Annotated in this window: 97 protein-coding genes and 1 rRNA gene (1 of these 98 only partly in view); 33 read left to right on the forward strand and 65 right to left on the reverse strand. The window is 41.8% G+C overall.

Features of this window, described 5'->3' with window-relative positions; translation table 11 throughout:
- The 3 genes from DXD68_RS16460 to DXD68_RS16470 form a co-directional block, all read right to left on the reverse strand.
- On the reverse strand, positions 1-948 hold the 5' portion of the coding sequence (locus DXD68_RS16460; RefSeq protein ID WP_122362613.1) for a Gfo/Idh/MocA family protein. 456 nt of this gene lie to the left of the window's left edge; only the first 948 of its 1,404 coding nucleotides appear in the window; the start codon lies at positions 946-948; the stop codon falls past the left edge of the window.
- 99 nt (positions 949-1,047) lie between these two features.
- A complete protein-coding gene (locus DXD68_RS16465; protein WP_122362614.1) occupies positions 1,048-2,529 on the reverse strand; it encodes a sulfatase-like hydrolase/transferase in 1,482 nt (493 codons plus the stop codon).
- Positions 2,530-2,685: 156 nt separating this feature from the next.
- Positions 2,686-3,969: a DEAD/DEAH box helicase gene (locus DXD68_RS16470; RefSeq protein WP_122362615.1), complete on the reverse strand. Its 1,284-nt coding sequence runs from the start codon at positions 3,967-3,969 to the stop codon at positions 2,686-2,688.
- Between the two features lie 465 nt (positions 3,970-4,434).
- Between DXD68_RS16470 and recQ the strand changes: the two genes are divergently transcribed.
- Complete coding sequence (recQ, locus tag DXD68_RS16475) at positions 4,435-6,267, forward strand: DNA helicase RecQ (protein WP_122362713.1); 1,833 nt, start codon at positions 4,435-4,437, stop codon at positions 6,265-6,267.
- A gap of 182 nt (positions 6,268-6,449) precedes the next feature.
- Positions 6,450-6,656 (forward strand): winged helix-turn-helix domain-containing protein, encoded by a 207-nt coding sequence (locus tag DXD68_RS16480; RefSeq protein WP_122362616.1) that lies wholly within the window; start codon positions 6,450-6,452, stop codon positions 6,654-6,656.
- 48 nt (positions 6,657-6,704) lie between these two features.
- On the opposite strand, the gene DXD68_RS16485 is transcribed toward DXD68_RS16480, so the two are convergent.
- From DXD68_RS16485 to DXD68_RS16510, 6 genes are read right to left on the reverse strand one after another with little or no spacing between them, the layout of a single operon-like run.
- Positions 6,705-7,292: an aminotransferase class IV family protein gene (locus DXD68_RS16485; protein WP_122362617.1), complete on the reverse strand. Its 588-nt coding sequence runs from the start codon at positions 7,290-7,292 to the stop codon at positions 6,705-6,707.
- A complete protein-coding gene (locus tag DXD68_RS16490) occupies positions 7,276-8,262 on the reverse strand; it encodes an aminodeoxychorismate synthase component I (RefSeq protein ID WP_122362618.1) in 987 nt (328 codons plus the stop codon). Before DXD68_RS16490 ends, DXD68_RS16485 begins: the two co-directional genes overlap by 17 nt.
- Position 8,263: 1 nt before the next feature.
- Positions 8,264-9,139 (reverse strand): carbon-nitrogen hydrolase, encoded by an 876-nt coding sequence (locus DXD68_RS16495; RefSeq protein ID WP_122362619.1) that lies wholly within the window; start codon positions 9,137-9,139, stop codon positions 8,264-8,266.
- A gap of 14 nt (positions 9,140-9,153) precedes the next feature.
- A complete protein-coding gene (locus DXD68_RS16500) occupies positions 9,154-10,182 on the reverse strand; it encodes an agmatine deiminase family protein (RefSeq protein WP_122362620.1) in 1,029 nt (342 codons plus the stop codon).
- A gap of 37 nt (positions 10,183-10,219) precedes the next feature.
- Positions 10,220-10,756: a hypothetical protein gene (locus DXD68_RS16505; RefSeq protein ID WP_122362621.1), complete on the reverse strand. Its 537-nt coding sequence runs from the start codon at positions 10,754-10,756 to the stop codon at positions 10,220-10,222.
- Entirely contained in the window at positions 10,756-11,751 is a 996-nt protein-coding gene (locus DXD68_RS16510) for an AAA family ATPase (RefSeq protein WP_122362622.1), read from the reverse strand. Before DXD68_RS16510 ends, DXD68_RS16505 begins: the two co-directional genes overlap by 1 nt.
- A gap of 130 nt (positions 11,752-11,881) precedes the next feature.
- Here DXD68_RS16510 and DXD68_RS16515 point away from each other — a divergent pair, with 130 nt between their 5' ends.
- The 3 genes from DXD68_RS16515 (at position 11,882) to creD (ending at position 14,213) form a co-directional block, all read left to right on the forward strand.
- The gene (locus DXD68_RS16515; RefSeq protein ID WP_233577196.1) at positions 11,882-12,505 is read left to right on the forward strand and encodes a hypothetical protein; all 624 of its coding nucleotides are present in this window, start codon (positions 11,882-11,884) and stop codon (positions 12,503-12,505) included.
- On the forward strand, positions 12,502-12,792 hold the full coding sequence (locus tag DXD68_RS16520; RefSeq protein WP_122362624.1) for a winged helix-turn-helix domain-containing protein: 291 nt from the start codon (positions 12,502-12,504) through the stop codon (positions 12,790-12,792). The genes DXD68_RS16515 and DXD68_RS16520 overlap by 4 nt, the downstream gene beginning before the upstream one ends.
- A 62-nt stretch (positions 12,793-12,854) precedes the next feature.
- Entirely contained in the window at positions 12,855-14,213 is a 1,359-nt protein-coding gene (gene creD, locus DXD68_RS16525; protein WP_122362625.1) for a cell envelope integrity protein CreD, read from the forward strand.
- A 67-nt stretch (positions 14,214-14,280) separates the two neighbouring features.
- Here the strand turns inward: creD and neuC are convergent, their stop codons facing one another.
- The 23 genes from neuC to DXD68_RS16650 form a co-directional block, all read right to left on the reverse strand.
- Entirely contained in the window at positions 14,281-15,408 is a 1,128-nt protein-coding gene (gene neuC, locus DXD68_RS16530; protein WP_199715712.1) for a UDP-N-acetylglucosamine 2-epimerase, read from the reverse strand.
- A 5-nt stretch (positions 15,409-15,413) separates the two neighbouring features.
- Positions 15,414-16,457 (reverse strand): N-acetylneuraminate synthase family protein, encoded by a 1,044-nt coding sequence (locus tag DXD68_RS16535; protein WP_122362714.1) that lies wholly within the window; start codon positions 16,455-16,457, stop codon positions 15,414-15,416.
- Between the two features lie 48 nt (positions 16,458-16,505).
- On the reverse strand, positions 16,506-17,555 hold the full coding sequence (locus DXD68_RS16540) for a glycosyltransferase family 2 protein (protein WP_233577197.1): 1,050 nt from the start codon (positions 17,553-17,555) through the stop codon (positions 16,506-16,508).
- Between the two features lie 40 nt (positions 17,556-17,595).
- Complete coding sequence (locus DXD68_RS16545; RefSeq protein WP_122362627.1) at positions 17,596-18,510, reverse strand: glycosyltransferase family 2 protein; 915 nt, start codon at positions 18,508-18,510, stop codon at positions 17,596-17,598.
- A 7-nt stretch (positions 18,511-18,517) separates the two neighbouring features.
- Entirely contained in the window at positions 18,518-19,075 is a 558-nt protein-coding gene (locus DXD68_RS16550; RefSeq protein ID WP_122362628.1) for a putative colanic acid biosynthesis acetyltransferase, read from the reverse strand.
- Between the two features lies 1 nt (position 19,076).
- Positions 19,077-20,225, reverse strand: a complete 1,149-nt coding sequence (locus DXD68_RS16555; RefSeq protein ID WP_122362629.1) for a hypothetical protein — start codon at positions 20,223-20,225, stop codon at positions 19,077-19,079.
- 14 nt (positions 20,226-20,239) lie between these two features.
- Entirely contained in the window at positions 20,240-21,025 is a 786-nt protein-coding gene (locus DXD68_RS16560; protein WP_122362630.1) for a glycosyltransferase family 25 protein, read from the reverse strand.
- A 14-nt stretch (positions 21,026-21,039) separates the two neighbouring features.
- On the reverse strand, positions 21,040-23,370 hold the full coding sequence (locus DXD68_RS16565; RefSeq protein WP_122362631.1) for a GumC family protein: 2,331 nt from the start codon (positions 23,368-23,370) through the stop codon (positions 21,040-21,042).
- A gap of 6 nt (positions 23,371-23,376) precedes the next feature.
- A complete protein-coding gene (locus DXD68_RS16570; RefSeq protein WP_122362632.1) occupies positions 23,377-24,168 on the reverse strand; it encodes a polysaccharide biosynthesis/export family protein in 792 nt (263 codons plus the stop codon).
- Between the two features lie 3 nt (positions 24,169-24,171).
- Positions 24,172-24,447, reverse strand: coding sequence for an HU family DNA-binding protein (locus DXD68_RS16575; protein ID WP_122362633.1), 276 nt, complete (start codon positions 24,445-24,447; stop codon positions 24,172-24,174).
- 16 nt (positions 24,448-24,463) lie between these two features.
- On the reverse strand, positions 24,464-25,594 hold the full coding sequence (locus DXD68_RS16580) for a glycosyltransferase (RefSeq protein ID WP_122362634.1): 1,131 nt from the start codon (positions 25,592-25,594) through the stop codon (positions 24,464-24,466).
- 229 nt (positions 25,595-25,823) lie between these two features.
- Positions 25,824-27,035: a DNA primase gene (locus DXD68_RS16590; RefSeq protein WP_122362635.1), complete on the reverse strand. Its 1,212-nt coding sequence runs from the start codon at positions 27,033-27,035 to the stop codon at positions 25,824-25,826.
- A gap of 7 nt (positions 27,036-27,042) precedes the next feature.
- A complete protein-coding gene (locus DXD68_RS16595; RefSeq protein ID WP_122362636.1) occupies positions 27,043-28,431 on the reverse strand; it encodes a replicative DNA helicase in 1,389 nt (462 codons plus the stop codon).
- Entirely contained in the window at positions 28,431-28,922 is a 492-nt protein-coding gene (locus tag DXD68_RS16600; RefSeq protein ID WP_122362637.1) for a hypothetical protein, read from the reverse strand. Before DXD68_RS16600 ends, DXD68_RS16595 begins: the two co-directional genes overlap by 1 nt.
- A gap of 321 nt (positions 28,923-29,243) precedes the next feature.
- The gene (locus DXD68_RS16610; RefSeq protein WP_122362639.1) at positions 29,244-29,687 is read right to left on the reverse strand and encodes a hypothetical protein; all 444 of its coding nucleotides are present in this window, start codon (positions 29,685-29,687) and stop codon (positions 29,244-29,246) included.
- A gap of 170 nt (positions 29,688-29,857) precedes the next feature.
- Positions 29,858-31,003, reverse strand: a complete 1,146-nt coding sequence (locus DXD68_RS16615) for an OmpA family protein (protein WP_122362640.1) — start codon at positions 31,001-31,003, stop codon at positions 29,858-29,860.
- Positions 31,004-31,022: 19 nt separating this feature from the next.
- Complete coding sequence (locus tag DXD68_RS16620; protein ID WP_122362641.1) at positions 31,023-31,913, reverse strand: alpha-1,2-fucosyltransferase; 891 nt, start codon at positions 31,911-31,913, stop codon at positions 31,023-31,025.
- A gap of 4 nt (positions 31,914-31,917) precedes the next feature.
- Entirely contained in the window at positions 31,918-32,922 is a 1,005-nt protein-coding gene (locus DXD68_RS16625; RefSeq protein WP_122362642.1) for a glycosyltransferase family 52, read from the reverse strand.
- Between the two features lie 21 nt (positions 32,923-32,943).
- Entirely contained in the window at positions 32,944-34,086 is a 1,143-nt protein-coding gene (locus tag DXD68_RS16630; RefSeq protein ID WP_122362643.1) for a hypothetical protein, read from the reverse strand.
- 11 nt (positions 34,087-34,097) lie between these two features.
- On the reverse strand, positions 34,098-34,763 hold the full coding sequence (locus DXD68_RS16635) for a cytidylyltransferase domain-containing protein (RefSeq protein WP_122362644.1): 666 nt from the start codon (positions 34,761-34,763) through the stop codon (positions 34,098-34,100).
- Positions 34,764-35,196: 433 nt separating this feature from the next.
- Positions 35,197-36,762 (reverse strand): ATP-binding protein, encoded by a 1,566-nt coding sequence (locus DXD68_RS16640; RefSeq protein WP_122362645.1) that lies wholly within the window; start codon positions 36,760-36,762, stop codon positions 35,197-35,199.
- A gap of 35 nt (positions 36,763-36,797) precedes the next feature.
- Complete coding sequence (locus tag DXD68_RS16645) at positions 36,798-38,075, reverse strand: AAA family ATPase (protein ID WP_122362646.1); 1,278 nt, start codon at positions 38,073-38,075, stop codon at positions 36,798-36,800.
- A gap of 117 nt (positions 38,076-38,192) precedes the next feature.
- Positions 38,193-38,435 (reverse strand): DUF4248 domain-containing protein, encoded by a 243-nt coding sequence (locus DXD68_RS16650; protein ID WP_122362647.1) that lies wholly within the window; start codon positions 38,433-38,435, stop codon positions 38,193-38,195.
- A gap of 279 nt (positions 38,436-38,714) precedes the next feature.
- Between DXD68_RS16650 and DXD68_RS16655 the strand changes: the two genes are divergently transcribed.
- Genes DXD68_RS16655 through DXD68_RS16665 form a run of 3 tightly spaced genes read left to right on the forward strand, consistent with a single transcriptional unit; the run spans position 38,715 to position 39,896 of the window.
- Positions 38,715-39,161, forward strand: a complete 447-nt coding sequence (locus DXD68_RS16655) for an HU family DNA-binding protein (protein ID WP_122362648.1) — start codon at positions 38,715-38,717, stop codon at positions 39,159-39,161.
- An 8-nt stretch (positions 39,162-39,169) separates the two neighbouring features.
- Positions 39,170-39,640, forward strand: coding sequence for a glucosaminidase domain-containing protein (locus tag DXD68_RS16660; protein ID WP_122362649.1), 471 nt, complete (start codon positions 39,170-39,172; stop codon positions 39,638-39,640).
- The gene (locus tag DXD68_RS16665) at positions 39,627-39,896 is read left to right on the forward strand and encodes a hypothetical protein (RefSeq protein ID WP_122362650.1); all 270 of its coding nucleotides are present in this window, start codon (positions 39,627-39,629) and stop codon (positions 39,894-39,896) included. The genes DXD68_RS16660 and DXD68_RS16665 overlap by 14 nt, the downstream gene beginning before the upstream one ends.
- A gap of 69 nt (positions 39,897-39,965) precedes the next feature.
- On the opposite strand, the gene DXD68_RS16670 is transcribed toward DXD68_RS16665, so the two are convergent.
- The 6 genes from DXD68_RS16670 to DXD68_RS16695 all read right to left on the reverse strand — a co-directional run bounded on the left by DXD68_RS16670 (position 39,966) and on the right by DXD68_RS16695 (position 47,342).
- A complete protein-coding gene (locus tag DXD68_RS16670) occupies positions 39,966-41,684 on the reverse strand; it encodes an ABC transporter ATP-binding protein (RefSeq protein ID WP_122362651.1) in 1,719 nt (572 codons plus the stop codon).
- Positions 41,685-41,689: 5 nt separating this feature from the next.
- Entirely contained in the window at positions 41,690-42,859 is a 1,170-nt protein-coding gene (locus DXD68_RS16675; protein ID WP_122362652.1) for an O-antigen ligase family protein, read from the reverse strand.
- Positions 42,856-43,929 (reverse strand): glycosyltransferase family 2 protein, encoded by a 1,074-nt coding sequence (locus DXD68_RS16680; RefSeq protein ID WP_122362653.1) that lies wholly within the window; start codon positions 43,927-43,929, stop codon positions 42,856-42,858. The genes DXD68_RS16675 and DXD68_RS16680 overlap by 4 nt, the downstream gene beginning before the upstream one ends.
- A gap of 11 nt (positions 43,930-43,940) precedes the next feature.
- A complete protein-coding gene (locus DXD68_RS16685; RefSeq protein WP_122362654.1) occupies positions 43,941-45,122 on the reverse strand; it encodes a glycosyltransferase family 4 protein in 1,182 nt (393 codons plus the stop codon).
- Positions 45,123-45,744: 622 nt separating this feature from the next.
- Entirely contained in the window at positions 45,745-46,689 is a 945-nt protein-coding gene (locus tag DXD68_RS16690; protein WP_122362655.1) for a tyrosine-type recombinase/integrase, read from the reverse strand.
- A gap of 164 nt (positions 46,690-46,853) precedes the next feature.
- Positions 46,854-47,342, reverse strand: coding sequence for a Dps family protein (locus DXD68_RS16695; RefSeq protein WP_048318171.1), 489 nt, complete (start codon positions 47,340-47,342; stop codon positions 46,854-46,856).
- A 657-nt stretch (positions 47,343-47,999) separates the two neighbouring features.
- On the opposite strand from DXD68_RS16695, the gene DXD68_RS16700 reads away from it, so the two are divergent.
- The 7 genes from DXD68_RS16700 (at position 48,000) to DXD68_RS16730 (ending at position 58,662) form a co-directional block, all read left to right on the forward strand.
- Positions 48,000-52,361 carry a T9SS type A sorting domain-containing protein gene (locus tag DXD68_RS16700; protein WP_122362656.1) on the forward strand — a complete coding sequence of 1,454 codons (4,362 nt, stop codon included), beginning with the start codon at positions 48,000-48,002 and terminating at the stop codon, positions 52,359-52,361.
- 11 nt (positions 52,362-52,372) lie between these two features.
- Entirely contained in the window at positions 52,373-53,449 is a 1,077-nt protein-coding gene (locus tag DXD68_RS16705; protein WP_122362657.1) for an outer membrane beta-barrel protein, read from the forward strand.
- 143 nt (positions 53,450-53,592) lie between these two features.
- Positions 53,593-54,519, forward strand: coding sequence for a hydrogen peroxide-inducible genes activator (locus DXD68_RS16710; RefSeq protein ID WP_122362658.1), 927 nt, complete (start codon positions 53,593-53,595; stop codon positions 54,517-54,519).
- A gap of 263 nt (positions 54,520-54,782) precedes the next feature.
- A complete protein-coding gene (locus DXD68_RS16715; protein WP_122362659.1) occupies positions 54,783-55,628 on the forward strand; it encodes a prephenate dehydratase in 846 nt (281 codons plus the stop codon).
- Positions 55,603-56,793, forward strand: a complete 1,191-nt coding sequence (locus DXD68_RS16720) for a pyridoxal phosphate-dependent aminotransferase (RefSeq protein WP_122362660.1) — start codon at positions 55,603-55,605, stop codon at positions 56,791-56,793. The genes DXD68_RS16715 and DXD68_RS16720 overlap by 26 nt, the downstream gene beginning before the upstream one ends.
- Before the next feature lie 12 nt (positions 56,794-56,805).
- Positions 56,806-57,873, forward strand: coding sequence for a bifunctional 3-deoxy-7-phosphoheptulonate synthase/chorismate mutase type II (locus DXD68_RS16725; protein ID WP_199715716.1), 1,068 nt, complete (start codon positions 56,806-56,808; stop codon positions 57,871-57,873).
- A gap of 15 nt (positions 57,874-57,888) precedes the next feature.
- Positions 57,889-58,662 carry a prephenate dehydrogenase gene (locus tag DXD68_RS16730; protein ID WP_122362661.1) on the forward strand — a complete coding sequence of 258 codons (774 nt, stop codon included), beginning with the start codon at positions 57,889-57,891 and terminating at the stop codon, positions 58,660-58,662.
- 132 nt (positions 58,663-58,794) lie between these two features.
- Here the strand turns inward: DXD68_RS16730 and DXD68_RS16735 are convergent, their stop codons facing one another.
- The 3 genes from DXD68_RS16735 to DXD68_RS16745 form a co-directional block, all read right to left on the reverse strand.
- A complete protein-coding gene (locus DXD68_RS16735) occupies positions 58,795-61,302 on the reverse strand; it encodes a prolyl oligopeptidase family serine peptidase (RefSeq protein WP_233577198.1) in 2,508 nt (835 codons plus the stop codon).
- A gap of 104 nt (positions 61,303-61,406) precedes the next feature.
- Positions 61,407-62,990, reverse strand: coding sequence for a sulfatase (locus DXD68_RS16740; protein ID WP_122362662.1), 1,584 nt, complete (start codon positions 62,988-62,990; stop codon positions 61,407-61,409).
- Between the two features lie 18 nt (positions 62,991-63,008).
- Positions 63,009-64,418 carry a sulfatase gene (locus DXD68_RS16745; protein WP_122362663.1) on the reverse strand — a complete coding sequence of 470 codons (1,410 nt, stop codon included), beginning with the start codon at positions 64,416-64,418 and terminating at the stop codon, positions 63,009-63,011.
- A 156-nt stretch (positions 64,419-64,574) separates the two neighbouring features.
- On the opposite strand from DXD68_RS16745, the gene DXD68_RS16750 reads away from it, so the two are divergent.
- Positions 64,575-66,638, forward strand: coding sequence for a DNA topoisomerase 3 (locus DXD68_RS16750; RefSeq protein WP_122362664.1), 2,064 nt, complete (start codon positions 64,575-64,577; stop codon positions 66,636-66,638).
- Positions 66,639-66,646: 8 nt separating this feature from the next.
- Here the strand turns inward: DXD68_RS16750 and DXD68_RS16755 are convergent, their stop codons facing one another.
- Together DXD68_RS16755 and DXD68_RS16760 are read right to left on the reverse strand one after the other, a co-directional pair.
- The gene (locus tag DXD68_RS16755) at positions 66,647-66,925 is read right to left on the reverse strand and encodes a Txe/YoeB family addiction module toxin (RefSeq protein ID WP_122362665.1); all 279 of its coding nucleotides are present in this window, start codon (positions 66,923-66,925) and stop codon (positions 66,647-66,649) included.
- Entirely contained in the window at positions 66,922-67,170 is a 249-nt protein-coding gene (locus DXD68_RS16760; protein ID WP_075556660.1) for a hypothetical protein, read from the reverse strand. The genes DXD68_RS16755 and DXD68_RS16760 overlap by 4 nt, the downstream gene beginning before the upstream one ends.
- A 101-nt stretch (positions 67,171-67,271) precedes the next feature.
- Between DXD68_RS16760 and DXD68_RS16765 the strand changes: the two genes are divergently transcribed.
- On the forward strand, positions 67,272-67,763 hold the full coding sequence (locus tag DXD68_RS16765) for an NUDIX hydrolase (RefSeq protein ID WP_122362666.1): 492 nt from the start codon (positions 67,272-67,274) through the stop codon (positions 67,761-67,763).
- A gap of 338 nt (positions 67,764-68,101) precedes the next feature.
- Here the strand turns inward: DXD68_RS16765 and DXD68_RS16770 are convergent, their stop codons facing one another.
- The 11 genes from DXD68_RS16770 to DXD68_RS16820 form a co-directional block, all read right to left on the reverse strand.
- Positions 68,102-70,162: a BT4734/BF3469 family protein gene (locus tag DXD68_RS16770; RefSeq protein WP_122362667.1), complete on the reverse strand. Its 2,061-nt coding sequence runs from the start codon at positions 70,160-70,162 to the stop codon at positions 68,102-68,104.
- 1 nt (position 70,163) lies between these two features.
- Positions 70,164-70,775, reverse strand: a complete 612-nt coding sequence (locus DXD68_RS16775; RefSeq protein WP_122362668.1) for an HU family DNA-binding protein — start codon at positions 70,773-70,775, stop codon at positions 70,164-70,166.
- Positions 70,776-71,199: 424 nt separating this feature from the next.
- The gene (glmM, locus tag DXD68_RS16780; RefSeq protein ID WP_122362669.1) at positions 71,200-72,588 is read right to left on the reverse strand and encodes a phosphoglucosamine mutase; all 1,389 of its coding nucleotides are present in this window, start codon (positions 72,586-72,588) and stop codon (positions 71,200-71,202) included.
- 12 nt (positions 72,589-72,600) lie between these two features.
- Positions 72,601-73,185: a DUF4827 domain-containing protein gene (locus tag DXD68_RS16785; RefSeq protein WP_122362670.1), complete on the reverse strand. Its 585-nt coding sequence runs from the start codon at positions 73,183-73,185 to the stop codon at positions 72,601-72,603.
- 55 nt (positions 73,186-73,240) lie between these two features.
- The gene (locus DXD68_RS16790; RefSeq protein ID WP_122362671.1) at positions 73,241-74,290 is read right to left on the reverse strand and encodes a DHH family phosphoesterase; all 1,050 of its coding nucleotides are present in this window, start codon (positions 74,288-74,290) and stop codon (positions 73,241-73,243) included.
- A gap of 44 nt (positions 74,291-74,334) precedes the next feature.
- Positions 74,335-75,609 (reverse strand): ComEC/Rec2 family competence protein, encoded by a 1,275-nt coding sequence (locus tag DXD68_RS16795; RefSeq protein WP_122362718.1) that lies wholly within the window; start codon positions 75,607-75,609, stop codon positions 74,335-74,337.
- Positions 75,610-75,645: 36 nt separating this feature from the next.
- Positions 75,646-76,296 (reverse strand): ribulose-phosphate 3-epimerase, encoded by a 651-nt coding sequence (rpe, locus tag DXD68_RS16800; RefSeq protein ID WP_122362672.1) that lies wholly within the window; start codon positions 76,294-76,296, stop codon positions 75,646-75,648.
- Between the two features lie 76 nt (positions 76,297-76,372).
- Complete coding sequence (locus tag DXD68_RS24320) at positions 76,373-76,549, reverse strand: hypothetical protein (protein ID WP_199715718.1); 177 nt, start codon at positions 76,547-76,549, stop codon at positions 76,373-76,375.
- 119 nt (positions 76,550-76,668) lie between these two features.
- The gene (locus DXD68_RS16810) at positions 76,669-77,262 is read right to left on the reverse strand and encodes an RNA polymerase sigma factor (RefSeq protein ID WP_122362674.1); all 594 of its coding nucleotides are present in this window, start codon (positions 77,260-77,262) and stop codon (positions 76,669-76,671) included.
- 202 nt (positions 77,263-77,464) lie between these two features.
- A complete protein-coding gene (locus DXD68_RS16815; protein WP_122362675.1) occupies positions 77,465-79,099 on the reverse strand; it encodes an OmpP1/FadL family transporter in 1,635 nt (544 codons plus the stop codon).
- 89 nt (positions 79,100-79,188) lie between these two features.
- A complete protein-coding gene (locus DXD68_RS16820; RefSeq protein ID WP_122362676.1) occupies positions 79,189-80,541 on the reverse strand; it encodes a hypothetical protein in 1,353 nt (450 codons plus the stop codon).
- Positions 80,542-80,914: 373 nt separating this feature from the next.
- Here DXD68_RS16820 and DXD68_RS16825 point away from each other — a divergent pair, with 373 nt between their 5' ends.
- The 9 genes from DXD68_RS16825 (at position 80,915) to DXD68_RS16865 (ending at position 90,515) form a co-directional block, all read left to right on the forward strand.
- The gene (locus DXD68_RS16825; RefSeq protein WP_122362677.1) at positions 80,915-82,108 is read left to right on the forward strand and encodes a saccharopine dehydrogenase family protein; all 1,194 of its coding nucleotides are present in this window, start codon (positions 80,915-80,917) and stop codon (positions 82,106-82,108) included.
- Between the two features lie 5 nt (positions 82,109-82,113).
- A complete protein-coding gene (locus DXD68_RS16830; protein ID WP_233577200.1) occupies positions 82,114-83,127 on the forward strand; it encodes a radical SAM protein in 1,014 nt (337 codons plus the stop codon).
- A gap of 10 nt (positions 83,128-83,137) precedes the next feature.
- Positions 83,138-83,596, forward strand: a complete 459-nt coding sequence (bcp, locus tag DXD68_RS16835) for a thioredoxin-dependent thiol peroxidase (RefSeq protein WP_122362679.1) — start codon at positions 83,138-83,140, stop codon at positions 83,594-83,596.
- 5 nt (positions 83,597-83,601) lie between these two features.
- On the forward strand, positions 83,602-84,645 hold the full coding sequence (recA, locus tag DXD68_RS16840) for a recombinase RecA (RefSeq protein WP_122362680.1): 1,044 nt from the start codon (positions 83,602-83,604) through the stop codon (positions 84,643-84,645).
- 169 nt (positions 84,646-84,814) lie between these two features.
- A complete protein-coding gene (locus DXD68_RS16845) occupies positions 84,815-85,768 on the forward strand; it encodes a GNAT family N-acetyltransferase (protein WP_122362681.1) in 954 nt (317 codons plus the stop codon).
- Complete coding sequence (locus tag DXD68_RS16850; protein ID WP_122362682.1) at positions 85,765-87,066, forward strand: polysaccharide deacetylase family protein; 1,302 nt, start codon at positions 85,765-85,767, stop codon at positions 87,064-87,066. Before DXD68_RS16845 ends, DXD68_RS16850 begins: the two co-directional genes overlap by 4 nt.
- Positions 87,063-88,148, forward strand: coding sequence for a non-hydrolyzing UDP-N-acetylglucosamine 2-epimerase (gene wecB, locus DXD68_RS16855; RefSeq protein WP_122362683.1), 1,086 nt, complete (start codon positions 87,063-87,065; stop codon positions 88,146-88,148). The genes DXD68_RS16850 and wecB overlap by 4 nt, the downstream gene beginning before the upstream one ends.
- The gene (locus tag DXD68_RS16860; protein ID WP_122362684.1) at positions 88,145-89,392 is read left to right on the forward strand and encodes a glycosyltransferase; all 1,248 of its coding nucleotides are present in this window, start codon (positions 88,145-88,147) and stop codon (positions 89,390-89,392) included. Before wecB ends, DXD68_RS16860 begins: the two co-directional genes overlap by 4 nt.
- On the forward strand, positions 89,385-90,515 hold the full coding sequence (locus DXD68_RS16865) for a glycosyltransferase (protein WP_122362685.1): 1,131 nt from the start codon (positions 89,385-89,387) through the stop codon (positions 90,513-90,515). Before DXD68_RS16860 ends, DXD68_RS16865 begins: the two co-directional genes overlap by 8 nt.
- A 9-nt stretch (positions 90,516-90,524) precedes the next feature.
- Here the strand turns inward: DXD68_RS16865 and DXD68_RS16870 are convergent, their stop codons facing one another.
- The gene (locus tag DXD68_RS16870) at positions 90,525-91,919 is read right to left on the reverse strand and encodes an ArnT family glycosyltransferase (protein WP_122362686.1); all 1,395 of its coding nucleotides are present in this window, start codon (positions 91,917-91,919) and stop codon (positions 90,525-90,527) included.
- 5 nt (positions 91,920-91,924) lie between these two features.
- Positions 91,925-92,338 (reverse strand): 2-amino-4-hydroxy-6-hydroxymethyldihydropteridine diphosphokinase, encoded by a 414-nt coding sequence (locus tag DXD68_RS16875; RefSeq protein WP_122362687.1) that lies wholly within the window; start codon positions 92,336-92,338, stop codon positions 91,925-91,927.
- Between the two features lie 189 nt (positions 92,339-92,527).
- Between DXD68_RS16875 and feoB the strand changes: the two genes are divergently transcribed.
- Positions 92,528-95,011, forward strand: a complete 2,484-nt coding sequence (gene feoB, locus DXD68_RS16880; RefSeq protein ID WP_122362688.1) for a ferrous iron transport protein B — start codon at positions 92,528-92,530, stop codon at positions 95,009-95,011.
- Positions 95,012-95,245: 234 nt separating this feature from the next.
- Here the strand turns inward: feoB and DXD68_RS16890 are convergent, their stop codons facing one another.
- The 3 genes from DXD68_RS16890 to DXD68_RS16900 all read right to left on the reverse strand — a co-directional run bounded on the left by DXD68_RS16890 (position 95,246) and on the right by DXD68_RS16900 (position 98,451).
- Positions 95,246-96,478, reverse strand: a complete 1,233-nt coding sequence (locus tag DXD68_RS16890; RefSeq protein ID WP_122362690.1) for an O-antigen ligase domain-containing protein — start codon at positions 96,476-96,478, stop codon at positions 95,246-95,248.
- A 176-nt stretch (positions 96,479-96,654) separates the two neighbouring features.
- The gene (locus DXD68_RS16895) at positions 96,655-97,449 is read right to left on the reverse strand and encodes a WecB/TagA/CpsF family glycosyltransferase (RefSeq protein WP_122362691.1); all 795 of its coding nucleotides are present in this window, start codon (positions 97,447-97,449) and stop codon (positions 96,655-96,657) included.
- Between the two features lie 27 nt (positions 97,450-97,476).
- A complete protein-coding gene (locus tag DXD68_RS16900; RefSeq protein ID WP_122362692.1) occupies positions 97,477-98,451 on the reverse strand; it encodes an acyltransferase family protein in 975 nt (324 codons plus the stop codon).
- A gap of 371 nt (positions 98,452-98,822) precedes the next feature.
- On the opposite strand from DXD68_RS16900, the gene DXD68_RS16905 reads away from it, so the two are divergent.
- Genes DXD68_RS16905 through DXD68_RS16920 form a run of 4 tightly spaced genes read left to right on the forward strand, consistent with a single transcriptional unit; the run spans position 98,823 to position 103,690 of the window.
- Positions 98,823-99,977: a Coenzyme F420 hydrogenase/dehydrogenase, beta subunit C-terminal domain gene (locus DXD68_RS16905; RefSeq protein ID WP_122362693.1), complete on the forward strand. Its 1,155-nt coding sequence runs from the start codon at positions 98,823-98,825 to the stop codon at positions 99,975-99,977.
- Positions 99,961-101,490 carry an oligosaccharide flippase family protein gene (locus DXD68_RS16910; RefSeq protein WP_122362694.1) on the forward strand — a complete coding sequence of 510 codons (1,530 nt, stop codon included), beginning with the start codon at positions 99,961-99,963 and terminating at the stop codon, positions 101,488-101,490. The genes DXD68_RS16905 and DXD68_RS16910 overlap by 17 nt, the downstream gene beginning before the upstream one ends.
- A 10-nt stretch (positions 101,491-101,500) precedes the next feature.
- Positions 101,501-102,490, forward strand: a complete 990-nt coding sequence (locus DXD68_RS16915) for a glycosyltransferase (RefSeq protein WP_122362695.1) — start codon at positions 101,501-101,503, stop codon at positions 102,488-102,490.
- A gap of 60 nt (positions 102,491-102,550) precedes the next feature.
- Positions 102,551-103,690: a polysaccharide pyruvyl transferase family protein gene (locus DXD68_RS16920; protein WP_122362696.1), complete on the forward strand. Its 1,140-nt coding sequence runs from the start codon at positions 102,551-102,553 to the stop codon at positions 103,688-103,690.
- Here the strand turns inward: DXD68_RS16920 and DXD68_RS16925 are convergent.
- From DXD68_RS16925 to DXD68_RS16940, 4 genes are read right to left on the reverse strand one after another with little or no spacing between them, the layout of a single operon-like run.
- Positions 103,682-104,722, reverse strand: coding sequence for a glycosyltransferase (locus DXD68_RS16925; RefSeq protein WP_158585903.1), 1,041 nt, complete (start codon positions 104,720-104,722; stop codon positions 103,682-103,684). The two genes, DXD68_RS16920 and DXD68_RS16925, sit on opposite strands and share 9 nt — an antisense overlap.
- An 8-nt stretch (positions 104,723-104,730) precedes the next feature.
- Positions 104,731-105,723 (reverse strand): glycosyltransferase family 2 protein, encoded by a 993-nt coding sequence (locus tag DXD68_RS16930; RefSeq protein WP_122362698.1) that lies wholly within the window; start codon positions 105,721-105,723, stop codon positions 104,731-104,733.
- Positions 105,720-107,330: a GumC family protein gene (locus DXD68_RS16935; protein WP_122362699.1), complete on the reverse strand. Its 1,611-nt coding sequence runs from the start codon at positions 107,328-107,330 to the stop codon at positions 105,720-105,722. Before DXD68_RS16935 ends, DXD68_RS16930 begins: the two co-directional genes overlap by 4 nt.
- An 8-nt stretch (positions 107,331-107,338) precedes the next feature.
- Complete coding sequence (locus tag DXD68_RS16940; protein ID WP_122362700.1) at positions 107,339-108,154, reverse strand: polysaccharide biosynthesis/export family protein; 816 nt, start codon at positions 108,152-108,154, stop codon at positions 107,339-107,341.
- A gap of 190 nt (positions 108,155-108,344) precedes the next feature.
- Here DXD68_RS16940 and DXD68_RS16945 point away from each other — a divergent pair, with 190 nt between their 5' ends.
- The gene (locus tag DXD68_RS16945) at positions 108,345-109,199 is read left to right on the forward strand and encodes a S1 RNA-binding domain-containing protein (protein ID WP_122362701.1); all 855 of its coding nucleotides are present in this window, start codon (positions 108,345-108,347) and stop codon (positions 109,197-109,199) included.
- Between the two features lie 118 nt (positions 109,200-109,317).
- On the opposite strand, the gene lepA is transcribed toward DXD68_RS16945, so the two are convergent.
- Positions 109,318-111,105, reverse strand: a complete 1,788-nt coding sequence (lepA, locus tag DXD68_RS16950) for a translation elongation factor 4 (RefSeq protein ID WP_122362702.1) — start codon at positions 111,103-111,105, stop codon at positions 109,318-109,320.
- Positions 111,106-111,189: 84 nt separating this feature from the next.
- On the opposite strand from lepA, the gene DXD68_RS16955 reads away from it, so the two are divergent.
- Positions 111,190-113,358 (forward strand): tetratricopeptide repeat protein, encoded by a 2,169-nt coding sequence (locus DXD68_RS16955; protein WP_122362703.1) that lies wholly within the window; start codon positions 111,190-111,192, stop codon positions 113,356-113,358.
- 200 nt (positions 113,359-113,558) lie between these two features.
- On the opposite strand, the gene rrf is transcribed toward DXD68_RS16955, so the two are convergent.
- A 5S ribosomal RNA gene (gene rrf / locus DXD68_RS16960) occupies positions 113,559-113,669 on the reverse strand.
- Between the last annotated feature and the right edge of the window lie 131 nt (positions 113,670-113,800).

Consider the following 113,800-nt stretch of genomic DNA (forward strand, 5'->3'; position numbering starts at 1 on the left):
GATGTCACCCAGGTTAAAGCGAACCTTAGCCAACGGATGGTTTTCACCACCATTATCTACGATAAACTTATGCAATCCGCGAGATTGAGTTGCCATAGCAGACATAGCAACGAAGCGGTTACCACGGTTGATATCCATACAATTGGCAACCGGTCCGATACCGTGAGTCGGATACACGTCCCCATTACGATGTACAGAGTGATTCGTACGCCACTGAGCTTCAGCAAAAGCCGTCGGGCCCATACGCAACTCACCACCCTTCTGGTAAGTATAGTTCTTACCATCATTGAATTTTACATCACGCAAGTCATGTTCGTAACCGCAACCACCGTGCAGCAATTCACCGAACAAACCTTCGCGAACCATGTTCAATGCCGCCATACAATCACGACGATAGCAAACATTTTCCATGATGTTCAGATGGCTTCCTGTTGCTTCCGATACATTGACCAGGTCCCAGCATTCTTCCAACGTATTGGCGGCAGAAACTTCCACACCTACGTAAGGAACACCGGCTTTCATAGCAGCTACCGACATCGGTACGTGCCATTCCCACGGGCTGGCAATGATTACGCAATCAAACTCCTCATTGTTCAACATCTTTTCAAATTCACGTTCGCCACCTTTATACACTTTCGGAGCGTCAACGTTAAATTTAGCAATGTGTTTGAGAGTTCTGTCGATCGGTCCCTGTTGGATATCACAAATAGCAACGATCTTATTACCCGGAATAGCCAACACATTATTAATGTGTTCATGACAACGAGAACCAGTTCCGATAAATCCGAAACGTAGTTTGCCATCATCTTTTCCGGCTGTTTTTTTCTTCTGAGGTTCCGGAGAACCTGCTACTGTAGTGGCCGATGCTGTACCAGCCATGGCCAAACCTGCCGCACCAACTCCGGCGGCGGTCATTTTCTTAAGAAAGGAACGACGAGTGTTTTCCATGTTCTTTTATTAGTATTTCTTGTTAAGTGGGCAAATTTATAATATTTAATCAACTTCTCAAATATGTTTAGAAAAAAAAGAAGCAATCAAATGTATCAATTAATAATTTGTAATCTTTCCTGTCTCTCTTTTTAGCTTTTCAAACGTCATCATCATTTGTCGCAAACGCCGGGGTTCCTTTTCCGCCAAATTGTGTTCCTGTCCGATGTCTTCCTTTATATTATATAATTGATAACAATTTCCCAGACCGGAAAAACCGACCCCGTCAGGATCGTCATAATAAGCAGGATAAGGCGGTATCATCACCCAATCACCCTGATGCAGGGCATAATTGAAATAACCTTCGGTAACCAGCTCCCGACGTCCCTGATCGCTTTTTCCTAAAAAAACAGGTAACGTGTTCTGGCTATCCGTCTTATCCGGATACGTCTGTCCCGTCAATGCCGCCAAAGATGCCAGCAAATCCATCTGACAAACCAGTGCATCGGATACACCGGGCTTGACAACCGCCGGCCAACGCAACAGGAACGGAATGCAAGTACCTCCATCATACAAGCTCGTCTTTCCACCCCGGTGAGGACCTGCCATTTTATGATCTCCGACCAACTCTACGGCCTGATCCTGATAACCGTCGTCCAGCACAGGCCCATTATCGCTGGTCAGAATTACCAACGTATTTTCCGTCAATCCCAACCGATCCAGTTCATTCAAAAACTCCGTCACACACCAGTCTGCCTCCAGAATAACATCTCCACGGGGTCCCATTCCCGACTTTCCGGCAAATTTCTGATTCGGTACGCGAGGCACATGCGGCTGATGCAATCCGTAATACAGGAAGAACGGTTTGTCCTTATTGTCTTTCAGAAAACCTTTTGCTTTCTCCAGGAACAATTCGGCCATATCCTCGTCTTTCCATTGGGCAGCTTTACCGCCTTTCTGAAATCCGATACGGGGAACGCCATTCACGATCGCCCCCGCATGCCCCACACTCGGATGCATCCGGAGCAATTCCGGATTATCCTTACCGGTCGGTTCACCCGGGAAATTATGCTTATAACTGACATACAACGGATCATTCGGATCGAGTCCGACACCTTTACCATTTTCAATAAAGATACAAGGTACGCGGTCATTGGTTGCCGCCTGGATAAATGAATAGTCATATCCCACTTCTTTTGCTCCGGGATAGACCGTTTCGTTCCAGTCGACCGCCCCGTCACCCAGTCCCAGATGCCATTTACCGACCGAACCGGTTGTATATCCCGCCTGCTTCATCACCTTCGGCAAAGTGATTTGCTGGGTATCAATGATCAAAGCCGCATTGCCCGGAAGTATCTTGGCATCTTTATTTGTCCAGGGATACAACCCGGTCAGAAGAGAATAACGGCTGGGCGTAGAAGTAGCCGCCGTACAATATCCCTGCGTAAAACGCAATCCCTCATTGGCTATCCGGTCCATCCCCGGAGTACGAATCGTGGTAGCGCCATAACAGCTCAGGTCGCCGTACCCCAGATCGTCAGCTACAATAACCACCACGTTGGGCTGCTGCCCCGTTTGGGCATAGACGTTTAAGGTGAACATAGCTCCTATTCCGGCAGCTATACATAGTAGATTTTTCATATTTTATGCTTTCATGAATAAAAAAGGCGTTGATTATCCAACGCCTGCAAATATAATTAATCATACGGATTTCAAAGCATGTAGCTCCCGATTTTTACTCCATCAGGAATAATGTCTTTATTTCTTTTTAGTTGTCTTCTGATTTCCGGTTTCTGCCCGCTTCTTATTCCGCCAGTAGCTTCCGTCGCGTTTGCTACCGAACATATTGCGTCGCTTGGATTCCTGCTTGATGGCTTCTTTTTTATCGGCTACGGCTGCTTTTACTTCCGCCGTTTCAAATTCGTTTCCCCCGGCAACAGGTATTTGCTTACCGATCAGTTTCTGGATATCCTTCAGGTACGGAACCTCTTCGGCATCACAGAAAGAATAAGCCACTCCGCTACGTCCGGCACGTCCTGTACGGCCAATACGGTGCACATACGTTTCCGGCACATTGGGCAGTTCGTAATTGATCACATGCGAAAGATGATCCACGTCGATACCGCGGGCAGCAATATCCGTTGCGATCAGCACACGGGTCGTATGATCCTTAAAGTTGGTCAACGCACGCTGGCGGGCCGTCTGGCTCTTGTTTCCATGAATGGCTTCGGCTCCGATATTGGCTTTCGCCAGGACACGGGCTACTTTATCCGCCCCATGCTTCGTCCGGGTAAATACCAGTACCGATTCCAACGAGGAGTCTTTCAACAAATGAGTAAGCAGACTTACTTTCTCCCCCTTTTCTACAAAATAAACGGACTGGTCGATCTTATCCACCGTCGATGAAGCGGGTGTGACCTCTACCTTCCGGGGCTCTACCAGGATTGTTCCGGCAAGACGTTCTATTTCGGGAGGCATAGTAGCCGAGAAAAACAACGACTGGCGTTTCTTCGGCAATAGGGGCAGGATACGCTTGATATCATGAATAAATCCCATATCGAGCATACGGTCGGCTTCATCCAGGACAAAATAGTCTAATGTTTTCAGGCTGATAAAACCTTGGTTGATCAAATCCAGCAGACGTCCGGGCGTTGCAATCAGCACATCCACTCCCTGCTTAAGCACATCCGTCTGGGGCTTCTGTCCCACTCCACCGAATATAACCGTATGTTTCAGCTTGGTATATTTTCCATACGCAGAAAAACTTTCCCCGATCTGAATCGCCAACTCACGGGTAGGCGTTAGTATCAATGCTTTGATACCACGTGCAAATCCACTCTGACGTTCATTATACAGATTTTGTAAAATAGGGATTGAAAAAGCTGCCGTCTTACCTGTTCCGGTCTGTGCGCAACCTAATAAATCGTATCCATCTAAAACATTGGGAATCGCTTCTGCTTGTATAGGGGTTGGGATGGTGTATCCTTCTTCTCTGAGAGCCTTACGTATCGGCTCGATCAGTTGTAATTGTTCAAATGTCATCTAATAAAATGCTGAGCCGTCACGGCTCGTTAAATAAATAATGGGACAAAGATAGTCAAATATATCGATATTACCTTACATTCCTATATACATAATAATATTTTCTTCAGGAGTAACCCGTAGTTTCCTCCGCAGGGAATTACAGTTTCCTCCGCAGGGAATTACAGTTTCCTCCGCAGGGAATTACAGTTTCCTCCGCAGGGAATTACAGTTTCCTCCGCAGGGAATTACAGTTTCCTCCGCAGGGAATTACAGTTTCCTCCGCAGGGAATTACAGTTTCCTCCGCAGGGAATTACAGTTTCCTCCGCAGGGAACTGGAGTTTCCAAAGAGAGTAACTACGAGGAAACTGTAATAAACTGGCAATCACATAATAGTCTTAAAACAGAAAGAAGCAAGAAGTAATACAAAGATACATGGAAGTAAATTAGAAATTATACTATCTTTGTAAATTGATTATTGGATGATGAAAGAGTTATTGTTGCTGTTAAAGAAGTTCTTCGGATATACTTCTTTCCGCCCGTTACAGGCGGAGATTATACAACGCATTTTGAGGAAAGAGGATTCGCTGGTGCTGATGCCTACCGGCGGAGGAAAATCGATTTGCTACCAACTTCCGGCTATTTACCTGCCAGGAACGGCGGTCGTCATCTCCCCGCTGATCGCCCTGATGAAAGATCAGGTGGGCGGATTGGTAGCCAACGGGATTCCGGCGGCGGCACTCAACAGCATGATGCCCGAAGAGGAACGGCATCAGATCAAGCAACTCTGCATCCAGGGAAAAATCAAACTGCTTTATCTCTCACCCGAAGCATTGGTTAGCGAACTTCACTGGCTACTTCCACGTATGGATATCTCACTGATCGCCATCGACGAAGCGCATTGCATTTCACATTGGGGACACGATTTCCGGCCTGAATACACCCAGTTGTCCGTCCTGAAAGAACATTTCCCCAAAGTACCGATCGTTGCATTGACGGCAACGGCCGACAAAGTGACCCGTACCGATATCGTCAACCAGTTGAACCTGCGTGATCCGGAAGTCTTCATTTCTTCTTTCGACCGCCCCAACCTGTCTCTCACTATCCGGAGGGGACTGAACAAGAAGGAAAAGACGGCAGCTATCGTTCATTTCATCAACGCCCACCGCCGGCAAAGCGGCATCGTTTATTGCATGAGCCGAAACAGTACCGAGGCATTGGCGGAAGAACTTTCCTCTTACGGGATCAAGGCAACCGCCTATCATGCCGGACTTCCTGCCCCCAAACGCGAAAAGGCACAAGACGATTTTATCAACGACCGGGTGAATGTGGTATGCGCCACCGTCGCTTTCGGCATGGGAATCGATAAAAGCAACGTGCGCTGGGTGATCCATTACAATATGCCGGGGAGTATTGAAAACTATTATCAGGAGATAGGACGTGCCGGACGAGATGGGATGAAAAGTGATACGTTGTTGTTCTATTCGGTGGGCGACCTGCTTGTCCTCCGCCGTTTTGCCGAAGAAAGCGGACAGAAAGATGTCAACCTACAGAAGCTGAACCGGATGCGACGGTATTGCGAAGCGGATATCTGCCGCCGCCGTATCCTGTTGAGTTATTTCGGGGAAGAGGTCGACCGGGATTGCGGGAATTGTGATGTATGCAAGAACCCTCCCAAACGTTTCGATGGAAGCGTACTGGTACAAAAGGCACTCAGCGCCATCTTCCGCACAGGCCAGTTTGTCGGCATGAATATGCTGATTAACATTCTTCGTGGATCGGAAAAAGCGGATATCACCGAGAAAGGATACGATAAACTGAAAACATACGGTGTCGGAAAAGATCTCTCTTATAAAGAATGGAAAGAATATTTGTATCAGATGCTCCAACTGGGGTATCTTGAAATCGATTACGTCAATGCCGGTATCTTGAAAGTTACTCCGTTAGGACGAAAAATACTGTTCGGAGAGCAGAAGGCGATGATGTCCATTTACAAAGAACCGGAAGAGAAAACTTATTTCAGAAGAAAAGATTCCAAATTCAAATACCGCCCGATCAAACCACTCAAATCGGCATCGGTCGAAGAAACCTTGCTCGATTCACTCCAGCAACTCCGTAAACAGATTGCCGAAAAAGAACAAACGCCCGCCTATATCATCTTTTCGGATGATTCACTGGAAGATATGGTACAAAAGAAGCCGGTCACGCTGGAGGAATTCAGTGAAATACGAGGTGTGGGTGAAATCAAACTGGATAAATACGGGAAGGTATTCGTGGCACTGATTCGGTTCGTACTGAGACTACCGAAAATAGGGTAGATTTACTCCGTTTTATTTCAGTTTCCAAATATTCCGTTTGAGTCGCTCAAATTACCGTTACGGTAAAAAAGGGGCAGGTTCATCCAAAACTTTCCTGTAGATTAGCTTCCGAAACAAAGAGACGGGGACAGTACACCCTACTACCCGATCAACTATAGTATTAACTTATAAATAAACAGCTTATGAATACACTAAGTTTAAAGTTGTCTCAAAGCATATCCCAATTGTATGAGACTTTGTGCCAGGTTGGAAGAAGTACATTTGCTGAATTACAAAGAGCGACAAATTTTCAGGACACCGAGCTTTGTCTGGCTCTATGCTCTCTTATGCATGAGAATAAAGTATATCAGGCCCGGATCAGTAATACCATTTATTACATCCTCAAATAGCCGAACCTGATATATTTAATCCGCAACACGTATTGACAAACGTATAATCTAACGGATATTCGCCACGGGAAATTCGATCTCACCGAACCCGATCATCGCATTGAACAAACGGATCAGTGAATAACGAGACAGATCCTGTGGACGAATAGCAGACGGAACAATCATTTCTTTCCCCAATAGAGACGCCCGCATCGTTCCTTCCAACAAAGGGATTTCGGGTGTCTCCCATTGACTTCCATTCCATAAGGCTATATTGGCAATCGAGGTATCCGTCAGAAAGCCGTCGCGCACGATCAGGATATCGTCTGCCTCTCCTCTTTGTCCGAACAGTTCATCCAGCTTCTGACGATCCGTACTTTTATAGGTATAATCCAACCCGTCGGAGGTGACCAGTTTCAGACTATTTACCGGACGAAGGGTATACGGAAGATACTCTACTTTCTCTACCTCTTCCTGGTATTCCACCCGGCACCGGGTCCGTTCGGTATATTCTCCCGGCTGGATAAAATCAGCCAGATTCACGGGTAAATTACATTCAAAGATATCTCGCCGCGTCCGGTTGAAGCGGTAATTATGGAAGCCCAGATTAACTGCCTTCCCATTCTCTATTCGGATTGTTTCAATAAATGGGCACATATACTTTTTGTTTCATTTCATTATATTCACTTTGTAAATCACTTTGGGAGGTTATGCCGCCACCGCTTTTAAACAACAACTGGTCGCCGGCCTGCTCCAAGAAACGGATCATAACGGCACTATCCAGACGATTGCCGTCGAAATATCCCATTACCCCGGTATAGAATCCCCGCTGGTAGGTTTCAGCTTCCGCGATAATCTCCATCGTCTTTTTCTTCGGCGCACCGGTTATAGAACCGGCTGGTAAGAGGCTGAACAACATAGTTCCTAAATTACCATTCCAGTTATCCGGCAATTTTCCTCTGATCTCCGAGCTAACCTGTAATAAGCGGCCTTTATTGGTCTGTAGCTCGTCGATATATCGGTATCGTGACACCGTCACCTCTGAAGCTACCTGGCTCAAGTCGTTGCGGATCAGATCGACAATCGTCGCATGCTCGGCTTCTTCTTTTTTATCTGCCAAAATCCGCTCGCGGGCATCCGGCAAAGAGGCATCGATCGTCCCTTTCATCGGATACGAATAAATAAAGCCGTCCTCTACGCGCACGAATATTTCGGGAGAGAAAACGACAAAACGATCTTTCAACCATAATCTGTAAGGGGCTCTTGAAAAAGAAAAGACCTCTTTCAGTGTCAGGTTGGTCCGTACCGGAGTCGCGCAAGTCAGATTGACAAGGTAAGAATTTCCGGCATGGATATGATCGGACACCGTTTGAAAAGACCGGGAATAGGTTTCAAAAGAGACTGGTCGTGTCTCCCAGCCGATCTGTTTCTCCGGAAATTGCATTCCATTGCCGATTACATTGGTAAAACCATTCAGGTTATACAACACCTCCTCCGGATCAACCGCATCCGGCTCTGCCACCCAGACCTGTTCCTGCTTATAATCGACGACAAATATAAAAGGCCGTCCGGATAATCCCAATCGATTCATCTTCCGGACGGCTTCTTCTTTATTACAAAATTTCATATCATATCAAAAATCGCTCAGTCAATCCGTCGAAAGCATCGATACGGCGGTCACGGAAGAACGGCCACCAACGGCGCACATTCTCACTCCGTGCTTTGTCGATCTCTACAACGCGCACTTCCTCATGATTGTTCGGCAACTCCGCCAAAAGCTCTCCCTGCGGACCGGCCACAAAGCTATTCCCCCAAAACTGGATACCGTTTGTCTGTCCCGAAGGATCTGTCTCATGTCCCGTGCGGTTTACGCTAATCACCGGAAGGCCATTTGCTACGGCATGTCCGCGTTGTATCGTAACCCAGGCTCCTAACTGGCGTTTCTTTTCTTCATCCGTATCGCTGCTCTCCCAACCAATAGCCGTCGGATAGATCAACAATTCGGCTCCTTTCATCGCCATCAGGCGGGCTGCTTCCGGATACCATTGATCCCAACAAACCAATACTCCGAGTTTTCCAACCGACGTTTCGATAGGTTCGAATCCCAGGTCACCGGGAGTGAAATAAAATTTCTCGTAATAAGCCGGATCATCCGGTATATGCATCTTCCGGTATTTTCCGGCAATTGTTCCGTCTTTCTCCAATACGACCGCCGTATTGTGATACAATCCCGGAGCACGTTTCTCAAAGAGGGAAAGTACCAGTACGATCCCCAGCTCTTTCGCCAACGCACCGAACTCTTCCGTAGAGGGTCCCGGAATTGTTTCCGCCTGGTCGAAAACCTGTGTGTCCTCCGTCTGGCAGAAATACAGGCCGTTATGCAATTCCTGCAACACAACCAACTCCGCTCCCTCTTCGGCACAAAGACGGATATTATTTTTCAGTTTCTTTATATTATCTAACCGGTCACAGGTGTTCGCCTGTTGGATTAATCCTACTTTCATTTAATTTTCAATTTTCAATTAACGAACTCTTTCGGATACTGCATCGTCACGCAATGCAATGAACCATGTTGTTTAATTAACGGTAAACAATTAATACCTACAATCTCTCTGTCCGGGAACGCCGTCTGCAAAGCCACTTTCGCAACCTCATCTTTCGGTGAATTATAGAAAGGAACCAATACCGCCCCGTTTATAATCAAGAAATTTGCATAGGTAGCCGGCAAACGTTCACCCTCCCATTCCACTTTATCTGCCATAGGTAAAGCGATCAACCGGTAGGGTTCGCCATTCTCCTGCGTAAACTCTTTCAGCTCTTCCTCCATCTCCTGCAATTCGGCATAATGCTCATCTTCTTCATCCGTACATTGTACATAAGCGATCGTATCTTCACTACAGAAACGGGCCAATGTATCGACATGGCTATCGGTATCGTCACCGGCCAGATAACCGCTCTCTATCCACAGAATACGGTTCAGGCCGAATACCTGTTTCAGATAATTTTCCAGTTCTTCCTGTTGAAGATATTCATTCCTGTTCACGGAAGAAAGACATTCGACCGTAGTCAGCAAAGTACCCTTGCCATCCGACTCGATACTACCGCCTTCCAACACGAACGGTTGCATATTGACAGGGATTACCTCCTCTGCAAAAGTTTTACTATGGAACAACTTCCGCGTGATCAGATTATCATGATTGGCGGCATATTTCATACCCCAACCGTTGAATACAAAATCGTATACAACCGGAGTACCTTCCTCGAAGACGGAAATACCTCCGTGGTCGCGTGCCCAGGTGTCGTTTGTCTCCATCTCGCGGAAAATAATACGGCTATAATCCACATCTCCCAACTGAGAGCGTACCGCCGATTCATCCGGACAAACAATCAATAACTTCTCCCGCTTGATCACCTCTTTGGCAATCTCCACAAAACAAGGTACCACCTCGTCGAGTATCGGCGCCCAATCCGTCCCTTCATGCGGCCAGGTCAATTGAACCGCACTTTGCGGATACCATTCAGCCGGTAATATCGTTTTATTTTCCATGTTTGCTCGTTTTATTTTCAAACCATTAACAAAAATATCATTTCCCTTCTATAATAACTTTAAGCCTTTCCGGATCTGATTGATATTTATTTTCTTTCAAATATTTCAATACTTTCTTTAGGACAACCACTTCATCCGCTTTTTTGAGTTCCTGAAACAAATTTCTAAATGTTGCATCTTCCTTGCTGGACACCTTTTTTGTTTGCTCTGTAAAAGACTTCAGATCGGATGAAAAACCAAACTGTTCCATATCAGTCTCCATTTCTTCTGCACATTTAAGAATAAACCCATCTACTGCCGGTGAAATCATCACCAGATAATGAGCCTTATTAGGATGTTTATAAAAAAACAGGGAGTCGGTATGAGCCACCTCTTCAAATTCATCCACATAACGAATTTGTCTTTTATCTTTATCGACAACTCCAACGGCAAACTCATCAGTAAACTTCTCCTTCATGACTTTAGCAACGTTATTACAACCTTTCTGGTGATTATAACCTTTTGCCGTAGGAACTAATGTCTCAAGCAAATTAGTGTCAACGTAACATTCCGGAATTATGTAAAGTTCTGCCATTATTTTAAAAAAGTTTCCGTATTAAAAAATAAGTCAGCCCCAAATTCATACATTTCCTGCAACTCACTCTCAGCCGCCCTCTTCACGATCGTTTCTCCATTTTTGAAATCAACTAAGTAAATAGCCAAATCATTCCCCGGCAATTCCAGAAAATCATTTACAACATAAGGACTATGGGTAGTAATAAAAAACTGATTATTTTCCGAATCTATAATGCTTTGTGTTACTTTTGATATGAATGGAGGGTAAGAATGTGCCTCAGGTTCTTCGAAAATCAGAACTGTATTATCATTACTTTCAATAGCCGCTTTATAAAAAATCATACGTTGCAAAGAATCAGCAATAGAATGAAACGGAATCAAAAAAATCTCTCCCGGATTCTTTTCTTTAAGAACTTTAATTTCCTGACTATTCGTATCGAATACATACTTCAAACCATACTCTTTGAATATTGCAGACAACTCCCTCCTTAATTCTGGCAACAAAGTTACTATATTCATTAAATTACTTCCATTCGGAGGTAAAAGATAATTTAACGGTAATTTTTCCTTTTCAAAGGAAATTGGATAAAAATAACTCTTGAACGGGTTTGCTGCCGGAATCTCAATATTCTTTTTCCCAGACAAGAGCATATTGGAAAAAGATAAAGAAAATTCCGCATCAGTATGATCTTTATACCCCAAAAGAAATGAAAGTCCCATATTGTCTAAACGCACCTCAGCATTTACAACATCCGTCTCTATCCGTATAGGTTTCTCTATATGACCATCAAAAAAAAGTTCAGCATCGCTTTCAACACGAATAAACTGCTGAATGCTCCTTTTCTTTGCAAACTTCAAATAAGGAAGACAAAATAAGGACATTGCCTCCAATAAATTACTTTTACCTACATTCGGTTTGCCGATAAACAGGTTAATCCTTCTACAATCATTCAAAGTAACGTCTTTGATCGACTTAAAGTTATTTATATGAACATGGCTTATTTTTGTATGCATTCTTTATTGTATGACTTTAATTGTACTATAAATGCAAAGGTAATAATATTTAGAAAATCTTCTCCATTTATTTGGAATCTTCAGAATCCTCATTAACTTTGCATCACAAAGTACTTTTTATTGTAAGTATATGAACAAACAAGTAGAAGACATAAAAGCCATTCGCGAGATGATGGAAAGATCATCCAAGTTCCTTTCGTTAAGCGGTTTGTCCGGTATATCGGCCGGAGTTATAGCGATCATCGGGGCAGCACTCGCCTACTTTCATATTCTAAGAGAACCGGCAAATGCCGACTTCAATACGACACACGAAGCGATGTTCCGCGAGATCACTTTGCTGATCACGGATGCTGCGGCCGTCTTGCTCTTTTCTATTTGTTTCGGAATCTACTTCTCCTGGAGAAAATCTGTAAAGAATAACCTGATGCCCTCCAAAAGCCTGATAAAAAGAACACTTTACAGCCTTGGTGTCCCCCTCGTTACCGGAGGTATCTTTGCTCTTATTTTCCTGTTGCGCGGCGACCTGGAGATGGCAATCACCATGACACTTATATTTTATGGTCTTGCCTTGATCAATGTATCCAAATATACTCTCGACGAAGTCCACTACCTGGGCCTGACAGAAGTCGTATTGGGTATCATCGCCGCTTTGTTTCCCGACTGGAGCCTCCTGCTCTGGACAATCGGATTCGGAGTCTGCCATATCATTTACGGAACGGCTATGTACATCAAATATGACTTGAAGAAAGCATGAAAAACATACTGTCCAAATTAAATAAAGCTTTCGAAAGCCGGATTCGACTGGGTATCATGTCTATCCTGTCGGTAAACGAATCGGCTGACTTCAACACCATGAAGCAGCTGATGGAGTTGACCGACGGAAACCTGGCAAGCCATTTGAAAGCATTGGAGACGATCGGATATATCCAGTCTACCAAGCAGTTCATCGGCCGGAAGCCCAACACCCAATATGCTATCACCGAAGAAGGAAGAAAATGTTTCCGGGAGCACCTGGATGCATTGGAAGAACTTATCAAATAATTTTTTTACCCATTCACTTTGAAATACAAAGTACTTTTTAATCATATAAACAGGTTAAACTTATGGAAACAACAATCAAGAAAGCAAGCAAAATCAACCAGTCTATCACATTCAAGGCTATGGTTATCGGCTTCCTGACCCTCATTCTGCTCATACCGGGATTAATGATTCAGGATCTGATCCGGGAACGACAAAACAGAAGCAATGAAACGATCGAAAAGATCAATGCCAAATGGAGCAACGCCCAGACCTTCTGCGGACCAGTCCTCTCCATCCCCTATACGACTACGCATATCGATTCGAACAATAAAACACACTACCAGGAACATGTCCTGACTATCACACCCGGAGCTCTGAATATCAATACACAATTATTCCCCGAAGAAAGATACTACGGGATATACAAAACGATCCTTTACAAAAGTGAAACAGACATTACCGGAAATTTCGACAAAATAAGTTTTCCCAAAATAGAAAACAGCACCATCCATTGGGATCAGGCTTATCTGGCTGTCGGAGTTTCCGACCTCCGGGGAATAACCGACAACATCGATTTCAGGCTGGATAACAAACAATACCCAGTCGAAACTACCGGCAACCAGGATACCCAGATAGGCAAAATGCTGGCTATCCCGCTGAATGGCCCCGAAATCCTTCAAACCGGCCAGCCGCTCACCTTCAATTGCAAACTAAAACTAAACGGCAGCAGCAACATCAATTTCATCCCGATGGGAAAAACAACCAAAGTCCATATAACGGGCAACTGGAAATCACCCGGCTTTATCGGCAACTTCACCCCGGAACATACCATCACTGAAAAGGGATTCGAAGCTGACTGGAGTATCCTCAGCTTCAACCGTAGTATCCCGGAAATGTGGATCGACGGACAGGCAAATTCATTCGACGATGCTTCTTTCGGTGTTAACCTCGTAGATCCGGTAAACCATTACCAACAAAACATGCGTTCCGCCAAATATGCCATCATGTTCATTGCCCTGACCTTCGTCGTCTTTTTCTTTGTTGAAATACTGACAAAAAAACGTATCCACCCGATCCAGTATCTGCTCGTCGGCCTGGCTCTGATCCTGTTCTATAGCCTTCTCCTGTCCATCTCCGAACAAATCAACTTCGGCATCGCCTACCTGATTGCCAGCCTGGCGACTATCGGACTGATCACTGCTTATGCACACAGCATCTTCAAAAACAAGATGCAGACCGGAGCACTTACAGGCATGCTGGCTTTATTATATATTTTCCTTTATATCATCCTGCAACTGGAAGATGTTGCCTTGTTGATTGGAAGTATCGGTTTGTTTATCATACTTGGAGTCATTATGTTCTTCTCACGGAAAATAAACTGGTATAAAGAAGAAGAAACAGAAGAAAACAGTCAATCACAACCACTAACAGAATTTAATTAAATAAAAAACAGGGATATTGGTATCAAACCTAATATCCCTGCTCTTTTAACTGTTTGTTAAATAAACTTCAGACAATATTCAAATCTTTAAATTGCTTTTGCTTTGAAATATTCCAGAAAGTAAAAGTCCTCAAAACATCTAAAAACAATCCGGCACTATTTCCCTTTCCAAAAGTATATTCTGCTCTGTTCTTTGAAGGTGCAACACCGGATATCGTTCTCAATATCATACCGGACTCCTCTTTACAATTATGAATAAAAGGAGAAGAAGCCCGGTTATCCTGACGACTGCCGATATTCACACAAGGTATCTGATAAGCAGGAGCCTCACGTATACCCGCACTGGAATTACCGACTATTAAGTCTGCATTTTTCAACAACGAAAGGAAATACTCAAAACGCATGGAAGGTATTAGCCGGAAACGCGAATTGCCTTTCAACTGACGATAAGCTTTCAATATGGTCTGCGATCCCAAATCATTATTCGGATAGATCACAATATAGTTATGGGTATCCGCCAGTAAAGCATCCACCAACTGCTTCACGTGATATTCTATCCGGTCATATTCCGTCGTTACAGGATGATACATCAGAATCCCATACTTATCATAAGGAATTTCATAATATCTTTTTACTTCCTCAATCCCGGGTAAACTGTCTGAAAACATAATATCCATATCCGGAGAACCGATCACAAAGATCGACTGCTCCAACTCTCCCATCTGCATTAAACGACTCTTTGCCCTCTCATTGGCTACAAAATGAGTATGGCTCAGTTTGCTGATTGCATGGCGGATCAGTTCATCGATCGTTCCCGACAACTCTCCCCCTTCGATATGAGCCACCAGAATATTGTTCAGACTTCCCGTTATCGCTCCGGCAAGTGCCTCCACCCTATCGCCATGAACCACGATCAGGTCGACAGGGTTCTCTTTCAAATAAGTCGACAGACCATCGATCGTCTTACTCAAAGTTAGATCCATAGTCGACTCTGAAGTCAGATTCAGAAACTTGAAAATATTCTTACAGCCACAACGTTCTACTTCCCGGTAGGTAGCACCATACAAGCTCTGCATATGCATACCTGTTACAAACAGGGATACTTCAAAATCCAGTTGATCATCCAAAATCTTTATCAACGATTTCAACTTCCCGAAATCAGCACGCGTTCCGGTTACAAATAACACACGTTTCATCATCTTCACTTCTCAATCATATCATATAATAACTGTACATCACTCTCTATATCCATTGACGCTTTTTTCCCAAGCAGACTATCATATGCCTCTGCCAGGATACCATCCATTCCCGGACGTTTCACCCAAATATTGTCTTTTGTAAAACATTCCCCTTTTCTCACCGGACGAATCGTGACAACGGTAGCATAAGCAAAATCTATGGTTACCTGCTCTTCCGGTAAAGGACCTTTATGCCCACCACGCATTGAATGAATGATCCGGCTTTGTTCTATCAGTTCACGCGCAGCCTGTTCATCCATCGAACAACAGATATCCGGTCCTTTCCGGTCCATCCGGTCGGTAAAATGACGCTCTACAATTGAAGCACCCAAAGCGACAGCCGACAAACAAGCCAAATTATTTGTCGTATGATCCGATAATCCATACACACAATTCGGAAAAGCTTCAGCCATTTCCTGCATTGCACCCAAACGTACCAGGTTAAACGGTGTAGGATACAGGTTTGTAGTATGAAGCAGAGCGACCGGTACACGATAACGATTGAAAATATCCACCGCTTTGCGGATACTGGCTATCGTATTCATTCCAGTTGACAGGATCACCGGCTTATGCGCCTGCGCAACATGTTCCAGCAACGGATAATTATTACACTCTCCCGACCCGATTTTAAAAGCCTGTACATTCATCTTCATCAATCGGTCCGCTGCAGCACGAGAAAAAGGAGTACTTAGGAATATCATACCTTTCGACTCCACGTATTCTTTCAACGCAATCTCTTCTTTTTCCGACAAAGCACAACGCTTCATGATCTCATAAATCGAAACATCCGCATTACCCGGTATTACCTTTTTAGCGGCTTCACACATCTCATCATCTACAATATGCGTCTGATGTTTCAATATTTCCACTCCGGCACGCGCAGCCGCATCCACCATCTCGAAAGCAGTTTCCAACGAACCTTCATGATTGATCCCCATCTCGGCTATGACCAAAGGGGGATAGTCAGGACCGATAAGGCGGTCTGCTATTTGTATTTCTTTTTTCATATTCATTATAAATAAAATCTATCTTTCTATTCTATTATTTGACTCATTTCAAAGCTTTTTCTTTAGTTTATATAGAAAACCTATCAATTGAAAATAAAGGTCTACAATCCTATCATTTTTTAAACACATCCCTATTACAGCCAATTTATAAAGCCCCTTTTCTGTTGCTGCATTTAGCCGGGGTAACAAATAACGATATTGAAATTTTTTCAAAGCATTCAATCGATCTGACCGTGATACATTTTGCCCTGGTAGATACATCATTAATATCGCCCATTGTTCCCACCTTTGGCAAAAGAGACCAACTGTTTCACGCAAAGAGTCAGACGGATATTTTTTTGCCAACATAGCTAAATTCCTACATCCCGTATGAGTTGCCTGGTGATATGTTTCGTAATCCATTCCAGATCTTACTAACGATGTTACTACTGAACGATAAAAATAGATAGCAGAAGAAATCAGTTTAATAGAGTCAATATGTAAACAATAAACGGAAGTAAATATAGCATCTTCAAACATCCGAAAATCTTTACAAAAAGAAATTTCATTTGATTGGATAATGTACTTTTTAAATGATTTATTACAAGTAAAACCGAATTCACCACAATCCAATAGATAAGCTAGTGGTTCTGACAAATCTCCCGTTTTTTTGGCAGACAACTCTTTTAAAGGTATAACGTTCTCTTCTCCTTCTTCCGAAACCCTGACCATTTCAGCATAAACCAAATCATAGTCATAATCTTTACGAGCATTAACATATTGTATCAAATACCTCGGTGATACCCAATCATCAGAATCGACGAAATTGACATATTTTCCTCGGGCTACGGATAACCCTAAATTTCTTGCCACTGATACTCCCTGATTGACAGTATGGATAACCTTTATTCGTAAGTCTTTCCCTGCATATTCATCACATATTCTACCGCTACTATCAGTAGATCCATCATCAACCAACACTAATTCAAAGTCTGGATAAGACTGATCCAATAAACTATCTATACATTTATGCAGAAATCTCTCACTGTTATATACAGGAACGACTATTGAAAAAGTCGGCATATTATCCGTAATCCCTGTCAATTTATTTTTTATCATACGTTATAATTTAATCAGCACCTTATATAAAAATCAATTTCTATACCTGTCGACAGTTATAAACCTCACTTAAATATCTTTTGATTTTCTCCTTATCCGTTCCACAAGCCCGTTTTATTTCAAACACTTTGGCATCCACCAATGTCCTGTACCACCATCCCTGCAGGAAATTCCATAGAAATCCTTCTTTTCCCTCTAGAAATCCACCTTTGAAAAAATAACGATAACAGAAATAAAAAAAGGAACGCCAGAAAAGTGGCATACGGACATAACGATGCTTTATCCTCCTTTTTTCTATAGCCTGAGCTGTTAGTTTTTTCTGATCGTCCGATTGCGATACTCCATATAAATCAAATTCAATATCCAATAAATCGGCAGCCTCACGAACGGCATAATTCACATGTTTGTTACAGAACCACGAAAGGTTATTCAAATTATGATCAACAAAATCTCCCTCACAATTTACAGATGTTCCATCCAATAGCTGAATATGTTCATCCATCAGTCTTTGTTCACAAACGGCTTTACCATAACGGAACATACGAAGCAAATAAACTGGATATATTCCCCGCTTCATCCATTTTCCTAAGAAATAATGTCGCCGCTTAAAAACGATACCGGAAACACTATCCAATAAAAACGGGATCTTCTTTATCAGTTCATCCTGTAATGCCGGTAACAAATATTCATCCGCATCCAATCGAAGCACCCATGCCGTCCGGATCGGAGCATGTTCCAATGCCCAGTTAAACTGTTTCGCATAATTATTCTCCCACTTATTTTGCAAGATCATGACATTGTATTCTTTATATTCTTTCACAATATCCAACGTGCGATCCGTTGAAAAAGAATCTATAATATAAATATCCCTAGCCAAATCTTTTATGTTATCCAAACAACGACGAATATGAATCTCCTCATTATACGTCAATATAATCACCGACACATCCAACATAAATTAGTTATTTTATTATACGTTTTTTTATTGGTTTTGCCGGATTTCCCCCTACAACAGTCCACGGGTCAACATCTTTAAACACGCAAGCCCGAGCTCCGACAACAGCTCCCTGTTTAATTCTTATACCCATTCCAACAAATGCATCCGCTGCTATCCATACCTGATCTTCAATCACAATGGGAGCCGTTATCAATGGATGAAACCGATTAGTAATATCATGGGATGAAGCACATAAATAACTTTTTTGAGAAATAGTCGAATGGTCTCCTATTTGAATTAAATCCGTATTATAACAATCCACATAAGGAGCCAGGCAAGAATAGGCACCTATTTCCAGATTCCAGGGAGCCCATATTTTAACAGATGAATACACATGTGCTTTCGGATGTACTCTGGCACCAAAAAGCCGGAGTAAAAACAACCTCCAGGGATTAAACAAGGTCAGGAAAAAAGGACGAAAGGCCAGTATATACACAATATTCCAAATTAAACGACCAATCTTATTCTTTATACTCAATTTATTCCTGTATAAGGATAAATCGACTTGATAATCAGTATCCATTTTATCCGATCATTTCCAATAAATTAGAATAACTATCACATTCTGCCTGCACAAGTTCCCGGGCATATCTTTGGGCTGCTTCTTTTTTTCTTACAATTCTATCAGAAGAAAGCGTATTCAAAAAATCAGAGACAGACTTTTCGAGGGGCACGGAATCCGGTATCAGCCAAACTGCATCAGGAAACATGCATGCCCCTTCCGACTCTTCATTGGCATTATACAAAACCGGTATTCCGGTACATATTGCGCTGACCACTTTAGACGGCACACAGACATGATTCCATGCCGGCAATAAAGAAGCCACACAAATATCAACATATTGCATCTCTTCAGGAGTTATATAATCGAGTATGACTACCGCACCCAAAAAGGCCGCATTATCCAATATCCGTTCTACTTTTGCTCCATACAAACGAAGCAAAATAAGATGCTTATCCGGATCCAGTTGCCGGATAAGCTCCAGCAAGAATACATCGTTATGTGCCTCTCCTATATTCCCTGCATAACAGAAGACAATTTTATCCTTATTTGCTTTCCTCCAATAAGGCTCTGAAGTTTTCCCAGTCTGACATATCCCACACGGTAACACGATATGAGGAATGGAAAATTGCTTATATTGTCGGCACAAATACCGATACTGTTGTTCGCCTAACGCAATCAGGAAATCCGGAGCATGATGATAGACAAAAGATTCGACCATCCTATATAGGGGATTCTGTCGAGCCACCAATCCTGCTGAAGCAAATGCTTCCGGATAGAGATCCATCGTCCAAAAGGCTAGTTTACTTCGATAAAAAGGACGGAGTAAAACAGACCAGGCATTAATCAGGGACGGATCTGTCAAAACAATTTTCATCTGATGCCGGGGTAAAAACATAGAGCTGAAAATTAACCGGAAACCATCGGTCAAATTACCGAACAACCGAAGCCATTTATTCGTTCCACTGTAAAAATCGGCCAGTTCTATAGCTCGGTAAGGTAATGTTTCATGTACCGCTGAGACCTGTCCTTTATAAGAAGCGCGTATGGAAAGAACGATCACATCAATCCCGTTATCCCATAAATAATCAGCCAGTTTGCGAACCGGACGTCCGGTTGCAGAAGGATGAAGTGCGCCGTATTTATTAATTATTACGACTCTTTTTTGCATGTATCTTGATGTAATTATATATTTATACCTTTTTCTCTTTTTCTAAATCTCAATACCCCCATATACTTTAAGAAACCTCTCTTTTTATTTTTCAGCAAATAACGAATACAATCAACAAAAGGCAAATCTTTAACTTTTTCAGAAGATGTATGCATAGGTTCAATCTCACTTTGTATTTCTCCTTTTTCTGATAACCCAGCAGCTAATGTCGGATAAATACCTTCTATCCTAATTCCCTGATCATTCATATATTCAAAATCATCTGCATAAATTGAAGCTTTGGGTGGCATTAGTAAGATTTGTGCGGCCTTTCTATTGATCAGATAAGCACATGTACCGAAAGCCATCCAAATTCTATAAATAGAATAATTACCTAATTCATATAAAGCATGAGGATAGTAGTGGGAATGTCTGGCTAACGTAACAATACAAGCATCTTTTTCTTCCACTGTCTTTTTAACTATTTCCGATAAAATATCTTCCAAATGGGCTGATTCCAAAAAACACACATCATCTTCGAGTATTAAAGCACATTTTTCTGATGACTCTAATAATCGATGATAGCATTTTCTGTGGCTCAAAGTACATCCGATCTCTGCAGGAGAAGGAGATCGCAAATATCTCCTTCTAAACAGTTTACAATCAAAAAGACGATTCGTTTCTTCTTCTGGCAATTGTTTGCCATAAACCGCATTCACCAACTCTACATCCAAACAAGGATATTTAGCAGTCTCTGCCAATACATAGTTTCTTCTGTCTAGCGATTCCTCGATGTTAATAATGAATGTTTTGATTTTCATAATTTGATCTAAGATTATTGATATCCATAATAATTATCTCCATACCCATAACCATAATACCCATAACCATATCCATAACCGGCATGTTTACTCCGGACATCATTCAGTAAAATTGACATATGAGGTAATTTACCTCCGGTATATAAAGCCTCCACATCCGGTAACTGCCGACGATCCATCAAACCCTCACGTATAACATAAATACACAAATCAGTAATCCGACTGATTATCTGTGCATCAGCTACCATACCATAAGGAACCGTATCAAGAATGATATATTCATATCGTTCTTTCAACAATCCGATCAATTCATCCAAAGATTGTCCTAACAACAATTCAGCCGGATTAGGCGGAATAGGTCCGGAAGTAATGACATCCAACTCTTCAAAGCCGGAATGAGGATGTATCAATTGTGTCAGATCAGTCATTTTACCGGACAAATAGTGAGTCAGTCCCGGAACAACCTTTCCATCTTTCTCTTTTTTCGATCCCTTTCGAAGATCCATTTCTAACAATATTGTCCGTTTACCTGCTAACACCAAAGAAGCAGCCAGGTTGTATGATACAAACGATTTGCCGGAGGTCGGATTTGAAGAGGTTAACATCAAAACCTGAGACTTCTTTCGTTTACCCAATATAAAATCGATATTGGTTCGTACAATACGAAAGGCTTCGGAAACCCCATCCCTTTTTTGTTTATTGACCACCATTTCTTCTTTTTTCCGGTTATGAGGTATTTCCCCCAAAAAAGGAATACTAAGATTATTTTCAATATCTTTTCGTCCACGTACCGTAACATCCAACATCGGTGCCAAATAAAAAAATACTCCCGGTATGGCCAAGCCAACAAAGAATGCGCCTAATAGAATTACTAGAATGTTAACACCGGCCCTTCCTACTCCGTAAGGTGAATCCACAATACGAAGATTACTCTCCAATGTTGCTGATGTCAAAGCATTCTCTTCCCGCTTATTCAATAAATACAGAAATAAATCTTCCTTTATCTTTTGTTGACGTTCTACCGAAAGGACATATTTCTGTTGCGTCGGAATACTGCTGATCTTTCCAGCTTCCAACACTTGCATTCGCCTCGCATACTCCAGCTTCGAGCTAATTTCTTCTTTGGTATTTCTAAGGCTCTGCCGGATTGACTGAGATAAAGAATTTACCTCATTATTCATCAATCGGACTGCCGGACTGTTATCACCGCCATTTTCCATCAATTTATCCCGCTGCAATAATGCCGTGTTATATTTATCTATTAATTGTCCTATCCAAACACTTAACAAACCGGTATTAGCAGGAAGCAGGGATTCCTTTTTTAACGGATCATATAAATATTGCTGAATCAATTCAATTAACTCTTTCTGATTACTCAGTTCTGTTACTTGCCGATTATATAAACTCCGGTTCTCCAGCGAAATTTTAGCTTCTATATCAAGATTAGCCGATTGATGCTGTCGCCGGTAATCCTCTATACTACTTTCCACATTCCCCAATTCTTCATTGATCAGATTCAGACGTTCATCAATAAAAACAGCTGTATTTTGTATAATTTGGTTTTTATCTTTCATCGATTCGTCTACATAAACACGAATCAACATATTCAAAATATCATCACCCCGTTCCGGATTTGTGTCCAAATAGGTCAATGTCAATAAATTCGCATCTTTAACAGACCGTACTACCTCCAACTTGCCCAATTGTGAAGAGATGAGCGATTCATAATTCAGACAACAAACCTGTATCCCTTTATTCAAAGATTCATTATTAAACGAAGAGGTACGGTTCACCACCATTTTTCCCAATGGAGTTTCTATCGCCGTTCCGAAAGTATGCTCCATCACCCCGTCCGGATCATCTTCCAAATCAATTATCCTAAAACGGTCATTAGTAATCGGAAGAATAGAAAAAGAAGCCGGGTGAGTAAAGGTCGAATCCGGAAAACTTATCTTTACAGGAGTACTCATATACAAATCCTTACTTTTAAGTCCTTCATCCATCGAATAACCAATTTCCAGTCCTAATTTCCGGATCACTTTCCCCATCAACAAACGAGACTTGAATATCAAAATCTCTCCCTCTAAACTATTATTGTCACTGTCATCGAATATTTGTTTTTCACTAAAAGCCTCTTCTGTCCTTACTTTGTTTTTAAGTTTAACAACTGCTTCCCGTTTATAAACCTCCGGAACCGTCATCATATAGACACAAGCTCCTGTCATACAAAGAAAAACAGACAAGGCAAACCAGTGCCACTTTGTCCCAAAAACATCTAAAACAGTACGAAGATTAAATTCATTAACCAAACCGAATCTTTCTGTATAAGGGGATTGTTCTTCCATATCCTTTTATTTAAATAGTAAAATACTGATGGTAGTCAAAAGAGAAACCAACGAGATCCATGTTCCAACACTCGTAAACTGATTTTGTATACTTGCATCCGCTTTGGCACGATTCGGTTCTACATAAACCAAATCGTTCTGTGTCAGATAAAAATCAGGCGACTGGAAGATATCCCTCGAACGAAGATCATGATATAAGATTGTACGTACTCCGTCTGTTTCCCTAACAACCGCCACACGATCACGACGACCGTGAATGGTTAAATCACCAGCCATACTGAGTGCTTCAAACAACGTGATACGTTCAGAAGTTATATTATAAGTACCTGGATGATTTACTTCTCCAAGTATTGAAATACGGAAATTAAGAAAACGTACCATTACGATCGGATCTTTTATATATCCTTCCTTCTTCAATCTGCTTTGGATCAGATCAACCACTTGTCGCCGTGTCAGTCCAACCACCTTTATCTGTCCCAACAGCGGAAAGTTAATCGTACCGTCAGCTTCCACCAAATACCCCTCATTATTATTTCCGCCGGAGTATCCGTAATTATTTCCGCCACCATTAATGCCAGTCCCATATTGCAGAAAAGGACGCAATAACTCCGGCTCTACACTACTGACTGTTATATCAAGCAAATCGTCTTTCTGTATTTTCAGACTAAACGTATCGACTATGGCTGTTTTTTTCAACAACTCCTCTCCTTGCAAATAAGCAATATCTTTCACTGACCCACAAGAGAGCAACAGACTGATCAATATCCATCCCCAAAACACACTTTCAAATTTCTTCATATCCTATCTGTTTATTTTATCAATCAATCCTTTTCCTGGTTTGAATTTCACACTAAATCGTTTACGAATTATACATTCCTGACCAGTTTTGGGATTACGCCCCATGCGCTCCACCTGCTTCCAGGACATATAGCAACCAAAATTTTGTATCATAACAGGCTCCTCATGCAGGATAGAATTACTTATCACGTCGTTCATCGTATCTATAAAACATAAAGCTTGTGTCACGGTCACAGACATACGACTTGCAATTTCTTTTGCTAAATCATTCTTATTCATACTAGTTTATATTTATTTAATCATATACAAATTCTGGTTTGTCTCCTCGTCCGGCAACCCAGGCATACAACTGCCCCATCTGCCGGGAAACAACATCCACCGAATATTTATCCAGTACCATCTGACGTCCGCGTTCTCCCATAGCCTGCAGCTCTTCTTCATTTAGAAATAAAGCTTCCCGGATAGCTGTCGCCAAAGAGTTAACATCATTATTTGTCCACCAACCACACTGATATGTTTTCAGATCCCGCCATGGAGAACCGGTCGACGCTATAACAGGAACTTCCTGAAGCAAAGCCTCCGGAACAATCATTCCAAAATTTTCAAAATCACTAGGAACAACCAAACATGTTAATGAAGCTAACAAACGATTTTTTTCTTTTCCGGAAACCCAACCTGTAAAATGAATATTACGCAATTGCAAACGTTTTACCTCTCTTTTCAAAAAGGCGACATAGTCAGGTTCTCCGTCTCCCAAAATCAACAGTTCTCCTAACTCTTGCAGATGTTTCCATGTTTCAAGTAAACGATCAACTCTTTTGACAGGATGTAAACGTCCCAAATAACCGACTCTCTTTTTCTCCTTTTCCTGTAAAATAATTTCTTTTTCCGTTATTTCTATCGGGTTAGGGATAACTGCTACCGGATTAGTAAAACCTAATGAATGATAATATTCCATCTCTTTCATACAAGTCACATGAATACAGGCAGCTTGCTGTAACTGCCGACGCTGATATAATAATAAAGATGCTTTTTTTACCAAATAGGAATGTCGTAACGCCTCCGGATAAAGAGTCCCATGCAAAGTAATAACATAAGGCTGTCCGTGTTTCCGGGCATACCGTGCAGTAATATAACTGAAGTACATCCATATTCCCTGAATATGATACACATCGACACCTTCTGTTTTAGTCAGTGCCCAAGGAATAGTCTTTGTATATCCCCAACGTTTATACAGAATACCGGAATGGGGTAAATAACGAACAGAAGGATCATCTGACACAGCTTCCTCACCCAAATCTGGCTGAAGTGTCAAAATCTCCACCTCCATTCCCAAAGCTCTGGTTCCCTGCATCGTCAATAAAGTTGTGCACGAAGGACCACCACTAGCTTTACTCATGGAAGTTATTACATGAATAATTTTCATTTATATTACATTTAATGATTAAAAATCAAATTATATTATCGAAGAAAACGAAGTAACCTTCTGTATATACGTGCCAAATAGGAATAATGTCATTTGACAAATCTTTGTCAATCCAACAGGGAGCTCCCTGGAAAAAGAAATGTTCTGCACTCCGATAAAAACTCTCCCAGAAAAACACATATTTTCCTGTACAGATATAAAGAATACCTATTTTCATGATTTGATCCTATTAATTTAATAACCAGTCCGCTTTCATCACCGGAGAATGTACTAATAGTCCGGTGACTTTTCCCAACCGTTTATGCAAAGGGATCATACGGGCGAACAGACAAGCACGTTCCTCTGCAGTCAATGCCACACGAAGTTGGGATAATATCTGTTCTATTTTCCGAAGTAAAGACGCCTCGTAGACTTCCAGGCGGCTCAAACGGGTAGCCTCTTTCATGTAACCGACAAAAGCCTCCCGCCCCATATTTTTTAACAAGGAATCCGGATCATGCTCCGGATTGAGGACGATCCGACCGACAGAGAAACCTTTTTGGATTAATAATCCGGCAGATTTTATACCATTCGTCTGCCCCGCATCATCACCGTCAAGCATAACGATGGCATACCGGGTATACCGGCTAAGCAGAGCCACATGTTGTTCTGTCAGAGCCGTTCCGCACAAAGCAACCGTGTTCCGGAATCCGGCAGCATGCATAGCCAACACGTCTTTATAGCCTTCAGTGATATACACAAATTTATGCTGCCGGATTGCTTCCTGTGCCTGATATAAGCCGTACAAAATCTCACTTTTATGATAGATCGGACTAGTCGGTGAATTGATATATTTCCGAATATCCGTTCCTTTCGTCTCTCCCAAATAGCGACCGGCAAAAGCAACCAATGCCCCCTTCTCATTCCGGATAGGAAAAATTAGACGATTACAATAATTCTTATAATCAGAAGGTAAAGAAGAGGGGGCTATACCTACCTCAAATATTTTGTAAGTTTCACGTAAAACCTCATCTTCCGGCATATATTCCTCCAGTAAATCTAAAAACATCCGGCAACCGCGAAACAGACTATCCATATGAAACCAGCTGACAACTTCCGGTAATTTCGATTGTGAAATTTTCTTCACAGGCGGATATTTCACCGGTCGATATACGTCTGTCTCTGAAAGTCCGTACCATCCAGCGAGTATCTTCAACGCTTCCTTGAAATCACAACTTTCCATTTTCTGAACGAACTTAAAAATATCACCACCTTCCCCACAGGCAAAGCATTTATAATATTGTTCTTCCATATTCACATATAGCGACGGATGTCGGTCGTCATGGAACGGACATAGCCCGACCAAAGTCTTTGCAGAACTACCATTTCGTTTCAACGAAATATAACGTTCTACCACATCCTCCAGACGGGCTACAGATTTTATTTTATCTTTGAGATTCATTACATTATCAAATCACTTGCGGATCATAGTCCGTCAGACAAGTCATCGCAGGATTATACCGGAACTTAGCTGCGCCGGTCGCCCCGTTACGATTCTTGGCAACCAGCAGAAGCCCTACTCCACGAAGGTCTTCCTTCGTTTTCGGATCATAAAATATATTGTATTTTTCGGCACGATATACAAAGACAACCACATCGGCAATCTGTTCAATCGCTCCCGAATTACGCAAATCACTCAATACCGGCAGATGCGGAGCCGGACGACGTTCGCTTTCACGATTCATCTGTGCCAGCAATACCACTGGAATATTCATCTCTTCCGCCATCAGCTTGATCTTACGGACTACATTCCCCAAAGCCAAATCAGTCGTCTCCTGCAAATTATTTTTCGAGACAATCAGATTGATCAGGTTCAGGTAATCGATAAACAACAACTCCAACTTTCCCTGCTTGTGCAAGGCCTGCGCCTTTGCCCGCATATCTTCGACCGTATCCGAACCACAATATTCCAGAATAAGCGGCAATTGCTCCAATGCCTCCTGCGCCTTTGCCAGGCGTTCACGTTCTGCCGCCGTAGTCCCTTTGAAACGCAAACGGTCGGTATCGACTCCGCTCAACATAGAAAGCAAACGCATTACCAACTGCTCCTTGCTCATCTCCACGCTGAAAAAAGCGACCGCTTTCCCTGCCCGGGCAGCATTCAGAGCCATCCAAAGTGCCACAGCCGACTTTCCCATGGAGGGACGGGCGGGTATCACCACCAACTCTCCGTTATACAAACCACCGGTCAACTGATCCAGCTCACGGAAACCGGTACGGATATGCGCATTCCTGCCAGCTTCACGACCTGCCTGTTCCGCATACGATTGTTCCAGCACACGGGCAGCCACCTTTCCGGCTTCTTCCGATGTCGATGCATGAACCTGTTCGCTACGCAACGAGTCGACCAGATTATCCAGTCCGTTCAGCAACGAAGTTACATCAGCAGAAGGCTGTACCACTTCCGTTTCTTTTTTCTTCAATTCGTCCAGCATGCGACGCAACAGGTAGTTATTCACCAGTTCATCAGCATGATAACGGATATGATGATCCGTACGTACATCGAGCAACATGTCCGAAATGAAAGACAATCCGTTCAGCCGTTCATACTGCGACAGATCCAAACGGATCATTTCCTGTTCGATCGTCAACATATCCACCACTTTTCCGTTCTCCACCAACGACAACGCCGAAGCATATACAAAACGAAGCCCCGGATGATAAAACATTTCCGGTTTCAGATGTCCCATCACATCAAAAATAGCATCCGGATTAGTCAGTAAACCTGCTATGACCGCTTTTTCCATATCCAGGTTGACATGTACCTGTACCTGCTGTTTATTTCCTGCTGTATTCATCAGTTCACCACTCCTTTCTGTTCATTTTGATTGGAATAAAAATTGCTGACTGTAGCGAACAGCCCACCTTCCCCCTCCGTACCTTGTGAGGGGATATCCGGCGTATGGACCGGTTCTCTTTTAACCTCGATCAACTGTTCATAATTCATCAGGATAATCAACTTGTAATTACCCAGGTCTTTTACCTGCAGGAAATTGCATGCTTCCAACTTCTCCAGGCATTTTCTTACCGACTTGCGGCAGAGTCCCGTCAAAGTCCCTATCTCCGTAAAAGAAGTCACCCATTCACCGGGACGGCACAAATACGAAAAGTCATTCATACAAACCACACCTTCGGAGAAATAGACAAAGGTCTCTACACAAAGCAACACGCCTGCCAAACGGCGCTGATCGTCGTACCCGCTGAAAAAAGCTTTCAGCACATTTCTTCCAACTTTCAGGTAACCACACTTACGGATGCCGGGTGTCATGTTTTCCTTACATTTCTTCATAATCTTACCCTTTCTGTTTAATAATTAAAGTGTCCCGGATAAAGTCCCGGCAAAGGTTTTTCTGAAAGTTCTTGATTTTTATATGTATCAGACCGGTTACAATCTGTAAGGGTTACACCCCCGGTTACAACTCTCTTAAATATAGAATAAATATTATTTATAATAAAAATAAAAGAGCGAATCAAAAATTTAAAAGACCTGCCAATCACCCATTCGGTTACCAACAAATTTAAGGCACGAAGCCATCCGGACGGATTTGATGAAAAGTCAAAAAAAAGCAGGCAAAGCAAGCTCATTCTGAGCGGGTTAATTATTCAGTTTTTAGAATTCGTATTTTCTGTAATTATTAAAGAAACCTAAAACGTCCTCGTATTCGAGTAATTGGTCGTATAAATCCTGCTGTATACTCGATAACTGAAGTTTTACGTCAAACACAGCCACCACGGCTGCAGCCAGTTCACTGGCATAACAGTCGAACATACCGGTTTTATGCATAGCCGTCAGTACCGCCATAAATAACCCTTTGTCAATTACTTTTACTTTAGGGATTTTCAGCACATCCGGTTTATAACCGAAATACTCCAGGATGACAGGTTGGTAATAACCGAAAAAACTATCTGCAAATTTCTTCCACGATTTCCGGCTTTCCGCCAGATTTGTCAGACGAAGAAACAGGGCACATTCCAGTATCTTTCCAACCGGATCGGATTCTTTTTGTATATTGGATTTAAAAGTAGGGAAAGACAACTGTTTGCCTCCCGACATAGCATAAAAATTTTTTATTTATCGATATTTGTTTTGTATTCATCTTTTCCACATTTATGCCCGGAAGAGAACGCTTTACCCGCTGAAAAAACAAGGGACTTTTGAACGTAAAATAAAGGACTTTTGAAATCAAAAGTCTAGTCTTAACATTTCAAAAGATACCTGTTTTATTATTCTAAATAATTCAGATTCTCACGTGCTATACGTGGATTCTGTGGTAAATATTTTCGAAAATAACCAGCTGCATTTTCCTTATCACCATCCATCAACGACAAGACCCCTAAGTTATTGTAAGCGCGCGGATCTCCATTTACCTGCTGAAAGAAATAGCGGGCCGATTCTTTATCTCCCTGAGATAAGGCGGCGGCTGCCGCATTCAGTTGAGCGACCTTACAGGTTGGATAGGTATAGGCAGCTACTTCATAAATTTCACGGTATTGCTCCGTGCCGGGACGGTATAAAGCGGCTACGCGAAAGAAATCCCGCAGGGATACTTTATCCGGCTGGTTATAGACTTTTTCGATTAACTGAGGATCATTGACGGACACCGTTTCCGATTCGGTTTCAACGGCCAGCTCCATACGGCGCAAACGGCTGAAAAAGGTCTTCTCGATATCCTTGTAAACAGCTCCGTTGTCTATCGCCTTGATCTGTTTACGACGGCTGTCCGGATCATCGGTCAACTGGAAGATCGACAACACACAGCTGCTGTATTTCTTATCCGATCCGGCAATAAGACGTTGTAATCCCTCCCAGTCTTCTCCTACCCAGTCTACTGTGATCAAGCCGTCATTGGGTAAATGAAACTGCTTCTGCAGGTAATTCTTGAACTGGATCGCACGGTTACCGGCAAGCTGTTCATTCGCTTTCGTATTGCCGTCAGGCGAAGCATAACCGGTAATACGGATCTTCTTGATTTTCCCGTTGCCGGACTGCAACAAAGGTTTCAACTGTACCTCCAGCTTCGCCAGTTCGGCACGGTTATTTCCATACTTCGGGTTGATTTGAACGTTCCCGGCTGGAAAATCAATGTAAGCATCCAGTTTTTCTACTGATACAGTAGGCAACAGCTCTTCATCAGGTGTAATATAAGTAATCATCCGACCATATACCGATTGGGCATCGATCTGTAATTGCGGAATAGTTACACTTCTCGACAACAGCTGAGAATCTTTCTCCTGTTTCATTTCAACTGACATCGTACGAGCCACTTCATAAATATTTTCTGTTGCAACCGTCTCTTTTTGAGAACTACAAGCCGATAAAACAGCCAGTAAACCAAGACTGGCAATTCCTTCTAAAATTCTTTTTTGCATGATTAATATTCTTATTATTTTATTTTTGCTTTTTACATAAAGAAATAAAACCTTTCAAGCGATATTTTATATAACCTTTTAAATAATATTTTATATAGCAATATCCACCATAGAAATAATAATCGAACTTTCCTAAAGGAACAGGGACCCAATTTTTCGGACATAAATCACTAGTATCAAAATCTTTCTTATTCTTTGCCCAAAATCCAAACCAGGGATCCGGATATATTACTTTTTTATCTGGGTTAGGATTCAACCAGGCACCCCACCATGAAAAAGTTGAATTACTAATAATATTATGCGTACACATCGATTGCAAATATAAATCAACTAAGGGAGGTTCATTTTCAATAAAATAAAAATTATCTCCTTTAAAGTGTCTTTTACACCACTCTATATCATCACTTATAATCAGAAAAAATATCGTCTTATCAAAATAACTTATTGCTTTATTAAAATAAGACATTCTGCATACAGGATGCTTATACTCCAGCTTCAAATAATCTCCGCGACGTACATTTATAGCTACAGTTTTTCTTTGAAATATAAAACCATAGTTATCACGTATGTATTTTTCTGTATTACTATCTATCTTAAATAAATCATAGACAAGTTTTTTATCAAAATATTTTTCAGATTGAAAATAACCTTTCAATATAAGATTATCTTGTAAAGGTAATTTTTCATATAAAAAACTAGTTCCATTATATACTGTAACATTTTCCGGGTAAACATCTTGAAAATCTATTTGGGATAAAATTGACTTTCGAAAAATTTTTAACTCTGACAAAAAAGGATAATCACATATCAAAACTCTATAAGATACTCCTAATTTTTTGGCAAGAGAAATTCCTGCAGAAATTTCAAACAGACAATTACCTAATTTACCTTGTAAATACGTATATATCATTATTTTATCCTTCTATATTATTTGTTTTTAATTTATTTGAAATACCTTCATAGATATTACGTCTTTGGGTTTCTTTTATTAATGCTGGAGTAATATCGTAACCGGCAATTATTTTTTCAATATGGTTCCCTAAATTATATATAGCTGTTGAATTCACTGTAATAACTCTACATAATGGAATATTCTGTAATGCTAGCAATTCCATTGGACAAGAAGTTTTTATAATTTTTGATGAAGGAAAATAAACAGAATAATCTGTGATTTCTGCCGGATGAACCTTTATCAGTACTCTTGATTCATCATAGTCAGCTAATAACAGACGATATACTTCAATTTTATCAGACTCTGAAAAATTCCCCTCCGAAAATTCGCTAAATGGCTGAGTTAATAAAAGAGTATCACATTGATCAAATAGCTTTAAATCTATTCCTTGTGGTAAAAAAATATTTAATATTTTCTTTTTCTGATTAGGAGTTTTTTGTTGCCATAATGCATCCAAATCGATTATTTTTGATTTTTTCGAAATTATATCTGGTATCGGTAGAATACCAGTTAAATAAACACAATCGACATTATTGGCTAATCCAAATCGAGGATAGATATTCCCCCACAGATATCTACGCCAAAACGTCTTTACTCTCTTCACCTTTTGATATTCAGGACGTAAAACATATTCATAAGAAGACAATCCATCCTCCAGGTAAAAAATATGCTTAAACAGTCTCAAAAACAAATTGGAGAAAGGAGGAGCACCACTTAAATAAATTGGAATATTACAATTACATAAAGCATACCAATATATCAGTAACAATGCTACATATCGTTTTATTAAACTTCTTTCATCCAAGATCTTTGCTCCAGATATATATTGAACAATAGACAAAGGAAAGTTTCCATGAAAAAAGAACAAAGTACTCTCAACCTGATTAGGAAACAATAGATAGTATTGTAACAAAGCATACGGAGTTTGTAAATAAACGATAGTTTTATATTTTCTGAATAATCTCATTTTTTATAACAAATCTATATTTCACAAATTTCTAACAATTTTCTCTAGATAAGGAAGATCCTTATCATACTTAAAGAAAAATAAATGAGGAATAAAATAATATTTAGTATTTTTAATCAATCCGGATTTAAACAAAGTCTCTATTTTCATATTTTTTAAATCATTATAGCAAGCACCTAAAGATATAGGCTTTTTATCAAATTCATATACATCTATAAACTTCATGTGATACCAAAAAAATCCACCATGTACGATTTTTGAATCATAATGAAAATTTTCAATTATACGATAAACATTATACCCCGAATTCCATTTTATACTATCTGATTGATCAGATTCTTTAGGTGATTGATAAAAAGGTATATAAAAACTTTGATCTGAAACTTCAAAAACGAAAAGATCTCCACATCCATTGAAAACTAATGGCAATTCACATCCTTTTGTAAAGACAGGAACGCCCCATTCTTCTCTGTCCCTATACAAATTTATACCAGAAAGGGAAACCGATATTTTATTCTTATGTACCAACCTATATATATAAGATCTATACATCTCCATAATTATTCCATAAGAAGGGAGTTTATCCATTATTTTTATAGACCAATAAAAACATCTACACAATCTAAAAAAAATGCGTCCCCAGTTATAAGCTATACATTCCTTTAAAGAAAATTTATAGTCTTCAATACCTCTATATGCATCACATAACTTTAATAAACGATCTGTAAAATAAAGCTGATCGGCATCAATCTTCATCGCATACCGGTAGGTTGCTTTCGACAACGTATAATTATAATAGTTGCTTAGTAAATGAATCGAATCTTTTGGCAAGTGATATGCATACCAAAAATCTTCCTCAGTTAAAGAATGAGCATATACTGGCGGTGCATAAAAATAGGCTTTAATCTTATCCGGATATTGCTGCCTCTTTTGTTCTACGATAGCAGCAGTTTCGTCTGTTGATTCTTGATAACAAATAATTAATTCGTCCAATGCACCGATACATGTATCGATACTTTGGGCTAACCACCTAGCCCCATCTTTAACCCGTATCAAACCACTGACACCAATTGGACGTTTTCTTTTTAGTTTAGATAAATCAACCTGAAACTCCGATGGATCATAATTTCCTTTACTACATAAAGGACATGAACATGTTTTCATATTTTCTCTTATTAATATTTATGTGCATAATATTCCACCATTCCAAAGTCCTCCCGTGTATCAATATCCAAAGATCCAAATGGATGATCGACAATTAAAGAAAATAATGATTCACCACGAATATGCCCTTTTAATATCTGCTCTTTACTAGTGACATACAACAGGCCATTTTCAAAATAAAGAGGCTCCATATCCTGGCTACGCTGGCCGAAGACAAAATTCCAGGGAATAAACTTTCCATCGATCAGACGACCTAATTTCCGAACTAAAGGAGAAACTGCAAATAAACTATCATATTGACCAGTTTCAATCACTCGGATGGCTTCGTCCATCATTCCTGCCGGACGAAGCGGATTAGTAGCTTGTAGCAGGATCATATAATCGAATTCTTTCCCTTTTAAAAGAAGCTCCGTTGCAGCATGTTGCATAACCAAATCCGTCGAGCATAAATCATCGGATAATTCATCCGGTCGTTCAATCACTTCTGCCCCATACCCACATGCAACACGAGCTATTTCCTCACTATCAGTCGATACATATACTTCCGTATCAGGTAGAACCTGCCGGGAATAAAGAATGGAATGGGCCAACAAAGGCTTACCTCCCAAAGGAAAAATATTTTTCCCCGGCAAGCGTTTTGATCCCCCGCGAGCAGGGATTACTGTAACATATTTCATATAAGTAGAATTAAAAAGGACTTTAAAAAACTTATTTCTATATAGGTGTTTTTATAAGCAACAAAATGGGTATAGATATTTGATTACTTTTACCTGAGTAAACCAATACAATAATGATTGGATTATCCGAAAGAATTTTGGGCATCAGTTATTGGTCCGGAATTATTACATAAATATCCGGTTATTTATTAGTTGACTTATATTAATTGGTTTATTATTATTAGTTTAAGGGTTTGGAAAGATTCACTATTTGTCAGATGTGAGTCTATTCAGATCGCATTAGGGGACGCAGATGACGCAGAATACGCAGATGCTCGCAGACTTTTTATTTTCTTTAAAACAATATATTATCTGCGTTTATCTGCGCTCGTCTGCGTCATCAGCGTTCCTTAATACAAACTGAATATATAGCTCATATTTTCCTAATATATCGTCAATTTTCAATGACTACCCATTCTGCCAAATTCCGCAATTGGGGACTGAAAGAGGCGGCGACTTTTATCAAACGACGACCGTCTGCTTGATAGGGGATCAGGTAACCTTTATCATCTATTTGTTTCAGGGCTTCTTCCATACTGCCGTTCAGTTTAAATTCAAATACGAATATATAATCTTTTGTTTTCACTACAGCGTCGGCACGTCCCCTGGCACTGCGAACTTCCGCCTCACAGAACTGCCCCATCAGCTTAAATACGATATAAAAAACAACTTGATAATGACGCTCTGTCTTGTCGTTCAATTCATAAGGAAAGTCGGCAAAAAAAGCTTCCAGCCGCTTCATAAAATCGTCTACATTTCCGGCACGTAGCTCGCGAACAAACTTGCCAATGTAAAAGCCACTTTCGTCTTCCGTAATGGCTGTATAAAAAGGAGTGATAAAATCGATAAAACCATATTTCACTTCTTCATTGGGAAAGGCTAACGTGTATAAACCGAACTCTTCATCATAACCTTTTATGGTCAGATAACCACTCTGATAGAGTAATGGGATCGGATTGTTGGCTTCCACACGATATTCGGAAAAGGCAGAGGCGCGCATCTCTATACTGTCCAAAATCAGACGCAGATCGTAATCTGTCTTTTTCAGTAATTCTACCAAAAAGGTCGGAGTACCTGTCTGAAACCAATAATTGTCAAAACGGAGCGTACGCAGGCTATTCAGGACACTGAACGGATTAAAAACGCCCGGAGTTTTCTCTCGAAAATGATAACCATCGTATTTGAGTGTCATCAGACGAACGGTTTCTTCCATTGTCAGGTTCTTTTCCACACAAAGAGCTTCCAGCTCCGGTATGAAATTCGCCTGCAATTCATCTTGGGTGATCCCGCAAATGGTTGCATAATCGGGATACATGCTGATATCGGCCAATTGGTTTAAATCGCTGAAAACACTGACATGGGCGAATTTGGTTACACCGGTCAGAAATATAAAACGCAGGTGGGCATCTGAACTTTTCAGTACTCCGTAGAAGGCTTTTAATGTATTACGATATTCTTTCATCAACACTTCATTGCCCAGTACTTGTAATAACGGCTTATCATATTCGTCAACCAGTACAACCACCTGTTTCCCGGTCTGCAAGGCTGCACGGCGAATAATACCGGCAAAACGGGTGGATAATGTTTGCTCATCCGTTCCTTTCCCATATAATTCTTCCCAACGTGTAAGATGAGAACTTAAAATAGCATTCAAGGCTTCAGCTGAGTCGTATTTCTCTGCATTCAGATCCAAATGCAACACCGGATACGTCTCCCACTCCTGCTCCAACTGTTCGATAGCCAATCCCTCGAACAAATGCTTCTTACCCTGAAAATAGGCTTCCAGCGTAGACAACAGCAGGCTTTTGCCGAAACGTCTGGGACGGCTCAGGAAATAGGGCTTACCTGTTTTGACCAGTTTATATACCAAGGTGGTTTTATCTACATATACAAACCCCTTGTTACGTATATCTTCAAAACTCTGTATTCCGATTGGAAGTTTTCTGATATCTGTATTCATGCTGAACTATTTTTCCGAATGACTAATCTTCAAATTCACGCATCGCAACCGATTGCCGATTCACGTTTCTGTATGGCTTCTACCAGGTAACTGTAAATCTGTTTGCGGGCAATCTGGTTCGGTACTCTCATAATCGTTTCACCATATTCTACCCGATCGTACGTAAGTAAACCTAAATAGTAAAGCTGAGAAATAAAATTTACAGGGTTGACTAGCTTCTTAGCTGCAAAATAGTTTTTGACCGTATTTCCATTTATCTCATTTGTATCAATTAAACGTATGATCACCGAACAACCTTCCTCTTCACGGATAAAATGGCTCAAACTACTGAAATCATCCCGAATATCATAATTCATCATTTCAGAGGGTGGACGTTTTTTCTGTAAATAATTACTTAGAAAATAGAGTATCATATTCGAATTGTACAAGCTCTGCCCAATACATTCTTTCGTAAAACAGTAATTACCATACCAGAGTTTCATCATTCGAATAATATCTTCAATCGGATCAGACAACATACCTTCAGACTGATAATAAGACAACATATCGGATAGTTCCGATTCACTAAAACCTACCATCGAATTAAATTGATCATCAGTCGTAATATTCATCCCGATATTGAACCCACTCGTTACATCGTCCAGTGTAACAGGCGACACACCGGTAATGAACATCCGTTTAACAGGTGCATCCGGCCCCGTAGTAATTGCTTTGACAATATTAAAAAATCCGCGATAAAAACCTGAATCATGTGTCAAGGCACGATACACATTATTACCCTCACTGGATAAGATCGTGTTGGTGAAATTATCATATTCATCGATCAGCAGATAAATAGGCAACCCTAGCATGGCAGCACGTTTACCGATAAAGTTCAACTGACTGGCAGCTGTCTTCAGCTCCCTGATTTCTTTAGGAAAATCAGGTTCAAAAAACGAAGCATATTGATCGGCAAAAGCCTCCATCTGAATTTTAGCATAGCTATTGAAGGTATCTTCCAACGCTTGTCCCGTACCACGAACGGCGCTAAAATTGAAATATAGCACCAGATATTTTCCTTGTTCACCGGTAGGATGTTTACCGATATACTGATTGCCGAATAACTCGTCAAATTTATCGGCATATCTCACATCATAGTAACAGTAAAGCATACTTAGGAACAAAGATTTTCCGAAACGACGCGGACGGATCAGGAACAGAAACGATGCAGTCTGTTCCAGCTCTTCAATATAACGTGTCTTATCCACATAATAATAATCTTCTGTAACAATACGAAGATAATCCGTCAGTCCATAAGGTATTTTCTTTGCCATACTCTACTTCATTTATTCATTTCAAATCTATTCCTTCCGGTAAGGATTATACAAAGATAATTAATTCCCCCGAAAGCACTCTTCAATTCTCAATTTTCAACTCTCTATTTTCAATTCTCAGGGTTCCCCCAAAAAACGAAAGATCAGTCCGGTCTGTAGCGGAGTAAACTTACGTTGACCTTTACACCAGCCGGTTTCTATGAGAGCAGCTGCCAACTGTGTATTATGGTTGATCCAACGTTTTAATGACTGGGCTGCCGATGCCGGCTGCAAATCCGGATTATATAACAATCCTAATTCTGTAAAGCCATAACTCTTTACCGGTATCTTTTCGTCTTCCGGATAATTATTTCTGCTCATAGGGGTACTTTTTTATTGATTTATATATTATAAAGTAACGAAAAAAATACCATACAAGCAAGAGAAGCGCTTCCTTATTTTATTGAATTTCAACAAATAAACAATCATATTTCATTTTATTTACTGCTATCTATTCAGAACTGTTCCTAACCGGTAACCACCCCTCCCCGCTATCGTACCTTTGAATTGTTATCGATAACCAATCAATCAACCGCCAATCGCTTCCGGACTATTTCCATCGGCATATTGGCACATTGTTCAATTAAAAATTTAGTCATCATGTCTTTAAGTTTCCATCTAGTCAAACGTCCCGATATGAGTAAAGATGCTGCCAAAGGCGCTCAGCTCTATTACGGACAAGTCAGGGCTTTGAAAAAAGTCAGTTTCCAAAAACTCTGTGAGATGATCGCCATGCGAAGCACTGCTTTTATCGGTGATGTCATGTTAGTTGTCGAAGGTCTTCTCTCCGTTATGCAGGAGCGACTCGAAGAGGGCGATATCATCCAGATGGGTCGCCTGGGTAACTTCCGCATGGTAGCCGGTAGTAAAGGGACTGCCACAGAGGAAGAGTTCAACACCTCTCTTTTCAAAAACGCACGTATCGTATATGTTCCGGGTACTATGTTAAGCGACATTCGCAAGAATGCTACGTACGAAGAAATCAAACCGTTATCCTCTGAAAAATCGTCTTCCACACCCGATGACGACAGACCGGTTATCGAATAGGCTGCGATATGCATAAAAAAGAGTTTATCCAAAAGTTCCTTCCGGCTGCCCAGGCAGCCGGGGAACATTACAAACTGAATCCGGTCGTTATCCTCGCCCAAGCTGCTATTGAAAGCGGTTGGGGAGAAAGTGCTCTTTGTAAAATCAATCATAATTTTTTCGGACTTACCGGATACGGTCAACCGTCACTTTACTGGAAAGGTGCTAAAACACCTAAGATTGAAGATGGCGGAATCTCTCACCTGCAGTTTCGTATCTATGAATCGGATGAACAGAGTTTCTTCGATTTTGCCCGGTTGATCCGTACCGTTTATTCAACAGCCGCTTCTATCAGCTATCATCCGGAGGCTTATGCCAAAGAGATCGCTTACAGCCGCTACATCAGCGAAGTAAACGGCGACAACCGAGAAACTTATCGACAATTGCTCACATCAATCAGTCAATATATACAAAATACTATCCAACATGAAATATCTTGAAGCCGTACTTAATTTTCTGACAACCATTGCCCGGATGCTTTTTCGGGGCAAAGGAAAACATAAACCTGGGTATCCTCCTGCTGACGATAGTGGCAATACTGGCGGTTCTCCAAAAGAATACGGAAGTAGCCCTGGCAGCCATCGGAGCGATACTCTCGATCTCCGGGAAATCTACCCGGCTCCCGAAAAAATAATAGGAGGCGCACTCTTTGTATGTGCGACGGGAGGGTATCTGCTAAAATTACTGGAATCATAAACCTGATTCTGATAGATGAAGGTGCGTATTCTATGTTTTACTTACATAAAAACATAGAATGCACATCCTTTACTGCATATTACAAATATCTATAATTTTGCGACATACAGACAACGATTCCGGACGATGGGAAATAACCAGAAGCGTAAGTCCGGGACATTCTTCCGACAACCGGACAATCGAATCGTTGATAAGGTGCTCGGTCGCTTCATCCAGTGATGAAGTTGCTTCGTCAAACATCAATATCTCAGCTCTTTTATATAAAGCACGGGCTATCCCTAATCGCTGGCGCTGACCTCCGGACAACAGACTGCCACCTTCACCTACCGGTGTAAAAACACCTTCCGGAAGGGTTTCGACAAAACGATCCAAAGAAGCCAGACGTAACACCTGTTTTACCCTCTCCATACTGTTACATTCATCTGATCCCATGATAATATTATCGAGTAATGAGCCCTCCACCATAAATAATTGTTGAGACACATATCCGATTTTACTTCGCCATGATGCCAGTTTATCGGTCGACAATTCGACTCCGTCTACATAAATTCCTCCGGAATCCGGCTTCAAAAAGCCCAATATCAGATGAAACAATGTCGACTTACCACAACCGGATTCTCCCCGAAAACCGATAAAGTCTCCTTTCTGAATATTCAAAGAGTAGTTGTTGAATATTTGCTTCTCCTTACTATACGAGAAACTGAGATTACGGATTGAGATCAATTCTTTAAATTCTATCGGATGTTGCTCAACAATACCTGTTGCTGACTCTCCTGATTCCATATCCGACAACAGATTTATGGTAAATGAGTTTGCTTTCATTTGAAACATATATCCGGTACTTTTAATTATTCCCGGCAAAACACGATAAACAGCAATGGCAAACACACCAACAATCAGTCCTAAAGAGGGAAAATCAAACAACTGTGAAGCAACGATCAATACCACCACCGAACATATAACCGCTACTTCCAATACTTTCTGTAATGAATTACTTAATAATAAATTACGTACTATACAATAATTTTGTTCTTCCAGTAAATCAGAAAATCGCTTCGTACTATTCGGAAACGTATTATTCATCTCCATATCCGTAAATCCAATAAAAGTTTGTTGTAATAATTTCCCTTTTTGAGGAGCTAGCAAAAACAACCTTCTTCCATACTCTTTGATCCGTGAACGGGAGAAACGATAATAAAGTAAAGTGATAGGAACAAATGTAAGTACCACTAACAAAAAAACATAAATATCGAATATTATCAATCCGATAAGAATAGAACCGGAAACAATACATTCACATAACAATTGCGTATAAGAAACAAAATACCCTTTAATCAAATTGTCTGCAATACAATTTACCTGATTGACTAATCGATGACTATTATTTCGTTTAATATATAAATACCCTTTAGAATAATAAAAACGATATAACCGCATGGACAAATAACTGGATATCGAAAATAAGCGTTGATTTTGTTTATATTGCAATCGGGCAAGCAAACAGACACGTACTATAGAAAAAAGCAGAACCGACATACAAATAAAAAACATAAACGACCGGATACCATCAAAATTCCCCCAATCATATAACGAAGCTAAATATTTATTTTCCAGTACAACCTCCTCATTGAGAACCAGCAGCAGTACAGGCAATAAAATTCCTGTTCCCAACAAATCCAAAACAGCCATCACCAAAACAGAAACACCGACTCCCAACAAACGCAATCTGTACAAACGTGGTAACACTTTATATAAATGTCTTATTGCATTAGGTATCAATCTTATCATACCAATCAATTATTTAGTTTAACTACTCTATTACATTCAGATAATAACAACCATAAGAAAAAGCAGGAATAAGCTCCGGATGCTATTACATATCCTTCAAAAATCATATGAAACAAACACAAGAACAAAAGAGCGCCCAACAAATATCCATTGATTCCACCTGACTCTTTTGTAAACAGCCGATAAACAATCTTGAAAACAGGAATCGCAAAAGACAAAAAACCAACGATTCCCATAGAGGACAATATAAACAGCCAACTACTTCCCGGCTCTATCGTTCCGGTAACCTGATCCCTTTGCCCCTCTACTATACTTGCAAAGCCAACTCCAAAAACCGGAAATGCCTTAAATTCATTCATTCGGTCTTCCCATAACGCATCTCTTGAACTCGTCAGGCTTCCTGATTTTTCACCATTTTCCATTTTTTCTCGCAATCTTTCCGTATGAGACCACCAAAAACCCGAAGTCAAAACAGCCAGGCATAATATTGTAAAAACAACTTTCCCCAAGCGCATCACATGATGACGGTATATCCGACTGTAAAAAAAAGCAACAGCAACCATCGTACTCCCTAAGGCCGAACGAGAACCCGCTAATATCAAGATCAGTAAGGAAACAACCATTATACCACTTTCCTTATAACGAGTTGATAATCTAGGAAATAAATAAAACCTGTATAAACTATATAGAAGAGAAATCCCAGCTAACAATCCAAGTAACATGGACTGACTGGCAAATCCTTCAAAACCACTCTTCCCATACACCAAATCCTTTTTAATTATCCAAGCTAAAAATGAAAAAATTACAATACAGCGGATAAATGTCAAACTATGAATAAATAATAAACGCCTCCACATCGTTATTATTGGATTTACCAGAAAAGGGCCTATTGTTAAAGTCACTGACAAAAAGGCAATTACCCGAAATCCTACTTGGAAATAAGCCGGTATATCATTTACTACGATCGAAAGAAATATAGCAACCAAGAAAGGTAGCCAGGTATATGAAAGTATGAATCCTCCCCTAAAAACCATCCAAAGCAAAGATGCCACAAAAACACCATAATAAACCGGATCCGGTATAACAGGTAAATAAGGTACTACTTTGGTAAAAGACATCAGAAGTAGGCAAAGTAACATAATACGAGCTATGCCGTCAACCGTACTTGTCCTCATTTTGCAGAAATCATTCTAGTCTTCCGGTATTTCCTGTAAAGAAACTCCAGACGATATCTGAGAAACAATAATACAGAACAACAAAAATCCATCAATAATGGAGATGTATAAAGTAATAACCCACGAAACAGTCTTTGATGAACATCCTCTACCGGTGTTTTTTTTACCATCCTTTTTAGCAATAGCGACGAGAAATATTCAGTCTCCAAGATATTCAAACGTTCTTTTCGCGACAACTTCGTACCGGGACGATATAAAGTATACATAAAAACACGATAATCACGAACCTTCATTCTGCAGAGATAATCATCGGATACGGTTTTATTTATTCCAAACTGATCAAAAAATGATTGAAAAATAGATTCTTTCTGCTTATGAGCTTCTAAAAATCGAGGTCGGTAAGAAGAAATAATAGTCATTACGTCTCTACGCATATAATGATAAAAGGTATTCGGTAATACACTTACAGTTTTAATCACTTTCAATACCTCTAGATTAAAAGCAATGTCTTCAAAAGGAGCCTCTACCCGAAAATTCAAATTATTATCCCTGAGAAGTTGTGTCCGATATATTTTATTCCAGGCATAATTGAATAAATGTAATTGCGATAGTTCCACAAACAGAGAATAAAAATTCATCGAGTCCCGCTCTGTATATTCCTGACTAATCTTTTCATAAGAAACATAACCATCTTTCGTATATTCCACAGCAACACTACAAATAACAATATCCGAACCCTCTCGTAGTGCCACTTTATACATAGACGAAAACATATCTGCTTCTATCCAATCATCCGCATCTACAAATGCAATATATTCTCCTGTAGCCTGTTTCATTCCAGCATTTCGGGAGGCACTTAAATGGGCGTTTACCTGATGAATAACCCGGATACGTGGATCTTCCGCAGCATATTGATCAGCAATCTTTCCGCTATCATCCGTCGATCCATCATCTACAATAATTATCTCGATTTCTTTTAAATCCTGATTGACAATACTGTCCAGGCATGCCACCAAATAACCACCTGCATTATAAACTGGAACAACAATTGAAATCAAAGGCTTTTGCATCTTTTTTCTATTTACTTTTTCAATCCGGACATCGATACTTTATGAGCTATTTTTCTTTGCCCTATTTTAATTCCTAACAAGTAATTCATCAATATACCAAACAGCATGTTGACAACTACCACTATATTAAAATTCACATATTCTACAAGCATCAAATTAAATAGCAGCATGATCAGCGTATATCCAAGCAACAAACCTGTTGCCTGTAAATGTGTAAAACCGGCATCCAGGCATTTATGATGAATATGGTTTCTGTCGGCCAAAAAGACAGGAACACGTTGATAAAACCGGACAATCATCACACGTAACGCATCAAAAACCGGAATAAACAACAAGGAAAACGGAATAATCATATCCTCTACATGATATCCGGACTCAGGAATATACATAGCATACTTAATAGCAAAAAATGCTAGTAAATATCCTAAAGACAAAGAGCCGGAATCACCCATAAATATTTTTGTTCCATGTGAGACCGAACCTAATGTATTATAAAACAAAAAAGGTAACACACAGCCCACAATGGAAAAAGCCAGCATACAATAAACCCATTCTGATTTTAGAAAGAAAAGTATACCGAACGTTATGAAAGAAATCAAGCTCCCTCCTGCCGCCAGACCGTCAATCCCATCCATTAAATTTATGGCATTCGTTATATATACAACCAATACGATACTAAAAGGAACTGCTATCAATGCCGGTAATTCATAAACACCGAATAATCCATACATGTTATTCAGATATAAGCCGGAGAGAGGAAATAAAGAAGCTACCAGAAATTGTGCCATAAATTTTTTCCGATAACGAACTCCTATTAAATCATCCTTTACTCCTACCAGATATAAAAATAAAGCTCCGGTTAATAAAAATAATAGCTCCAACAATGTATACCCTGTCAATGCCGAATTAAAAGGAAAATTCATCATGAATCGAACGGCTGTTGTAAATGACAGGGATATACATATTGCAGGAACAAATACAAAGCCTCCTAAACGAGGAACTGCTTGTGTATGACTTTTACGTGCATTCGGATCATCATACAAACGTTTTCGTTTGGAAATGACTAATACACGAGGCAGAACAAATGCAGAAAAGAATAATGATATTAAAAAACAAAGAACAATTAGAAATTCTGCTTTTTCTTTTTCCCCCAAGGCAGAGGCTAAAAAGCCTGTAATAGAATCTGTTGCCATGTATTTAAATTTAGTTTTTCTGCATAACAAAGTTCGTCAGTCCCATCATTTCGGGCGACATACTAGTGCGTTTCGTTTTGACCCTTATTTACTAAATAAGGGTCATTGGGTTTAAACCACTATATATCTGATATATACAATACTAAAAAGAAACTTCAGGAAGAGAAATTTCACCGATAATAGGTTTCTTTCTTATTTTGTTATGATTTATTTTCTTCAAATAGAGGGAAGAGAAATCCGAAATGTTAGGTAGTAGTATTTATTTAGTAAAATAATATTATAAACCCGGCGATTCTTTAAATAAACGTCAATGAATTTATTTCTTATCATTTTGTAGTTCTGCTAAGTTCGGTTAAAGGATTTTTAGCGGCAGCCTTTGAATTGTATAATCATCTCATTTCTAGCATTTTTAGCAGTATCTTTTCGCAAATTCCAGTATCATTAATTTAATATTAACCTTTTTTATGACACAAAATATCTTCCGGCTAAAGTTTTATCAATTTAAAAAATTTACCTTTGCGCTGTCATAGATTTTCAAGCCTTTTGGTAGTATAGGGTATTACTGATTATGATTTTTCACCTACCATTTTTAAGGCAATGACCCTTATTTAGTAAATAAGCGTCAATTTTTAATCGATTGTTTATTTACCCATTTTTCTACAAACCCTATAATTTTCATATTCACCCTATCAATTATCGATTGGTCCAGTTCTTTTAGATAAAAACGAGTCGTTTCTTCAGAAGTATGTCCCAGTGCCTGACTGATCACCGATATCGGTGCTGAATTTTCTTTAGCACTCATTGCCCAGGAATGGCGGGCAACATACGATGTCAGCTTTACCGGACAACTTAACTTATTCCCTATCCTCTCCAAACGACGGTTATAAGTCCTTAGAGCCACCTTATATGTTTCATAAGAGGCATCTAATGATTTTAATATAGGAAATAATGCGTTCGAATTAGCATCAGCATACTTTTCCAAAAGGCGACGCATACCCGAAGTAATCTTTACGCGGATTTCCGTTTTAGTCTTAACACGAGAGTATACCAACTCGTTACCATGTATATTTTTATAAGTCAGGTGGGCAAGATCGACGAAAGCCATCCCACAAGCCATAAAACTAAAAAGAAACAGATCGCGTGCAAAATCCAGCGATTTGTTTGCTTTCAAATCCATTTGTGTCATTTCCTTTATTACATCAGCTCCTACCGAACGTTTATAAGACTGAACCGGCCGCAGGCGAAGCTTTTGAAAAGGATTTTCACCAGGAGCAATTAAGTTTTCAGAAAGTGCACAATTATAAACGGCGCGAAGTATGCTGGTGTAATTACTTACTGAATTACGGCTCAGGTTCAATGACTCCAGATGGTCGACAAAATCATTTACCAACTGGGTATTCACACGTTTGAAATCCAATTTGCGTTGACCGATAAATAATGCCAACTGATTTCGGGTTGCTTTGTATAAACTGGCTGTTCCTTTTTTACCGGAGGCATATTTATCTCTTTCAAGAGAATCCATATAACCCAATACTCCTTTGTCTGCAATCTTTCCTGTTGTTTCCATAACAATGTTTTTATAAGATAAATAAGAACAAAAATAAGAGATTTATAGTTTACCCAAAAGCAAAAACCATTGATATACATAAGAAATGGAAAAAGGAGGATACCTCCCGGCATCCTCCTTTCTAACGCAACGAATGAATTATTTATATTTACACTTACTTCTCATTACTTCTTGCAATCGCAAGTGGAATAAGCTACTAACATCCAAACCAATTTTTCCTGTTCTTTCAGATAATCGCTCATCAGCGCTACTGTAGCTTCATCACCTGCTTCCGACGCAAGAGAAAGGAGTTTACGCTCTTCGGCGATGAACTGTCCGTAAGTATTCAGGATATTTTCCAGAGCTTCATCACCACAGGAAACGCCTGATACTTCTTTAACTCTTGCCACTTTCAGGTATTCACTGAATTTATTTACCGGTACGCCACCCAACATCAGGATACGTTCTGCCAGTTCGTCTACCTTTTCGGCTGCATCGTCGTACATTTCTTCAAATTTACTGTGAAGCACGAAGAATCCATGTCCTTTTATATTCCAGTGGAATCCGCGAAGGTTTGTATAAAATACCTGATAGTCGGCTAATAACTGCTGTAATGCTTCTACTACTTTGTTTGCTGCTGATGCATCTAAATGCAAATAATCTAATGTCTTCATAATTCTTATTTTTTATATGTTATACTTTTTTATTTCTTGTACTGCAAAGATACAGCATATATAAACACCTGTCAAACAGATAATTGCTATACATACATAGATAAAATCTATTAAACAAACGGCAGCCATTCATATCAAGAGCATATCATCCATAAAAAATGACTGACAGCTTTAAAATGCTATTATTAAAAAAAACTAAACGACACAATAATTCCGGATATACTTTTTTTTCGATAAGACAACACCTCCTGATACACCACATTAATTGAAGTTCTTAGACTGAGCTCATCTATCTACATTTCAATTATTTATCTTCAGATGTCAACACATGCTAAATCTTACAGAAAAAAACTCATAATCTGCGTTAATTGACGTAAGAGTAATTGTAAACAAAAAAAGTTTAAACTACTTTTGACATTTATTGCTATACCACTAATTTTTTTAACATGTTACGAAAGGACTTTATTTTATTGCTGTTACTTTATTTTATATATCGAAATCCGACAGAAGGTGACTGACAAAGCGAACTGAAAGTTCCGCGTGCACGGAATAAAAGAAAGGTAGTTACATAAATTTTTATTTTTATAGAATTAATATAAGTAAAGCGCCGGCGCTTTACTTATCTGCTTATAAGCAGGCTGAGAAAGGAGAGAAAACATGAAAAAAATTTTATTCGTACTATTTCAAATAGTATTATGTATCACAGCTCCTGCTGTGGCACAAACAAGCACGAATGTAAATTCAGTTGCAGAGTTACAAACGATGGTCAGCACAGCATCCACAGATTCCAAATTCACATTGACGGATGCCTTCGTGACTGATTTCAACAGTCAGGCTTCGGCTATAAACTTAACGATAAATTCATCAGCAAAAATCACAGTAGACGGAGCTAATTTAACACTGAAAGCAGCAGCGAATCAACGACATTTCACCATCGGTGGATCGGGCAATGGAACATTGACTATCCAGAATATGACGCTCACGGGATTAGTAAAAGATTCAGAGTTAACAAACGGAGAATACCCCAAAAACTGGAATCCGGATGCTTCTACTATTGGCGGAGGAATAACCGGAGGCTTCTCCGGCGAGTTACGAGTTATCGGTTGTTTTTTAACAAAAATGCGACCTGCATCAAGTAGTATAAGTGTTACAGCCAAAAAGGTAACAATAAAAGAATCCTCTTTCATTTCCATCGGAAAGATAAATATGGACGATGGCGGGTCTGTCATTTATACAGGTAATGTTTCTTATGAGATAGAAAATTGCACATTTGCCTATAATTTTGCCAGATCAATAGATGCATACGGTGCTGGAATCATTTATATAACCAAGAATCTGGCTGAGATTTTCTCAATCAAAAACAGCCGGTTGTATAAAAATACTACACTGACAGCAAAAACAGACGGAGCAGCAGGTGGAGGAGTAATCTCCTTGAAAGATGCTTATCCCAATACATTCATTATCGATAATTGTGAATTTACCGAAAACGAAGTAGACTCTTATAACGGTGGTTATACGGGAAATACAGCAGATGGCGGAGCTGTTTATTTCTATGCACATAATGGTGGAGGAAGCAGCAAGATCGAAGTCTTGAACAGTACCTTTATGAATAATACTGCATTCGACGAAGGAGGCGCTATTGCTTTTGTCGGTCAGTATCTGACCAATGTACTTGTCAGGAATAATACCTTTTATGGAAATACGGCAAGAGGCGATCAACGTAAAGGGACATATACAGCGGATGGTTTTGACGGAGGAGGAGCCATAGAAGTCGATACAAAAGCCGTAGTTACATTCGAAAATAACACAATTGTCAAAAATACTGCACTAAAAGGTACAGCTACTTCCGGAAATGCCGGAGGAGGTATTTCCGTATACGGCAGTGGAAAGGCTACTTTAAGAAACAACATTATCAGTGGAAATGAAAGTACGTATAGTTATTCCGGTGGATATCCTGATATATATCCAGCCATCACATCTACTTCATGGACATCTAAAACAGGTACAAATATCATCGGAGAACCCCTGATTAATATTTTCGGATTAACCGATCCGAAGCCAATCGCCTATGGCAGTAAAAAAGCTGGAGATCCGAGATGGAACGGAACAAATGAAAATTACTACGGCGTTATCAAAACAATACCGATACTGCCGAATGACAAGAGCCTGGCAGACATACTGCCGAGCGGTCTTGCCGATGATACGGTCGATAACTCTACTTTAAGCGATCTGTTAGGCAAAGACCAGAATGACAACACGCGTATCATCGCTGATGACGGTTTTTCCGATTCCGGTGCCGTTGAAATCCTTTGGGTACGTTTTAACGCAAACGGTGGAAACTGGGAAAATCTAGGAGAAAACAATTACGCCGGTACTGACTACTACAACCTGGAAGATGGTAAAACCACCTATTATTATAAAGTAACCAATCACAAGGGAAAAGTAGACAGTCCAACTACTGCTGCCGATAAACTTGTTCATCCCGAAGGAAAACAATTTCTAAAATGGGTAACAGACGATGCAGAAGAGAAAGACTGGGTAAGTTCGGATGCCGTCACTGAAAATAAAAAATATAAGGCTCTATGGAAAGAGGATGCTTTGGAGGTAACCTATCATTCTAATTTCGATCCGGATAAAACATATAAACAAGCTTACGACGGTGGGGAAGTTACTACTGCCACCTATCCTGCTACCAATTTGCCCAACCGTCCAAATTACATTTTCGTAAAATGGACAACCCATGCCGATGGCAGCGGTACAGTTTACCTGCCGGGAGCTATGTTTACAATCACTGAAAATATCGACCTCTACGCCCAATGGGAACCAAACTCAACACTGAAACTACAATGGTCTGTCTCTAAAACAACTGCCGACCTGTATGAATTCAATGATGTGGAAAACAATTCCACGACATCCGTCATGGTGGGTACACCTGTGTATGTGCAAATTCGTCCGACAGGTCTCGAACATATCGATTTCGACACCTGGACCATCGAATACTCTGCTACACCCGTTGACTATCACTATCCAATAGACGAAAGCATTGCTAAAACGGTACGTTATAATTTCAATAAGGGAGAGGCCCACACGCTTGAAGGTATTTATCACTATAATGTAACCAAACTGATCCTCTACAAGAGTGGAACGGAAGTCGCTACGTATATCTACCGTAATGCATCCTGCACACATACAGTAGTCATTCAGGATAAACCGGTCGTGATAGATCCTAAGCTACAATGGTCCGTTTCCACCGTTACCAGTGAACAACCCTATTTCAAGGACGTAAAGGATCAGACCACCACTTCCGTTAATTACGGGACTCCCGTCTTCGTACAGATACGTCCGATAAAACATGAAGGCATCGTCTTTGAACGCTGGGATATAGAATATTCCGTAACTCCGGCAGAACATTATTACGGAATGACACCCAAACTGAAGACCGAACGACACCATTTCAATAACCGGGAGGCTCACACTGAAAAGGGAACCTATATGTATGTTGTCACAAAACTGACACTATATGATATGTACGGCAACCAGGTCGTTAAAACTTACGACTATAACAATTCTCCGTACCGGCATACTATCGTGATCAGTGACAGCGAAGGACCTGGTCCCGGACCGGGAACAGGGGGAGGATTACAATGGTCCGTATCTACAACAACCAATAAGCCAGAGGAGTTTATAGATGTGGACAACCTGACTACAACATCCGTAAACAAAGGGACTCCCGTATATGTACAGATACGACCGGTCGGTTTCAACGATGTGACTTACGACAGTTGGGAAATCGAATACACTGCGACTCCAGTCAGCTACCATTATCCGTTGGATGAAACTGTTCCCCGCACCAAACGCTATACTTTCAACAAAGGAGAAGCCCATACACTGGTCGGGACCTATATTTACAATGTCTACAAACTAACATTGTATGACGGAGAACGTATCGCGACGGAAGAATACTATCCGCAACCCGCCTATAACCATACGATTATCATACGTGATGGCGTTTTGGGTGATATCGCACCGTATTGCGGTATAGAGGGTGAATTCAGAATTCCGATCCTGTTGACTGATCCTGATAATAGCCTCGAATATTCTGTCCGTTTCTCCGAAGAAGGGTTGAAAGCCGGCTTCAAAGATACGGATTACAGAGATGTAACGCCCCATTACCTCACGGTGCCTGTCAACAACATTATTGCCAAAGGTATCTACACGGGGACCGTATACATACGCAGGAAAAGCGATCCGGACCTCGTCGAACTTCATCCGTTTGAAATAGAAGTATTACAAACTACCACGATCACCAAACAGCCACAATCGGTAAAGGTCTGTGACGGCGATGCATTCACCCTGACAGTCGAAGCGATCGGTATCAATCTGAGTTACCAGTGGTTCTTCAATAATGAAGTTATCATCGGAGCTACATCAGATACATATACGGCTGCTCTGACCCCGGACAAGGAAGGCAAGTACCATGTCGACGTATACGGCGATTGCGGACTGGAAAGTAGTCGTGTAGTAACCGTGAACAAAAACGGTCTGCGTATACTGGTGAAATGGAATGAGTTCCTGTACATCACCAACCCTGACAACGAATTTGTGCGCTTCCAATGGTACAAGGACGGGCAAAAGATCGAAAAGAACGGCACTTCCATCTACTATTCCGTGCCGGAAGGTCTGTTGGGTACTTATTTTATTCAGGCATACCGTGCCGATGATACCTATGTGGTCAGCTGTCCGATCACGTTCGAGACATTGACCCAGTTCCCGATCACACGCGTTTATCCGACAATGGTGAAAAAGAGTGATAAAATCACGGTCAGCCTGGGAGTTCCGGAAGAAACATCTGAATCTGCCGTTATCGAGATCTATAACCTGAACGGTCAGTTGATAGAAAAAAAGACTACTATGACTACGGAGACCAAAATCTCTGCCGACATGGCATCCGGTAGTTATATCGTAAAAGTTACTACCGAATCAGGAAAAACAACAACTCATAAAATCATCGTAAAATAAAGAATATAGATATGAGCACAATAATTTTAAATATAAAGAAAACTATCATCGTGTTTGTTGCAGGTAGCCTTGCCTGCAACGTTTCCGCCCAGCAAAGAACGGGTAGCAGAGAACACAGCCAGCAACAACAACGTCTACAACGTGAGTACCGCAATGAATACAAGGAAGAGAAAAAAGACACGACAAAAACCTCTTACCTGACGGTTTCCGGAGGCGTGGGTTCTTCCACTTTCCGTTACAAGCTGAATTATCAGATCGAAGGGTTTGAAGAAAAAGGGAAACGGAATGCGAAACCGGGCTATGAGATAGATGTCCGCTACAGCTATTTCTTCAATCGTCATTGGGGCTTTTCTACGGGAGCAGGCATCTCCCGTTATGCCACTACCGGCAAACTAAAAGGTGATATGTCCAACGAAAAATATATGAAGCTGGGCAATATGATCGACGATGACGATTTCTCCGGGCATCCCCGTGAATTTGAGCTCCGTGCCCGACTGAAGAACCTGGAAGAGAAACAGACAGCTTTCCTGTTGGATGTACCTTTGATGGCGATGTATCAAACACGCTTCGGCGAAAAAGAAAACTGGGGATTGTATGCCGGACTAGGGATTAAGCTGCAGATACCAGTTAAGGCAAAATATAAAGTGCAAGGAAATACTGCCACCGAACTGAATGTGTCGGGATATTATCCACACATCCCTTCCGATGTAGGTTCACCATCTGAGTCACCTGTCCCTCACCATGGTTTCGGTACGATTAACGATCCGGGTAAAGAACTTGATTGGAGCGGCAAGAACAAACTGAAACTGGGGGTTGCAGGAACGGCAGAACTGGGTTTTATGGTTTCACTGAATGAGGATAAAGATATTGATCTGCTGCTGGGCGGCTATATAGATTACGGTTTTACCAACATGAAGAAGAAAAAGGCCCAGGGCTTACTCTCCTCTCCTGCTTCTTATCATCCCGAAGGAAATAAGATCGTCGGTCAAGGTATCCCGTACAACGGGATGTTGAATTCGAATGTGACCGATAAGGTAAAAGTGATGTCGTTCGGAGTAAAACTAGGATTACGATTCAAGTTGAATTAAACACTAGGAATATATCATTCATTAGTAAAATAAACAGTTAAAGCCGGGAGTCTCTTTCCGGCTTTTCTTATGTGACCTATCAAAAATTTTATATCTTTGTAATTGATTTTGGTAAGGATTAATATCATGAGAATTGTAAAATAATGAATATACAGCAACTAGAGTACATCCTGGCGGTAGACACTTACCGCCATTTTGCCAAAGCGGCAGAACATTGCAGAGTGACACAGCCTACCCTCAGTATGATGATCCAGAAACTGGAAGACGAACTAGGGATCAAACTTTTTGATCGTAATACACAGCCGGTATGCCCTACTCCTGCCGGACGTAAGGTGATCGACCAGGCACGCACGGTTCTTTACCAGGCTTCGTTGATCAAAGATATCGTTAATGAGGAAGAGCAGTCACTGAAAGGCACATTCCGCCTGGCAGTACTCCCGACCATTGCTCCGTACCTGCTCCCCCGCTTTTTCCAGCAGTTGTCGGAAAAACATCCGGAACTGGATATCCGTATCCTGGAAATGAAAACGGCTCCAACCATGTCAGCCATCCTGAACGGGGAAATCGATGCCGCTATCATTGCCAACCAACCGACAGAAAATCAGTTGCAGGGCGATACATTATATTATGAACAATTCTTCGGATATGTAGCCAAGAACGATCCGGTCTTCAAAAAGGATCTGATCCGTACGGCAGATATCAGTGACGAACATCTCTGGCTGCTGGATGAAGGACATTGCTTCCGCGACCAGTTGATGCGTTTCTGCCAGATGGAAAAAGTGAAACTACGCCAGGCGGCTTACCGTTTGGGAAGCCTGGAGACATTCATGCGAATGGTGGAAAGCGGCAATGGGGTCACTTTTATTCCGGAACTGGCGACACTGCAGCTTAGCGAAGACCAGAAAACATTGGTTCGTCCTTTCGCGATCCCCAAACCGGCACGCGAAATTGTCTGGATCACCCGTAAGGACTTTATCCGCCATACGATTGCCGGCATGCTGATAGAGAGTATCAAAAAGTCCGTACCGAAAGAAATGTTGACGCTACAACCCGGATTAAAAGTAGTCTGAACATTATTTTTAGGAGGCAACACAAAAAAAATATCACTTTTTGCTTGTAGTTTCCAAAAAAGCGTTACTTTTGCTGCGTATTTAAAAACAAACGAGACAAATGAATCGATTTAGCTTTACATATTTCTTTTATTACTTTTACTTTAGCAAAGTGAAGGCAGGAATTTATATGTAAAGCGTTGATGATAGATAATATGTATCAATAATAATATGAAGTCCTGCCGGTTACGGTGGGACTTTTTTTATGACTTTAAGACAGAAAGATGAAAAAGAGAGTAGCAATTCAGGGAATAGCCGGTTCGTATCACGACATCGCAGCCCGTAGCTTCTATGAAGGTGGAGAAATTGAGATCGTTGGATGCAATACATTCAGAGATGTAATCACGACCATCAAGAAAGATCCGGCGATACTGGGTCTGATGGCCATCGAGAATACGATTGCAGGAAGCCTGCTGCAGAATCATGAGCTGATACGCGAAAGCGGTCTGCGGGTGATAGGAGAATACAAACTGCGTATTTCGCATTCGCTGGTTGCACTACCGGGTACGACGATACACGATATCACGGAAGTCAACTCCCACCCGATCGCGCTGATGCAATGTACCGACTTCCTCGATACCCTGCCGAATGTGAAGATGGTGGAAAAAGAAGACACTGCCATGAGCGCCCGATGGATTTCCGAGAATAAGCTGAAAGGACACGCCGCCGTCTGCGGTAAACTGGCCGCCCAGATCTACAATATGGAAATCCTTGCCGAAGGGATCGAGACAAACAAACGAAACTTCACCCGTTTCCTTGCCCTGGCAGACCGATGGACGGCTGAAGACCTGCTTGAAAAGGCAGACGTCAACAAATCCTCACTGGTATTCGCTCTCCCCCATACCTCCGGCAGTCTTTCCAAAGTGCTTTCCATCCTCTCTTTTTACGACATGAATCTTTCTAAAATACAATCGCTCCCGATCATCGGCCGCGAATGGGAGTATTTGTTCTATATCGACCTGACATTTACTGATTATACCAGATACAAACAAGCATTGGATGCAATCATCCCATTAACAAAGGACTTAAAAATTTTAGGTGAATATGCAGAAGGAAAACAAAGTGTGTAACATCACACCTGCCGACCGCGTCGGCAGCGTACAGGAATACTACTTCTCGAAGAAGCTGAAAGAGGTAGCCGAAATGAATGCCGCAGGCAAGAATGTGATCAGCCTCGGCGTAGGTAGTCCCGACCTGCCTCCTTCGGAACAGACGATCGAGACGTTGTGCGAACATGCCCATAATGCCAATGAGCATGGTTATCAGCCGTATGTAGGTATTCCGGAATTACGTAAAGGTTTTGCTGACTGGTATAAGACCTGGTACGGTGTGGAGCTGGACCCGAAGACGGAGATCCAGCCGCTGATCGGTTCCAAGGAAGGTATCCTGCATATCTCGCTGGCTTTCCTGAATCCGGGCGACGGCGTATTGGTTCCCAACCCGGGTTATCCGACTTACAGTTCGGTCAGCAAGCTGGTACAGGCAAACCTGATCCCCTATGAACTGAAAGAAGAATTGGGATGGCAGCCGGATTTCGAAGCTTTGGAAAAGAGCGATCTTTCCAATGTGAAACTGATGTGGGTAAACTACCCCAATATGCCGACGGGAGCCAATGCCAGCAAAGAGCTTTTTGAGAAGCTGGTTGCTTTCGGACGCAAACACGGTATTATCATCTGTAATGACAATCCGTACAGTTTCATTCTGAACGAGCATCCGTTAAGTATCCTCAGTGTGCCGGGAGCCAAAGACATCTGCATCGAAATGAATTCGATGAGCAAGGCGCACAACATGCCCGGATGGCGTATGGCAATGCTGGCTTCAAATGCACAGTTCGTTCAATGGATACTGAAAGTAAAGAGCAATATCGACTCAGGACAGTTCAAACCGATGCAACATGCTGCGGTGGAAGCCCTGAAAGCACCGAAAGAATGGTACGATAACATGAACCGTACCTATCGCAGCCGCCGTGACCTCGCCGGACAAATCATGCATACCCTGGGATGTACTTTCGATGAGAACCAGGTGGGAATGTTCCTTTGGGGAAAGATTCCGGCTGAAGCGGAAGGCAGCGAAGCGCTGGCAAACAAAGTGTTGTACGAAGCCAACGTCTTTATCACTCCCGGATTTATCTTCGGCAGCTGCGGCGAGCGTTATATCCGTATCTCCCTTTGCTGCAAGAACGAAGCGTTACAAGAAGCATTAAACAGAATCAAACAATTAGAAATAAACAAATAAAAGTATATCATCATGGAAATGGAATTAGAATCAATCTTATTACCCGGTGTGGACCCTCAGCGTCCCATCATCATTTCGGGACCGTGTAGCGCCGAAACAGAAGAACAAGTTATGGATGCAGCTACTCAGCTTGCTTCAAAAGGTGTAAAGATATTCCGTGCAGGAATCTGGAAACCGCGTACTAAACCGGGAGGATTCGAAGGTATCGGTGCAGTCGGGCTGCAATGGCTGAAACGGGTAAAGAAAGAAACCGGCATGTATGTCGCAACTGAAGTGGCAACAAAAGACCATGTATTTGAAGCGTTGAAAGCCGGAATCGACATTTTATGGATCGGTGCACGTACCACCGTTAATCCGTTCGCTGTACAGGAGATTGCCGATGCGCTGAAAGGTGTAGATATTCCAGTCCTGATCAAGAACCCGGTTAATCCGGATTTGGAATTGTGGATCGGTGCATTCGAACGTTTGTACGGAGCAGGTCTTCGTCGCTTGGGAGCTATCCACCGCGGATTCAGCTCATATGACAAGAAGATGTACCGTAACCTGCCGCTGTGGCATATTCCTATCGAACTGCGCCGCCGCATGCCGAACCTGCCGATCTTCTGTGACCCCAGCCATATCGGAGGCAAGCGTGAACTGATCGCCCCGCTTTCACAGCAGGCTATGGACCTGAGTTTCGACGGTCTGATGATCGAATCGCATCCGTGTCCGGATTGTGCCTGGAGCGATGCTTCACAGCAGATCACCCCGGATGTATTGGATTATGTTGTCAATTTACTGGTTATCCGCAACGAGACACAGACCACAGAAAACCTAGCCGAACTGCGTCGCCAGATCGATGGTATCGACGAACAACTGCTTGAACTGCTGGCTAAACGTATGCGTATCTCCCGTGAGATCGGTGTGTATAAGAAAGAGCATAATATGCCCATCCTGCAATCACCCCGTTACAGCGAGATCCTGGAAAAACGTTCGGACATGGGACAGACAATGGACCTGAATACCGAGTTTGTAAAGGAAATATTGAAAGAGATACATGAAGAGTCTGTTCGTCAGCAGATGATCATCATGAATGAATAAAAATAATTATCTATAATGAAGATATTAATATTAGGTGCCGGAAAGATGGGTTCTTTCTTCACCGACTTGCTGAGTTTTGACCACGAAGTAGCAGTATTGGAAAATGATCCGAAGCGCATGCGTTTCATCTACAATGCCGTACGGTTACAAAAGCCGGAAGAGGTGGCAGACTTTGCTCCCGAACTGGTTATCAACTGCGTTACGTTGAATTATACGATCGACGCGTTCAAAACCGTTCTTCCTTATCTGCAACCGTATTGTATTATTTCAGATATCGCTTCCGTGAAAACGCATCTGAAAGAGTTCTACGAAACCTGCGGATTCCCGTATGTCTCCACTCACCCGATGTTCGGTCCGACTTTTGCCAATCTGGGAAATCTGGAAAAGGAAAATACGATCATCATATCGGAAGGTGACCATTTGGGAAAGATCTTCTTCAAAGATATCTATTCCAGCCTGCGCCTGAATATACGTGAATATACGTTTGAGGAACATGATAAGGTGGTTGCTTATTCTTTAGGTATACCGTTTGCTTCGACCATGGTATTTGCCGCCATCATGAAACATCAGGATGCACCGGGTACAACGTTCAAACGTCACATGAAGATTGCACGCGGATTGCTGTCTGAAGATGATTATCTATTGACAGAAATTCTCTTTAATCCGCGTACTCCGAAACAGATCGCTCGTATCCAGGAAGAGCTGAATATTCTTCAGGATATTATTAAGGATAAAGATTCGGAAGCGATGAAAGGTTATCTGACCAAGATTCGTAAAAACATTGAATAACAGTTGTCACTACCCGCGCAGGTAGTCGTAATTACCCGCACGGCTGTTTTTTTATTCCCCGCGCAGCCAGTTGTCACTACCTGCGCAGGGATTTTTTATCTTTAGACTATATTTATCAGTCAAATCGCGATCTTATTCTGTAATAAAATGACCTTGCTTTACACTCCAGTCGTTACCGAAGAAACCGGATACTTCAACTCCATGAATACCATCTTTCAGGACATCCACATTGAAGATCAGTAGGTCGGGGAAACCAGTAATACCGGAGATGTAATCATTCGGATAGGTTGCTTTCATTCCTTCAATCCCTGTTCCGGCTACAACACCTACACTGGCTGTACGGCTGTCGGGACGAGGATAAACAAAATAAGCACCCAGATTGTTACCTTTCAACACTTTACCTCCCATGCGGATCTCACCTTTCAGCACCTGTACCGGAGCATTCTTCAGGAGCTTGTTCCAAGCTTTGTTGTTGGCTGCATTCCCGTAAAGGACCACATTGCGATCGGCATAAGCAGACGGGGTAAAGTCCTTGTCTGCAATCACGTCGATTGAACCGTTTCCTCTATAAAGGAAAGTCTCGGCATCGAAACGAGCCTTGTTCTGATACCAATTGTTTTCTTCCTTATTACCTCCTGTAGCATATACAAATACCACATTCTTGTCGAACGCCTGTTTGAAGCCTCCGTAACGAGACGGATATTTCTCTGTTGCAGGAATTTCATTCACCAATGTCCATTTACCGGAAACTTTCTTCAGCACAGCCGGCTGGGTAGCATCTGCCGAAATTGTTTCATTGTCGATGATGATACTTGCTGTTGCCGGGAGTTTCAAGGCTGGCAGATCGAATGTCAGCGATGCCACGTTGGAAGTCGTACCCGAAATGCCATTATCCGTCTGTTTGAAAGAAACGGAAGAGAAAGCATAGGCCGTATCCTGCTGATTGATGGTTACCCAATAATCCTTAGCTGAGATAGCAGGGGAAGCAGTATGGAACTCCAGTTGCTTTACTTCGCCGTCTGCAGGTACTTTATGCCAGCGAAAATAATCGAAAATCGGTTTCCAGTCAACACTCTCATTACTGTACCAGTGCGACCCGCCCGGATATTCATAATAACAGAAGTCCGGATGGAATGTGCCTAATACTTCGCGCATCTGACGTACCTGCTGGATAGGAACGACATTATCCGAATCACCATGAAGAATATAGATACCCGATTGCAGGAAGTTCCTTTTCAAATCCAGCACACGTCCGGCATTGGCTGCCTGACAGATCGTTGTGAAATGTTTCTCGCCCACATTGGCTGCATCGGCATTCGGCCGCGAATAACGGGCTATATCCGGATAACTGGCACAAGGAGCGATAGCGGCAAAACGATCGGGATAGGTGACACCCAGGAACCAGGTACCGTGTCCGCCCATCGAATGCCCGGTAAGATAGGTGTGGGCAGGATCTGTTTTAAATACTTTCTCCGCTTCAGCCAGCACTTCCATCGCATCGATACGTCCCCACTCTTCCCAGTTAAAACCGAACGGGCGGCGATTGGTCGGAGCGATGATGTGTCCCCAATCTTTCGGAGCATAAGCACGAGCCTGATTACGGGCTTCCACAGATGCTCCGTGAACAGACAAGAACAAAGCCTGATTATCACCTTGGGTAGTAGAAGGATTCACACTGTAATACTGTACACTCCCATCCACATCGCTGATGAAAGTACGTTCATGTATGACAGATGCGTCTTTTTGCTGCAAAACAATTTCCGTACGGTCGATCTCCTTGCCAGATTTGTCCTGCAGGGTAACCGTTGCTTTCGTTGCCCCCGTCTTCGTCGACGTAGCAGCAGGGATACGGAATTTAACCTTGCGAACCATCATCGGCATGATATCATCCGTTGTCAGGGTGGCTGTTTCCCCATTTTCCAGTTCACATTGTATCTTTAATCCGGAAAGCGCTTTTTCCTGTGCATTCACGACACGGATAGCTCCCCACTTCTCTCCTTCTCCATTGATAATATCCGGAAGCGTCATATCCCGTTTGGTCAACATCACCGGTTTGAACGGAAGGATCAGTTTAGCGGCAACTCTGCCAAAACGTCCGGGCGTGAAAATAAATTCATTATTACCCTTCTGCATCCGGAAAGGGATCAACGTATAAGCAAAATCGTAATGATCTCCTTCGTGAGGCATACCGTTGATAAAAGTACGGGTGTTTCCGCTTGATTCGAGTAAGGCAATCTGAGGTTTATCGGCATTATATTCGGTAAAGACATAGGCACGGCGTAAAGCACGGTTGGCGAACTTACCGGTAGAATCAGCCTCGATCGGTGTCCATTGTACAGCTTCACGGGTTCGTCCGTAGTTGGTTGCTGTCAGGTTGTTTTCGGAAGGAGCCTTGAACTTACCGGTCGCAATCTCCCATCCCAGTCCGTCAGAGGTAGTGAATAAATAGCCGGAAGGAGCCGTTACCGGAACAAAATATCCCTGTTTGAAAGAGTGAAGTACGATACCTTCATCCACCCGTTCTACTCTTTCTTTTCCGAAATACTCGACAATATTACCTGTCTTCTGTTGTGCCGCCAACGGGCTTAGTCCCAGAAAGAGACTGGCAACAGTCATAATATAAACATTCTTCATTTCCATTATTTTAGTGGTTTATTAATTGTTTAGAAACAAAAAGAAGACTGCGGCACGGGCTATCCAGTCCTTATGTCACAGCCTCCTTTTTCAGTAAAAGCGTATAAACATTACCAGTAATACTGGTCCATTATTTCCTTCATCCGAGGTGTATCGGCATCTGTATCACCGACATCCGCACGGAGTTTCAACAGTTCCTGTTTCATCTCCTTGATCACATCGGCATATTGAGGATCGTTATACATGTTCTTGTCTTCTTTCGGATCGACCTTCAGATCATGAAATTCCCATGCCGGCGTAGTCGGTGTTTCTTCCGAACCGGTTGCATTCAGACGGTCGCCATAGAGGAACATCAGTTTATAACGTTCGTTGCGGATACCCATATGAGCCGGGCGAATGGAATGATGTGTCCAGTAACGGTAGTACATCGCCTTGCGCCAGTCGGCAGGAGTCTCGCCTTTCAGGTTTTCACGGAAACTTTCTCCCTGCGATCTTTCCGGAGCTTTTATTCCGGCATAGTCGGCAAGTGTAGCGGCAAAGTCCACGTTCAGGATAATATCCTTATTACGTGTTCCTGCAGGAATTTCTTTCGGATAACGGATCACGAACGGCATGTGCAAAGGTTCTTCATACATCATGCGTTTATCGAACATACCGTGTTCACCCAGGAAATATCCCTGATCGGATACATACACGACGATCGTATTCTTGCTCAGTCCCTCTTCATCGAGCATCTTCAGCAAACGACCGATATTATCGTCGATCGTAGCACCGCAACGCAGATAATCCTTAATCATCTTCTGGTAAATCTTCTTACGGGCAGCCACTTTATCCATTCCCTTGGTAGAGAAAGGCAGTTCCGGATAACGACACCACCAGGCATCCGGGTCTTTCGAGGCAGTCTCCCAACGCCAGCCCATATTCTCCAGCTGCTGTCCTTGGAAAGCTCTGCCCGATTCCTCCGGTCCGAACTCCATCATGCTCTCCGGTTCCGGGAAAACGACATCGTCATAGAGGTGCTTCATCCGTTCGGGGAAATCCCAGGGTTCGTGGGTTGCTTTGAAGTGGCAGCACATCATGAAAGGTTTCGTTTTGTCGCGGTTGCGTATCCATTCCATCGTCTGGTCGGTAACGATATCGGTCGAGAAACCTTTTACCTCAACGCCTTGTTTGCCTTTATCGTCGTCCACCCAGTTTTCAGCCGTCTTAAAAATAGGGTTAACATATTCGCCCTGGTCATGGAATACATTGAAATGGTCGAAACCGGCAGGTTGTCTCTTCAGATGCCATTTGCCGATCAGAGCTGTCTGGTAACCGCCGGCCTGCATCTGTTTGGCGATATTGTCGACAGCCGGATCCAGCCCGTCCTCCAATGTATACACTCCGTTGCGATGACTGTAAGCACCGGTCATGATAGCTGCACGGCTGGGAGCAGATATCGAATTCGTGCAAAAGCAATTATCCAGCACGCAACCCTCCTGGGCCAAACGGCGGATATTCTCATTCTTAACATAGTCAGCCAGGATACCTCCATAGATACCCCATGCCTGACCGGTGTGGTCGTCAGACAAAATAAAAAGGATATTCGGGCGTTCCTCCGCCTCTTTCTCCGTCTTTTTGTTTGAGTTGCAACCAATGATAGGCAGGCATGTTGCTAACAGACCAGCCTTCAAAATTAGATCAGCGTTTTTCATTACCTATATAATAATATATTATTTCAGTTTCCCCGGTTCACGACGTCCAGGACCTTTCACACGTGTCAGGTTATCTCCCAAATCCTTGCGCATATCATCGGCGATCTTCATCAGCTTGGCTGCTTCTTCCGGATATTGGGAAATGACATCGTAACGTTCTCCCGGATCACGGCGCAGGTCGTACATTTCAGCCTTTTTCAATTCCAGGTTCGTCAAATCACCCGGCTGACCGTCATTACCCGGCACGTAAGCACCATAAGTTACATACTTATGCGGGAAAACGAGTTTGAACTTGCCGTCTGTCACTGCTTCCAGATCATTCTTATGATAATAATAGACGAACGATTCACGCGGATTAGCATCCTTTTCTCCCTTGATTAACGGCAGGATACTTACACCGTCAATCTTACGCTGCGGCAGCGGAGCACCACTGATATCTGCCAGCGTAGGCAACAGGTCGATATTGGAAGCTAGTTTGTTGCAGGTTGTTCCCGGTTGGGTCACCCCTTTCCAGTACATGACGCAAGGAATACGGTTACCGCCATCGAAAGTGGTGGCCTTTGCTTCACGCAATCCTCCGGCAGAACCGGCATGGTTTCCGTAGTTAGCCCAGGGACCGTTATCGGAAGTGAGGACGATCAGGGTATTTTCTTCCAATCCCTGTTCACGTAAAGCTTTCAACACTTCACCGACACTCCAGTCGAGTTCCATCATTACATCACCATATAACCCCTGTTCACTCTTTCCTTTAAACTTATCGGAAACAGCCAGTGGCACGTGCGGCATGGAATGCGCCAAATAGATAAAGAACGGTTTATTTTTGTTTTTCTTGATGAAGTTTACCGTACGATTCGTATAATCGGTTGTAAATTGGGTCTGATCGGTATTATAACCGACTATTTCGTTTCCATCGTAAGTCGGCAGATCCGGGAAATTGAACACTTCCCCCTGTTGCGGATGGAAAGGCCACATATCATTGGAATAAGGCAGCCCGTAATATTCATCGAAACCGTTCTGCAAAGGAAGGAATTGTTTGGCGTCTCCCAAATGCCATTTACCAAAGACAGCCGTACTATATCCTTTTTGTTTCAGCAACTCTCCTATCGTCATTTCATCAGGACTGATGCCATAATCGGAACCCGGACCCGGTGCTCCGGCAAAACCGATACGGTTCGGATAGCAACCGGTCAGCAATCCGGCACGCGATGCTCCGCTGATAGGTTGTCCGGCAAGGAAATGAGTGAAACGAACTCCCTCGGCAGCCATACGGTCGATGTTTGGCGTTTTATATCCGTAGGCACCGTTATAAGAGAAATCCCCATAACCTGCATCGTCGAGGTTGATGATGATAAAGTTGGTGTAGTTTGCGGCCACACCAGACATTGAAAATGCGGATGCAGCAGCCAGTAAGAATAGTTTGCTGTTCATGATATTATGTTTCTTGTTAAACTTTGCGCACCTTTTAGGCAAGACAAAGTTCGCAAAGTTTTCCAAAGAAACAAGTATCTGAACAGAACTTTCTCATGGAAATATCAACAGGAAAGCGTACATTTGTATGATTTTTACGAAAGGATTAGATTGCAGATGAAAGTATGTATTGCTGAAAAACCGAGTGTGGCACGCGAGATTGCCGAAGTACTGGGGGCTACAAAAAAGATGAACGGGTATATTGAAGGAAACGGATATCAGGTTACCTGGACATTCGGACATCTGTGTACACTGAAGGAGCCTCATGACTATGCCGACGAATGGAAACGGTGGAGCCTGAGTGCGCTTCCGATGATCCCGCCCCGTTTCGGTATCAAACTGATCAGTAACCCGACTTACGAGCAGCAGTTCAAAGTGATCGAAACCCTCATGCAGAATGCGGAAATGGTGATCAACTGCGGTGATGCCGGCCAGGAAGGGGAATTGATACAACGTTGGGTGATGCAGAAAGCCGGCTGTACCTGCCCGGTCTACCGGTTATGGATCTCTTCTCTGACCGAAGAGGCCATCCGCGAAGGTTTCCAGCATCTGAAGGAACAAACCGAATTTAAGACATTATACGAAGCCGGACTGTCACGTGCCATCGGCGACTGGCTATTGGGTATGAACGCCACCCGTTTATACACGATCCGTTACGGACAAAACCGCCAGGTCCTTTCCATCGGACGCGTTCAGACACCGACACTGGCACTGATCGTCAACCGGCAGGCAGAAATAGACAATTTCAAGCCCGAACCTTACTGGGAATTGAAGACGGTCTACCGGAATACGACGTTTTCCGCCACTAAAGGTAAATTTACCAAGAAAGAGGAAGGGGAAGCTTTCCTTGAAATCGTACAGCAGGAGGACTTCACCGTCACCGATATCTCCGAAAAAAAAGGGAAAGAATATGCTCCCCGTCTTTTCGACCTGACCTCGTTGCAGGTAGAGTGCAATAAGAAATTTGCCTTTACCGCCGACGATACGTTGAAACTGATCCAGTCATTATATGAAAAGAAAGTGACGACCTATCCGCGTGTAGATACCACATTCCTGAGTGAAGATATTTATCCGAAAGTCCCGAATACGCTGAAAGGTCTGGTGGACTATACCGAGCTGACTGCTCCGTTACTGAACGCCAAGATTCCTAAAAGCAAAAAGGTATTCGACAACTCGAAGGTTACCGATCACCATGCGATCATCCCGACCGGTGTTCCGGCCCGTAATCTGACGGAAAACGAACGGAAGGTGTATGACCTGGTTGCCCGCCGCTTTATAGCCGCCTTTTATCCGGATTGCGAAATATCAACTACTACCGTACTCGGTAAAGTGGGTAAGGTGGATTTTAAAGTGACCGGAAAGCAGATATTGAAGCCGGGATGGCGTGTCGTTTTCGGAGCGGAACAGAAAGACCCAGATGTCGAACCGACCGAAGAAGAAGGTGTTTTGCCTGACTTTACGAAAGGAGAGTCAGGTCCTCACAAACCATTGCTGAAGGAGACATGGACGACTCCCCCCAAGCCATATACGGAAGCGACCTTGCTTCGTGCCATGGAGACAGCCGGTAAATTAGTGGATAATGAAGACTTGCGGGATGCCTTGAAAGAGAATGGCATCGGTCGTCCTTCCACCCGTGCCGCAATTATCGAAACATTATTCAAACGGAACTATATCCGGAAAGAACGTAAGAACCTGTTCCCTACCGCAACAGGAAAGGAACTGATCGGTACGATACATGAAGAGCTGCTCAAAAGTGCCGAACTTACCGGTTTATGGGAAAAGAAACTGCGTCAGATAGAACGGGGCACATATGAAGCCCGGACTTTCCTGGAAGAACTGAAACAAATGGTAAACCAGGTAGTCATCAACGTACTGTCCGACCAGTCTACCCGCACGATCACTATCGAGGAAGCTGCCAAAGAAGCTCCGAAAGCAGAAAAAGGGACTAAAGAGGAGAAAAAGGAAAAGAAACCTCGTAAGCCACGTGCTAAGAAGGAAGAGAAACCGAAAGAAATAGAAAAACCTGTTTGTCCGATCTGTAAGAAAGGAAATATCCTGCGGGGAAAAACGGCATACGGCTGTTCCGAATATAAAAACGGCTGCACGTTCCGTCTGGATTATGCGACTTATGGAGAAGGGTTATCGGATAAGGAATTGGCGGATGTTATAAAAGCATTATAATAGCTCTATCATTTGTTATTATAATGCTCTTTCGCTTGTACTACTGTTACGATTACTTTGTCTTCCTCAACCGTATAAATTAATCGGTCTTTTTTATTGATACGGCGAGACCAGTAGCCGGACCAGTTTCCCCGCAAAGCCTCAGGTTTACCGGTGCCGGTGTAAGGATGTTCACGTAATTCATTTAATAATGCATTCACTTTCTTAGCAGCTGCTTTATCACCTGTACTAGAGAAGGAAGCAATATCCACCTTAGCTTTCTCAGTAATAATCAGTTTATATTTCATAAACCAAGCAACTCTTTCTGAAGTTCAGGTGTCAACTCCACGACTTCTCCGTTTTCCTTCTGTTGCACAGATTTCCGGAAATGCGCCAAGTTTGCCGGGTTGGTAAAGAAAGGATCTTCTTTCGGAGTAGTAATACGTTTGATAGAGGCTTTTACTTTCTTTACTAAATCCATATCATCCAAGGCTAATACAATTCTTGCCAATTCAGCTTTTTCTGCTTCCAGGGCCATAGTTGATTTTGTCATAGTTATTTCTTTTTATTATGTCCTTTGCAAAAGTAATAATTAAAATCCATATTCCAACCTCCTTTATTCCTTATCTTTGCATGCTCAAAATATAGAAAAAGATGAAAGAAGAATGGTTCCCTCTGGTCAACGAAGAGGGAGAAACAATAGGTAAGGCGACACGCCGGGAATGCCATAGCGGGAGCAAACAATTACATCCGGTCATCCACCTGCATATCTTTAATGATGCAGGAGAATTGTATCTACAAAAGCGTTCGATGAATAAAGATATCCAACCCGGCAAATGGGATACGGCTGTCGGCGGACATATCGATTACGGAGAAACAGTGGAAGAAGCCCTTCGCCGAGAAGTTCGGGAAGAATTAGGTATAACCGAGTTTACACCACAATTCATCACCCGCTATGTTTTCGAATCGGTCATCGAAAAAGAACTGGTCAATACTTTCCGTACCGTTTATAACGGAGAAATCCAACCGGATGCCGAAGAGTTGGATGGCGGACGTTTCTGGCCGATGGAAGAGATAAAAGCCAATCTGGGGAAAAGCGTGTTTACTCCCAATTTCGAGCAGGAGTTTCAACGATTATTCTTATAACATATTAAAAATAGCATAAAAACCGTTCACCGTTCACCTAGACACACTCAACACATTGTAAAACAAGACATATCTGCAATAAACACAGGTGAACGGTTTCAAAAAAAGGTGAATGGTTAATAGAAACCGTTCACCTTCATATTTTGTCAGTTTTGAATGTAGTGTCGTTGGTAGGGGCGGTTCGCGAACCGCCCTTACAGGCGCCGTCATAATGGAACAGGCAGGTTCGACCGTAGGGGCGGGGTCTGCCCGCCCTTCTTCACCGGTTGTTATATTATTGTCGCAAAGGGCGGGCAAACCCCGCCCCTACAAAACCTGTCATTTGGGTTCATTATTTTCTACACTTTCCTCACCAAACAATAATAATTCCCAGTCCTCGTATGTATCTTCCGAATCCCTGAGGCATTCAGCATTTTACCGAAACGACAAGCCGACGTATTACTGAACTTCCGTTTGGAGCGTTCCGAAATAATATCCAACAATTCGACTGACGTAAACCGCTCTTTCCGCTCCCCTTCTTCCGGCAAACGGAAATAACTGAACAGATATTGCATCTCCAACGGCTCGTCTTGAAAACCGGCATTACTCTGCGTCAACAGCTGCTCTTCTTCCGTATTCAGCCAATAACGTTCGCCCGAACGAATAGCATGGACTGCCTGCGCATACAACTGTTCGTACTCCAACGGAGAAGAAACATCGATCGGCCCCGTTACCTGTACACATACATACCGACGACTGCCGGTCGGATCGGTCAGCAACTCCATCGGATTGGCCGTAGCCGAAAAAGAAGCCAAACGCCTCATCTGCTGAAATGTCTTCTGATGCGGGCGGCGTATCTTCACTTCCGGTTTCTGGATCAGGTGTTTCAAATCAGCCTGATACTTCCGGCTCAAACGGTCGAACTCATCGATCGTGATCAACACGTTCTGAGCCATCAATAACTCCGCTTCACTCTTATTCTCCAAATTAATACTTTCCGCATGATAATCCCTTAACACAGGCGGCAGAAGCAAACGGAAAAACGTCGATTTCGAAATCCCTTGTCCGCCAACCAGTACCGGCACCAGGCTGTTCGCATACAGCCGGTCTGTCTTTTGCCAATGCGCAACCATGCTGACAAACCAGACATAAAAACGATTCCTCCACTCCGGATCCGATGTCGGCACCGTATCCGCCAATGCACGTATCCGGTCCTTTCCGTCCCATCCCGGCAAATTGTATAGAAACTCCTCCAGCGGATTATAGTTCGGTACCCGCGGTGAATAAATATAACGCCTCACATCTTTATCCCAGATATCGAGCCCTTCCTCCATCGCATTCAGACAGATCCCGTTCAGCACCTCCGGCGTCACCGGTCGGAAACGAAAACAGAAAGAATGTTTCTCCCTGTACTCTACCTCCCCGATAATCTCGTTCTTCCGAAACTCATACCGCCGTTTCAGAAACTCCTCCATCCGTGCCAGCAGGTTCATCGGCTGCGGCAGGCAAGGTTTTTTCCCGAACGATTTACGCGAAAGATACACATTATGAACCGTCAGCCTCAACAAAGGCTGATCGCCAAGACTCCACATCCGGAAATAAAGCCAGCGCACGACATCTTCCTCCGGAACACCCGAATCGAAACAAAGCGCACTGACCGCCGCTATAAAATCTTTCGGTTCCTTCTCTCCCCAATCGGGACCCTGTTCGCGATACACCTGATTCAGGCAAGTCTCGAAAAGCATTGCCATCTTATTATATTGCTCCACACCCGGCAAGATACGTGCCAGCGGATCATCAGAAACCCGTATCTGTTCCGTATATGCGGAATCTTCAGGCATCTTCAACGGCTGTTCCATCCGGACAGGCAACGACTCCGGATTATAAAAACACTCCGGATCGAACGACAAGCGGCATCCCCGGTCGAGCGACGGCTCCTTGAAATCGACCGGCCACTGTAATTGCGCCTGATAATGCAATACCGCCCTGCGATAGGCATGTGCATGAAAACAATCCGCCGCCTCTTTCTCCACCGGCAGCGAACCGTCCGGCAGCGTATAGCGAACCACGACCTTCACACTCAATCCGCTTGAACCGATAAAGGCCAATAAAGGCTGGTTGTACTTTGTAATCTCATCACGCAACCGCCTGGCCTCCGCCCTGTTTGCCAAACGATTAAATTCCAGTAAAACCAAACCGTTATACTGCTTCCAAACCTGCTCCTTATAACCGGAAGCAAAGAGTACCACCGGAATTTTTTCCGCATCAGCCAACCGGCTTCCGGGCGAACAATAAGGAATCATTTCACGCATATCCCTCACCCGCCGGGCTTGATCCTCATCCTTTATACGTTCCGCGACGGTTTCCAGTGCCACCAGCTTGCCGGAACTCAGATTTCCTTTCAATAATGTAACTTTCATTTCACACCTCTTTTTTCTCCGCTAAAACATAAACAGCTACTTTCGGACCTCCCAGACGAACGATACGCCCCTCTTCTCTCAACAACTTCAGATCCTGCTGGGCTATATAACGGGAACAGACATTCACCCCCATGCAATCGGAACTGGTGACCTCCCTGTGATTCGACAGATAACGGAGAATACGTTCCTGACGTTGCCCGGGAATGTAGGCCACTTTTTTTCGATAATCCGTCGCCCTCTCGAAATGCATGGAGCTCATCTCCTTTTTCAGTTCCTTACAGGCCCGGAAAACAACTTTCGAAAACCGGATACTTTCCGCCCTGATCTCTTTGGGGTCACGTATAGGCGGACATTTAGCCGTAACATAAAACGAACCTATCCCATCGATCTCCACCGAGTCACCGTCTTTCAGTGCCCGAACCAACTCTTCTTTAAAAAAAGTCATTATACCTTTGACCTCTCCTTCATTGAAGGTACCGCGATCGGCAATTATCTCACATAACTTTTCAAAACGCAGCACCTGCCCTTCCACGACACGGGCATGCAATACGCCTTCTTCTTCTTCCTGTCCGGGAGAATGAGGATTTTTGTAAAACAAATACTTTGCTGGCATATATACGATTGTTTTTTCTACTCCCTGCCTCACTTGTAAGTAAGGAGTAAGTCAGTACTATTTAAGGCAAACCCTATAACTCTTTCACTTAACGACCGTGGTCGGCATGCTTAACCACCTCCGTCATCAAGCTTAACGACGGAGGTCGCAAAGCTTAACGACAGCCATCCTTTGATTTCAAAGTCGTATCTAAAGGTATAGTTTATTATTGGTTTTGTGGTAATATACAGGGAGAAAAGTGTTACTTATTTTAAGTGCGGGAAAATATGAAACTCAAAAGGTGAACGGTTTAAGCCAACCATTCACCTTTCAGAGAAACCGTTCACCCTCCATTCACCCACTTAAAGTAAAACAAACCAGTACTTTAAGAAGGAAAAGGTGAAGGGTGAATGGTTTATAAGCGTTTTTATATGTATTCTTTGGATTACTTACACATCTCGTTGATCACCGCGATCAGTTCGCCGCCAATCTCTTCAGCTTCTTCCATAGTGTGAGCTTCTGAATAGATACGGATGATCGGTTCTGTATTACTTTTACGAAGGTGAACCCACTTATCCGGGAAGTCGATCTTCACACCATCGATATCTGTAATATCATATTGAGCGAATTTCTCTTTTACTTTAGCCAGGATAGCATCCACATCGATATCCGGAGTCAGTTGTACTTTCTGTTTAGAGATGAAATACGGAGGATAGCTGGCACGTAACTCACTTGTCTTCATTTTCTTCTTTGCCAGATGAGTCAGGAACAAAGCGATACCTACCAACGCATCACGACCGTAATGGCTGGCCGGATAGATCACACCGCCGTTGCCTTCACCGCCAATCACTGCATTGGTTGCTTTCATCTTCGTAACAACATTTACCTCACCTACAGCAGCTGCATTGTATTCGCAACCATGAGCACGAGTGACATCACGCAATGCACGGCTTGAACTCAGATTGCTGACAGTGTTACCGGGAGTATGACTCAAAATATAATCGGCAACAGCTACTAATGTATATTCTTCACCAAACATTTCACCGTCTTCGCAGATAATAGCCAAACGGTCTACATCCGGATCGACAACGAAACCGACATCTGCTTTCGCATGCTTCATCAGGTCTGAAATCTCTGTCAGGTTTTCAGGGATAGGTTCCGGATTATGAGAGAAGTTTCCGTGAGGTGCACAATGCAGTTTAAAGATTTCCTTTACACCCAATGCATACAGCAAATCCGGCAAAACGATACCACCCACAGAGTTCACTGCATCAATAGCTACCCGGAAGTTAGCCGCCTTGATAGCTTCTACGTCCACCAGGTCAAGATTGAGTACACTCTCGATATGTTTCTGTTTATATGTATTGTCGACAATCACTTTTCCCAAATGATCGACATCTGCAAATTCAAAACTTTCGGAAGCTGCAATATCCAGTACCTCAGCACCTTCAGCAGCATTCAGGAACTCACCTTTCTCGTTCAACAACTTCAAGGCATTCCATTGTTTCGGATTATGACTGGCAGTCAATATAATACCGCCGCATGCTCCTTCCATAGCTACGGCTAATTCAGTAGTCGGGGTTGTAGCCAGATCGATATCGACAACATCGAATCCCATACCTGTAAGCGTACCCAAAACCACCTGTTTAACCATCGGTCCTGAGATGCGGGCATCGCGTCCGACTACGATTTTATTTGTTGTAACTGTCGTGTTTTTTCTGATGAAGGTAGCATAAGCTGCTACAAACTTCACTATGGCCAACGGATTTAGTCCGTCCTCCGGTGCTCCGCCTATTGTACCGCGAATACCGGAAATAGATTTAATTAGAGTCATAAGTAAATTAGATTATTTTTCAAATGTATATCTTACTTTTTTGAAATAAACCGGGAAATATTGGCTTTGAAAAGTATTTCCCATCCGCTTAAACGGAACAATCAGTCGAACGACAGCCCCTTCCCCTACATGATATAGAGGCGTTGCCAACCCTTCGCCGACAAATTGATCAGGGAAGTAATTTACATATTCTCCGGAATAAACATTATAACCGAAAACAAATTCAGTTGGATATCCATAGACATATGATGGTCCGTAAGTTAGGTTATTAGCCATTAAATAAGCTGTATCCGAATCCAGTATTCCATACGCTTCAAACCGGCAAAAGACCTTTGTTTGTCCCAATACCGCCCTATTCCCATTACCGGAATCTATCACGTTCAGATACACATCATTGTCCAACTTCACAAATTCATTTTCCTTAAAAACACCATCTGACGGATAGTTTTTAAGAATCTTAAATCCCTCATGATCAATCAACCGATCAATCGCTTTCCTCTCATCCTTCAAATGCTCAGTATACGACTTCGTTTTATCGCACGAAGCCACCAGCAGAGCCACACACAAAATCATCAGGATATTAAAACCTCTCTTCATCTGTTATTCTTTAATGTATAAATGAGCGACAAATGTAAATAATATCTGCCATATCTCAGGCAAGTTTCTCTATTTCTTCTGTTTTATTAGGATTAAATTCTTTCAATCCCTTTTCAAACGTAGCTACAGCATCCTCCAAAGAGCCGAAAAACTCTCCGCCGGAAGCATTTTTATGTCCGCCGCCATTAAAATACTGACAAGCAAACAGGTTACAAGGAAAATCACCTACCGAACGGAGTGAGACTTTAATATAATCTCTGTCTTCACGGATAAAGACACTGAATGTAACTCCCTCAATACTTAACGGCATATTGACAAAACCCTCCGTATCCCCTGTTTTGTAATGGAACCGATCCAATTCCTCCTTTGAAAGAGTTATCAGGGCCGCATGATGTTCCGGATAAATCCTCATCTTTTCATACAAGACATACCCTTGCATGCGCAGACGAGATTCAGAGTAAACCTGGAATACCTTACGATATATCAAGTCTTTATCGATCCCTTTCTTGATCAGCTCACTGATGATCGTATAAATTTCCGGTTTATTGGAATTATAAGTAAACGAACCGGTATCCGTCATCATCCCTGTATAGATACATGCAGCCGCCTCTTTCGTCATCAGATCGAACATTCCCATACGGCAAATGAAACGGAAAACCATCTCGCTGGTCGACGACATTTCCGGATACGACATCGTTACCCGACAGAAATCGGCCGGATTCAGATGATGATCGATCATCACCTTACGCCCTTCAGAAGCGATAACGGCAGGAGCCAGCTTCTCGATACGCTTAGGCTCGTTAAAGTCCAGGCAAAAAATAACATCCGCATCATGGATCAGCTGTTCGGCAAAATCAGGATACTTCTCATGAATCACAATATCTTTTGCTCCCGGCATCCATCTGTAGAACGAGGGAAATTCATTCGGGACAACAACTGTTACATTATCTTTACCATACGTAGTAAGGAAATGGTACAACCCCAAAGAAGAACCAATAGCATCACCGTCAGGGGTGACATGGGTTACAATGACAAAACTTTCGCCTTTCTCAACGTATTTCTTGGCTTTCTGTATTTTCTCTTCGTGAATGATTTTTGTAATCATATATAATCTTGTTTACAGTGACAAAGGTAGTACTTTTTTGCGTTCTACCCAGTAAAAAAACGTTCAATAAGCAATTCAAAGAATATAAATAACAATAGAAGTAAACCTGCCAGAAGAAACCCCGGCCGCCTGGTTTTGACATACAATAAGAATGAGAGTATGGAAGAATATCCCAGCACGGTAAACCATACATCGATACGCCCCTGAAAAGTAACCTGCGTCACGCGACTGAAAGCATCTACGATCCAAAACAAGGTATGCGTCAGCTTTTCTACAAACAGCTGCAACAATCCGTATCCGGGAATACCGGGAGGAAGCAAGAGCCAGACAAGCCCTGCCGGAATAAGAAAGGTCGACAGGAAGGTCAATGGCAGATTGGTGCAAAGGAAGACCAGCGAGAACTGCCGGAAATAATAGAGGCAAAGCAAGGTCGTTCCCGCCTGAGCTGCCAGTGTGACGGTTATCCAGCCCCAGGGTATTGCCACCAACGGATTTCTCACGACGATAAGGTTCTGTAAACGAGGTTGTAGAAACAAGATCGCCAAGACAGCCAGATAGCTCAACTGAAAACCGACATCGAAGAGATACAACGGATTAAAGACCAACATGCAGAAAGCTGCTGCCGCCAATGTATTATACCCGTCAGTCCTCCGCCTAAGTACCTGCCCGGTCAGATAAAGCGTCAGCATCAAACCGGCACGAACAGCCGACGGTGCCAATCCGGTTACCACCACAAAACACCAAAGCAGGCAAAGTGTCGACAAATACCTCCCCCATCTACAGAAACCACTCTTAGGCAAAAAAGAGAACAGGAAAGACAGGAACCCGCAGACGACAGCCACATGAAAACCACTTACTGCCAAAAGATGGGCAACACCGGTGACGGAAAACCGCTTCCTCACATCACGGCTCATATCTTTACGATATCCCAGCGTAATGGTTGCCAGCACCGACTTCTCTTCTTTAGACAGATTCAGCCGGTCGAAAGGCTTCAGCAAGTCGGCTTGTTCCTGCCGGGCAAATTTCATTAATGAGGAAACAGCAGGTTCTTCCCTCCTGTCCTGCCAGTAAGCAGTCCGCTGTATCGAAAAGCTAAGCAATAAAGAAAGGAATACCACGCCCCATATCCAGCGTAATTCATAATTACAACCTTCCGGCTGCATGCCCGGAGCCAGCCAGGCAAAAGCGACGAAGATCATAGAAACTACGATCAGTAACAACGAGACGAGACTACAATGAAAGGAAGATTGCAGCAAGATTCCGGTTATCCAAATGAAAAGCGGCCTGACAAACGGCCGCTTCTGTATTTCTTTCAGGATCATACAAAGGTCGGTTTTGGTTGGTTATCAAATTCTCTACATCTCTTTCAGCTCTTTTATCGTTTGTATCGGATCAGGAGAGCTGAAAACAAAGCTACCGGCAACCAGTACATCCGCCCCGGCTTCAAGCAATCGTTTTCCTGTTTCCAGATTCACGCCGCCATCTACCTCGATCAGCGTATCCAGTCCCCTCTCGCGGATCATTTCTTTCAGACGAGTCGTCTTATTGACTGAATGCTCGATAAAACGTTGTCCGCCGAAGCCCGGATTAACCGACATCAGCAAAACCATATCCAAATCCTGAATAATATCTTCCAGCAAACTGATCGGAGAATGCGGATTTAAAGTAACAGCCGCCTTCATACCAGCCTCTTTTATCGCACCGATAGTCCGATGCAGATGCGTACAGGCTTCATAATGCACATTCATCATATAAGCACCTGCCGCAGCTACTTCCTTGACAAATTTCTGGGGTTCGACAATCATCAGATGTACATCCATCGGTTTCTTCAGGATAGGCTTGACAGCATCCAGCACCGGAAAACCGAAAGATATATTCGGGACGAAAACACCATCCATAATATCCATGTGCAACCAGTCTGCCTCACTATTATTGATCATTTCCACCTCTTTTTGCAGGTTCAGGAAATCGGCAGACAACAAAGAAGGAGCAATTTTATGTTTCATAATCTCAAGTCTTTTTGGCAAAGGTACAAAAAAAGGAAAGAGAACACGATGTTAGTGTCCTCTTTCCTTCAATTTCTTAGTTCATCACATAACCACAGAGTTCCGGTTGCAATGCAGGCTCTACGTGGTAGCTCCTTGCAAATTGAGAAAGGAAATCAAGCGTTTGTCTGCTTGGTGTACTTTTCTTCTCGTTCCGGTTCTTTTTAGTTCTATCTTTCAATCCATCCATACATTGTGTAGAAAATCTCTTCATAGGCATCCCCTTTTTATTCGTTTGATAATAAAACGGGAGATTATTCTACTTATTATATGAACCGGAGAATATTTTTTACCGGATGATAAAAATCACAATTGGCTCGCTTCGTGAACCGATCATGCCATAGATAACTCTATGCTGTTTTCTTCAGCCATACGGCGCATGTTCAGGATCGCATAACGCATGCGCCCCAATGCCGTATTTATACTGACACCTGTGATATCGGCAATTTCTTTAAAGCTCAGATCCTGATAATACCGCATCTCCAGCACTTCACGCTGACTGTCGGGCAAATGTTTTACCAGTTTCTTCACATCCGACAATACCTGGTGGCGTACGATGTTATCTTCAATCGTTCCGTCGCAAAGTTTTATATTATTGAACAGATCCACTTCCACTTCATCGTTGGAAACCGTATTCTCACTGCGTTCCTGGCGGAAGTTATCAATGATCAGATTATGTGCAATACGTGTGATCCATGCTTTAAACTTACCGTTTTCTGTGTAACGGCCCTGCTTAATAGTCATAATCACCTTAACAAAAGTCTCCTGAAAGATATCTTCTGTCAATTCCTTATTGCGGACTATAAAGTAAATATAGGAATGGATACTGCTTTTATGACGGTTCAACAACACATCAAACGCAGCATTATTACCTTGCGCATAAATGACAACCAGTTCTTCGTCGGTCATCGATTTTAAAGTCTTCATTACTTCTATGTTTTATAGTTTCTTTGAGTAATGTTTATGCTATAGGCAACGAGGTTTTAAATGTTAGACAATTTTGTTTTCGAAAGCAAAAGAACAAAAAGTATTTTAAACGGACAAATATTTCTGTTATTTTTATACAAAAATGTCCCCTGCCTGTACGTTTTATGTACAAACAGGGGACATTTGCTAACAAACTATATTTTTAGAACTTATACCCCAAGGTTAAAGCTACCTGCGTCGTTTTTGTCTTCAAAGAAGCAGGGTCGGATTTAACAACCACACCTTCTTTCAATAACTCATCAACATCGCTTATTCCCGCATGATAAGTACTGGGAAAAGCATAAGCATCCTCTTTATACACACGATAAACACAAGCTAAATCCATATAAAAATTAGGGGTAAAACGATATCCCAAACCTACAGAATAGGAATTAGTACCTTTATCCACGGTGTAATTAGGAATAGTACCCACAACCCCTATGGCTTGAGTATAATATTCTCCCTTCTCATTCAATGGCGGGATACCATCCTTTACATGTTGCTTCATTGGAGAAGTTTTCCATAAAGTTCCGGCACGAACAGAAAACTGGGGAGTTATTTTATATTCTGCTCCCACTTTCAATGTTCCGGACATTCCAAAATCCTTCTTAATATCATCCGTAGCCTGCAAATCAAACCCATCCAAGTCGTTCAAGTTCATCCGCTTATAATTAGTCAATTCATAATCGGCACTGATCAGGAAGTTCTGTCCGACACCTGCCACACTGAATATCCAACGATCCGGAGTACGAAGATGATAATCTCCGGCTTGAGATTTAGGTGTACTCATCGGATCCCACTTCTGATTGTTGATAATGGTTTGAGCTGTACCGCTGAAATAGTCGGTCAGTTTATACCACGTCGGAGAATTATAGGCAACACCGACACGCAGAAAATCTACCGGACGTACGATTGCTCCTACATTAAAAGCATAACCTGTTCCATCCGTAGACAAACCATTATCCATCCACAACTGACTAGCCATAGGAAAATCCTCCGTATACTTAGTCGTCATACTGAAATCCAGATCCGTTATGGCAACCGTTGCTCCCAGGAAAAATCGATCGGAGATATTAGTTGCAAACGAAATATTATATTGACCGATAGATCCTTTCTCATTCACCAACAAATCGGCATTTTGAGGACTATAACTTTCCCAGCCGTTCGCCCCTTGCTTTCCGAAAGCAGAATGATACTCATCACTACTATCATCATAAGGATCGAAGAAACCGGCATCAAACCCTAAGATCGGCAACCAAGGCAAGTTGGGATTATTATAAGGTTCATAACTTCCTTCTACATATTTAAGATCGCTAACCTTAATACCATAAGCCATATCAGCCACATAATCTGCCAACGAGTAAGCCTGCGCCCCATTCATCCGGTAAGAACGGTTAAAACTCTTCACCCGGTTATAGGAAATACCGAGATTCCAGCCTACAAGTCCTTCATCATTACCTGTCGGGAAATATCCCACATAAGCAATATTGTCAAAGTTAAACTTTGTCTTACTGGCATCCGCTTTAAAACCATTCCAGTTCGTATTTGCTTTTGACGTTGATAAACTTATCGTAGTAACCACTTCGGAGCTACGATATATCCCCAACCCGGCCGGGTTAGTAGACATAGACGATATATCCCCACCTAATGCACCAAAAGCGCCACTCATACCCAAATAACGGGCAGTCCCGTTCAAATCCGTCTGCGACAATCTGTATGCATCCATCTCACCTTGTGCATATGCGACACCACCGGCCAGGAAAAATGCCGATATAAATAAGCACGTTATTCTTTTCATCGTTTCTCTTGTTAATACCTTTTAAATATATAAGGGCTCATGTAGGAATACAGGCCCTTATACTATAATTATATTATCTCTTTCATATTTTATCTGCGACCACCTGAACGACCGCCGCCTCCGCCGCCACTTGAACGGCTGCTACTGCTACCTCCACTGCTGAATGAGCTACTACGACTGCTGCTACTTCTGGAAGGAGCGGAATAAGTGCTCTGGCTTCTGGAAGGAGAAGATGTGCTGAAACTTGAACGGCTGCTACTACTTCTTGCCGGAGCTGAATAAGATCCGGATGAAGACCTTGTACCTGAACCGGTATATTCGCTTCTACGAGTTGTCGTACTCGGACGGGTACGTACCGTAGATTCAGACTGTACGCGACCTGAAGAAGACGAACTTCTGCTAGAACGTATGCTACTATTGTTTCTTATGCTTTCTCCTCTCGTTGAAGAAGCAGACGACGAACGTGTAGAATAACGATCAGAACTCAATCCTCTTGCACTGCTTGCACGGTTGTTTTCACTTCTTAAAGATGTTGCACGATTCGATGATCTGTAAGATGACGAACGGTTTGATGATGCGGAGCTATAGCGACTGGAAGAACTTCTTCCGGAAGTATAACGGCTTGACATTGCACGCCCCGACGATCTGTAGTTGTACGGGTTATAATAATGGTGGTGATGGTGTCCCCAATAGCCGCCACCTCCCCAGTAACCGCCGCCCCAATAGCCGCCGTACCAAGGACTGCTCCAGCCTGCATAGAAGCCACCCCAGCCCCAGCCGAATCCCCAGCGGGGACCATACCAGGAAGAGTAAGTCCACCACGGACTATAACTATACCAAGGGTCATACCAGTTATTATACCACGGAGAGTTCCAGCCGTACCAGCCTCCCCAGTTATTACCCACGTTAATGTTCACATTCACATTGGCATTACCGTCTGAGTAATCCGTATCGTAACCATAACTGTAATAACCGTCGCTCAGATACAGATCCACCTGGTCTGCACCGGCAATCGTGATCTTACTCGGAGAATGATAACGAACAATACGCTCCGTATATTCCGTATCCGAACGGCGTTCCGATTTCTTCGTTACCTTTTGGTTGTTATCCGGTAATTCTTCGATATAAGTTCCGTCCTCGTCATCGAAGTCCTCATCATAAGGTTCTTCCACGTCGACAGATGTATATCGCCTATTGTATTCATCTACGTCCCTGTTTTCTTCAAACGCCGGATGCGAATCCGAAGCCGATGCCAAAACGATTGCAGATGAAGATCCCGTTGCATCTTCTTTTTTGGGCTGTATAACCTTCTCTTCTGTTTTTTCTTTCTTTTTTTCTTTACTTGAAGAGAAATACACATCATCAAAGAACTCCTCCTGGGCTGCGGCACTGAAGCCAACCAGGAGCATCACCACTAAAGATGTTAATTTCATGGGTTTCATATTCGTTTCTCCTCTACATTAATATATTTATTCTACTGTTTAGACTCTGTTTCCATTGTCAGGGTTTAAATGCGTACTCTTAATAACTCTAAAAATCTCGCATTCTACATACAAATATAACGCGTTCCCAATAAGAACCAAGCATTTATATATACTTTAACTTTAATATTTATCCAGGCATTGCGTTTACATTAAATAAGATGCAGTTCGACTTACAAACGCTGCACCGCTTCCCCTAAGAGAAAAAGACACGACTCACCGTCCGATTGTTTTTAGACTACTGTTTGATTTTTTTCCAAAGATAAATCGTATATTTGTCCTTTGGTTTAAAACCTTGTAAACTGTATATTAACAAGATTAATTCTATTTGTAAATGGGAAGAGTATTAGTTATTGGTGCAGGGGGCGTAAGTACCGTTGCTGTTAAAAAGATCGCGATGAACGCTGATGTTTTTACCGATATCATGGTGGCCAGCCGCACGAAAAGCAAGTGCGACCAGATTGCTGCCGATATCAAGAATGTGAAGGTGAAGACAGCACAGGTCAATGCGGACAACGTGGACGAGCTCGTTGCATTGTTTAATGACTTCAAGCCCGAGTTGGTTGTCAACCTGGCTTTACCTTATCAGGACCTCTCCATCATGGACGCCTGCCTGGCTTACGGTGTCAGCTATCTCGACACCGCCAACTACGAACCGCTGGACGAGGCGAAATATGAATATAGCTGGCAGTGGGCCTACAAAGACCGCTTTGAAAAGGCGGGGCTGACGGCTATCCTGGGATGCGGATTCGATCCTGGCGTAACAGGAGTATATACAGCTTATGCAGCAAAGCATCATTTCGATGAAATCCAGTATCTGGACATCGTAGACTGCAACGCAGGCGATCACCACAAGGCATTCGCTACGAACTTCAATCCGGAAATCAATATCCGCGAAATCACCCAGCGTGGTAAATATTTCGAGGACGGGGAATGGAAAGACACCGATCCGCTGTCGGTACACAAGCCGCTGAACTACCCGAATGTAGGTCCGCGCGAATCGTACCTGATGTATCACGAAGAGCTGGAAAGTCTGACAAAGAACTTCCCGACCATCAAGCGTGCCCGCTTCTGGATGACGTTCGGACAGGAATACCTGACTCATTTACGTGTAATCCAGAATATCGGCATGTCGCGTATCGACCCGATCATGTACAACGGACAGGAGATCGTTCCGATCCAGTTCCTGAAAGCCGTACTGCCTAACCCGGGTGACCTGGGCGAAAACTATACGGGCGAAACTTCTATCGGCTGCCGTATCCGCGGTATCAAGGACGGAAAAGAACAGACTTACTACGTCTACAACAACTGCAGCCACGAAGCAGCCTACAAGGAAACAGGCGCACAGGGCGTAAGTTATACGACAGGCGTTCCCGCCATGATCGGTGCCAAGCTCTTCATGCAGGGAATATGGAAGAAACCGGGCGTATGGAACGTGGAAGAGTTCAATCCGGATCCGTTCATGAAAGAACTGAACGAGCAAGGTTTGCCCTGGCACGAAATGTTTAATGTAGACCTTGAGTTGTAAGAATAATGAGTAATATCTACAGGATACTGCGTCTTAGCACACGTATCAAAAGCAGAAGGATCAAGCTGTTAGGCATTTGGGCCTTTCACCTGCTGGGTAAAAGGTACATCGGCATTTTCCTCGATCCGGTACTGGCTTGCAACTACAGGTGCAAGATGTGTTATTTCAGCGATGAAGAAAAAAGAAAGACCTACCGTGGTATCCTGGGATATGAAGATATAGAAACTATTGCCGGCCGTTTGTTTCACCGGGCATTGAAGCTTCAGATTGGCTGCGGGGCGGAGCCTACATTATATAAAGACCTGGTAAAAGTCATTTCGCTGGGTAAAAAATACAATGTTCCTTACATCTCAATAACTTCAAACGGAGCTTTATTGACCAGGGAGTTATTGACGGAGGCAATCGAAGCCGGGCTCGACGAACTGACATTATCGGCGCACGGGGTCACACGGGAGACTTATGAATACCTGATGGCAAACGGCAAGTTTGACCGGTTCCAGGAGTTACTGGCTGATATTGCTGAAATAAAAAAGAAATATCCGGCATTCAAATTACGTATAAACTATACGATCAACAACAGGAATCTGAATGAGTTAAGCCGTATCTGGGAGGTGATCGGGGATGAAATGGACATTCTCCAGCTAAGGCCCATCCAGAAGATCGGGAATACCGAATACCAGGATTTCGACCTTACACAGATTTACGAGAAGTATGATACGATATTAGTCCCGTTGATAGAAGAATGCAAACGTAGAAATATTGTTTGCCTGGTTCCTCAGAAACAGAATCTTATCATACTCGAAAATGACGAAGTCGAGGACGACGGCATTGAAAAGGCTACTTACTGCTACGTCTCTCCCCAAGGCTGTTGGAAAGATGATTTCGATTACCGGACAGAGACATTCGAATCGTATGCATCCAGGGTACACCTGGGCAGGAAACTGTTCGGCAAAGTACTGAAAGGAGGCAACCACCGGAAAGTGGTAGTGACGCGTAAGATGAATTATAACATTAAATAAACTGAATAATATGGCATTACAAGTTGGAGACAAAGCCCCCGAAGTGTTGGGGACTGATCAGAACGGAAATGAAATAAAACTCAGCGATTTCAGAGGTAAGAAGCTAGCGCTTTACTTTTACCCGAAAGACAACACAAGCGGTTGCACGGCAGAAGCCTGCAGCCTGCGTGACGGTTACCAGGAGCTACAGGCAGCCGGTTACGAAGTGGTCGGGGTAAGTAAAGACAGCGCAAAATCCCACCAGGGATTCATTGCGAAGCAGAACCTGCCTTTCAACCTGATCGCTGACACGGACACAGCCCTGCAACAAGCCTTTGGCGTATGGGCGGAAAAGAAACTGTACGGACGTTCATACATGGGGACTCTCCGTACCACCTTTATTATCAACGAAGACGGTGTCATCGAAAAGATAATCGGTCCGAAAGAGGTGAAGACAAAAGACCATGCTAATCAAATCCTTAATTCATAAAAGGGATGGCAAAAGAAGACAATTTATTCGAAGAGGGAAAAACCCCGGAAGGTAAACCGGCTGTAAATGCCGACAAGTTAAAAGCATTGCGTGCAGCAATGGACAAGATTGAGAAGAACTACGGAAAAGGTTCTATCATGAAGTTGGGTGACGAAAGTATAGAAGCAATCGAAGTGGTTCCGACCGGTTCTATCGCACTGAACGCCGCTTTGGGCGTTGGCGGTTATCCGAAAGGACGCGTTATCGAGATATACGGACCGGAATCTTCCGGTAAGACAACCCTGGCGATTCACGCTATTGCCGAAGCACAAAAAGCGGGCGGTATCGCTGCCTTTATCGATGCGGAACATGCGTTCGACCGTTTCTATGCGGAAAAGCTGGGTGTCGATGTGGAAAACTTATGGATCTCACAGCCGGACAACGGTGAGCAGGCATTGGAAATTGCCGAACAGCTGATCCGTTCGTCTGCCGTGGATATTATCGTTATCGACTCTGTTGCGGCATTGACGCCGAAAGCCGAAATCGAAGGCGATATGGGTGACAGCAAGATGGGTCTGCAGGCACGTCTGATGTCTCAGGCATTGCGTAAGCTGACCGGTGCGATCAATAAGACAAACACGACTTGTATATTTATCAACCAGTTGCGTGATAAGATCGGTGTGATGTTCGGTAACCCGGAAACGACTACCGGCGGTAACGCGCTGAAATTCTATGCTTCCGTACGTCTGGATATCCGTAAGATCGGTACGTTGAAGGATGGCGACGAAGTGAAAGGCAACCAGGTTCGCGTGAAAGTAGTGAAGAACAAGGTGGCTCCTCCTTTCCGTAAGGCTGAATTTGATATCATGTTCGGCGAAGGTATTTCCAAGGCGGGAGAGATCATCGACCTGGGTGCAGAACTGAACATCATCAAAAAGAGCGGTTCCTGGTATAGCTACAACGATACAAAACTGGGACAAGGACGTGATGCCGCCAAACAATGCGTCAACGACAATCCTGAACTGGCTGAAGAATTATCCGGATTGATATTCGAAGCATTGAAAGGATAAGCTACGCAGATTATCAGAAAGCTATTACCGGACGCAGATTACGCAGAAAACGCAGACTTTCGCAGATTTATTTTTTTAACAAGTCTGCGAGATTCTGCGCTTCGTCTGCGTAATCTGTGTTCCCTAATATCAACTTTTGACACAGTTTTTATTTAATTCTCTTCCTATCATGACAAACAAAGACAAATATCGCCTCCTGTGCAGTAATGAAAGCAGCCTGCCTCTTTTTTCACGCGACTGGTGGTTGGATGCAGCCTGCGGAGAAACGAAATGGGATGTCTTGCTGGTCGAAGAGAAAGGGAAGATACTTGCCGCCATGCCTCTGTATATTCCCCATCAAGGAATCATATCGATGCCTGTCTATACGCAAACCATGGGTCCCTGGTTCGCTCCGGAACCTCCGGATGCCAAATATACCCGGACATTGGGGAAACGCCAGGCGATATGCAAGGAGTTCACAGACGCATTAAAGGCTTATCCGCATTTCCTGCAAAACTTCAATTACAGGATAACGGACTGGCTGCCTTTTTACTGGGAAGGATACAAACAGACGACACGTTATACGTATCTGTTGAATGCCATACAGGATGAGCCTGTCCTTTGGGAAAACATGAGTCCCAACATTCGCCGGAACATTACAAAAGCCAAAGAGAAATTCGGTATCACCATCCGGAAAGGAATATCCATAGTCGATTTCCTGAAGATACAATCGCTGACCTTCGAACGTCAGCATCTTGCCGCCCCCAAAAGGCAAGACACACTGAGACAGTTGATCACAGCCTGCCGCGAACGCAATCAGGGCGACTTATGGGGAGCCTATGACGACAAAGGACAACTACACGCAGTCGCTTTCATCGCCTGGCAGGAAAGCTGCGCTTATTACCTCGCCGGAGGAGGCGATCCGGCATTACGGGCTTCGGGAGCTCACAGCCTGCTCCTTTGGGAGTGTATCCGTTATGCCTCCCGATACACTACGACATTCGACTTCGAAGGTTCCATGATTCCGGGTGTTGAACGCTTTTTTCGTGAATTCGGGGCAATTCAGGCACCTTTCTTCACAATAACAAAAGGAAATCTCAGTTTATTACATAGAGCCTGGCTTAAGATAAAGGAACGGATATGAACAATCACGCTTTACATTATATAATACGCTTCCTTCTCGGAGAGGATATTCCCGGGGAAATTGTTGCTGCTATCGGATATACGAATAACATAAAACATTTTGAGCGTTATAGTATCGTGATCATACCTTCCGGATTCTTTTCCAGCCGTGTATACGGCACAGCTTCTTCCCTTCCGGAATTACCCTTGCAGGAAATCGAAGGGACTCCTCTCCTGTTCGGCTCGCCTTTGGTGGAGTTGGTTGGCGAAACACTGGTGATCCATGCGGATATCATTGCCAGCACGTACTTTCTTATCACCCGCTATGAGGAAATTATACAACGGAACGTCAGGGATGAACACGGACGTTTCCCCGGAAAGCAATCTCTTCCCTATCGGGCAGGGTTCCTTCACCGCCCGATCGTCGACGAATACCGCTTGCTCCTGCGCAAATGGTTGCAGCAATACGGTCTCCGCATACCGGATGTAAAGAAAGAAATACAGCATATTTACCTGACTCACGACCTGGACATGCCCACTCTTTACCGTACATGGAAAGGAGTTATCCGCTCGGTTCGGGATAAAAGAGGCATCCTGCAATCCGTACAAGGGAAATACGGACCGTTGGAAGAGGATCCGTACTATACATTTCCCTGGCTGTTTGAACAAAATAACGTATTACGGGAACAGGTTGGCAAAGATATTTGCCAGGCGATCCTTTTTATCCGCAGCGGAGGCAAAACCAAACAGGACAAACCTCGTTACAGCCTGCGCAGCAAAGACATAGGCCAGTTATTGGAGTCTGTTTACAGCAATGATATGGCTATCGGACTGCACGCCAGCTACCAGGCAGGTCTGTCACCGGACCTGATAAAAAAAGAGAAAGCCGTACTGGAAGAGCATACCGGAAAAAGCATCCGCCTGAACCGTCACCATTTCCTTTCCAGCCGTGAACCGGAAGATATGACTCAACTGGAAGCAGCCGGTATAACGGATGATTTTACGATGGGATATGCCGATGTTGCCGGATTCAGGTTAGGCACCAGTTATCCGGTGCGCTGGATCAATCCGGTCAGCCGCCGTTTGTCTTCCATCCTGCTGCACCCGCTCACGGTCATGGATTGTTCTTTAGAAGAAAAGAAATATATGGGATTGAATTACGAAGAAGCACAGGCATATAGCCTGAACCTTGCCGAACAAGTGAAAAATGCCGGCGGAGAACTGACACTCTTATGGCATAACACCAGTGCCCAAGAAAGCACTGATAGTTATTTACGCAAACTCTACAGCCATTTATTAAACGAACTCGCAAAGAAATGAAAATTGTCACTATTGTCGGAGCCAGGCCCCAATTCGTCAAGGCTGCCATGGTTAGCCGGGCGATTCATGAATACAACAAAAAGAATGAAACGCCGTATGAGGAACTGCTTCTTCATACGGGGCAGCATTATGATACCAATATGAGCGACATCTTTTTCAATAGCATGGGAATCCCCCAGCCCGCCTGGCAACTGCAATGCGGGAACGGGACGCATGGAGAGATGACCGGTCGTATGCTCATCGAAATAGAAAAAATATTACTGGATACTTTACCCGATTATGTGTTGGTTTACGGTGACACGAACTCGACACTGGCAGGTGCATTGGCTGCTTCCAAACTTCATATACCGGTAGTTCATGTAGAAGCCGGACTTCGTAGTTTCAACAAGCAGATGCCGGAAGAGATCAATCGCATCCTGACCGACCATATGGCAACGATCTTGTGTTGCCCGACTTTCGCCGCCGTCAGGCATTTGGCTAACGAAGGGATACAAGAGGGAGTTCACCATGTCGGGGATGTCATGTATGATGCCGCATTGACTTTCGGCAAATTGGCTGACACTTCCTCCGATATGCTCGACCGGCTGAAGCTGACCAGCAAAGAGTTCAGAATATGTACGGTACACAGGGCAGAGAACACGGATAGTCCGGAAAGGATATCCGGTATCGTCGATGCAATCAAAGAAATATCGTCCCTTTCCTGCCCGACTGTTTTACCCCTTCATCCCCGTACACGAAATTGTCTGGAAAAGCAAGGTCTGTTACATTCATTGGAAAGTCACGAAGGGATACGGATCATTCCTCCGATCAGTTTCCTGGATATGGTCATGCTGGAAAAACATGCGGCAACGATCCTGACAGATTCGGGCGGCGTACAAAAAGAGGCATATTTCCATCACACTCCCTGTATAACATTACGGGATGAGACAGAATGGGTAGAGACGGTTGAAGCCGGCTGGAACCAGATTGCCGGATATAAAAAAGAGAATATCCTGCATTGTCTCGAGAAGCGGCCGGAAAGAAAAGAAATCCTGGAATACGGAACAGGAAGTGCTTCAAAAAACATTATCAATCTGCTATGAAGAAAGTACTGATCATCTGCGATCTTTTTCCACCGGCTTTCGGTCCGCGCATGGGATATCTATGCAAATATCTCGGAAGTTACGGATGGGAACCGGTTGTTCTGACGGAAGCCGTAGAAGAAAATACGTTTACATTCCTGGCAAATAAATGTGAAGTCGCATATGTGAATTATTATACAGCCAAAGGGCGCTTTACCCGAAAGTTGCAATGGCTCAGCACGCTTTTACTCGATCTTTGTTTCGGATATAAGGATATCCGTATGTATAAAGAGGCGGAAAAGCTGGTCAAAAAAAATAAGTTCGATCTGGTTTTATGCAGCAGCTTCCGGACATTTCCCTTGCCGGCAGCACGCAAGGTAGCCCGAAAACATCAACTGCCTTTAGTTGTCGACCTGCGGGATATCATCGAACAATATACCGGAAATGAATTTATATCTCACCCGCTCCCTTCTTTCCTGGGATTAAACAAATTGTTTGTTTCAGTCTTTAAACGGAAAAGTCTCAGGGATAGAAACCGGGTGTTAAGGCAGGCTGATTTTGTAACAACAATCTCTCCCTGGCATGTGAACATGCTGAAACAATATAATCCGAACGTTGAACTGATCTATAATGGGTTTGACTCTGAGTTGTTTTATCCGGAACAGAGAAAGACGGATCAATTCATCATCACCTATACGGGACGGTTGCTGAGTACAGCGATGCGTGATCCCGGGTTATTCCTGGAAGCATTACGGATCTTGTCTGAAGAAAAGGTATTGACCGTCAAGGATTGCCGGGTGTATTGGTATGTCGACGAAGCATCCTGGAAAATCATTACGGAAGAAGCTGAGAAACAGAACGTCCTTCCTTACATGGACTTTAAAGGATACGTTCCGGCATCGGATATTCCTTCCGTATTAAACAGCAGCTCTGTTTTATTATTGTTGACAAACCGTGCCACCGATTCCGGTCCCAAAGGCATCATGACAACCAAGTTTTTCGAATCGCTGGCTGTCGAGAAGCCGATACTCTGCGTACGGAGCGACGAAAGCCATTTGGCTGAAGCGATCAAAGAGACAAATGCCGGACTTGCCGCAACGAATGTAAATGAGGTATGCGATTTCCTTAAATCGTATTATCTGGAGTGGAAAGAAAAAGGATATGCTTCTTCTTCCATAAAAAAGGACAAACTGATCCGTTTCTCGCGGAAAGAACAGGCAAAGCAATTTATAGAAATCTTCGAAAAGGCTCAAATTCATGGATAAATACATCAATATAGTATCGTTCAATATTCCCTGGCCTGCCAATTATGGCGGAGTGATCGATGTGTATTACAAAATGCGGGCTTTACACAAGTGCGGGGTAAAAATCATTCTGCACTGTTTTGAGTACGAACGTCCTCATGCCAAAGAGTTAGCTTCCTTGTGCGAAAAAGTATATTATTACAAGCGTAAAACAGGGTTTTTATCCAATATAACCTGGTTACCCTACAATGTCTTTAGTCGCAAAGACCCGGAATTGCTCGATAATCTGCTGAAGAATGACTACCCGATCCTGTTTGACGGATTACATACCTGTTACTACATCAGCCATCCCCGATTGCAGGGACGGATGAAAATATACAGGGCATGTAATATCGAACATGATTATTACCGCCATCTTGCCAAGGGGGAAACAAACCGGATCAAAAAATGCTTCTTCCAAATTGAAGCCTGGCGGTTCGAACGTTATCAGGAGATTCTGAGACATGCCGATCTTATGCTGGCTGTTTCGACTACCGATACAGACTATCTCCGGAAGGTCTTCCCAGGGAAAAAGGTGGAATACATGCCCTGTTTTCATGTGAACGACCAGATAACCGTCCGGACAGGATCATCCGATTTTGTATTGTATCACGGAAAATTATCCGTCACGGAAAATTCGATTGCCGCCATCTATCTGATCAAGAATGTTTTCTGTAAACTACAGTATCCTTGTATCATAGCCGGCATGGATCCTCCTGCGGCATTATTGGAAACCGCGGCTCCCTATCCGAACATTACGGTTGAAGTAAATCCTTCCAACGAACGGATGGATTACCTCACCCATGAAGCGCAGGTGCACATGCTGATCACTTTCCAGGATACAGGTCTGAAACTTAAATTGCTGAACAGTCTCTTCGGCGGAAGACATACGATAGCCAACCGGCAAATGGTTACAGGCAGTGGTCTGGAAGCTCTTTGTCACATAGCCGACACGCCGGAAGAATTGATAGCGACCTGCCATACATTCATGAAGCAACCGATGACAAAAGAGCTGATCGCTCAACGAAAAGACTGGCTATTCCCTACCTTTTCAAACCAACAGCAGGGTGAACGTCTTTACAAGATGATCTATCATCCGGAATAAGCAGAGCGGTCACTTTTCATCCAATGGTACATACAGCCTCAGAAAGATCAATCCGCTTTTCAGTTCTTTCTGAAGTTTCCATTTGGAATGAATGGCATTGATAGATTCATCATCCCAATTATACAGGTTTGAATAGATGATATACCGGCTCTTGTCCCAGTCGACAGGAGTAAACTGACGCTTATCCTCATTTATATCCAGATCCGCAAAGGGAGCGTTCAGAGGAAATGAAGCAGAAACATCATTCACGTCTATATGCTGGTCTTCAAGATATGTGATCATTTCCTGCCGTAACGAATAACAAGGCAGGTGGCAAAGGACACTATCCCATGCTTTAGACATTTTCTCGGAATAAACCCAAAAGTTGCCGCTGACCAATACCAGAAGCATCCCCACAAAAACGATCCGGATTTTCCTTGCCTCATACACTTTCGACAATAGCTGGGCGGTTATCAATGCCAACAGGATATATAATACGATAAAATAGCGATCACCAAAAGGATTCGTCACGGGAATTGTTACCAAAAACAAAGTGAATAGCACACTCAGGTAAATAATACTCAAGCGGGAATGCACGACAAAGGCGATAAAATTCTTTATACCCATCTTTATTATAGCCACCAGCAAAAACAGCCAGACAATGATCCTCCCCGAATCGAGCATTCGTATTGCCAAGCTCGCTATATTCTTAATGATATGGCTCAGGCTTGCCAATTCACGATGTTCCTGATATTCGAATCCCGGCTGATACAGAAAATATCCGGTTTCCAGTTTCCGGTAAAGAAACCATGCACCTAAAGCCAGTAAAACCGGAATAAAAGAAGGGAAAACATAGACAAACGCCTCCTTGAAAGATTTTTTTTCGATCACTTTCGCGATAACCAGGTACCCCAGTCCCAGTCCGGCACAAACAACAAATCCACGGATACTGACCAGTCCCAAGCAACATGCGGACACTGCCAGCCAGCCTCTCTTATTCTCTAGGAGCAAGTTTATACTTAACAAGGCAAAAAAGCACAAGATAACATCAGGAGAAATGAGAATCAGTTGGGTAGAAAGCGTTGGTTCCAATACTGCCAGCAAAAAGATATAAGGTGTATATTTTGTATTCAGCTTTTCACACAGACGCCAGACCTGCCAAATGACACCTACCGAGAATAAGGTGACAGATAAATGGGCCACCAGTAGATTTTTTCCTAACAGAGTCCATAATACAGCCAGATACATATGTGCCAAAGGTGGTTCCGAGACATAATTAACCGGATAGACAAAAGAGAAAAGGCCGTGTTCCAGTAAATAACTGGCGGGCATTGAATAACCGGCTACATTATCCCAGAAAAAACAATTATCTAATGTAAAGAACTTCAATACCAGAAACAGGACAAGTGCAACGTATTTAGCCATACAATTTATTTATTCGGTTTATATTTTTCATGACCACCGGATTCGACCTCCTGCAGGAAACGGATTCCGGCTTTTACATACTCCCGTTGAAGATCTTCCGGCTTCAGAATAAGGTCGTTCCATTGAAGCAGGTCGATGTCGATAGGAATAATCCCTTCCGATTTACCGTTCGTCGTCCGTCCTAACGTCCTTTCCGTTTGTTTGAAAGCCGCGACCAGCCTGTCCGGCTCTTCCGAAGTAAAAGCGACTGCCACCCGATTCAGGAAAAGGGCTGGGTTATTCATGCCTACCGGCTCGGTATAAACGGCTGCGGAAAAACGGATCGAGACAAAACAGTCCTCTAACAGCCGGACGGCTGCTGCCATGTTCTTCTCTTTATCCAAGTTAGAACCAAGGCCGATTATCACTCTGTTCAACATATATCCCCCGGATTTGTTATTTTCAGACTTCAAAGATACAAAACATTCAGAAATAACATCCGATTCGACACATCTCCTCGCGGGGACAATGCTTGCAGAAGTTTTTAAATACTGTCGCGCAGAATACCTAAAGTTAGGTATTGGTTATGCAACCATTAAAATATACCTTTGCGGAAGATTTTTGAAAAAATGAGATTATCAGAGCTTCATACCGGCGAGAAAGGTGTTATTGTTAAGGTAATGGGACGCGGAGCTTTCCGCAAACGCATTATCGAGATGGGATTTATCAGGGGAAAAGAGGTGGACGTTATACAAAATGCGCCACTTAAAGATCCTATTCATTATCGTGTAATGGGATACGATGTCTCCTTACGGCGAAATGACGCGGCGATGATCGAAGTGGTCAGCTCTGCCGAATATGCTAAAGCACAAATGTCCCAACCAGACGAAACCCGTTCCGCGGACTCCTATATACAGCCTTCTACCGAAGATTTACAGGCAATCGCCATACATCGGGGAAAAACGATTAACGTTGCCTTGGTCGGAAATCCGAATTGCGGGAAAACATCCCTGTTCAACTTCGCCTCCGGTGCCCATGAACATGTGGGGAACTATAGCGGGGTAACCGTCGATGCCAAAGAAGGTACTTTCCAACAAGATGGCTATACGTTCCGCATTGTCGATCTGCCCGGAACTTATTCACTCTCGGCTTATACTCCGGAGGAACTTTACGTACGTAAGCATATCAGCGAAGAACAGCCGGATGTCGTGATCAATGTGGTCGATGCATCCAACCTGGAACGAAATCTGTATCTGACCTGCCAGCTTATCGACATGGATATCCGGTCCGTAATAGCATTAAACATGTATGACGAACTGGAGCGGTCCGGCAATAAATTTGATTATAAGTCTCTTTCGCAAATGATCGGTACTCCGATCGTCCCGACTATCAGCCGGACTGGTTTTGGTATTGAAGATCTTTTCCAGCGGGTCATAAAAGTATATGAAGAAGAAGATCCCGTTATTCGTCATATCCATATAAATTACGGAGAGGTTCTTGAAAAAGGAATTAAAAATGTCCGCAGTGCCATCAAAGAAAATGGTAATGTAGCCAAAAGCTTATCCAAACGTTACCTGTCCATCAAGCTGCTGGAAGGAGATCCTGAAATAGAGAAATTTATCCGGACATTACCGGGTTCTGACACTATCCTGGAAGAACGCGACCGTAATGTCGTCAAAATAGAAGAATTATTACTGGAAGATTCTGAAACCGCATTTACGAATGCCCGTTATGGGTTTATCTCCGGTGCTTTGCGGGAGACCTATGAACAGAATAAAATAAAAGAAGCTACCAGTACTCAGATCATAGATTTATTCGTGACACATAAGGTGTTGGGATTTCCCATATTCATCCTTTTCATGTGGATCATGTTCGAGACGACATTCCGTTTGGGAGCATATCCTATGGAATGGATCGAAGAACTGGTCGGCTGGATAGGGAACTTCGTACGGGGGAATATGAGTGAAGGACCGCTGAAAGATTTGCTGGTTGACGGTATTATCGGTGGAGTCGGCGGCGTTATCGTCTTCCTCCCCAATATCCTGATATTATATCTGTTCATCTCCTTCATGGAAGACTCCGGATATATGGCACGTGCAGCCTTTATCATGGATAAGATCATGCATAAAATGGGACTTCACGGTAAATCATTTATCCCTTTGGTGATGGGATTCGGTTGTAATGTGCCGGCCATTATGGCATCGCGTACAATCGAAAGCCGTAATAGCCGGATGATCACGATGCTGATCAATCCGTTGATGAGCTGTAGTGCGCGTTTGCCGGTATACGTTTTACTGGCAGGTGCATTTTTCCCCAATAATGCCAGTTTCATTCTCCTGTCGTTATACGTTTGCGGTATCCTGCTGGCGGTTGTAATGGCAAGGTTATTCAAGCGTTTCCTGTTTAATGAAGAAGATGTTCCCTTTGTGATGGAGCTTCCCCCCTACCGCATGCCTACGGCTAAGTCGATCATGATCCATATGTGGGAAAAAGCCAAGCAGTATCTTCACAAAATGGGAGGTGTCATCCTGGTTGCTTCCATTATCATTTGGTTCCTGGGCTATTTCCCCCGTCATAATGAAATGGGAGATGCATTCGACCAGCAAATAGCAGAAGTTGAAAATGCAGAACTGGATTCTAAAGAAAAAACGGAAACAATTGCAGAGCTGGAACGGTTAAAGAATATGGAGCATCAAAAGAACTCCTATATCGGTACGATAGGACAAACAATCCAGCCGGTTCTTCATCCGTTAGGATTCGATTGGAAAATGAGTGTCAGCCTATTGACCGGTATGGCAGCCAAAGAGGTTGTTGTCAGCACGCTAAGTGTACTATATACCGGTGAAGAAGAAGACAGCCAGGCTTTGTCCGAACGTATAAAACAGGATTTGGATGAAGAAGGTAATCCGGTATTTACCCCTCTGATAGCTTTGAGCCTGATGCTGTTTGTTCTCATCTACTTCCCGTGCATCGCAACCATTTCAGCAATTGTGAATGAGTCGGGATCATGGAAGTGGGGTATATTCGTTATCGTATATACATGCGTTTTAGCATGGATCGTTTCGTTTGTGGTTTATCAGACGGGGAGTTTGATTATTAATTTGATAAATTAGGAGGTATTCTTATGTGGCAAAATATAGCTATAGGCATAATAGCCCTGCTAACCATAATATACATTGGAAGGAAAATATACAATCTATTCACAAGAAGCAAACATGCTCCTTCAGCATGCCAGGGATGCTGCGGATGCTCCTTAAGTAAAGAAAAAAATAAAACATGTGTGTAACACGAAAAGATTATGAATAAGATTCTGTTTTGGTAATACAGAATCTTATTCATGCTATATACTAATTTATCGGCACTTTAGCTGGATCATTCGGACCTTCAACAGATGTATTCTTATCTTCTGACATTATCAAACCGAGAAACATCATCATAAACAACCCTCTACTACTAGTTAAGGTAGCATCTGCGACATTTTCTATCGCCAGAAATCCAATAATAAGCAAGGACATAACCACTAGTCGCGTACTATTCTTTTTTTGAAAATATCGAAATGCCTTTCTCAATATATAGATCCAAAACAAAACATACAAGAAAACCCCGACTACACCAAACTGAGCTAATGAAGGATAGAACGTATCCGTAATAAACTTATTATAACTTTTACTTAACCCCCAAATTCCATCAATACTATACTCTGAATAGATAGGAGAATAATCCACACTTGACGCATGTGTAGCAAAGCTTGCCAAGCCACTGCCGAAAGGCATATAATCTTCAAAAATGGAAATCGAAGTAGCATAAAGAGCCAACCGGGCCATTTCATCTTTTTCTTCCTCTCCTGTTATCCCTTGCACAAAATAAACATCAATCTTCTGCCAAGCAACTACAAGAACCAAAGCCAGTGTGCAAATAAAAATAATCATATTCTTCATGTTCAATTTCAGCTTTTCAGGAGAACTAAAATAGAATACAAGAATCACAGAGCAGGCCCAAAAACCATAAAATTTAGACCGTCCGGATAAAAAGCCTAATGACAACATCAATATAAATACCACTTTATCCTTTAAAGTATAGTCACTACAATAGAGATAAATCAATGATGTGGCGATAACAGCTCCTGCAAAAACGGCCTGATGACCAATTGCATATACCAACATATCCTGAATAAACAGACTAGGAAAGCCTATCACACACAAAACTACCCACAATAGACAAGCAGTATCTTTCAATAATTTTTTTTGTACTTTGGTAAAAGTCGGACTTAACTGATATACACAGAAAAAGGCCAAATAGGGTTTCAATTGAATAATGAAATCCATCACCATACTCTTAGGCGTGTTACTTTTTATGTAGAAAGAGTACCCTAAATAAAAAAGAAAAACCAATAGAGTATACACAAACACTTTATTTATACGCCATTCAGTTCTAGATAGATAAAAAGCGTACATTGCTACCAACAAAACAGCACACAACTCATCTATAAAATCTAATTTCAACTTTACATAAAAAATCGTCCCAAATATCCAAGTTATTAAAAACAACTCAAAAAAATGCTTATTTATAAAATTCTGCATATATGTTTATAAAAGATTTATTCTATATTATTTCTAAATAGCGGGTAAATATACACAAAAACTTTTTCTTTTTACAGGAGGCTTTGAAATTTCAAAGCAACTTATTCAAGTAGAGATTTTCCAAATAGAAACGTCCCTTCTCCCCTTTTTCCATGCTACAATATTCCATAACAAAATCAATCTTTATTTCGGGTAAAGATATCGTCACTTATAGACTTATCAAACGGATCTTTATAGATATGTAGCAGTTGTTTTCCAAAATAATAAAAGAACAGCATGTCATCTACAAAATAACGCTTAAACAAACGCCTGGGTTCTTTCAGAAAACGATAGAACCATTCTAATCCTATTTTTTGCAGGAACACAGGAGAGCGTTTTAATGTTTTTGCTTCAAAATCAATCGTCGCCCCTAATCCCATAAACAACTCTATCTCGGGTAAATAACTTCTATATTTTGCAATCCATAGTTCCTGTTTAGGAGCTCCCACACCAACCAACAAAACATTGGCACCCGACTCACGTATAATATCTACAATTTGATGACATTCTTCTTCATCCTTCTCAAAACCAAAGGAAGGCGAATGCGCTCCCACTACAATCTCTCTTCCAAGACTGTTATTTATCTCTTCCTTTGCTTTTAATGCCACCCCTTCAGCTGCTCCCAATAAAAAGATTTTACAATTGGGGTCATTTTTATGATACTGGTAAAATGCCGTAAAAAAACTACTACCAGGAATAGCTTGAGGCAATGAAGACTTTAATAATTTAGACATCAAATACAAAATTTTACTGTCACATATCACCCAGTCCGCTCGTTGATAAGCATCGTAAAACGCTTTATTTTTTTGCAATTTGACCAAATGATCGATGTTCGGAGTTATCAAAACACCTTTTTTCAATCGGGGCAATAAATCGTCTTGCGTTATAGACAATATATCTACATTCAATATTCTTACAATCTTTTTTTCCATTTCAAGAGATTTTGCAAACCGTCCAAATCAATACAATTTAAATACAGCCTTCCAGTCATAGTCCTTCTCATTGAATGTCTGCAGAAATATCCGCGAAAGGCATTTACATAAAAATGCCGCCAATAAGACAATGATTACCATTAATGGAAGATTCAATGGGAAAATAGAATTCATCTTTGTTGTGAAAACACTGTACTGTATGAGATAAGACTCAAGGCACAATCCCGAAACAGTCATAATGACTACATGCCATTTACTGTTATTGTATATCTTGTTCCAAAAACCGGCATTACACCATTTATAAAAATAAAATACGATTCCCAATAGAGGAAATAATGTCAAAACCTGAAAAGGAGCAACAACCGGATATATCTTCGCTCCTAACTGGATACCATAAAACAAAATCAAACAAATCACGAGCAATAACATATCGGTTACAGGCTTAAAATTCAAGGATGAGCGTTTTAGCCCTAGATATGCCCCCAGCATCATATAGCCAAAGTAGGGTATCCAACGAAAAAGTGTAGCAATACCATAAATTCCCCGTTCACCCAAATCAGACTTATAAGGATAAAACAAAACATAAACCACAAGAGAAATCACAAATGTCAACACTAATATAGACGGTACCCAACTCTTCAGATACTTGTTAATTCCATAAATTAAAATATAATAAGCCATTATAGCCAAAATAAACTCACCGCCTCCCATTGTCAAAACACTCAGTGTTCCATTCATTTGAAACAAGCACCCTATCAAAGCACAAACAAATACGGATGGATAAATTCTATTAATCCTTCGCTTATACCAATTATCAAACCTTAATTGCCTGCTACTCAGCAACAAGGTATAGCCGGAACAAAAAAGGAACAATGCATCTCCGATTGCCCCTCCCGTTGCTAACATCTTAAATTTGGGATACAAATCATCCATATGGCTGTTTATAATCAAGAAAACAGCAAAAAACTTCAACAGATCAACACTTATATCTCGTTGTTTCATTATAATTCAGTCTTTCTTTTGAGCTTAAGACAACTAAAACTTGTTTCAAATTAGTTTAAAATGGCTACTATACAACATTTATTTCTCCTAAATTTGTGCAAGATATAAAAAAGCACATTACTGCACAAGAAAGAAAACAAATAAATAGCAAACCACTTTTTAATTAAAAACGTAAACTACTGTCTTTATATTGTATGGAACAGGTACGTATATTAATATAGCACACAGAAGTTCTCATTCATACATTAAGCGATAAAACGTATTTTCCGATAAAACAAACCAATCCCCTCCAATTCTATCTGAAAGCTAAATTGCAAGAACCAACTATTTTCCGTAATTTTGTAAATAATAGAAGCAGTAACACAAAAAGCATGAGTGTCTCTAAAAAAAACAAAGATATTAGTTGTGTCAAGCATCAATGTACCGGATGCGAAGCTTGTTTCAATATATGCCCCAAACAATGTATCTACAAAAGAAAAGGAGAATTAGGACATATATATCCTGAGATCGACTATAATAAATGCATCCAATGTGGTCTTTGTTTTCAAATATGTCCCGCTGTTCAAACTGTCAATTTTCACTATCCGTTAAAAGCATATGCAGCCTGGAGCAAAGACGAAAATGATTATAAGACAAGTACATCCGGAGGTGCTGCTTCTGTTTTTTCACAAGCAATCATTCAGGAAGGAGGTATTGTTTACGGTTGTACGGCAGATGGATTAAATATTCATCATATCCGGGTGACCGATCACGAAAAACTTCCTTTATTAAAGGGCTCTAAATATGTTCAAAGTCAAATAGGAGATTGCTATAAACTCGTTCAGAAAGATTTGAAAAGCGACCAAAAAGTGCTATTCATCGGCACTCCCTGTCAATGTGCCGGATTAAAATCCTTTTTGAGAAAAGAGTACGAGCAACTCATAACTGTTGATTTAATCTGTCACGGAGTTCCTCCTATTTCAATTCTTGAACAACACGCAGAAAATAAATTACATTGTCCAAAAAATGAAGTAGAAACCGTTCGCTTCAGAGAAGGAACAGAATGTATACTAACTTTGGCTAGCAAGAATAATAAATATATCAATAACTTATGGAAACAACGTTATGAAGATGCTTATTACAATGCCTTTATGGACGGCTTTACCTATCGGGACAGCTGTTATCAATGTAAATTTGCTCAAATCAACCGTTGTACAGATATTACGATTGGGGATTTTTGGGGATTAGGGGAAAAAACGCCATTCACTGTTTCACATCCATTCGGCGTCTCAGTGCTATTGCCTTGTACGAAAAAAGGCATGAATTTCATCAACAGCTTAAATAATTCTCTTTTTTTGTTTGAAAGAGGCATTAAAGAACCAGAAGAAGGAAATGATCAGCTACGTAATCCCAAAAGAAAAACTATTCGGATTAGAATATTTCGTTGCTTATCTCGTTTATTCTCATTAGAGAGTAGTTTCAGATTAGCGAATATAGATCATCTTATAAAAAAACACATTAAAAAGATATATGTTATCTTCAGATAATAAACGTATTGCTAAAAATGCGGGTATGCTCTATGTAAGAATGCTCTTTTTACTTCTTACAACGTTATATACATCAAGAGTCATATTAGCGTCTTTAGGTATTGTGGATTATGGAATACAAAATGTTGTTGCTGGAATAATAACAATGTTTTCTTTTCTCAATGCCTCTATGTCCACAGCAACCCAACGTTACCTAAGTTTCACTTTAGGGACTGGCGATAGGGAAGAGTTAAAACGCATTTTCAGTACCTCATTCATAATACATTGTTGCATAGCAATATTCCTTTTAACAATAGCAGAGTCTGTTGGTGTCTGGTTTGTAAACAATAAACTTAATGTGCCTCTTGATCGCTTAACTGCAGCCAACTGGATTTTTCAGTTCAGCATGTTATCAATGGCTCTAACAATCATACAAGTACCTTTCAACGCACTGCTTATAGCACATGAAAAGATGAATATTTATGCTTACATGTCTATTTTTGATGTTCTGACTAAATTATTTATCGCCTATACAATTTCATGGTTTAATGGAGACCGGCTTATTTTATACGGTTTCCTTCTGTTGATTCAGACCAGTATTTCTACCAGCATTTATATATTCTATTGCTCCAATCACTTCGAAGAATGTCGTATTCGTTTTTATTGGTATAAAAGCCTATTCAGACAAATCATGTCTTTTGCAGGATGGAATTTATTCGGCAGTGTTGCCTGGATCATCAAAAATCAGGGAAGCAACGTTGTATTGAACTTGTTTTTCGGACCTGTCGTAAATGCGGCATATGGCATTGCATTCCAGGTAACCAATGCTATAAAAAATTTTGTCGGTAACGTTCAGATGGCTTTCAATCCTCAAATCACAAAAAAGTATGCAGAAAATAAACAAGAAAAAATGATCAGACTGATTTTACAGAGCTCCAAATATTCATTTTTCTTACTGCTATTCTTATCGCTACCTGTTCTTTTTCAAACAAATTTCATCTTACATCTATGGCTGGTACAAGTACCTGACTATACAGTCATTTTCACTCAACTGGTTATCATAGAAGCATTAATGGATTCACTATCAGGACCTATGATCACTGGACTAATGGCGACCGGAAAAATTAAATTTTACCAAATTGTCGTAGGATCATTACTGATCATTCCTTTAGGTATTTCCATCCTGCTTTTAAAACAGGGATTCGGTGCCACTACTGTACTTTGGGTTTCCATATTCTTCACTTGTATATCCATAGGAGTCCGTACATGGTTTGGAAAATTACTCTTTTCCTTCCCGATCAAACCTTTTTTAAGACTAGTTATTCTTCGAATAATATATGTTACTATACCGGCGGGAATAATCACTTACATTGTAACTTTATCCAATCAGTCGCCATGGTTGTTATTCATATCAACAGGTCTATGTAGTTCTATTTCCATTTTACTATTTATCTATCTTGTGGGATTAGAAAAAGAAGAGCGTTTGCTTGTTATCTCTTTAGTAAAAAAAATTATTACAAAAATCAAACACTAAAGTAGTATTTATGAAAGTTTTGTTAGTAACCAATATGTACCCTACTCCTGAAACTCCTTATTACGGTATTTTTGTAAAGGAGCAAATGGAAGCAATATGTAAAGTCCATAAAGAGGTATCCTACACTGTTTTTTTCATTGATGGAAGAAAATCCCAAAAGGAATATTTAAAATCTATCTTTGCAATCCATAAGCTAATCAATAAAAATGAATTTGACCTTATTCATGTACACTATGGTTTATCCGGTCTGTTTTTACTGAAAAAATTAAAGAAGAATATTCCGGTTGTTATTACTTTACATGGTGGTGATATTCAGATAGAACAAGGTAAAAAGATTCAGGTCTTTCTTACAAAACTTATTTTAAAGAAAGCGGATTGGGCCATTACATTGAATAACAAAATGGATACCATTGTAAAACAATACATGCCATTCACTAAAATCATACCATGCTCCGTAGATATTAATACTTTTACACCTGCAGAAAAGCGAACTATAGAAAATACGAAAAGAATTATTTTCCCTAGTGATCGTTCTAGAGTGGTAAAAAATTATCCTTTATTCAAAAACGTTGTAGAAATACTAAAATCCAAATATAAAATTCAATGCTCAACCGTTGAAATAAAAAACATGTCCAGATCAGAGGTTTCTACTTTATATAGTACTTCCGATCTTATGATTATGACTTCCATATCAGAGGGATCACCTCAGGTGATCAAAGAAGCCATGGCTTGTAACCTGCCTGTTGTTTCAACGAATGTAGGAGATGTTGCCAACTTATTAAAAGGGGTGAAAAATTCTGCTGTATCAAAGTCAATGGATGCCGACATGCTGTCAGAATTAGCATACCAGGCATTAAACAACAAAATTGAAGGAATAGACGGCAGAGACAAAATCAAACAAATGAAATTAGATGATGATTCAATAGGAGAAAGCCTGTTCGATATATACAATCGCCTGATTCCTCCCTCTCAAGCCGTAAAAAACAATAAGTCTCTGTAAAACAAGGCATTTGTTTTATTTGCGTTTTATTAATAACTTTGCTATAAAAAATAAGCATTCATGAATAAAAAAGTTGGAATCATTACTTTTCATGCATCTCATAACTTTGGCTCCATGCTACAGGCATATGCATTACAACAAGTAATATTACATATGGGATTCGATTGTAAGATCATTAATTTTAGAACCAAAAAACAAAGTGATTTTTATACCCCTCGCTTCATGAAGCAAGAAGGAATAAAAAGATTTCTTAAACACATATTGACCTTAGGATATATCAAGCAAAGTTATTTGCAATATGAAATATTCGAACGTTTTCTATCTGAGCATTTAATTCTGACAGACCGGACATACACAACACTTGATGAATTAGAACAAGATGCCGAACTTGATTTCGATTACTTTATCTCAGGCAGTGACCAGATTTGGAATATCTCTTGTATCGATTTCGACTGGGCCTATTTCTTGCCTTTTGTAAAAAAGGGAAAGCGTATCGCTTATGCTCCAAGTATGGGACGACGGGTTTTAAGTGAAATGGGCAATTCATCCGACAGTCAAATAAACGCCTGCCTAAAACAATATGACAGCATTAGCGTCAGAGAAAAAATGACTGCCCAAAAGATATGTGACATATCAGGATATACACCCGATGTTGTTGTAGATCCAACTCTACTTTATCCTAAAAATGAATGGATAAAGTTGGCGGGCGATACACCTCTCCTTAAAAAGGATTATTTGTTGCTATACATGCCGGCCTTTGATAAAAAGACATTTAATCTTGCCAAAAAATATGCAGAGAGTAAACAATTGCCAGTAATCCTGACCCTCTTACCCAATCATTCTAAATGGGGTGTCCTTGAAGTTTATGGGAAAGCGGAATTCCACTGCGTCACAGGACCGTTGGAATTTTTAAACCTATGCAAATATGCAAAGGTTATTATTGGTAATTCTTTTCATGCTGTCATATTTTCTATGATATTCGGACGGCCCTTCTATGCTGTAGACGGAGTTAAGGATGATCGTATTTCCAATTTATTGCAAAAAGCTGATATTTTAAATGAGCATAATTTGGATGAAGAAAACCTTCAAACATTACAGCAAATGCCTATTCCTGAAAGATGCAATTACGAAGAAGTATTTTCATCCCTATTTCGAGAAATAGACACAAGTCTTTCTTTTTTGAAAGATGCTCTAAAATAAAGAAAGGTATTTTTCTCCAAAGATTTTTATCTTAAGCAAACAGTAAATTGTTTTATATGCCTTTCTCTTCAGTAACGAGAAAAACAGATAATGTTTACGGCATAACCGATGTATCGGATACGAATCTAATAACTGATGAACCTCGTCATTGGCTGATATTGTTTTCAGAACGTCCAGGGCATTATTCTTATTATACCTAACTTCATATGAAATAGCACTTAATGTCACATCTAAAAGTAAGTAATCCAAACGGATTTTCATATCTTCCAAAGAAGTTGACGCCACCATCCCGACAGAAACTTTCCACAACTTCAATACAGCTTCAAATCGCCCTTTTCTATACGTAGTTGTCAGCGAGTTGTCATTCAGGCAATAATTATATAATAAATCCGGTATAATGACAATCTTCCGGCATAAAGGAATAAGTGACAAATGAAATATCAAATCCTCAGAAATTAAATCCCTTTCAGAGCAGAAGCGGATTCCCCCCTCAGTGAAAAGAGTACTCTTATAAATGCCATGCCATACGGAATAATTATGACGATACGAATATTCGCTATCAGGATCGATACCGATCATTCCTCTCAACACATTATAGCAATCAGGAACTTCCATCACCATTTTCTGATTGACATCCTTATGTTCTGACACACAAATATTATTCCGAACGCTCTTATAACCACACATAACATAATCAGCATTCTCTTCAAGGGCGACTTTCAATAATATTTCAAAAGCTGTTACACTCACAAAATCATCCGAATCAACAAAAGCGATATAATCTCCTGTAGCAATCTCCAACCCGGAATTACGAGCAAAACCTAAGCCTGCATTTTGCTTATGTATGACCTTTACCCTACTGTCTTCTTTTGCATACTGATCACACATCGTAGGAGAATTATCGGGTGAGCCATCATCCACCATAATAATCTCAATGTCTTTCAATGTCTGATTTAACAAAGAATGCATACACCGATCCAAGTATTTCTCAACTTTATAAATCGGTAAAATCACACTAACTCTAGGCTTCATACTCTTACTCATTTTACAATTGACAATAATTTCTTTGCGATAAAGATCATATGAGGCATCCTTTTTTTTACAAAAAAATGAAGAATTGATTCTTTTGCTGAACAAACCACAATCTCTTTATCTGCAAATTCCTCTATACAGTCCTTGACAGCCCGTATACGACCCCGATTCTGAGACAGAGCAATATCCAAACTGACACGACAATAATTATACATCAATCGTCCTTCTATAAAATGCCGTTCTTTTTCACACATTTCAATAGAAGACAACAGTTCAGTCATTTTTCTTTGCCGTAATTGCAATATTTCTTTATAATTTGCAGGAATCGTATTACTCAAAGTTTGTCTTCCCTCCTTTTCATAATAGACATATTTATAGGGAGTCTGCGCCAAAGAGACAAAAGAAGATGCATACTTACAACAATCCAAAAAGAACAAAGAATCTTCATGCAAAGAAAACCTCTCATCAAACTTTAATGAATGTGCGACAACAATATCTCTCCGAACCACAGTTGCAATCACATATCCCAACAAATCAATTCTAAACAATGCATATAATATATCGGCCAACTTGGTCATATCATTTTCAGACATTTCAAACGGAGGCACGAACTTTCGGATAGAATGACCATCAGGAGTAACCTGGTCCAACCCAAAGAGAATTACATCAAATACACCGAGATAGGGTTGTATCACCGAAAAAAAATCATCCTGTATCCAATCGTCAGAGTCAATAAATACCAAATACTCTCCTATCGCTTCCTTAAGTCCCTTGTTTCTCGCACTGGAAACCCCTCCGTTTTTCTGATGAAAGACACGAATCCGCTCATCCTTTCGAGCATATTCATCACAAATAATGCCACTCCTGTCCTGGGATCCGTCATCAACCAACAGCAATTCAAAATCTTGAAAAGACTGCCTTAATATGCTATCCAGGCATACAGGCAATACTGTCTCAACATTATAAACCGGAACAATTATAGAGATTAACGGAACCTTCATTTACTATGACTCAGCCTCTTATATTCATTCCACAGCACAAAAATCTGCTCTTTGGTAAAAAGATAAACCGCAGGAATAACCAATGTAAATATAAAAACAAACAAAGCTGCATACAGCATTCTTGGTGCTACCTTTTTTTGTTTCACATAGGCCATTTCCACAACCCGAGCCCTTTCTTTGCTATCTCCTATCGAATGGATAAAATCCTCCTTTTTCTGCAATAAGATCAGATAAAGAGCCTGATATATCTCCTGCTGACGCCTAAAATCAACATATTCCCTTTCTAACGTAGGGACCACTCCCATCTTATCCAAAAGCACCTTTTCTTTTCCCTTTAAATCACCTAAAGTCAAAGCCAGGCTCTTTTTGGCATTTTCAATTGAAAGAAATACGCTTTCACGTAATTGGTCCACCTGTAAATTGATCTGTCCTATCAAAGGATTTTCGGTCTTTGTACTTTGCATTAACTTAATACGTTCCAACAAAGCCTCATTATAAGTCGTCACCGGATTAGATGTATTCTCACCTGTCCCTGAAGCCAAAGTGATAGGTACCAGATTATATTTATTTCCCGGATCTTTAATATAATCATCCAACAAATCTATCAGATGTCCTTGTGCTTCCAGTTCGATGATTTTCACCTGCAACTCTTTCATTTGCTCGGCATAAAACAAGACATCGGATTCAATGCTTGTCATTTTATTCTGTAACTTATATTGTTCAATTTTGTACTCAACGCGCGACAATTCATCCTCTATCACCTTCAACCTTTCATCTAAAAAGCGGATACTCTTTCCACTTTCTGTCTTTTTCACTGAATCTTCCTGATTGTTATAAAACTCTACCAAGGTTGACAATAAATCGACCCCGCGTTTCTTTTCATAATCTGTACATGAGATTTCCAACACATTACTATTCTTTGAAAACTCTTCGAATACCATTGACTCGGAAAGATCTTCTGCCACTGCAATTGCCGGAGATATGGACAAATCCATAGATAAAGGCTTAACCACGCCTTTTCGGTAAGATAAGACAAATGTACCTTCTTCCGTTTTAATTATAGCAGGCAAAGAAGCAAACTTAAATGTATTCTTACTTACTTCCGATTCAGTCTTTACTTTTACAGAACCAGACTTGTCTATGTCAACGCTGATATCAACGGTATATTCTTGATTCTCTAAAGTTTCGGAATCTGCTGATAAAAGCAAAGGAATATCTTCATACATTTGATATTTATACGCATACGGCTTATAATAAGAGACATTCATACCCAGTTTTAAAACCACTTCCTTCAGTAAGGATGTGGATGACAATTTAACCCTCTCATCATCCAGGCTAAAACCAGTCCCGCTGATTCCTCCCAAACCAAACGATTTCATCAGCCCTGAAGCATCCCCTATATTAAGTCCGGCTCCAGTAGTACCTTTATCCTCCAGCAACTGGACTTTTGTCATCATCTCGTATGTTTTAGGAGTAAGAAACAAGTATAGAAAAGCAATCAGCACCGAACACCCCCCTATTGAAAAAATCAATTTCCAATGAAGCAGATAATTGACAATGATATTCTTCAAACTAATAGTTTCATTATCGTGTTGAATAGATTCCATATATGCAATTATTTTCTATTTAAATTAACAATCGTGATTACCATACTCGTTATGATTGAAACAGAGCTTATTACAGAGGTCAAAAGAGACATTGTAAAAGAACGGTCTGAACTTGTTCTTGAACGTTGTTTTATTCTTATCGGCTCTACATAGACTATATCGTTTTGTTTCAAATAAAAACATGGCGACGCAAATATTCCCGGATCAGTTATATCCATCCGATAAGTTTCTTTCACACCGTTATTATCACGAATCACCAATATATTTTTTCGGTTTGCAGATAATTGTAAATCACCTGCCATACCAATTGCATCCAAAATTGAAACCCTGTCATTCTTTATAGCCAATGTACCCGGACGGGAAACATCCCCCATCATAGTAATCTTAAAATTAAGCAACTGCACGTTCACTAAAGGATTCTCGACATACTTGGATATCATCTCCTCCAATTTCCCCGCAACTTCCTGCCGTGTCAATCCTGCCACATGTACTTTACCTAATACCGGGAAATTAATATTACCGTCCTGATCGACCAAATATGTATATAAGTTCTGAGAAGAAGCTATAGGTTGTTCCCCCTGAGGAACTACAGAATAAGCAAAAACGGGAGGATTGAAAGGAGTCACAGCTGCCGGATCCCATGCCGTAACGTTGATTGATAATAAATCATCATTTGATATTTTTGTTGTATAAGTTTGGCTCATTTCTATAAGTTGCTCCGGTGTCAACTCATCAATACCCTGAAAATAAACAACATCCTGTGGTGCCTTACATGCACACATAAATCCGAACAAACAAACAAATAACCAATATTTCAATTTCATGCTGTTATATAAATATTTCTAAAATTAAAACTGCAAAGATATAACTTTTATAGTGACCAACCAGCAAAAGCGCCATTATAAAAATGTTTACTTTTATAACGATGCAAATTTTGATATATTGCTGCATCAAAACAAAAAAAATAGGATATTATGTCATTTTCGAGTACTTTTGTATCAAAAGAAAAAGATTATGCTTGAAATAGGAAAGTACAACACGCTTAAGATAGTAAAAGACCTGGATTTTGGAGTTTATCTGGATGGCGGCAATGGGAAAGAGATATTGCTGCCGGCTCGTTACGTTCCCAAAAACGTGAAACCGGGAGATGAAGTGGAAGTTTTTATCTATCATGATAATGAAGGCAGACTTATTGCTACTACAGCCCATCCTTTGGCTACCGTTGGCGAGTTTAAGTTTATGGAAGTCAAATCGGTAAATAATACGGGAGCATTTTTGGAATGGGGTTTAATGAAAGACCTGCTTGTCCCTTTCAAAGAACAAAAAATGCCGATGCGCGAAGGAAAATGGTATCTGGTTTATGTTCATATCGACCATATTACAGGACGTATCGTCGCTTCCGCACGTATTGACAAGTACCTGGACAATGTCATGCCTGACTATACTCCCAACCAGGAAGTCAATTTGCTGGTTGCCGATGAAACAGATATCGGCTACAAAGTCATTATAAATAATCTGCATTGGGGATTATTGTACTACAACGAAGTCTTCCGCCGTCTGGAAAAAGGAGAAGAACTGAAAGGCTATATCAAAGAAGTCAGGGAAGATGAAAAGATAGATGTCAGCCTGACACCATTGGGATATCAAAAAATAGATGGACTGGCAGGAGTGATCCTCGAATCTTTGAAAAGCCAGGGAGGATTTATCGCCGTACACGACAAAAGTGATCCGGAAGTCATTCAGTCACTTTTTCAATGCAGTAAGAAAAGCTTTAAGCAAGCTATAGGTGCGCTTTACAAACAGCATCTCATTACATTGGAAGATGGTGGCATTAGTTTAGCTAAAAATCAAGACCAAACAGCTGAATAGCACAATATCGAATTACATATCAACAATTTAAAGGTGACGTCGAATTGAGTTTACGATGTCACCTTCTATAGATTGATTTTTAATAGCTTCGATATATACACCTTTAAAGACGCAATTTTTAATCTAACTTTAATACAGCCAGGAATGCCTTCTGCGGAACTTCCACTGTTCCGATCTGTTTCATTCGCTTCTTACCTTCCTTCTGTTTTTCCAACAGTTTACGTTTACGCGAAATATCACCACCGTAACATTTGGCAGTTACATCTTTACGAACCGCCTTAATAGTTTCACGGGCGATGATCTTCGCACCGATCGCAGCCTGAATAGCAATATCGAACTGCTGGCGAGGTATCAGTTCTTTCAGTTTCTCACACATACGACGCCCGAATGTTACACTGTTATCCACATGCGTCAAAGTAGACAAAGCATCTACCGGTTCACCGTTCAATAGAATATCCAGTTTTACCAGTTTACTCGGACGGAAATCATGAATATGGTAGTCGAAAGATGCATATCCTTTGGAGATACTTTTCAGCTTATCGTAAAAGTCAATCACAATTTCACCCAAAGGCATATCGTAATGGATCTCTACACGATCACCTGAAATATATTCCTGTTTCAGCAAAATACCACGTTTACCCAGACAAAGTGTCATGATCGGACCGATAAAAGTCGTATTGGTTATGACAGATGCGCGGATGTACGGTTCGTCAATATGATCGATCAGAGTCGGTTCTGGCAAACCGCTCGGATTATGAACTTCCAGGCAATTTCCCTTTTTATCATATACTTTATACGAAACGTTAGGCACTGTTGTAATCACATCCATATTGAACTCGCGATCCAGACGTTCCTGAACGATCTCCATATGCAACAATCCGAGGAAGCCACAACGGAAACCAAATCCCAAAGCTGCCGAACTTTCCGGCTGGAATGTCAGAGACGCGTCGTTCAATTGCAACTTTTCCAACGAAGCACGCAAATTCTCAAAATCCTCGCTGTCAATCGGATAAACGCCTGCAAAAACCATTGGCTTCACTTCCTCAAAACCAGCAATGGCCTCTTTAGCTGGACGCGCTACATGCGTGATGGTATCCCCTACCCGTACTTCACGGGAAGTCTTAATACCGGAAATAATATATCCCACATCACCGGTCCGGATCTCACTACGCGGAGACATTTCCAGTTTCAATACGCCGACTTCATCTGCATCATATTCTTTTCCTGTCGCGATGAATTTCACATGATCACCTTTACGGATCACACCGTTCACGACTTTAAAATAGGCTATAATACCGCGGAATGAGTTAAAGACAGAGTCAAAGATAAGACATTGAAGCGGTCCTTCCGGATCACCCTTAGGAGCCGGAACCTTTTCTATGATCGCATCCAGTATCTCATAAACCCCTTCGCCGGTTTTTCCGCTTGCCCGGATAATATCTTCACGTGGACAGCCCAACAGTTCGACGATCTGGTCTTCCACTTCATCCGGCATCGCACTGGGAAGGTCGATCTTATTCATTACCGGAATAATCTCCAGGTCATTTTCGATCGCCATATACAGGTTGGATATAGTCTGTGCCTGGATTCCCTGGGCAGCATCGATAATAAGCAAAGCTCCTTCACAGGCTGCAATAGAACGGGAAACCTCATACGAAAAGTCCACATGTCCCGGAGTATCAATCAAATTCAGGATATATTCTTCACCTTTATAAGTATATTTCATCTGAATGGCATGACTCTTGATCGTAATGCCTCGTTCACGCTCCAGATCCATGTCGTCGAGGACCTGCGCTTGTAAGTCTTTCCCTTCGACAGTCTTGGTATATTCAAGCAACCGGTCTGCCAAAGTACTCTTACCATGGTCAATATGAGCAATAATACAGAAATTGCGGATATTCTTCATGTGCTAATTTATTTTAGGTGTGCAAAGATAGGAATTTTAGGTCAAAAACTATACTTTTGGCATACCATTTGTTGTTAATATTATATGACACTACAAGAAATAAATAAAGCATACAACCGTATAATCGGTTCATTAGATAGCAAGGAATTAAAGAATGCTTTTGATTCCATTCAGGCTCTCATATCCGGAAGTCGCGAATTATCGTTCCAGGATAAACTGAATGAATTGCAGGATACCTATAAATATATGTTACGTTATCGTATCGAAGGAGCTAAAGATCCGATGCAGGAGCAAATATATAACAAGATACAAACATCTTCGTACGAACTGGTCGACCGAATCAGGCACAAAGCACTGGCCGTCGAATCTCCTCTAGCCTTTTACAGCCGGCGCAGAAGTCTGAAGGTTCAACCGAATGTGACGTTCGAGAACTTGCATCTCCAGCTCAGCAAACATTATGCTACAGGCAACAATGCTGAATACGATGCCATACTGATGGTCCTGTTCAACAAAATATGGGTATCCGATCCTTTTACGGTCGAAGAAGCTTTTGTAATAAAGAATATCCTTTTCGATAACGAACTTCCGTTCACAACCGGTTGCCAAATCGTTTCATCATTGATGCTCGGACTTCAGGCGGCTTTCGATCTAGAAAAGCTCATGTTGCTGTTCGACGCTGCCGGTCATGAAAATGAAGAAATTAAAGTACGTGCATTAATTTCAATCCTGCTGACATTATATGTCTACAGAAAAAGGACGGCACTCTATCCGCAAATAATCAACAGACTGGATGCCCTTTCAGAGACTCCGGGCTTCACAAAAGCCATACGAACGATCACTTTGCGTTTCATCCTGGCCCGTGAAACAGAGAAGATCACTCGGAAACTACAGAACGAGATCATTCCTGAGATGATGAAGTTAAGTCCGAAGATCAGTAATAAAATAAATCTGAAAGATATTACACCGGAACAGTTGGGAGAAGAAATGAATCCTGAATGGGAAAATATATTCGCCGACAGTTCACTGGGAAAAAAGATGGAAGAATTCAGCGAACTGCAGCAAGAAGGTGCCGATGTGATGCACTCCACATTCGTTCATTTGAAAAGCTTCCCATTTTTCCGCGAATTAAGTAACTGGCTATTGCCTTTCACCACCGAACATTCATCGTTTGGTGACCGTTTCAATCAAAATAATGGGGAAAAACAGATGTTGGATTCCATGACTCTTGCTGCATTCATGTGTAATTCCGACAAATATTCATTATATTTCAGCATGATGCAACTGCCTGAAGAAGCTAAGAAAATGATGATGAATCAATTTGACAGCCAGGCTTCTGAAATGATCCAGCAGAATAAGGAAGAACTGATCAGCAAACGGGGAAAACTGGAAACTATTACTGGACAGTATATACAGGACTTATACCGTTTCTTCAAAATATATCCGGGTCATTTGGACTTCAACGACATTTTCACAATGCCTTTGGACTTCCACAATTTAAGTATCTTGCGTCCGTATATTTCCGATGAAGAAAGTTTAAGCAGTATTGCTGAATACTATCTGCGTAAAAATTATTTCAGCGATGCTTTGACTATATTCAACCAGCTTGCTGAAACAAATCAGGAAAGTGATATTCTTTTCCAGAAGATAGGCTACTGCAAGCAGATGAATGATGACTTACAAGGGGCTTTGGAAGCCTACCTGCGAGCCGATCTTCTAAATCCAGGAAGCAAATGGGTTATCCGACGGATAGCCGGTTGTTATCGTTCTCTAAAAGAACCGGAAGAAGCATTAAAATATTATCGCAGATACGAAAAACTGAATCCCGACAATTTGTCAATTACGATTAGTATAGGACATTGTTATTTGGAACTCAGAAACTACAGTGAAGCATTAAAATGTTTTTATAAAGTCGACTATCTAGATAGTAACAATAAAGCATGGCGCCCTATCGCATGGTGCTCATTCCTGACCGGTAAATATGACCAGGCACGCAACTACTATAAAAAGATACTGGCCAACCAACCCAATACACAAGACCTGTTAAACGCAGGCCATACGGAATGGGCATTGCAAAACATAAAGGGAGCCATAGAGTTCTATAGGCAAGCTGTAGAAAAAGAAAACAGGGACTTCTATAAATTCCAGGAAGAGTTTAATCAAGATATTCCGGATTTGATTGTAGCCGGCATAGAAGATACTGAAATATCTTTGATGATGGATCAATTAAGATATGTATTAAGCGACTCTTTATAACATTCACTATAAACGGAAAAGTCCTATTCATTAAAGCATGAACAGGACTTTTTTATTAAAATTCGAATTGATATAATCGATAACCCGATTGATCTGTTTCGTATGGTCCTGTTGTTAGGAATACACATTTACATATAAAACAAAAAAGGAATCCACTCTTTCGAATGAACTCCTTTTGTCTTTCAGCTTTCGCCTGAATAAAACGGCGGCTATCTACTCTCCCACTTTTACGCAGTACCATCGACGTGGTTGGGCTTAACTTCTCTGTTCGGAATGGGAAGAGGTGGATCCCCAACGCTATAACCACCTTAATTTCCTTTAAGATGTTTGACTTTGGACAACGTTACTCTAAGAGTAACCAGAGAGCGAATCAATAATTGTCAATTCTCAATTGTCAATTCTCAATTCTTCAGATATATCAACCCTTTCTCCGGAAAAAGAA

Origin of the sequence: Parabacteroides sp. TM07-1AC (assembly GCF_003480915.1) — a bacterium.
Taxonomy (GTDB): Bacteria; Bacteroidota; Bacteroidia; order Bacteroidales; family Tannerellaceae; genus Parabacteroides; species Parabacteroides chongii.

Bases quoted from the DNA above. Each gene is read 5' to 3' on its own strand.
- DXD68_RS16465 (WP_122362614.1), bottom strand. From the start codon at position 2,529: ATGTTCACCTTAAACGTCTATGCCCAAACGGGGCAGCAGCCCAACGTG.
- DXD68_RS16470 (WP_122362615.1), bottom strand. From the start codon at position 3,969: ATGACATTTGAACAATTACAACTGATCGAGCCGATACGTAAGGCTCTC.
- recQ (WP_122362713.1), top strand. From the start codon at position 4,435: ATGAAAGAGTTATTGTTGCTGTTAAAGAAGTTCTTCGGATATACTTCT.
- DXD68_RS16480 (WP_122362616.1), top strand. From the start codon at position 6,450: ATGAATACACTAAGTTTAAAGTTGTCTCAAAGCATATCCCAATTGTAT.
- DXD68_RS16485 (WP_122362617.1), bottom strand. From the start codon at position 7,292: ATGTGCCCATTTATTGAAACAATCCGAATAGAGAATGGGAAGGCAGTT.
- DXD68_RS16490 (WP_122362618.1), bottom strand. From the start codon at position 8,262: ATGAAATTTTGTAATAAAGAAGAAGCCGTCCGGAAGATGAATCGATTG.
- DXD68_RS16495 (WP_122362619.1), bottom strand. From the start codon at position 9,139: ATGAAAGTAGGATTAATCCAACAGGCGAACACCTGTGACCGGTTAGAT.
- DXD68_RS16500 (WP_122362620.1), bottom strand. From the start codon at position 10,182: ATGGAAAATAAAACGATATTACCGGCTGAATGGTATCCGCAAAGTGCG.
- DXD68_RS16505 (WP_122362621.1), bottom strand. From the start codon at position 10,756: ATGGCAGAACTTTACATAATTCCGGAATGTTACGTTGACACTAATTTG.
- DXD68_RS16510 (WP_122362622.1), bottom strand. From the start codon at position 11,751: ATGCATACAAAAATAAGCCATGTTCATATAAATAACTTTAAGTCGATC.
- DXD68_RS16515 (WP_233577196.1), top strand. From the start codon at position 11,882: ATGAACAAACAAGTAGAAGACATAAAAGCCATTCGCGAGATGATGGAA.
- DXD68_RS16520 (WP_122362624.1), top strand. From the start codon at position 12,502: ATGAAAAACATACTGTCCAAATTAAATAAAGCTTTCGAAAGCCGGATT.
- creD (WP_122362625.1), top strand. From the start codon at position 12,855: ATGGAAACAACAATCAAGAAAGCAAGCAAAATCAACCAGTCTATCACA.
- neuC (WP_199715712.1), bottom strand. From the start codon at position 15,408: ATGAAACGTGTGTTATTTGTAACCGGAACGCGTGCTGATTTCGGGAAG.
- DXD68_RS16535 (WP_122362714.1), bottom strand. From the start codon at position 16,457: ATGAAAAAAGAAATACAAATAGCAGACCGCCTTATCGGTCCTGACTAT.
- DXD68_RS16540 (WP_233577197.1), bottom strand. From the start codon at position 17,555: ATGATAAAAAATAAATTGACAGGGATTACGGATAATATGCCGACTTTT.
- DXD68_RS16545 (WP_122362627.1), bottom strand. From the start codon at position 18,510: ATGTTGGATGTGTCGGTGATTATATTGACGTATAATGAGGAGATTCAT.
- DXD68_RS16550 (WP_122362628.1), bottom strand. From the start codon at position 19,075: ATGGATACTGATTATCAAGTCGATTTATCCTTATACAGGAATAAATTG.
- DXD68_RS16555 (WP_122362629.1), bottom strand. From the start codon at position 20,225: ATGCAAAAAAGAGTCGTAATAATTAATAAATACGGCGCACTTCATCCT.
- DXD68_RS16560 (WP_122362630.1), bottom strand. From the start codon at position 21,025: ATGAAAATCAAAACATTCATTATTAACATCGAGGAATCGCTAGACAGA.
- DXD68_RS16565 (WP_122362631.1), bottom strand. From the start codon at position 23,370: ATGGAAGAACAATCCCCTTATACAGAAAGATTCGGTTTGGTTAATGAA.
- DXD68_RS16570 (WP_122362632.1), bottom strand. From the start codon at position 24,168: ATGAAGAAATTTGAAAGTGTGTTTTGGGGATGGATATTGATCAGTCTG.
- DXD68_RS16575 (WP_122362633.1), bottom strand. From the start codon at position 24,447: ATGAATAAGAATGATTTAGCAAAAGAAATTGCAAGTCGTATGTCTGTG.
- DXD68_RS16580 (WP_122362634.1), bottom strand. From the start codon at position 25,594: ATGAAAATTATTCATGTAATAACTTCCATGAGTAAAGCTAGTGGTGGT.
- DXD68_RS16590 (WP_122362635.1), bottom strand. From the start codon at position 27,035: ATGAATCTCAAAGATAAAATAAAATCTGTAGCCCGTCTGGAGGATGTG.
- DXD68_RS16595 (WP_122362636.1), bottom strand. From the start codon at position 28,431: ATGAATACAGCAGGAAATAAACAGCAGGTACAGGTACATGTCAACCTG.
- DXD68_RS16600 (WP_122362637.1), bottom strand. From the start codon at position 28,922: ATGAAGAAATGTAAGGAAAACATGACACCCGGCATCCGTAAGTGTGGT.
- DXD68_RS16610 (WP_122362639.1), bottom strand. From the start codon at position 29,687: ATGTCGGGAGGCAAACAGTTGTCTTTCCCTACTTTTAAATCCAATATA.
- DXD68_RS16615 (WP_122362640.1), bottom strand. From the start codon at position 31,003: ATGCAAAAAAGAATTTTAGAAGGAATTGCCAGTCTTGGTTTACTGGCT.
- DXD68_RS16620 (WP_122362641.1), bottom strand. From the start codon at position 31,913: ATGATATATACGTATTTACAAGGTAAATTAGGTAATTGTCTGTTTGAA.
- DXD68_RS16625 (WP_122362642.1), bottom strand. From the start codon at position 32,922: ATGAGATTATTCAGAAAATATAAAACTATCGTTTATTTACAAACTCCG.
- DXD68_RS16630 (WP_122362643.1), bottom strand. From the start codon at position 34,086: ATGAAAACATGTTCATGTCCTTTATGTAGTAAAGGAAATTATGATCCA.
- DXD68_RS16635 (WP_122362644.1), bottom strand. From the start codon at position 34,763: ATGAAATATGTTACAGTAATCCCTGCTCGCGGGGGATCAAAACGCTTG.
- DXD68_RS16640 (WP_122362645.1), bottom strand. From the start codon at position 36,762: ATGAATACAGATATCAGAAAACTTCCAATCGGAATACAGAGTTTTGAA.
- DXD68_RS16645 (WP_122362646.1), bottom strand. From the start codon at position 38,075: ATGGCAAAGAAAATACCTTATGGACTGACGGATTATCTTCGTATTGTT.
- DXD68_RS16650 (WP_122362647.1), bottom strand. From the start codon at position 38,435: ATGAGCAGAAATAATTATCCGGAAGACGAAAAGATACCGGTAAAGAGT.
- DXD68_RS16655 (WP_122362648.1), top strand. From the start codon at position 38,715: ATGTCTTTAAGTTTCCATCTAGTCAAACGTCCCGATATGAGTAAAGAT.
- DXD68_RS16660 (WP_122362649.1), top strand. From the start codon at position 39,170: ATGCATAAAAAAGAGTTTATCCAAAAGTTCCTTCCGGCTGCCCAGGCA.
- DXD68_RS16665 (WP_122362650.1), top strand. From the start codon at position 39,627: ATGAAATATCTTGAAGCCGTACTTAATTTTCTGACAACCATTGCCCGG.
- DXD68_RS16670 (WP_122362651.1), bottom strand. From the start codon at position 41,684: ATGATAAGATTGATACCTAATGCAATAAGACATTTATATAAAGTGTTA.
- DXD68_RS16675 (WP_122362652.1), bottom strand. From the start codon at position 42,859: ATGAGGACAAGTACGGTTGACGGCATAGCTCGTATTATGTTACTTTGC.
- DXD68_RS16680 (WP_122362653.1), bottom strand. From the start codon at position 43,929: ATGCAAAAGCCTTTGATTTCAATTGTTGTTCCAGTTTATAATGCAGGT.
- DXD68_RS16685 (WP_122362654.1), bottom strand. From the start codon at position 45,122: ATGGCAACAGATTCTATTACAGGCTTTTTAGCCTCTGCCTTGGGGGAA.
- DXD68_RS16690 (WP_122362655.1), bottom strand. From the start codon at position 46,689: ATGGAAACAACAGGAAAGATTGCAGACAAAGGAGTATTGGGTTATATG.
- DXD68_RS16695 (WP_048318171.1), bottom strand. From the start codon at position 47,342: ATGAAGACATTAGATTATTTGCATTTAGATGCATCAGCAGCAAACAAA.
- DXD68_RS16700 (WP_122362656.1), top strand. From the start codon at position 48,000: ATGAAAAAAATTTTATTCGTACTATTTCAAATAGTATTATGTATCACA.
- DXD68_RS16705 (WP_122362657.1), top strand. From the start codon at position 52,373: ATGAGCACAATAATTTTAAATATAAAGAAAACTATCATCGTGTTTGTT.
- DXD68_RS16710 (WP_122362658.1), top strand. From the start codon at position 53,593: ATGAATATACAGCAACTAGAGTACATCCTGGCGGTAGACACTTACCGC.
- DXD68_RS16715 (WP_122362659.1), top strand. From the start codon at position 54,783: ATGAAAAAGAGAGTAGCAATTCAGGGAATAGCCGGTTCGTATCACGAC.
- DXD68_RS16720 (WP_122362660.1), top strand. From the start codon at position 55,603: ATGCAGAAGGAAAACAAAGTGTGTAACATCACACCTGCCGACCGCGTC.
- DXD68_RS16725 (WP_199715716.1), top strand. From the start codon at position 56,806: ATGGAAATGGAATTAGAATCAATCTTATTACCCGGTGTGGACCCTCAG.
- DXD68_RS16730 (WP_122362661.1), top strand. From the start codon at position 57,889: ATGAAGATATTAATATTAGGTGCCGGAAAGATGGGTTCTTTCTTCACC.
- DXD68_RS16735 (WP_233577198.1), bottom strand. From the start codon at position 61,302: ATGGAAATGAAGAATGTTTATATTATGACTGTTGCCAGTCTCTTTCTG.
- DXD68_RS16740 (WP_122362662.1), bottom strand. From the start codon at position 62,990: ATGAAAAACGCTGATCTAATTTTGAAGGCTGGTCTGTTAGCAACATGC.
- DXD68_RS16745 (WP_122362663.1), bottom strand. From the start codon at position 64,418: ATGAACAGCAAACTATTCTTACTGGCTGCTGCATCCGCATTTTCAATG.
- DXD68_RS16750 (WP_122362664.1), top strand. From the start codon at position 64,575: ATGAAAGTATGTATTGCTGAAAAACCGAGTGTGGCACGCGAGATTGCC.
- DXD68_RS16755 (WP_122362665.1), bottom strand. From the start codon at position 66,925: ATGAAATATAAACTGATTATTACTGAGAAAGCTAAGGTGGATATTGCT.
- DXD68_RS16760 (WP_075556660.1), bottom strand. From the start codon at position 67,170: ATGACAAAATCAACTATGGCCCTGGAAGCAGAAAAAGCTGAATTGGCA.
- DXD68_RS16765 (WP_122362666.1), top strand. From the start codon at position 67,272: ATGAAAGAAGAATGGTTCCCTCTGGTCAACGAAGAGGGAGAAACAATA.
- DXD68_RS16770 (WP_122362667.1), bottom strand. From the start codon at position 70,162: ATGAAAGTTACATTATTGAAAGGAAATCTGAGTTCCGGCAAGCTGGTG.
- DXD68_RS16775 (WP_122362668.1), bottom strand. From the start codon at position 70,775: ATGCCAGCAAAGTATTTGTTTTACAAAAATCCTCATTCTCCCGGACAG.
- glmM (WP_122362669.1), bottom strand. From the start codon at position 72,588: ATGACTCTAATTAAATCTATTTCCGGTATTCGCGGTACAATAGGCGGA.
- DXD68_RS16785 (WP_122362670.1), bottom strand. From the start codon at position 73,185: ATGAAGAGAGGTTTTAATATCCTGATGATTTTGTGTGTGGCTCTGCTG.
- DXD68_RS16790 (WP_122362671.1), bottom strand. From the start codon at position 74,290: ATGATTACAAAAATCATTCACGAAGAGAAAATACAGAAAGCCAAGAAA.
- rpe (WP_122362672.1), bottom strand. From the start codon at position 76,296: ATGAAACATAAAATTGCTCCTTCTTTGTTGTCTGCCGATTTCCTGAAC.
- DXD68_RS24320 (WP_199715718.1), bottom strand. From the start codon at position 76,549: ATGAAGAGATTTTCTACACAATGTATGGATGGATTGAAAGATAGAACT.
- DXD68_RS16810 (WP_122362674.1), bottom strand. From the start codon at position 77,262: ATGAAGACTTTAAAATCGATGACCGACGAAGAACTGGTTGTCATTTAT.
- DXD68_RS16815 (WP_122362675.1), bottom strand. From the start codon at position 79,099: ATGAAAAGAATAACGTGCTTATTTATATCGGCATTTTTCCTGGCCGGT.
- DXD68_RS16820 (WP_122362676.1), bottom strand. From the start codon at position 80,541: ATGAAACCCATGAAATTAACATCTTTAGTGGTGATGCTCCTGGTTGGC.
- DXD68_RS16825 (WP_122362677.1), top strand. From the start codon at position 80,915: ATGGGAAGAGTATTAGTTATTGGTGCAGGGGGCGTAAGTACCGTTGCT.
- DXD68_RS16830 (WP_233577200.1), top strand. From the start codon at position 82,114: ATGAGTAATATCTACAGGATACTGCGTCTTAGCACACGTATCAAAAGC.
- bcp (WP_122362679.1), top strand. From the start codon at position 83,138: ATGGCATTACAAGTTGGAGACAAAGCCCCCGAAGTGTTGGGGACTGAT.
- recA (WP_122362680.1), top strand. From the start codon at position 83,602: ATGGCAAAAGAAGACAATTTATTCGAAGAGGGAAAAACCCCGGAAGGT.
- DXD68_RS16845 (WP_122362681.1), top strand. From the start codon at position 84,815: ATGACAAACAAAGACAAATATCGCCTCCTGTGCAGTAATGAAAGCAGC.
- DXD68_RS16850 (WP_122362682.1), top strand. From the start codon at position 85,765: ATGAACAATCACGCTTTACATTATATAATACGCTTCCTTCTCGGAGAG.
- wecB (WP_122362683.1), top strand. From the start codon at position 87,063: ATGAAAATTGTCACTATTGTCGGAGCCAGGCCCCAATTCGTCAAGGCT.
- DXD68_RS16860 (WP_122362684.1), top strand. From the start codon at position 88,145: ATGAAGAAAGTACTGATCATCTGCGATCTTTTTCCACCGGCTTTCGGT.
- DXD68_RS16865 (WP_122362685.1), top strand. From the start codon at position 89,385: ATGGATAAATACATCAATATAGTATCGTTCAATATTCCCTGGCCTGCC.
- DXD68_RS16870 (WP_122362686.1), bottom strand. From the start codon at position 91,919: ATGGCTAAATACGTTGCACTTGTCCTGTTTCTGGTATTGAAGTTCTTT.
- DXD68_RS16875 (WP_122362687.1), bottom strand. From the start codon at position 92,338: ATGTTGAACAGAGTGATAATCGGCCTTGGTTCTAACTTGGATAAAGAG.
- feoB (WP_122362688.1), top strand. From the start codon at position 92,528: ATGAGATTATCAGAGCTTCATACCGGCGAGAAAGGTGTTATTGTTAAG.
- DXD68_RS16890 (WP_122362690.1), bottom strand. From the start codon at position 96,478: ATGCAGAATTTTATAAATAAGCATTTTTTTGAGTTGTTTTTAATAACT.
- DXD68_RS16895 (WP_122362691.1), bottom strand. From the start codon at position 97,449: ATGGAAAAAAAGATTGTAAGAATATTGAATGTAGATATATTGTCTATA.
- DXD68_RS16900 (WP_122362692.1), bottom strand. From the start codon at position 98,451: ATGAAACAACGAGATATAAGTGTTGATCTGTTGAAGTTTTTTGCTGTT.
- DXD68_RS16905 (WP_122362693.1), top strand. From the start codon at position 98,823: ATGAGTGTCTCTAAAAAAAACAAAGATATTAGTTGTGTCAAGCATCAA.
- DXD68_RS16910 (WP_122362694.1), top strand. From the start codon at position 99,961: ATGTTATCTTCAGATAATAAACGTATTGCTAAAAATGCGGGTATGCTC.
- DXD68_RS16915 (WP_122362695.1), top strand. From the start codon at position 101,501: ATGAAAGTTTTGTTAGTAACCAATATGTACCCTACTCCTGAAACTCCT.
- DXD68_RS16920 (WP_122362696.1), top strand. From the start codon at position 102,551: ATGAATAAAAAAGTTGGAATCATTACTTTTCATGCATCTCATAACTTT.
- DXD68_RS16925 (WP_158585903.1), bottom strand. From the start codon at position 104,722: ATGAAGCCTAGAGTTAGTGTGATTTTACCGATTTATAAAGTTGAGAAA.
- DXD68_RS16930 (WP_122362698.1), bottom strand. From the start codon at position 105,723: ATGAAGGTTCCGTTAATCTCTATAATTGTTCCGGTTTATAATGTTGAG.
- DXD68_RS16935 (WP_122362699.1), bottom strand. From the start codon at position 107,330: ATGGAATCTATTCAACACGATAATGAAACTATTAGTTTGAAGAATATC.
- DXD68_RS16940 (WP_122362700.1), bottom strand. From the start codon at position 108,154: ATGAAATTGAAATATTGGTTATTTGTTTGTTTGTTCGGATTTATGTGT.
- DXD68_RS16945 (WP_122362701.1), top strand. From the start codon at position 108,345: ATGCTTGAAATAGGAAAGTACAACACGCTTAAGATAGTAAAAGACCTG.
- lepA (WP_122362702.1), bottom strand. From the start codon at position 111,105: ATGAAGAATATCCGCAATTTCTGTATTATTGCTCATATTGACCATGGT.
- DXD68_RS16955 (WP_122362703.1), top strand. From the start codon at position 111,190: ATGACACTACAAGAAATAAATAAAGCATACAACCGTATAATCGGTTCA.